This is a genomic window from Streptomyces sp. H39-C1 (genome assembly GCF_027158125.1).
Classification (GTDB): Bacteria; Actinomycetota; Actinomycetes; order Streptomycetales; family Streptomycetaceae; genus Actinacidiphila; species Actinacidiphila fildesensis.
Genome location: NZ_JAPVLS010000002.1, coordinates 1 through 113,827, shown reverse-complemented (window position 1 = coordinate 113,827; position 113,827 = coordinate 1). Strand labels below are relative to the sequence as shown.

Below are 113,827 nucleotides of genomic sequence, written 5' to 3'. Positions count from 1 at the left end.
GGCGTCCCGGACCTGGCGCTGATCGCCGTCGCCGTACACGCCGCCGCCTCCTACTACCTGCGGTCCTACCGCAGCGGCCGGGAGCTGTACGCCATCGGCTCCAGCCCGGAGGCCGCCCGGCTCGCGGGCATCCCGATCCGCCGCCGGATCCTGGCCGCCTACGTCTTCTCCGGCGCGGTCGCGGGCTTCGCCGGCGCCCTGTGGCTGGCCCGCTTCGGCACCGTCGTCGCCGACAACGCCCACGGCTGGGAACTGACGGTGGTCAGTGCGGTGGTGGTCGGCGGCGTCGCCATCACCGGCGGCACCGGCAGCGTCTGGGGCGCGGCGCTCGGCGCGCTGCTCCTCACCACCGTCGGCAGCGTCCTGGTCGTCCTGAAGGTCGACTCCTTCTGGCAGAGCGCCATCACCGGAGCCCTGCTGCTCGCGGCCATCAGCGTCGACCGGATCGTGACCCTGCGCATGACCAGCGCCCTGAGGAAGAGGAACGCGCGCCATGTCCACCAAGTCTGACCTGAGCCGGTTCCTGCGCTGGGACGTCGCGGTCGGCATCCTGCTCGTGGCCGTCTTCGCCACCGGAGCCGGTACCACCGAGGGGTTCGCCACCACCGGCAACCTGTCCTTCGCCCTCAACGACATCGCCGAGGTCGCGATCATCGCGCTGCCGATGACGCTGCTGGTGGTGGCGGGCGAGATCGATCTGTCGGTCGCCTCCATGCTGGGGCTGGCCAGCGCGGTCAGCGGCAAACTGTGGGAATCGGGCTGGGCGTTCGAAACCATCGTTCCGGTGGTCCTGGCCATCGGCGTCCTCGGCGGTCTGCTCAACGGCTGGCTCGTCACCCGGGTCGGACTGCCGTCGCTGGCCGTCACCATCGGCACGCTGACGCTCTACCGGGGCCTGGCGTCGGTGGCGCTGGGCAGCAACGCGGTCACCGACTTCCCCGAGACGTACGCCCGGTGGACGTCGGACACCAACACCGTGCTCGGGATCCTGCCCTACCCCTTCGCCCTGTTCATCGTCCTGGCGGCCATCACCGGTGTGGTGCTGCACGCCACCGGGTTCGGCCGCTCCCTGTTCGCCACCGGCGCCCAGGAGGAGGCCGCCTACTTCTCCGGCATCCGGGTCAAGCGGATCAAGCTGCTGCTGTTCGTCCTCACCGGACTGCTGTCGGCCTTCGCGGGCATCGTCTTCACCCTGCGCTACGGCAGCGCCCGTGCCGACAACGGCCAGGGCTTCGAGATGCTCGTCATCGCCTCCGTGCTGCTGGGGGGCGTCGACTTCGACGGCGGCAAGGGCACACTCGGCGGCGCCATCGCCGGAGTGCTGCTGATCGGCCTGCTCAAGAACCTGCTCATCCTCAACGACGTGGCCAACGAGGTCCAGGTGATCGTCACCGGACTCCTGCTGGTGGCCTCGGTACTGACCCCGCGGGTGATCGCCGCGGCACTCGAACGGCGCCACCGGCGCGCAGCCGCAGCTGTCTGACGGCGCGCACCGCCCCCTCCGCACCACCGTCACCCGACGAACTCCCCGAGGAATTCCCCGAAGAAGGGCTTCGCCATGTCCCTCCCCACCACCGTCCCGGTGCGCGCGCTCACCGCGGTGACCGCCGTCTGCGCTCTCGCCCTCACCGCGACCGCCTGCGGTGGCACGACGAAGAAGTCCAGCTCCGACCAGGGCCCGGGCACGGCCGCGACGGCCTCCGCCGACCCCGCTGCCGCGCTCAAGAAGGGTCTGAAACTCGCCTTCCTGCCCAAGCAGATCAACAACCCCTACGAGACGATCGTCGACAACTCCGGTATCGCGACGGCGAAGGAGATCGGCAGCACCGCCAAGGAGGTCGGCCCCTCCGACGCCAGCGCGTCCTCGCAGGTCTCCTACATCAACACGCTCATCCAGCAGCAGCAGGACGCGATCCTGCTGGCGGCCAACGACCCCAACGCGGTCTGCGGTCCGCTCAAGCAGGCGATGACCAAGGGCATCAAGGTCGTGGCGTACGACTCCGACACCGCCAAGGACTGCCGGCAGCTGTTCATCAACCAGGCGAGCTCCGAGCAGATCGGCCGCAGCCTGGTGCAGAACCTCGGCAAGCAGCTCGGCTTCCAGGGGAAGATCGCGATCCTGTCCGCCACCCAGAACGCCACGAACCAGAACACCTGGATCGAGTTCATGAAGAAGGAGCTGGCGCTGCCGGCGTACAAGGGGATGGAGCTGGTGAAGGTCGCCTACGGGGACGACGACGACCAGAAGTCCTTCCAGCAGACCCAGGGACTGCTGCAGGCCTACCCGGATCTGAAGGGCATCATCGCGCCGACCACCGTCGGCATCGCGGCGTCCGCCCGCTACATCAGCTCCTCGTCCTACAAGGGCAAGGTCGTGGTGAACGGGCTGGGCACCCCCAACCAGATGCGCAAGTACGTCAAGGACGGCACCGTCGCGCAGTTCTCCCTGTGGGACCCCAAGAAGCTCGGCCGACTCGCCGCGTACGCCGCAGCCGCGCTGTGCTCCGGTCAGATCACCGGCGCGGAGGGGCAGACGTTCAAGGCCGGTGACCTGGGCAGCTTCACCGTCGGCAAGAACGGTGAGGTCATCCTCGGCAAGCCCACCGTCTTCGACACGTCCAACATCGACGGCTTCGACTTCTGAGCGTGACCCGCATCCCGGCCCGCCGCCCGCCGGCGGCGCGGCCGGCCGTCGACGGCGAAAGGCCCGGGAACATGCGGCGTGTCTGCTTCCTGCTTCAGGTCCGCCAGGACCGGATCGACGCATACCGCCGCCGGCACGAAGCCGTGTGGCCGGAGATGACCGCCGCGCTGTCCGCCACCGGCTGGCACAACTACTCCCTCTTCCTCCGCGAGGACGGGCTGCTGGTGGGCTATCTGGAGACCGAGGACTTCGCCGCGGCGCAGAGCGCGATGGCCGCCACCGAGGTCAACACCCGCTGGCAGACGGAGATGGCCGAGTTCTTCGAAGCCCCCGACGACGACCGGCCCGACCGGGCCATACGCCCCCTCACCGAGATATTCCACCTCATGTGACGGCCGGCGACCCGGCCGGCCCGCTCCCCGGCCGACCCCACGAACGGAGACATCCGCCATGACCCGCACCCCCGCCACCGCGCGCAGGCCGAAGATCGGTCTCGTGGCGGGGGGACTGGGCGCCTACTGGCCCCAGTTCCCCGACCTGCTCCCCCAGTTGCGCCGCTCCGCCGCACGCGTCACCGAACGCATGAAGGACTTCGACGCCGATGTCGTCGACGTCGGGTTCATCTCGGACGCACAGGAGGGCGCGGTGGCCGCGGAGAAGCTGCGTGCCGCCGGATGCGACCTGATCGTCGGATTCCTCACCACGTACATGACCGCCACGATGCTGGCGCCGGTGGCCCAGCGCTCGGGCGCTCCGGTCCTGCTGATCAATCTGCAGCCGACCGAGGCGATGGACCACGCCACGTTCGACACCGGTCAGTGGCTGGCGTACTGCGGCGCCTGCCCGCTGCCCGAGATGGCCAACTCCTTCGAGCGGGCCGGCGTCCCGTTCCGCTCCGTCTCCGGCTATCTGGAGGACGACCGGGCCTGGGCCCGGATCGGCCGGTGGATCCGGGCGGCCGGGGTGCGATCGGTGCTGCGCAACGGCCGGCACGGCCTGATGGGCCACCTGTACCCGGGCATGTACGACGTCTCGACCGACCTGGCCATGGTCTCGGGCAACCTCGGCGGCCATGTGGAGGTGCTGGAGTTCGACGATCTGCGGGTGCGGGTGGACGACGTCACCGACGCGGAGGTCGCCGACAAGCTCGCCAAGGCCAGGGAGACCTTCGCGTTCGACGATTCCGTCGTCGCGGACGATGTGGAGTGGGCGGCCCGGGTGTCGGTCGGACTCGACCGGCTGGTGACCGACTTCGACCTCGACAGCCTCGCGTACTACCACCGGGGTCTGGCCGGGGAGATCCACGAGCGGCTGGGCGCCGGCATGATCCTCGGCGCGTCGCTGCTCACCGCGCGTGGTGTGCCGGCGGCGGGCGAGTACGAGTTGCGTACGTCGCTGGCGATGCTGATCGCCGACCGGCTCGGCGCGGGCGGATCCTTCACCGAGCTGCAGGCGCTCAACTTCCGGGACGGCGTGGTGGAGATGGGCCACGACGGGCCCGCGCACCTCGGCATCAGCCAGCACCGGCCGCTCCTGCGCGGCCTGGGTGTCTTCCACGGCAAGCGCGGCTGGGGCGTGTCCGTCGAGTTCGACGTTCGGCACGGCCCGGTCACCCTGGTCGGTCTCGGCCAGACCCGCGACGGCCGCTACAAGCTGGTCACCTCGCAGGGCGAGGTGGTCGGCGGCCCGCTGCTGAAGATCGGCAACACCACGTCCCGGGTGGACTTCGGCACCGATCCCGGCGAGTGGACCGACGCCTGGAGCGCCACGGGCGTCGCCCATCACTGGGCACTGGCCACCGGTCACATCGTGCCCGAACTGCGCGCGGTGGCCGACCTCACGGGCCTGGAACTGGTCGAGGTCTCTTGACCGGGGAACGTTCGCTCTCCCGCCGCGCGGACGGCGCCGGCGGACCCGGCCGGCTTCCCGGCCGCGCGCCGGGCAGCCGGGTGAAGCGCAGCGCGATCGGCATCAAGGACGTCGCCGAGCAGTCGGGGGTCTCGCTCGGCACGGTCTCGAACGTCCTCAACCGGCCGGACACAGTGTCGGAACCCACCCGGCGGCGGGTGCTCGCGGTGATCGAGCGGCTCGGGTACGTCCGCAGTGAGACGGCCCGCCAGTTGCGGGCCGGTCGCAGCAGAATGCTCGCCCTCCTGGTGCTGGACCTGGCCAATCCGTTCTTCGTCGAGCTGGCCCGTGGCGCCCAGCAGGCCGCCCGCGAGGCGGGACTCGCCGTCATGGTGTGCACCAGTGCGGGCGATCCGGCGCAGGAGGCCGAGTACCTGGGCATGTTCGCCGAACAGCGGGTGCGCGGTGTGCTGGTCACTCCCACCGACGGCACCGGCCAGGATCTGCGGGCGCTGCGGAGCCGCGGCATATCCTCCGTCGTCGCCGACCGGGAATGGGCCGGTGACGAGGCGTGCTCGGTGTCGGTCGACGACGTGGCAGGCGGCCGGCTCGCCGTACGGCATCTGCTCGCGTCGGGCCACCGCCGGATCGTCTACGTCAGCGGTTCTCCGCGCCTGGCCCAGTCCCGGGACCGGCATCAGGGCGCACTGTCCGCCCTCGACGAGGCGCGGGTCGCGCGGGAGACGCTGACGGTGGTCGAGGCGGAGCGGTTCGACGTCGCCTCCGGCCGGGCGGCGGGCGCCCGGCTGCTGGCCGCCGCGGACCGCCCGTCCGCCGTGTTCTGCGCGAACGACCTGCTGGCTCTGGGCGTGCTGCAGACCCTGTTCGCGGCCGGGATCCGGGTGCCGGACGACATGGCGCTCGTCGGCTACGACGACATCGAGTTCGCCGCGGGCGCCGCCGTCCCGCTCAGCTCCGTGCGCCAGCCCTCGTTCCGCATCGGCCGCACCGCCGCGGAACTGCTGATCGAGGAGACGGACGGGCGCCCCGACGCACACGAGCATCAGAAGATCGTCTTCCAGCCGGAGCTGGTCGTCAGGGCATCGTCGCTCGGTGTCCGCGGCGGAGGCTGATCACACAAGATGTGCGTAGCATGAGACCGCGGCCGCGGAGAGCCGCGGGAGACGGTGGTTCGGAGCTCGTGGCGCGCATGATGGGCATCAAGGACGTGGCACGGCAGGCCGGGGTCTCCGTCGGCACCGTGTCGAACGTGATCAACCGCCCGGACATGGTCTCCGAGCAGACCCGCACCCGGGTGCTCGAGGTGATAGACCAACTCGGCTATGTGCGCAGCGAGTCGGCCCGCCAGCTGCGCGCCGGCCACAGCCGCATCATCGCCCTGCTGGTCCTGGACATGGCCAATCCCTTCTTCGTCGACGTCGCGTCGGGCGCCGAGCGGGCCGCCCGCGAGGCCGGACTCGGCGTCATGCTCTGCAACAGCGCCGGCAGCGCGACCGAGGAAGCGGAGTACCTGAGCCTGTTCGCCGAGCACCGCGTACGCGGAGTGCTGGTCACCCCCGCCGACGCCACGGGGCGCAACCTCGACGCGTTCCGGCGCCATGACATCCCCTTCGTCTTCGTCGACCGCGTCGTGCCCAGCGCGTCGGCGTGCTCGGTGTCGGTCGACGACATCGCCGGCGGGCGGCTGGCCGCCGGCCATCTGCTGGACCAGGGCCACCGGCGGCTCGTCTACGTCAGCGGACCCATGCATCTGACCCAGTGCCGTGACCGGCGGACCGGGGCCCTCGACGCGCTGGCCGCGGCGGGACTCCCCCCGGAGGCGCTGTCCCACATCGAGACGGACCGGCTGGACGTCGCCGCGGGGCGGGACGCGGGCGCGCGGCTGCTGGGCATGGCCGGCCGCCCCACCGCGGTGTTCTGCGCGAACGACCTGCTCGCCCTGGGCGTGCTGCAGGCGCTGTACGCGGCGGGGGTCGCCGTGCCGCAGGAGCTCGCGCTCGTCGGCTACGACGACATCGAGTTCGCGGCGGCGGCCGCGGTCCCGCTGACCTCGGTGCGCCAGCCCGCCCACCGCATGGGCCGGACCGCCGCCGAGCTGCTCATCGCGGAGACCGGCGACCACGCCGGCGAGCACCGGCACCATCAGATCGTGCTGCAGCCGGAGCTGGTGGTCCGGGGTTCGACACTGGGCAAGCAGCGCTGAAGGCGTAGGAACCTCCCTGCCGGGCCGGCCTCACCCGCGCCGCTCCCGCCTCCCGCCTAGGTCGTACCGGGTGGGTCTGACAGACCTACCCTGGGCCCCGGAAAGCGCTCCGGGCGCGGCAATACTTGAGTCATGGGTCTGGACCACAATGTCGAACTGGGTGAGTTCCTCCGTTCCCGCAGGGCCCGGCTGGGCCCTGGGGACGCGGGGGTCGCCGTCAATGGATCCGCCCGCCGGGTGCCCGGGCTGCGCCGGGAGGAGCTGGCCCGGCTGGCCGGGGTCAGCACCGACTACTACGCGCGGCTGGAGCAGGGGCGGCACCGCAACGTCTCCGCGAGCGTCCTGGACTCCGTCTCCCGCGCGCTGCGGCTCAACGAGGTGGAGCACATCTACCTCATACAGCTCGCCCGTCCGCAGCCACGCGCCGCACGGCGTCCGACGGCCCGCCCCCAGCGGGTCCGGCCGGGGCTGCACCGGATGCTGGAGACGCTGGACGGACTGACGCCGGCCTTCATCGTCGGCCGCGGGATGCAGGTGCTGGCCAGCAACCGGCTGGCCCGCTCGCTGATCTCCGATTTCGAGGCGCTGCCGCACCGGGAGCGGAATCTGGCCCGGTTCATCTTCCTCGACGAGTCCGCCCGGCAGCTGTACCCGGACTGGGAGCAGATCGCCGCGGAGACCGCCGCGGTGCTGCGTCTCGACGCGGGGCGCAACTGCGAGGACCGGGCCTTCTGCGAGCTGATCGGCGAGCTCGCGGTCAAGAGCGAGGAGTTCCGTACGGCGTGGGCGGCACACGACGTGAGCCGCCGCTCGCACGGAACCAAGCGCTACCGGCACCCCCAGGTCGGGGAGATCACCGTCGCGTACGAGGCCCTCAGCCCGCCGGGCGACACGGACCAGACCCTCTTCGTCTACACCACCGAGTCAGGTTCGCCCTCCGAGACCGCGCTGCAGTTGCTGGCCAACCTCACCGCGTCCCTGACCTCACCGAGTCCGGCCGCGCCACGGCCCGTGCTCACCGATCCCGACGATTTCCTGGAGATCCACGCACGATGACGACCACCGTCCCCGCTTACGCCGCTCCCGCTGCCGACGCACCGCTGGAGCGCACCACGATTCCCCGACGCGCCGTGCGTGAGCACGACGTGCTGATCGACATCAAGTTCGCCGGCATCTGCCACTCCGACATCCACCAGGCCCGGGACGAGTGGGGTGGCGCGAAGTTCCCCATGGTGCCGGGCCACGAGATCGCCGGCATCGTCACCGAGGTCGGCCCGGGCGTCACCAAGTACGCCGTGGGTGACCGGGTCGGCGTGGGCTGCTTCGTCGACTCCTGCCGGGAGTGCGAGAACTGCCTGGCCGGTGACGAGCAGTACTGCCTGAACGGCGGCACCGGCACCTACAACGCCACCGGCCGGGACGGCGAGCCCACCTACGGCGGCTACAGCACCCACATCGTCGTGGACGAGCACTTCGTCCTGCGCATCCCGGAGGGCGTCGAGCTCGATGTCGCCGCTCCGCTGCTGTGCGCCGGGATCACCCTCTACTCACCGCTGAAGCACTGGAACGCCGGCCCCGGCAAGAAGGTCGCCATCGTCGGCATGGGCGGCCTCGGTCACATGGGCGTGAAGATCGCCGCCGCTCTGGGCGCCGAGGTCACCGTTCTGAGCCAGGGCCTGCGCAAGCAGGACGACGCGAAGAGGTTCGGCGCCGAGCACTACTACGCCACCAGCGACGAGTCGACGTTCGAGCAGCTCGCCGGGACGTTCGACCTGATCGTGAACACCGTCTCGGCCAATCTCGACCTGGACGCCTACCTCGGGCTGCTGCGGGTGGACGGCACCCTGGTCAATGTGGGCGCGCCCGAGCACCCGGTCTCGCTGAACGTGTTCTCGCTGATCGGGGGCCGGCGCAGCCTGGCCGGCTCGATGATCGGCGGCATCCGGCAGACCCAGGAGATGCTGGACTTCTGCGCCGAGCACGGCCTGGGCGCCGAGATCGAGGTGATCTCCGCCGACCGGATCAACGAGGCGTACGAACGCGTCGTCGCCAGCGACGTCCGGTACCGCTTCGTCATCGACACGGCCACCATCTGACGGCAGCCCCGGGCTGCCGAAAGGCCCTGCCCTCCCGCGGAAGCGGGGTGGCAGGGCCTTCGGCGTCGACGCCCGGACATCAGTCCGGGTGTCGTGCCCGGTCAGCGCTTCGCGTACTCCGCCTCCCGGACGGCGGCCTTGCGCAGCTCGGGGACGCTGCCGGTCACCACGCCGGACTCCGTGGTCACCGGTCCCCGACGCGGTATCGCCAGTCCCAGCAGCGCGAGCGCCCCGAGGGCCATCACGGCGATCCCGTACTCCCGGGTCGTCGGCAGCAGTCCCCCACCGTGCACGACCAGGAAGCCGCCGATGACCGCGGGCAGTCCCATGGCCAGGTACGACAGCACGTAGATGGTGGAGAGCAGCCCGGACCGCTCGTGCGGCGCGGCCAGCGGGACGATGGTGCGGATCGCGCCCTGGAAGCCGCCGCCGAAGCCGACGCCCGCGATGACCGTTCCGATGAAGAAGCCGGTAGCGGAGTTGTGGTCGATCGCGAGCAGGGTGAGGCCGACGCCCACGATGAGGGCCACGGTGCCGAGCAGCATGACCCGGCCCGGGGCGGCGTTGCGGAGCAGCAGCACCGACACCGCGCCGCTGCCGGCCAGGGCGAACAGCGCCAGGCCGCCGAGCAGCAGGGAGTCGGAACCGACCACGCTGCGGATGACCGCCGGGATGACGGAGCCGTAGAGCCCGGCCAGTGCCCAGACCGCGACCAGGACCGGGGCGGCCACCAGCAGCGGTCCGCGTGCCGCCTTCGGGACACCGAAGCGGGGCCGCAGCGAGGCGAGCGCGCCCGGCTTGGGCTCGGAGGTCTCGCGCATGAGGGCGACACCGATTCCCTGCAGGACGAACACGGCGAGGAGGGTCAGGTAGACGAGGTGGGTGGGCTCGGGCAGGAACTGGACCAGCAGCCCGGAGGCGAGCGCCCCGGTGGCGGTGCCGGTCATGGGGGCGATCGCGTTGGCGATGGTGCCCTTGACCTTGTCGAGGTCGAGCATCCCCGCGCCGACCGCGCCGACGGCCGCGCCGGTCGACAGGCCCTGGACGACCCGGGCGATCATCAGCTCGGGCACCCCGCCCGCCGTGGTGAGCACGACCATCGCCACGACCTGCAGCACGATCGCCGCGCGCAGCACCGGACGGCGTCCGATGTGGTCCGACAGCGACCCGACGGTGAGCAGTGCGGCGAGCACGGCGAGGGCGTAGATACCGAAGACCATGGTCGTGGTGATCGGCGAGAAGCCCCATTCGCCCTGGTAGACGGCGTAGAGGGGGGTGGGAGCGCTGGAGGCGGCGAGGAAGGCCACCACGATCGACGCCTGGAGGTAGAAGGCGGCACCCGAGCCGAGCCGCCGGCTTCTGCGGACGAAGGGGTCGGTCATGGGGAACGTCGGCGGCAAGGACATCGGCTGGCTTCTTTCGCCTAGCGGGAGCCGGTCCGATCAGACCGGTCTGTCTAGTGGCCCTTACGGTAGACAGACCGGTCTGGTACTGTCAAGTCATGGCTACGAAAGCGATCGCAGACCGGCCCGCCGCCCCGGGGCGCCCCACCGCACGTGAGCGTCTGCTGGCCGCCGCCAACGAGCTCTTCTACGAGGAGGGCATCCATGTCGTCGGCATCGACCGGGTGATCGAACGCGCCGGCGTCGCCAAAGCGACCCTCTACAGCGCGTACGGGAACAAGGACGGGCTCATCAGCGCCTATCTGGCCGGCCGGCACGAGATCCGCCGCCGCCGGGTGACCGCTGCCGTCGACCGCCACGAAGCGCCGCGGGAGAAGCTGCTCGCCGTCTTCGACGCACTCGGCGAGGCGTTCGCCGAGCCGAACTACCGCGGCTGCGCCTTCCTCAACGCCAGCGCGGAGGTCGGCCCCGACAGCCCGGTCATGCAGGCCACCGACACGTACCGCGGCTGGGTCCGCTCACTGTTCACCGACCTCTCCCGGGCCGCCGGCGCGCCCGATCCGGAGCAGCTGGCGAGCCGGCTGGTGCTGCTCTACGACGGCGCGGGCGTCGCCGCCAGGATGGACCGCAACCCCGGTGCCGCCGACATGGCGAAGACGGTCGCCGCCACACTCATCGACGCGGCGACCGCGCAGCACTAAGGCCTCGCGTTCCGGGGCAGGTCAAGCCGTCACACACCAGCGACCGCGCAGCGAAGAGGGGCGGGCCTCCTGGGAGGTCCGCCCCTCGGTCACACACTGACGGGTGTCAGCCGATCTGCGCGCCGTACTCGGTGAGTGCGGCCGTCACCGGCTGGAAGAACGTCTCCCCGCCGTTGGTGCAGTCACCGCTGCCGCCGGAGGTGAGGCCGACCGCGGTGTCGCCGGAGAAGAGCGCGCCGCCGCTGTCGCCGGGCTCGGCGCAGACGTTGGTCTGGATCAGTCCGGTGACCGACCCTTCCTGGTAGTTGACGGTGGCGTCGAGTCCGGTGACCGTGCCGTCGTGCACCTGGGTGGTGCTGCCGCTGCGCTGCACCGTCTGGCCGACCGTCGGATCGCCGGCCTTGGTGATCGCCTGCGTGCTGCCGTTGTACAGGTCCACCGAGCTCGGGTGGGCCACGCTCGTGTCGGTGTACTTGACCAGCGCGAAGTCATGGCCGGGGAAGGTGGCGGCCTCGACGTTGCCGATCTCCTGGCCGCCGGACGAGCCGGACCAGCTCTTGAACGCCACACCGCAGTGACCCGCGGTCAGGAAGTACGGCTGCCCGTCCTTCACCACGTTGAAGCCGAGGGAGCAGCGCGCACCATCGGCGAAGATCGCGTCCCCGCCGGCGACGAACGGCTTGAAGCGGCCCGCCGAGCGGTGCAGTTGCGCGGTGCCGCCGAGCGCCTTGACGCTCTTGGTGAGGCTGTCGAGCTGCGCACCCTTCACGGTGCTGTCGGCGGTCACCACCACCTGGTTGGTGCGGGGGTCGATGGACCATGCGGTGCCCGGGATACGCGGCTGCGCCCGCAGGGTCTCTGCCGAGCGGTGCAGTTCGGCCATGGTGTGCTGGACGGTCCGGGCAACTGCTCCCGCGTCCTTCACCTTCTGGTCCGCGGTGGCGTCAAGAACGTTGACGACGAGCTGCTTGGTCTTCGCGTCGTAGTACGAACCCGCGGTGCGGTCACCCAGACGGGAGGTGAGGTCGCCCGCGAGCTGAGCCGCGGCGGCGGGGGCAAATGCCTGGGGGGACGGTGCGGTCGGCTGGGCGGCGTTGGCGTGGGGAAGGAGAACGCCCGCTGCGACGACGGCGGCGGCGCTCGCCCCGGCGATCGCGATACGACGCCTGGTTATCCGACGGTGCTTCAACTCAGTGCCTCCTGTGGGGGGTGGGCCCGCCGGGTCAACGGTGGGCCCGCAGGATGTGCGGTCACGAACGGGCGGAACAGCAAGGTCTGCCCGTCCGTGCCAGTTGGTGCGGCTGAGTATCCCGATACCGGCCAGTACCCTGCAAGGTCATGATCAAGCCCCGCCTGCACATCTGTGAACAGGGCGGAGATACCTCGCAACCCTCGCCATTGACGGCCCCGATCGGGGTTTCCGGACCACGGTGCGACGACCTGTGCGCCCGGGGTGAGGACTACACCTGTCCGAGAACCGACGCTCGAATTCCGTTTGTGGAGCCCGATTTCTCCCGGTACGTACAGGCGCGGAACGCGCCGTTCACGCCGCCCGTGCGCAGTCAGCCCCCTGGTCTTTGTTCTTCCTCATGGATCAGTTCAACGAGTTGTCCCGTAGAGGTTTTGTCAAAGCCGGAGTGGGCGGACTGGGGGTCGCCGCCCTGTCGCTCCCCGCGGGGAACGCCCTCGCTTCCCCGCTGCTGACTCCCACCACCGGGCCGTCCGCGGACGCCGCCGGGATCCGGACCCTCCGTTTCACGGCCGGCACCAACACCTCGGTGACCGCCTCCCCCGCCGGCGACCGGCTGATCGTCGAGGTCCAGGGGGGCGGTCGCGGCCGGACGCACGGCCGGGCCCCGGCTGTTCACGACCGGTGAACTGCTCGACGGCAGCAGGGTCGCGTACAGCATGAGCCGGGCGCACCGCACCGAGGCCGGGGTGAAGCGCTTCCCTGCTGCTCGGAGCACGCGTTCCATCTGTAGCGGGCCGGCGGTCACCAGTGGTTCATGCCGCTGGTGACCGCCCGCCGCTGCCCGCGTCCGTGCGGCTTGGACGCGGGCCGTGGCTTCGAGGGCAGGGCTCCGTTCAGAAGGCTTTGTTCAGTTCAGCAGGCGCCGAGGTCCTGCCAGACGCCCCACTGGCCGGTGGTGCCGGGCTCCTCTCCGGTGGTCCACCACTTGGCCCGCCAGTTGTGGCTCTTCCAGCTGACCTGGTTGCCGCCGACGTAGATGGCGTTCGGGTCCCAGGTCGTACCGGTGCAGCCGCCGCCCCCGCCGGTGACCGTCAGCGAGTAGGTGGTGCTGTGGGTGGCGGTGCCCGTGCCGGTGACGGTCACGGTGTAGGTGCCAGCGGTCACCGACGCTCCGACGGCCACGGTCATGGTCGCGGAGGAACCGGACTGCACGGAGGCCGGGGCGAACGAGACGTTCACACCGGTCGGAGCGCCGGACGCCGTCAGGTTGACGGTCTGGGCGCTGCCGCTGGTGGTGGCGGTGGAGACCGTCGCGGCGGTGGTGCCGCCCGGCTGGACGCTGCCGGAGACGGGGTTCACCGCGACCGAGAAGTCGTTGGCCGGGGTCGTGGTGCCGACCGCGGTCTTCCACAGCGTGTAGGCGACTCCGTCGGCACTGCGGTCGAGTGCCGTCGCGTTGATGTTGGCGGTGGTGTCACAGGACTGGTGGTAGCAGGAGTCGTACGACCGGTTGGCCGTGCCGCCCCACTTGGTGGCCTGGGCCGCGGTCTTGATGGCGTCGGCGCCCGTGGCGTAGGCCGAGGTGGGAATGCCCGCCTGCTGGAAGGAGTAGTCGTCGGAGCGTCCCTGGCCCTCGATGTTCTCCTCCGGACGGAGGTTCAGCGAGTCCCAGTACTCCTTCATCGGGGCCGCCGCGGACGAGGTGATGTTGTTGATGAAGTAGCCGGCGTTGGTGGAGCCGACCATGTCGAGGTTGTAGTACGCCTTGATGGCGCCGCGCTGGGCGGAGCCGAGCTGACTCACATAGAACTGCGAGCCCTGCATGCCCTGTTCCTCGCCGTTCCACCAGGCGAAGCGGGCGTGCTTGGCCATCGTCGGGTTCTGCTGGGCCAGGACGAGGGCGTTCTCCAGCAGGGAGGACGAGCCGGAGCCGTTGTCGTTGATGCCGGGACCGGCCGACACGCTGTCCAGGTGCGCGCCGAACATGATGACCTGGTCGGTGGGCCCGCCCGGCCAGTCCGCGATCAGGTTGTTCCCGCGGTTGGTGCAGCCGGTGCAGGACTGCTCGGTGACGCTGTACCCGGCCGCCTGCAGCTTGCCCTTGACGTAGGCCAGCGACGCCGTGTAGCCGCCGGTGCCGGCCTGCCGGGTGCCGCCGTTCTGCTGGGCGATCGTGTACAGCTGCGCCAGATGTGCCTGGACGTTCGCCACGCTGATGTCCGGCGCTGTGCCGCCGGGATCGGTCCCGCCAGGAGTGACGGTGAGGGTGTACTGAGCGGTGTGGCTCTGGGTTCCGCTGCCGGTCACGGTGATGACGTACGAGCCCACCGCGACCGCCGACCCGACGGTGACCTTCATCGTCGAGGAGGCGCCGGACTGCACCGAGGCCGGGGTGAACCCGACCGTCACACCGGTCGGGGCGCCGGCCGCCGTCAGGTTCACGGTCTGCGCGCTGCCCGAGGTGATGGTGGTGTTGACCGTGACGTTGGCCGAAGCACCCTGCTGCACCGACCCGGCGGTCGGGCTCAGCGACATCGAGTAGTCACTGTTGCCGCTGGGAGTACAGGTGGGTTCGCCGCTCTGCGCGGGGATGGTGATGGCGTCCCAGGCGGCCTTGGTCCTGGTGTACAGCACACAGCTGGGGTCGAGGTTCTTGGCCGCGGTCAGGGTCGTGGTGCGGTACCGCTTGTAGGTCATACCGCTGGTCTTGAGCAGCATCCCGCCGTAGAAGACCTTGCCGGCCTGCTGGATGCCGACGCCGGTGACGGTGGAGTTGTTGCAGGTCGGGCTGGTCGGCTTGCCGCCGCCGGGGTTCGAGCCCTCGGCCAGCAGATAGAACCAGTGGTTCAGCGGGCCGGCCGCCGCGTGCTCCTCGGTGCTGGGTATCGAGGAGCTGTAACAGTTCGGGTCGCCGAGCTGGGAGGGGTTGTACATGATGCGGATCGGACCGCTGCCGGTGAGGTTGATCTTCTCGCCGACGGTGTAGTCGGGGTTGTCGTACGGTGCCGGCTCATTGGTGTACGCCTCGGTGAGGGCGCCCATGATGTCGCCGGTCGCCTCGCCGAGACCCGACTCGTTGTTGGCTCCGCCGGGGGTGTACTGGTCGATGCCGTGGCCGAACTCATGGCCCACGACGTCGATCGCGCCGATCCACTGGTTGGCCGTGTTGTGGCCGATGGAGACGGACGAGCCGTCCCAGTAGGCGTTGACGTCGTTGAGGCCGACCTTCACCGGCCAGCTACCGCCGTTGCCGTTGTGACCGTTGCGGCCGAGCCAGTCCCGCAGCATGTCCCACTCGTGCTGCGCCGCCCACATGACGTCGACGCAGCCGGTCTCCTTCGAGGTGGCGCTGCCGGTGCCCCAGGAGTCGGTGGACTTGGTGAAGACGCCGCCGGTGGTGTAGTCGGCGCAGGTCAGGCCGGGGCGTCCCGGGTCGCGCAGTGAGTAACTGCCGCCCGAGTTGGTGGTCGCGATGGTCAGCGGGTTCGGGCCGTTCCACTGGCTGTTGCCGGTGCCGGCCTTGACATCGTCGTAGCTGTCGAGCACCGCTCCGGTCGTCGCGTTCACGTAGACGTGCAGATGACTGGGGGCCTTCGCGGTGCGGCCGGTGAGCACCGTCTCCCAGGCCAGCTGGTCGCTGCCGTCCTTGACGCGCACCACGAGGCGGTGCGAGTCGACCTTGTCCACCGTGGCCAGCGCGCGGCGTGCGGTGGTCTCGGCGGTGGTGGCCGGGACCGTCGGTGTGGTCGGGACGTTGATCCGTGTCGAGTCGGCGGACCGGGTGGCCTGCACCCGGCCCTGGCCGTCGGCCAGGACCACCGCGTCCCCGCCGACCACCGGCAGGCCACGGTAAGTGCGCTCGTAGGCGACCGAGTAGAGGCCGTTGACCCAGGGCGTCACCTGACGCCGTTCGTAGCTCTCGCCCGGCCCGTTCACCAGCGTGTCGAAGCCGCTGGCGGCGGCCCGGTCGGCCGCCGACACCGCCAGCGCCAGCGGCCCTGGGGAGACGGTCGGGGCGGGGGCCGCGGCGGCCGGCGGGCCGCTGATGGCGACCATCATCCCGGCGAGGACGGCCAGGGTTGTCCCGGCCGTCACTGCTCTGTGTTTCATCGGAGGCTCCTTGACTAGGGGCATGCCTCGACCACGAAGTCGCCACTCAGCGGCAGGACGATCGGCCCGGACCGGTGAGCGAGGGGCGAGACTTTCGCGTTTCGAGTGAGCGAGCGAAACGTTCACATCGCGCCATGACCCCGTCAATGGACTAGTCCAACTCCGGCAACATCCGGCAACTTCTGGCAACCCGCGAGCTCGATCGCACCGCTCATCGGACACCGAACGGATGACGGAAGAGGGGTCGCCGAAGGCAGACGCCCCCGTCAACACTCAGACGCGGTAGGGCAGTTGCTCCAGCAGACTCCGTGCCTCCCGGGCGCCGGGGTATCGCGTCGTCAGCCTCGTCCGCAGTCCGTCGAGCTCGCGGTTCACACTCGTCCGGTCCGCGGCGACCGCCTCCGGGAGCACCGACGCGGCGGCTGCCACGGCGGCGTCCAGCTGTCCGGAGCACACGAACGCGTCGGCCAGTCGCAGCGTGAGCAGCAGAACGGTCGGCCGGTGCGTGGCGGGCAGACAGCTGAGCGACGCCTCGGTGGCCTTGACGGCCTGCCGGGCGACCCACAGATCCCCGGTGATCGCGGCGGCATCGCGCAGCGTCCCGCCGATCGACGCCTCCACCTGTAAGCGGCCCGTGGCGCCGGCGAGCCAGGGCGCCTCGAGGAAGTCCCGCCCGTCGAGGCGGTCCAGCGCCCGGCGGGAGAGCACGACGCGCTTGCGGCACTCCGCGAGGTCGCCGCCCAGCGCCCGCGCCCGCGCCTGGTGCAGATGCGACATGGCCACCATCCAGACCCGGCGCGGGTCCACCGCCTCCAACTCCTGTGCGTAGGCCAGCGCGGACGCGCCGTCCCCGTCGAGCCGGACCAGGGTGCAGACGTCGCACAGCAAGGTAGCCCGGGCCACCACGTCATCGGCGACGTCCGCCCAGGTCAGGCCGCGCGCGAACCAAGCCATCCCGAGGATGCGCTGCCCTCGCTCCACCCGGAGCCAGCCCGCGATCTGCGCGCATTCGGCGGCGAGCCGCAACTGCGGCACCGGCAGCGTCCCGTGCCGGTTCAGCGTCTCGGCCCACCGCACCACGACGCGCAGCACCCGCTCGACCGAGCCGACGGTTTCGGTGGAGACGCTCTCCAGGCCGTCCTGGGTGTACCCGACGATCAGGGCGGTCAGAGCGTGCATGGCGTCGGCGTCCGTGCCGGGCCACATCGCCGTCCGGCCGTGGTCGCCGTCGGCGGCGGTCAGGAGCGTGAGCGCGTCGGCGAGCGGTGGCACCTCGCAGTCGCCACCACCGTGCAGCGGGCAGGACACCAGCCGGGTGGGCCAGTGGTGGACGGGCTGCGGCGGGGCCGGGTCGGCGGCTCCTTGGGGCGTGGTCGAGAACAGTGTCGCGGGCAGCATCGGCACGGCGTGGTGGACGTCCGGCCGGCCGGCGAGGATCGCGAGGAGTTCGCCCCGGCTTCCCAGTAACGAGTCGAGCCGCAGCGGCAACCCGGCGGGCGGCTCCCGCACGCCGCCCTCCAACTTGCTGATCAGCGTGTGGTGATACCCGACCCGCAGCGCCAGTTGACGCTGGGTCAGCCCGGCCGACCTGCGCAGCGTGCGCAGCCGTCGCCCGAACTCCGCCCACGACTGCCGCGCTGCGACCGTGTCGGCGCTCATGGACCCTCCCGGCCGGAAGTCGTCGTACCGCCACTGCCGTCCCCGACACCGGCGTACACCGATCGGCGCTGGATCCTACTAGAAGATTGCGTTCGTCGACGTCGCGAATTCCGGCCGCGGGCGGTCATGACGGGGGTCAGGAGAGGCCGGCGATGAGTTCCTCGCGGCCGGCGACGCCGGTCTTGCGGTAGATGGCCTTCATATGGTCGTTGACCGTGTGGTGGGACAGCTCCGGACGGCGGGCGATGTGCTTGACCGGCAGGCCTTCCAGCACCTGCTCGACCACCGCCTGTTCCCGGGAGGTGACCCCGTACCAGGCGGAGACCGCCGGGAGCAGCGGGGCGGCCAAGGCGGACCGGATCGTGACCGCCACGTCCCGGGCTGCCGATCCTGATGCTCGCGATCATCTTCGGGCTCTCCAGCGACTACGAAGTGTTCGTCGTGCCCCGTATCGCCTCGACATCGAGGGCGACCGTCTCCAGCACCAGCACCAGCACGGGCCGAGCGGCCCCGCCAGGACCCCTGACGAGCAGCCTGTCCGAGGCCGGGCGGTGCCGGGGTTCCGGGCCCGATCGGCCATGGTCGATGATGTCGGCCATGACCAGCCCACGAAGAAGAGCAGAGATGTTCATCGGCCCCGAGCACGACCTCCGGTTCCGCGCTCCCGCCACCGGTGACGAGCGACGCATGCTCGTCGATTTCCTCACGTCGCAGCGCACGACGCTGGAGCTGAAGTGCGCGGGCCTGGACGCCGAGTTGTCCCGTCGTTCCGTGGAACCGTCCACGCTCTCGCTGCTCGGCCTCGTCCGCCATCTCGCAGATGTGGAACGCCGTTGGTTCCGGGTGGTCCTGGCCGGGCAGGACGTGCCGCTCCGCTTCTCGTCGCAGGACAACCCCGACCAGGACTTCGACGGCGCGGTGCCGGATCCCGCGGTCGCCGCCGCGGCCTGGGAGGCCTGGCGCGCCGAGGTGACGTTCGCCGACGCCTTCGTCGCCGATGCGCCCGACCTCGACATCGAGGGCGACGACGCGTGGCGCGGGACGGTGTCCCTGCGCTGGGTCCTCGTCCACATGGTCGAGGAGTACGCCCGGCACAACGGCCACGCCGACCTGCTCCGTGAGCGGATCGACGGAGCGCGGGGGATCTGAAGGCGAGCCGCTCCGGCTCCCGTCCGCCCGCCCCCGGAGCCGGCGGGAGCCATGGTGGCGCGATACGGGGGCTTGTCAGTTCCCGTCGGGTGCGGCGGTCACCGCGGCGGTGGCCAGCGGGATGGGTTCCTCGGAGACCCAGGGCATGACCCAGGCGGCGTCCTCGTTGGTGATCCCGGTGTCACAGACGTCGCAGTAGCTTCCGTCGGCGGTGGGCAGGCCGCACGGCAGGTGCACGATCCGCACGGCGATCGTGGGCTCCGCGGGATTCGCGTAGGTGTGGCCCCAGGCGGCGAGTGCTTCCAGGACGGGGCGCAGGGCGACCCCCGCCTGTGTGATCCGGTAGTGCGAGCGGATCCGGTTGCCGTCCTCGTAGGGCTCCTTGGTGAGAACCCCGGCATCGACCAGCTTGCCCAGCCGGTTGGACAGGATGTTGTCCGCGATTCCCAGGCCGGTACGGAACTGCTCGAAGCGCGTCGCGCCGAGCGTGGCGTTCCGCATGATCAGCAGCGTCCAGCGGTCACCGAAGATGCCGGCGGCGCGTCCCAGCGGGCAGGGCCCGGAGGCGAGATCTGCGCTGTTCATGTCGGGTTCCCTCTTCACTTGCTCTACGACTTGCAGCTTGCAAGCCACAAGCCCCCATGTTAGCTTCCTTTATGCAAGCTTGCAATTTGCAAGCTTGGTCCGAGGCTCCATGAGAAGAGTTCCGTCATGAACATCTCCGAACAGACTGCCCTGGTCACCGGCGCCAATCGCGGCCTCGGCCGGCTTCTGGCCACCGAGCTCGTGGCCCGCGGCGCCACCGTCTACGCCGGAGCGCGCAACCCCGACACCATCGACGTGCCCGGCGTGATTCCGATCAGCCTCGACGTCACCGACCCCGAGTCCGTCGCGGCAGCCGCCAAGACGGCCGGCGCGGTGACCCTGCTCATCAACAACGCGGGGTCCTCCACCGGGGCCGACCTGCTCACCGGCGACCTCGGTGACCTGCAGCTGGAAATCGATACGCACTATTTCGGTTCCCTGTCGATGATCCGCGCCTTCGCACCGGGGATCACGGCCAACGGCGGCGGGACGATCCTGAACATCCTGTCCGTCCTGTCGTGGATCTCCCTGCCCACCGTCGGCGGGTACTCGGCCGCGAAGTCGGCCGCCTGGTCGATGACCAACACCCTCCGGGTCCAGCTCGCCGAGCAGAACATCCGGGTCGCCGGACTCCACGTCGGATTCATGGACACCGACATGGCCGCGCAGGTCACCGCTCCGAAGATGGACCCCGCCGCTGTCGCCGCCCTCGCGATCGACGGCATCGAAGCCGACGCGTACGAGATCCTCGCCGACGACCTCAGCCGACAGGTGCAAGCGGGCTTCGCCGGGGGTGTGGGCGCCCTCTACCCGGCCCTGACCTGATCCACCCGGCCCGCGACACGAAGCGCGAACGGACGGCAAGCGGGTGCCCCCGCCCGGCGCGCACGATGCCCGGGCGCGCGAACAACGCCGGACTCACGTACCTGCTGGGCGGGGGCGGTTCGGGTCGTCCCGCGGCATTCCGTCCCCGGGCAGGGAGTGCGGGCAACCCCTGAGCAGCTGGCGAGGCGTCAGCCCGCTGCCCGGAAGTTCTGGTTCACGCGATCAGTTGTGCATCGCGGAGAAGCGCCAGGCCTGACCGTTGAATCCACCGCAGGTGGACTGGTCGAGAGGCTGACCGCTGTTGGTCATACCCCAGGCCGCCGTCAGGCACAGGCCGCTGGAGCGGTTCCTGAGCCGGTAGCTGTCGTTGCCGAGCGACTCGGCCACCCACACCTGCGCGTCGTTGTTGGAACAGTACGACTGGACGACCAGGGCATGGTTGGCCGGGCCCTGCGGGGTGACGCACTGACCGGTCGAACGGACCCGGAGGAAGTAGGCGCTGGTGCCCGCCCAGCCCGACGAGAACTGCTTGTTGTACTTGTTGTCGCACGGAAACTGGATCAGGCCGGCGCCGGGCTGCGTGGAGTTGTTGCCCACCGCGGCGCACATGCCGGAGTTCAGATTGGTCAGCTTGTTGAAGAAGCCGTTGTCGGGGCTGTCCGCCTGGGCGGAGTTGGCAGCGCCGAGCGACAGGAGCGCCGCGGAGGAGAGTGCGGCTAAGACCTTGGTCACGTGTCTCACGAAAGACCCCAGTTCCTGATACCGGATGGATGACAGGGCATGCCCGTGCACCGGTGAGCGAACACCCGGCGCCGAATATGCGATCACCCACGGTGCCCGACCGTGCGCCGTCCGTCCAGGGGCGATTCGGCCCACTCAAGCGCCGTTCCACGACGGCGTTCCGGCGCGCGGTTCCGCCCGCGCCGCGAGCGGGCCGCTACTCCGGCCCCATCACCGGGTGCGGACTGTAGTCCGCCTCCAGACGCGCCATGTGCGTCGGTGAAAGGGTGACGTCCAGTGCCGCAACGGCGTCCTGGAGGTGGGCGAGCTTGGTCGCACCGACGATCGGGGCGCTCACACCCTCCTTGTTCAGCAGCCAGGCGAGGGCAACCCGGGCCGGTGGCACACCGAGCTCGGAGGCGACGGCACGGAGCGTGTCGACGACGTCGAAGTCGGCTTCCGTGTAGAGCTGGTCGGCGAGCGGATCGGCGCCGCCGCGGGTGGTGGTGCGCTCGCCGCCGCGCCCCCGGCCACCCGCGAGGAGTCCGCGCGCGAGCGGGCTGTACGGCAGGACGCCGACGCCCTGGTCGAGGCAGAGCGGGATCATCTCCCGTTCCTCCTCGCGGTAGACGAGGTTGTAGTGGTTCTGCATGGACACGAAGCGCGTGCCGCCCGCGAGCACGGCGGTGTGCTGCGCCTTGACGAACTGCCATGCGTACATGCTCGATGCGCCGATGTAGCGGACCTTCCCGGCCCGTACGACGGTGTCGAGCGCGTCCATCGTCTCCTCGATGGTCGTCTCCTGGTCCCAGCGATGGATCTGGTAGAGGTCGATGTGGTCGGTGCCGAGACGGCGCAGGGAGCCGTCCACCGAGGCGAGGATGTGTTTGCGCGACAGACCCCGGTCGCCCGGTTTCTCGCTCATCGGGTAGTACACCTTGGTGGCGAGGACGTAGTCGTCGCGGTCGTCGAAGAGCCGCGCGAGCAGCCGTCCGGTGACCTCTTCACTGGCGCCCCGGTCGTACATGTCGGCGGTGTCGAACAACGTCACGCCCTGCTCCACCGCATGCCGCACGATCGGCTCCGCCTCCTCCTCGGAGAGGTGCCAGGCGCGCCGGCTGGTGTCGCCGTAACTCATCATGCCGAGACCCAGCCGGGACACGACGAGTCCTGAAGCACCCAGGCGGGTGTATTGCATCGCATTTCTCCTTCAGAACCGCTGGGATAACGCACCGGTTCGGATCGGCTCGGGTTCCCGGACCGATTCAACGCCGAACGGGCCCGGATTCCCATCCGAATAAACGGTTCCGCCGGTCCGCCCCATCAGGCACCATCAACCGATGGGCATGTCGGACACACTCCCCGACCGGGATCGGAAGCCAGGACGGTGAATCCCACGATCAGAACCGCGGCCATCGGCACGGAGCGTCTGGAACTGCTGCCCCTCCTCGTGGATCACGCCGGGGAGATGGCCGCCACGCTGGCCGACCCGGCCCTGCACACTTTCATCGGTGGCGCCCCGGACACTCCGCAGGACCTGCGGGCCCGCTACGAACGCATGGTCGCCGGCGCACCCGACCCTGCGGTCTCGTGGTGCAACTGGGTGATCCGGCTGCGCGAGGAGACCTCCCTGGCGGGCACGGTCCAGGCGACGATCGGCCCTTCCGGAGACGGCCTGACCGCCGAGATCGCCTGGGTCGTCGGCACCCCGTGGCAAGGGCGCGGCATCGCCACGGAGGCGGCGCTGGGCCTGGTCGGCTGGCTGGAGCGCCAACCCGTGGACACCCTCGTCGCCCATGTCCATCCGGACCACCGGGCGTCGGCCGCCGTCGCCGCCGCCTGCGGACTGGCGCCCACCGGCCAATGGCACGACGGCGAGATCAGGTGGCAGCGAAACCTGCGGTGAGGCCTTCGGGCCACGGCTGTGCCGGCCTCACGCAGCAGTGTTGGCACCCCTTCGACTGCGCCCCGCATCGCGGGCGTCCGCCCGCTGTGCTCCGTGCGTGCTTCTGTCCATCGGTCCGCCGAGCGGTGATGCGGACCGGAGGTGGGCAGGTCTAGATGCTTCCGGGCCTTCGCACGGCATCAGCGAGTGCCGTGCGCGGTCCGAACCGTCGAACCGTCGAAGGACGCCGCCATGACTCGCGCCATACTCACCTGCCGCACGACGCCGCACACCCACCCCGCAGACGCCTGGGCGGTGCGGCGATGAGGAGGTGGTTACGACGGCCACGACCCGTCGAGAGGGTCGTGTCCGACAGCGAACAGCTGCTGTTCGGCGGGGCACTGCACTACGACTACGGATGGGCCCGGCACGATTTCACGATGCTGGAGCAGTCGGCGCTGTCCATGGCCCGCTCGGCACCGCGGCTGGTGGGCAGCACCGTCCGGCTGGCCTGGCGGGCCGACCGGACCGCCATGCTGACGATGGTCCTCGCCGAGATCTACCAGGGTGCGGCTCATGCCGTCGGTCTGCTCGTCACCAACGAGGTGCTGCAGTCGCTGTTCGGGAGCGGGGACACGGTCGCGCGGGTGCGCGCGGCGGTGCCGGCGCTGATCGTGGGCATGGTCATCGCCGTGACCAGCGCGGTGGCGGCGTCGCTGTCGACGGCCGGCACCGGCCGGCTGGAGCCGAAGGTCGAGCGGCTGGCCACCCAGGAGTATCTGCGGCACGCCGAGCGGGTGGAACTGGAAGCCGTCGAGGACGGGGCGTTCCGCAAGCTGCTGGACTCCGCGCAGTTCGGCGCCCAGTCCTCCCGCCAGATGATCAGCGCCATGGTGGCGACGCTGAACGGCACGTTCTCCCTGGTCGCCGCGGCCGGGGTGCTCACCGTGCTGCACCCGGTGCTCCTGTTCCTGCTGATGCTGATCGCGGCGCCGCGCGGGTGGGGCGCGCTGCATGTGGCCCAGCGCCGCTACGCCTCCACCATGGCCTGGATCGAGCACGAGCGTGCCGCCCGGGTCATCGGAGAGTCGATCACCGGCCGCAGCGCCGCCCAGGAGACCCGCGTGCACGGCGTCGGGAGCTTCCTGCTGCGGCACTTCGGCCAGATGGCCAGAACCGCGGAGGCGGAGCAGACGCGGCTGGCCAAGGAGAAGGCCGCCACCGAGCTCCTGGCCGCCTCCCTGTCGGGCGCCGCGTCGTTGCTGGCGTACGTCACGCTGGCGTGGCTGCTGCTGTCGGGCCGGATGAGCATGGCGGTCGCCGGTACCGCGGTCATGGCGGTACGGACCGGATCGGCCAATCTCGGTCAACCGGCTCCATGAGGAGTCCCTGTACGCCGGTGACCTGGAGCGGTACATCGTGGAGGCGACCGCCCGCGCCATTCCCGTCGGCGGCGTTCCGGTACCCGGGCACCCGGCCGAGATCCGCTTCGAGCACGTCACCTACCACTATCCGGATCGTGAGCGGCCCGCCCTGGACGACATCTCGCTCACCCTTTCCGCCGGCACCGTGGTGGCGCTGGTGGGAACGAACGGATCCGGCAAGAGCACGCTGGTGAAGCTGCTCGCCGGCCTCCACAAGGCCCAGGCCGGCCGGATCCTGTGGGACAAGGTCGATCTGGCGGAGGCCGACCGGGACCAGGTCTTCTCGCACATCGCGCTGCTCGACCAGTCCTTCGCGAGGTGGCCCTTCACCGCGGAGACCAATCTGGCGATCGGCAAGCCCGCTCGGGTCCCTGAGCCTGAGCAGCTGGCCGCGGCGGCCGCGTTCTCCGGCGCGGACGCGGTCATCAACGCCCTCCCCCACGGCATGAAGACCCTCCTGGCCCTGCAGTTCCGCGGCGGATCGGAACTGTCCGGCGGCCAGTGGCAGACCATCGGGCTCAGCCGTACCCGGTATCGCGACGCGTCTCTGATCATCGTCGACGAGCCGACCTCGGCGCTGGATCCTGAGGCGGAGATCGCCTGCTTCGAGAAGATCCGCCGGCTCCGCTCGCCGACCACCACGGTCGTCCTGGTGACGCACCGCATGGCAGCCGTCCAGCACGCCGACCTGATCTACGTCCTCCACGAGGGCCTCCTGGTGGAACAGGGCACCCACCAGGAACTCCTGGCCGACAAGGCCGGTCGTTACCACCGCATGTTCCAGTCCCAGGCGGACCAGTACATCTCCGGCACCGACGGAACCGTCCCCGGCCAGCAGAACCACCCGGCCACGGCCGACCAGCAGGGCCCGGTCGATCGCTGAGTCGGGTGCCGTGGACCGATGGCCTGGAGGGGCGTGGCGGATCGCCGTGGGAAGATCCAGGTAGGTCGGCAGTGAGCCGGTCCAGTGAAGGGGCGCCCTCGCATGGCAGCAGGATTTTCGGACTGGAAAGTCAAGAAGCAGTATTCGGCGAATGACCGGGTGTCGTATTTGGGAAAGGAATACCGCTGCCTGGCCACACACACCTCGAATTCGGCGTGGAATCCCAAAGCGGCCGTCACGAAATGGCAGGAATACAAGCCGTAGCCTCCGCATTGCCGTCCCCGACGGGGAGCAGCGACGGGCTGCGGTCGCGTGCCGCCTGCGGCGGTCGTAGCGTCGAAGTATCGCTCACCGTTGGGAGTACGCCATGTCCGAGCGCGCGGGCTTCGAGCTCACCTTCACCAACCCTCTTCCGGTGGACGGCGCACCCGCCCAGCAGGTCGTCGAGGTCTTCGCGACGACCGCGATCGGGTCGGGCGGATATCCGATCTATGTCGACGCAAGCAAGATCATCCGCGCCGAGATCAGCGATGCGGGCCAGGTCCGCATGATCGCGAGCGGTGGCGGACAGCGCCCGCAGTCCCCCTCCGCGGTCCATCGTCTGCCGCCGGCCGACGACCGATAAGGTCAGGCCGCCGGACGAGGCGACCTGGGCGATCCGGAACGCGGCGGCGGTCGCCGACCTGGTGACCGGCCGACAACGCTGTTCACCCTGCCGAGTCCCCATCTGCACCCGCGACCGCGTCCATGGCCTCGGACAGCCTTTCCAGGACGCGAAGCGTCGCCGCGAAATCCTCCGGGCCGAGTTCGTCGGCCAGTCGCGCGGCCACGTCCGCGTGAGCCGGGCCGATCCGCTGCACCGCGGCTCGTCCCTGCTCGGTCGGGCGCAGCAGTTTCGCCGTGCGGTGGGCCGGATTCGGCACGTACTCGGCGAGGCCCTTGCCGGCCAGCAGGTCGGCGATGCGCTGAACACCCTGCCGGGTCACGCCCATCGCCCTGGCGATACCGGAGACCGGCAGCGGCTCGCGCAGCACGGCGCCCAGCACCTGCCACCATGCCGCGGTCAGGCCCACCGGCCGGGCCATCCGTTCGGAGACCTCGAGGAACTGGCCGTTGAGCCGGAAGACGGCCAGCGCCGTCCCGGACAGCAGCTCGCCGTCCTTCACGATCCGGCCGCCATCAGCACGGGGAACGCGCTCGGGTCGGAGTGCGCGAACAGCCGGTACCAGGCGTCCAGGACGTGCGGCTCGTAGAGGTCGAGCCTGGCGAAGATCTCGCGGGCGAACGCGACCGGTTCGGTCGGCCCGGCCGTGATCAGGTCGCCGGTCGTCACCGCCGGCGCGTCCCGGTAGCGGTCGCCGCCCTTGTAGCCGGTCGCGGCGAGGTACTCGGCCGCGGCGCTGGTGTGTTCACGGTCGTCGAGCAGCCCTTCACGGGCCAGACCGGCGGTCGCACCGCAGATCGCGGCGACGGGGACACCGGCCGCGAGGAAATCACGCGCCGCGCGCCCGAAGGCGGCGAGATCGTCCGACAGGTCCCACAGGCCGGCGCCCGGCAGGATGAGCAGCGCGGCCTCCTGCGGCGAGATCCCGGCCAGCGCGACGTCGGGGACGATCCGCACACCTCCCGCTGTGGTCACCGGCTCCGTGCTCGTACCCACCGTCCGCACCTGGTACCGGCCGGGCCGGCGCTGCCACTGCGTGCTGTTGATGTGCGCGATCGCATGCCCGACCTCCCAGTCGGACCATGTGTCGTACACCGCCACGTACACCGTCTTCGTCTCGTGCTCTCTCGTCTCCATACGCAACATGTTGTCATATCGACAGCATGTTGTCGAGTGCTGGCCCCCGCTGGCCCCGCTGTCGTGTCCGCTGCCTGTCGTGACACGGCGCACCCCTGCCGCCCACTTCGGTCCACGTCAGAACGCGTGCGGTTCCCGGAGTGAACCGCCGTGGCCCGCCAGGGAGATGGCGCGGCCGTCGAGAAGCTGGAGCCCCAGCGGCGTCACCGAGTGCAGTTGGTGCTTTCCTTCGCGTCTGCTGACGATCAGCCCCGCGTCACGCAGCACGGCGAGTTGCTGGCTGGCGGTGGGCACCGACACCCTGATCGCCGCCGAGAGATGCGTGGTGGACCGGCAGTTGCCGACGGCGACCGATGCCAGGAGCGCGGCCCGGGTCCGTCCCAGCAGGCCCGCCAGGTTCTCCGCGGACACGTCCTGCGCCGGGCCGGCGGACCGGTCCACCGGATAGACGAGAGTCGGCGGCAACCCCGGGTCCGCCAGAGTGACGGGTTCGCGCCGGCAGAAGAAGGACGGCACGAGCCGCAGGCCACGGCCCTGCAGATGGAGGTCCTTGTCGACGGGGTAGCGGACCCGCAGGACCGGCGACTCCCATTGCGCCATCGGACGCAGACTGTCGAGCAGTCCTTCCGTACCGCCCGTCATCAACGCCCTGGCCCGCAGCGCGATGTCCGCGCTCACCGTCGAGGAGAGCCGCTCCCAGACGGGGGCGATGAGCGTCTTCTCATAGGTGACCAGAGCCCATTTCAGAGCGGCCAGCGCGCCGGCACCGGCATGCGCGAGATCCGCCAGGAAGGGAGATGTCGCCGGTGTGGCCGCACCGAGCATCTGCAGTTCCGCGGTGATGCGGCGTTGCGGTGTCGAGAGCACCCGGTCGACCGAGGTGGCCAGATCGGGCGACGAGATCGCGGGAGTCAGGAAGTCGGGGAAGTACGGGCCCAGCGGGACCAGCGTCCGCAGCATGGAGGCGGCCCGGTGCGCCGCCCCGTGCCGCTGCATCTCACCGGCCGACGAGCGGCGCCAGGCGCCGAACGTTCCGGCACCGCCGCGGTCCTGCAGGCGGCAGATACTGCAGACGATCTCCCAGAGCGGATCAGGATGCTGGACCAGCGTTATCCGCTGGAGGTCCTCCGTCGTGAAATGAATGCGCAGCATAGGGTCCCCCCGGAATCCCGTACGGGGCCGCCGCCCCAGGGGCGCAGCAAGCCCGTTGCCGACGTTGCTCACGGCCCCACCGGCGTCCGCTGTCAGCGCCCGCCTTGGCGCCCGCCGGACCCGCACTCGGACTGCGGCGACGCGGATCAGGCCGAGGTGAACAGTACGTCCCGCAGGGCCGCGTCAGGCCGCACAGGCGGCGAAACGGCTCAATCCTTCCCCTGGCCGGCATCGATCGGCGGCGATCCGGCCGGTCAGAGCAACCGCAGCACTTCGGGTGTCCTGCCACCCTCCGTCATGATGTCCACCAGCCAGTCGAAGACCGTCCTGCCCTGTTCCGCCTCGGCGCGCTCCAGGTCCCGTTGGACCAGCTCCCGGTTGGTGGGGTGGCAGCGCCCCAGCCGGATGCGGAGCTGCCGCACGGTCTCCGGGTAGCCGAGGGCCTGCCGGGAGAGCTGGTGGTCGCGCCACTCGATGACGAAGTCGTCGTCATCGGGTGTTCCGAACCCACCGCGCAGGCAGTCGTTGAACGCGTCGAGGTTGCGGCCGAAGTACCCGCCGGGGCCGTTCACCGCCTCGCCGATCAGCTGCCAGAAGCGCTCCAGGTCCGTGACCTCGCCGCCGTCGATCACATAGCTCACCGTCATGGGCCGAGCATACGAAACCTCTCGTGCGGCCGGCTCCCGCGGGGGAACTCCGGTCGGATAATCAGCCGCAATGCCGGCGGGATTTTTCGACACCGAATCCAAAACCTTTTCCAGAATTCCTTTCATGGGACCCGCGTGGAATACTCCACGCCAGCCGTGGATCACTGATGGGTCGTCACCCCGACCGGCCCCTGCCGAATTGCGGGCGCGAGCGCCGCCACTCCTGTGCGGCCCTGCGACGCCGCCGCTGCCATCGCCACCGTCGCGCTCCGAAAGGCCGATCGATGACTCCGCTCAGCCGCCGTACCTTCCTGTCGGCCACCGCCGCCGGCGCGGCCACCATGGTCGGTCTCGCCCAGGACGCGGCCGCGGCCCCCACCGGCACCGTGGCCGACGTGAAGCACGTGGTCATCCTGATGCAGGAGAACCGCTCCTTCGACCACTACTTCGGAACCCTGAACGGCGTCCGCGGCTTCGATGACAAGCAGGCCCTGCAGTTCCCCGGCGGCGGCGACGTCTTCCGCCAGCCCGACCCGGCCCGCACCGACGGCGGCGTCATGCTCCCGTACCGGATGGACACGTCGAAGTACAACGCGCAGAACGCCGCCGGCCTCCCGCACGACTTCTCCACCGGGCACCAGGCCGTCAACAACGGCGCGATGAACGCCTGGATCGCCGCCAAGGGCGAGCGCACCATGGGCTACTTCACCCGCGCGGACATCCCGTACCAGTACGCGCTGGCCGACGCGTTCACCCTCTGCGACGCGTACTTCTGTTCGCTGGCCGGCCCCACGATCCCGAACCGGCTCTATCTGTGGAGCGGCACCTCAGGACCGGGCCGGGACGGCACCACCGGTCCCTGGACCGACAACACGGCGAGCGCCGACAATCCCGTCACCGACTGGACGACCTATGCGGAACGGCTGGAGGCCGCCAAGGTCAGCTGGCGCGTCTACCACAATCCGACCGAGGACGATCTGACCGGGGACTACGGCGACAACGCCCTCGCGTACTTCAAGCAGTTCCACACCTACGCCAAGAACGATCCGCGGTACATCAACGCGATGACGAAGTTCGATCTCACCGTCTTCGACCAGCACTGCAAGGACGGCTCGCTGCCCACCGTCTCCTGGCTGGTCGCGCCGTACGTGTACTGCGAACACCCCACCGCGAGTCCGGACTACGGCGCCTGGTGGGTCAACTCCGCCCTGCAGTCGCTGATGTCGAATCCGCAGCTGTGGAAGGAGACCGTGTTCCTGGTGATGTACGACGAGAACGACGGCTACTTCGACCACATGATCCCGCCTACCCCCGAGCCCGGCACCCCTGAGGAGTTCGCCCAGGGCCGGCCGGTCGGGCTGGGCAGCCGGGTGCCGCTGTGGGTGGTCTCCCCCTGGTCGCGTGGCGGGTACGTCAATTCCCAGGTCTCCGACCACACCTCCGTACTGCGCTTCCTGGAGAAGGTGACGGGTGTCCAGGAGCCGAACATCAGCGCCTGGCGCCGGACCGTGTGCGGCGACCTCACCAGTTGCTTCGACTTCACCACACCGGACTACAGCATCCCCGAACTGCCCGACACCGTCGCGCTGATGGCCAAGGCCGACGCCGGAACGCAACTCCCCGCCGTCGCCCTGCCCGCCCCCGGCACCCAGTACGTACCCGCGCAGGAGACCGCGGCGCGGCCGCATCGCCGACTGCCCTACGCCCCGGGCGCCGAAGTCGCGGTCGACCGCGCGACCGGTGTACTGACCTGCACCATGACCAACGCCGGTGCGGCCGGCTTCCACTACACCGTCTACCCGAACATCACGTACACCTTCGCCGGCACCCCGTTCACGGTCGCCCCGGGCGCCTCGAAGACCTACACGTGGGTCACGTCGGAGGCCGACGCACGCTACGACTTCACCGTGCACGGCCCCGACGGCTTCGTCCGCCGCTTCGCCGGAACGGTCGTCCCCGCCGGCCGGAACGACGCCGCGGTGCCGTCGGTGACGGCGTCCCTCGGCACATCCCTCAGCCTGAACCTCGTCAACGACGGACTGACCGGAGTCTCCTTCGCCATCACCCCGAACGACTACGCCGGCACCGCGCAGACCGTTACGGTGGCCCCCAACTCCCGCACCACCCTCACCTGGCCGCTGGACGGCGGCCGCTACGACGTCACTGTCACGGCCGGCACCGGCACCGGGCTCGTCCAGCGGTACGCCGGAACCGTGCACTGACGCGACGCAGCCGCCGGACCCGCGGCTCCGGGCTGATCGGAAAGTCACCTGAGGGTGCCGGGGAATGCCTCCGTCACGGGCTTCGGCGGAGGCGTGGGCGACCGGGTGCGCGGGGTCGGGGGTGAGGGGCGCCAGGCCCCCGGCGCGGGCCCGCAGAGCATCCCCTGGCGCCTCCGCAAAACCCCATCTGACCTGGCCTTTCACCGTCTTCTGGCATAGGATTGCCCTTCGCGAAAGGGGGTCCGGATGGACCGGAACATACGCACGGTCGACGACGTTCTGCAGCTCCTGGACGGCCTGTTCGCGCCCGGGGCCGATCGCTGGACGGCCGGCGCGGCCGACTGGTGGGACGGCTTCTACGCGGACCGCTCCAGGCCGGTGCCGTTCTTCGTCGCGAGGCCGGACGAGAGCCTGGCCTCCTACCTCGACCGGGGCCTGATCGCTCCGGGCCGCGCCCTCGATCTGGGCTGCGGCCCTGGCCGTAACGCCCTCCACCTCGCCTCGCTGGGCTTCGAGGTGGACGCCGTCGACATCTCCCCCGCCGCCATCACGTGGGCCGAGGACCGCGCCCGCGAGGCAGGGGCCGACATCCGGTTCCACTGCGCCGACGCCTTCGCCCTCACGGATGCCGAACTGAACGGCCCGTACGACCTCATCCACGACTCGGGCTGTTTCCACCACCTGCCGCCCCACCGCCGCATCAGCTACCTCGCCCTCCTCGACCGTGCCCTCGCCCCCGGCGGACATCTCGCCCTGACGTGCTTCGCGGCCGGCGAGGCCGGCATGGGCTCCGAACTCCCCGACACGGACTTCTACCGCGAATCCGGCCTCCAGGGCGGACTCGCCTACACCCCGGAGTCCCTGCGCTGGATCTTCTCCGACCTGACGGAGATCGAACTGCGCCGCATGCACGACGAACCGCCGGAGTCCGCGTACTTCGGCGAGCCCTTCCTGTGGACGGCCCTGTTCCGCCGCGACACCGGGGCCCGGTAGTCCGGCCGGCAGCCCGGACCGGATTGCCCTGTCCGAACATCGCCCTCGGCCTGAGGGCGGGCGGGCCCTAGGCTCAGGCGCATGCCGATACCGAACTGCTACGCGTGCGCCAAGGAGTCCGGGTTCGACGACCTGCCGCCGCGCGAGCGCATCGTCGCCGACGAGCACTGGCGCGTGGTCCACGCACTCGACACCGCGCTGCCCGGCTGGCTGGTGCTCCTGCCCCGCCGCCACGTCACCGCGGTGCACGAGCTCACCGACGCGGAGGCCGCCGCCCTCGGAAGCTGGCAGGTCAGGCTCTCCCGGGCCCTGCACCGGGTGACGGGGTGCGCGAAGACCTACGTCGTACAGTTCGCCGAGGCCGAGGGCTTCGCGCACGTCCACTTCCACATCGTGCCGCGGATGCCGGACCTGCCCCGGGAACTGCGTGGCCCCCACGTGTTCGGCCTGCTCCAACGCCCTGAGCGGGAGTGTGTGCCGGCCGACCAGGCCGACGGGATCGCCCACGCCCTCCGTCGTGAACTCACCTCGTGACCAGCCATCATGACCAGCACCCCGGGTCACCCGTCAGCGGAGGAGACAACCCCATGCGCATACCGCGATTCCCTGAGGCCGCAGCGACCGGCACGGTGACCATCCGGGTGCCCCCGACCGAGGCGTACCGCATCATCAGCGATCCACCTGTCATGATCCGCTTCGCCGAGGAGGCGCACCGCGCCCGTTGGCTGAACGGCGCGGGGACCCCGGCCGTCGGCGCACGCTTCCAGGGCTACAACCGGAACGGTCTCCGGCGCTGGGCGACCACGTGCCGCATCACGGACGCCGACCCCGCACGGCGCTTCGCCTACGAGGTGACGGCGCCGCTCAGGATCCCCATCTCCCGCTGGCAGTACGACATCGAACCCAGCGCCGAGGGCTGTACCGTCACCGAGACCAACTGGCTGCGGGTCCCGCTGTGGTTCATCCCCTTCGCCATCGTGATCACCGGCGTGTTCGACCGTATCGGCGCCAACAACTCCAACATCACCACCACGCTGCAGCGCCTCAAGGCACACCTGGAGTCAGCCCCGGTCTCCTGAGGGATCCGGGCCTTCATCCGGGACGGTCGGCCTGGAGCGGTTCGCCGGGGTTCATGAGGTGGCGGTCGTCCGGAGCGTGGCCACCAGCCCCGGGCCGAACTCCGCGAGCAGCAGCCCGGACGCGGCCATCAGCAGGACGCCGGACCCGGCGAGTGTCCAGCGGAAGCCCCGCGTTCCGATCCGGTGCCGGGCGCGGGCGATGACGAGGGCCAGCGACGCCTTGCTACCCACCAGCAGGAGGTAGAACCCGAACAGGAACGACCCGGCCTCCAGGGACCCGTGCCGCCAGGCCGCGACGAGCAACGGCGCGCCCGTGGTGAGCCAGAACATCCACGGGTGCGGGCTGAGGAGGTTGGCCAGCGCCCCCTGCCACAGGGCCCGCTTCGCCTGGTCCCCGGCATCCGACCCGTCACGGCTGGGCAGTTGCGCGGTCCGGGCCTCGCGCAGCGTGGACAGCGCCAGGTACAGGAGGAAGAACCCTCCGACGACGCCGCCCATGGAGATCGCCGCGTCCGGCAACATGGCCAGTACCGTCACGGCCGACACGATCACCGGCAGGTCGGTGAGGAGCGGAACGGCGGCGACCCTCAACCCGATCCCCAGACCGCCCCGCAGCGTCCCGGTCAGCACCAGCACCAGCAGCGGTCCCGGGCTGATGCCGGCGCTGAAACCCAGAGCGATCCCCAAAGCGAGCTCTCGCACAGCGCTATGTCTCCTCGAGATCGTGCGGCGTCGTCGTGCGGCCGCCCCGTGCCCGGTCGCCCCCGTCGCCAAGGTAGCGGGTCGGCCGTGGCGCGCCGGACGGTCCCGCCGTCACTCCCACAGCCGGTCGGCGGCCGCGCGCACCGCTTCCCCCCTGAGCAGCGGCGCGAAGGCCAGCCAGACCAGCAGGCCGGTGCCGGCGCCGGCCAGCAGCCCCGCGACGGTGTCGCTGAGCCACTGCGCGTGCAGCCAGGTACGGCTCCACATCATCGCGGCGACATAGGAGCCGCCGATCAGCCACCACCAGCGCCGCGCGCGGGGCCGGAACGCTACCACCGCGACCGCGATCACCAGCGTCGTCGCGGTGAAGACCTCCCCGGAGGGGAACGAGCCGCTGTTCACCAGAACCCACGGCCGGGGCGGACGCGGCCGGTCGACCACCTGCTTCAGCGGCAGAATCACCAGGATGTTCGCGAGTACGGCGGATGTGAAGACGAAGATCGCGGACCTCCAACGCCCGTACACACACAGACAGCCGATCAGGCCGAGGGGGAAGACGAGGCCCAACGGCCCGCCCAGCCGGTCGAGATCGCGGGCCAGGTCGGAGGCCGTACCCGTACGCTCCCCGGTCATCCACACCAGCCAGCGGTCGTCGAGACCTTCGAAGAACGGGGGCCGGTCACCGCGGAGCATCAGTCCGATGCCCGCGGCCAGCGACAGCAGGGTGATGCCCGCAACCAGAGCGCCCCGGGGCGGGATGGCGGGGAGATGGTGCCGAAGCGGCGCCACCGGTGGTGGTGGCGGTGGATCGGACAGGTGAGTCGCGTTCTGCATGATCGGCCTTTCACGGTCGGCTCACCGGGCGGACGGGCCCGGGGCACGTGGCGAGGGGACGGACGGCTGTACGCAGTGCTGTGCTCAGGGGTCCGCGCAGGATGTGCGCAGGGGGTATCGCCGCCGCGCGGCCGGCTCGTGGCGGCCCCCGGTGCGGAGCGAAGGGATGCGGAGCGGGCGGGTTCGGGGCGGTGCGGGCCGAGGGTGTCCCCGCGCGTTCGCGTCTGGGGAGCACCCGGCTCCCGGGCGGTCTCGCGCCGCCGGTAGGCATTGCGCATTTTTGACCGTCGCAACGAAGACGATACACATCGAAGCGCTTCCCGCCGACCCCGAGGCGGTACGAGATCCGCCCCCATCCGACCGGGGAGCGTGGAATCCCAGGCCCGCCCGGGCCGAGAGTGCGGATTCTCGGGCCCACCCCAGCACAGCGGCTCACGTCTGCACAGTGCCGCGACCGGATTAGTTACACGTGAATATCTTCCGGCCCAACCGATCATCACGATCCGTATCGCGGTTCGGAAACAGATCTGGTGCGGGAAGCGGAAGGGTGCTACACAGTGCTTACCGCGTTGGATAACACGTGTAACCAATCATGGCGATGACGTGTCCGCACCGCCCGGGTCACCCCGCCACCACCGCTCGAACCCGGGCCCCTTTCCCTCCCCCGCTCCCGATCCACGCCACCGCTCCGTCCCTCAAGGAGTCGACATGTACGCCCTCAGCATCCGCCGCGCCCCGGCCGCGGCCCTCGGACTCCGGAGGACGCATTGACCGCGACCGAAGTGCTCCAGCCGCCCACCCGCCCGGCACCGGAGACGCCACGACACCGTGGACTCCTGACACTGCTGCTGGTGGCCAACGCATCCATGCTGGCTGTGTACATGGGTGTCGGCGCGGTTCTGCTGCCGACCCAGATCGAGTCGATCGATCCCGCCCACAAGGTCGCCATCCTGGGCGTGGTGGGCGGCATCAGCGCGGTCTTCGCCACCGCGTTCAACCCGATCGCCGGCGCGTTGTCGGACCGGACCGGCCGACGCAACCCCTGGATCCTGGGCGGCGCCTTCGCCTCGCTCGCGGGCCTCGCGTTCATCGGCAGTGTGCACACCGCGCTGCTGGTGGGCATCGGATGGTGCTTGGTGCAGGCGACGATGAACGTCTACCAGGCCGCGGTCACCGCCGTGGTGCCCGACCGCATTCCCGCCGCCCGCCGCGGAACGGCGTCCGCACTCGTCGGGCTGGCGCTGCCGATCGGCGGCACGGTCGGCGTGCTGATCGGCTCACAGACCGCACACCATCTGCGCACCGGCTACCTGGTGTTCGGGGTGCTCGTCGCCGGCGCCGCGGTCCTGCTGACGACGCTCTGCCGCGATGTGCCCCGGCGCGAGCCCGCACCGGCCGTACCGCGCCGCGAACAGCTGGCCGCGTTCCTGTCGGCGCTGTCCCATCACGACTTCCGCTGGGCCTTCATCGGCCGGGCCCTGATGGTGCTCGGATACTTCTCGGTCGCCGGATACCAGCTGTACATCCTGGACGATCACATCGCGCTGCCCGCCGGTCTGGAACCGGCCACGGCGATGGCGATCCTCACCCCGGTCTCGATGGTCGCGATGGCCGTCTCGACCGTGGTCGGCGGTCTGCTCTCCGACCGCTGGAACCGGCGCAAGGTGTTCGTCGCCGTCTCGGCCACCCTCGCGGGACTGGTCATGGCCGTCCCCGTGATCAGCCCCACCTGGACCGGGATGATCGTCTTCAGCGCGCTCAACGGTCTGGCCTTCGGCTGCTTCATGGCGGTGGACACCGCTCTCGTCACGCTCGTCCTGCCCAGGGCGGAGGACGCCGCCCGGGACATGGGCGTGCTCAACATCGCCAACGCCGGGCCGCAGATCATCGCCCCGTTCGTCGCGTCCGCGATCGTCACCACCCTCGGCGGCTATACCCCGCTGTTCCTGGTCGGCGGCGCCCTGTCGCTGCTGGGCGCGCTGGCGATCCTCCCGATCCGCAGCGTCCGCTGACCGGCTGACCCGGCTGCCACCGCTCACTCCGGCATCCACGGCATCACCCCTGTTCCCGGTATCCGCGTCGTCCGCCGGATCCGGAGACCTGATCCGACAAGAACTCCGGCGGGTCGCGGACCGTCCACCGGTCCGCCACCCGCCGGTCCCACCGCTGCCCCGACTCAAAGGAGCAACACCGTGAGACGTCAGCACGTGCTGTCCTCGGCCGCCCTGCTGTTGTGCTTGTCCGCCGCCTCTGTGACACTGCCCGCGGCCGCGGCCCAACCCGCCGCGCCCTCCGGCCCGCTGCGCATCCTGCTCACCAACGACGACGGCTACAACGCGCCCGGTATCCGGGCCGAGTACGACCGGCTGACCGCCGCCGGCCATCAGGTCACCATCGTCGCCCCGCTGCAGAACCAGAGCGGCGCCGGAACGAAGATGATGAGCGCGACCAGCGTCGTGGTGCAGCACCCCGAGGCCCAGGTGTGGGCCGTGGACGGCACCCCGGGCGACGCGGTGGCCTTCGGGCTCTCCCAGGTGTTCGCCGACCGGGCCCCCGACCTGGTGATCTCGGGCACCAACTTCGGGACCAACGTGGCGGGCTTCGCCACCCACTCCGGCACCGTCGGAGGCGCCATCGCCGCCCTGGAACGGGGCATCCCCGCCATCGCGGTGAGCACCGGCAGTTTCTCCGTGCCCGCCCCCGGGCCCACCCTCAACGCCATGCGCGTCACCGCCGACTTCACCGTCAAGCTCATCGACCGGCTCCAGGCCCGCGCGAAGTCCGGGCACCTGCTGCCCGACGGTGTCGGTCTGAACGTCAACCACCCCATCGTCGGCACGGACGGCACCGGCACCGCGCGCGGTGTCTCCCTCACCTTCCAGGACGCCCAGACGGTGCTCACCCCGCACTACGCCGACGCGGGCGACGGCACGTGGAAGGTCACGGTCTCCTTCGACCCGCTCACTCCCGCGAAGGGCTCCGACGTGGCGGCGGTCAACGCCGACAAGGTCTCCATCGCCCCCATGAACGCCGACTGGAACAGCGGCCCGGCCGACTTCGCGGCGGCCACCGCCCTGCTCGCCGGGCTGCGCCCGTGACCGACCACGCCGCAAGATCCGGGCCCCGCTCCCGACGGCCCCTCCGTCTCGTGGTTCTGTTCGCGCTGGCCGCCCTGTTCCTCCAAGCGCTGCCCGCCTCCGCCGCGCCGTCCGCCAAGGGGTCCGCGAGCCCGCCGGTGGTGGCGGTCTCCGACGGCATCCTGCGGGGGCAGGTCCATGACGGGGCGCAGGAGTTCCTCGGCATTCCCTATGCGGCGCCGCCCGTCGGCAACCTGCGGTTCCAGGCGCCGGAGCGGCCGGCCCGGTGGAACGGGGTACGGGACGCGACGACGCAGGCACCCGCGTGTCTGCAGTTCTCACCGTTCGGGCTGCGGGACCCGCAGGCCGTCAGCGAGAACTGCCTCTACCTCGACGTGTACCGCCCTCGGGACGCCCGTCCGGGAGCGAACCTGCCGGTGCTCTTCTGGATGCACGGGGGCGGCTACAGCCAGGGCACCGGGACCCAGTTCGGTGGCCGCACCATGGCCGACCTCACCCATACCGTGGTGGTCAGCATCAACTACCGGCTCGGCCAGCTCGGTTACCTGGCACTGCCGGAGCTCGCGCGGCAGAACGCGCTGCGCTCCGGGTCCTGGGGCCTCATGGACCAGCTCGCGGCCCTGCAGTGGACCAAGCAGAACATCGCGGCGTTCGGCGGTGCACCGGGCAACATCACGATCTCCGGGCAGTCCGCGGGCAGCGGTTCGGTCTGCTCGCTGCTCGCCGCACCGCGGGCGGCCGGGCTGTACTCCCGCGCCGTCCTGCAGAGCGGTCCGTGCACGCTGCTGGCCGCACCGGACCGTGCCCAGGCGGAGACCGCGGCCCGGACCTACGCCACCGCGGCCGGCTGCCCCGACCCGAAGGTGAGCGCCGGCTGTCTGCGGGCCGCCCCGGCGGACCGGCTGACGGCGGCCGCCGTCACGCTGCCGACGAGCGGGCCCGCGTTCGGTGATCTCCTGCTGCCCGCGCAGCCCTCCGAGGCGATCGCCGCCGGGGCCTGGAACAAGGTGCCGGTCCTGATCGGCAGCAACCGCTCCGAGAGCAGGCTCTTCGTCGCGCTGACCCAGCCGTATCTGACCGCGCAGCAGTACACGGACCAGATCACGGCGACGTACGGGCCGGCGGCGTCACAGGTGCTGGCACGCTATCCGCTGGCCGGATACGCCAGCCCGTACCTCGCGATGTCCGCGCTGCTCACCGACTCCACCTTCGCCTGCCACACCTACTGGACGGCCGACACCTTCGCCGGACAGGTGCCCACGTACGTCTACGAGTTCGACGACCCGGACTCACCGACGCTGTACGGGGCGCAGGTCCCGGGAGTCGACATGGCCAACGCGCACAGCGCGGAACTCGCCTACCTCTACGACTTCACCATGGGCGACCGCCCGCTGACCGGTGCCCAGGTCGGCCTCGCCGACCGCATGAAGCGCTACTGGGCCGCGTTCGCCCGCTCCGGCAACCCCGGCGTGGCCGGACAGACCCCGTGGCCGGCGGCCGGCCCCCGGCACACGGTCCTCACCCTCAACCCCGTGGCCGACCGTACGTCCACCGCTTTCGCGGCGGATCACCAGTGCGGGTTCTGGGCCGGGGCGACCGCGCAGGGCACGAGCCCGGCCCGGAGGTCGCTCCGCTGACCGGCTGAAGCGCCGACCGGACGCACCGCCGACCCGAACCCCGTGCGGGTCGGGTCGGCGGTGCGATGGTCGGCCACCCCGGCGGATCGCGTCAGGTGACGACGGCGACCACGCGTACCGGAAGGTCCGTGTCGTCCTGGATCGCACCCAGCAGGAAGACGCGCCGGCCGGCGCGCCACGCCCGGTGGGCGATGTAGTCCAGACCGCCGGTCGCGTCCTCGTCCGCGTCCCCGCTCTCGTCGACAGCGGTGAATCCGGTGGCGGCGAGCGGTGCCTCCGCCTCGTTCACCAGACCGGCCAGTGCCGCCTCGTACGCGGCGTCCAGATCGTCCGCGTCGGCGTCCGGGTCCCAGTCGTCGGCATCTCCGTCCTCGTCGCCGTCGACGTCCCGCAGCCACAGGCTGAACTCGACCCGTGCGTCAGGACCGTCCCCCTGGATCCCGGCCACCAACTCGCCGCGCTCCCAGTGCCGGGCGAAGGACTCCCCCGCGAACTGCCGATTCACGGCCCACCCGGCTGCCCCGAGCGCGTCGGCGGCGGTCTCGCCGGAGAGTTCGCCGGCGTCGCGAAGCCGGTCGAGGACTGCGAGAACCTCGTTCATCTGTTCATTCCCATCGCAGGAACATGGAAGATCTTCAGTCTCTGCCATCAGCGAAGTGCTCCGGGAACTTCCCGCTGAGAAGCTCCGGGAAGGGGGCGGCGCCCTGCGGGCTGGAGATGGCGTACCGCAGTCCGTTGCCGCCGAGCGCGTCGTTGAGGTCGAGCAGTTTCTCCGCCTGACTGGTGATCTTGCTCTCGTCGTCGTGCGTGTGCGCGGGGTTGTACTGCGAGGACGCCCACTGGTTCTCGTTGCCGGTCCACTTGCTCTCGACCATGAACCCGTTGGCGTCCGGTCCCCCGTCCACATGGATCTTGCGGTCGCCGAGCTTCCGGACCTGCTCGTAGTCGGTGTGCGTGACGAACCGCTGGTACTGGAACGACACCCGCTTGAGCATCTTGTCCCATGATGGCGCTCGATGGTCAGCGGAAGGAGCCCCGGCAGCCGGACATCGGTCGCGGACATCAGCATCTCGCCGGTCACGAGATCGATAGGGTCGCCGCCCTTGCACTTGCCGGCCATGGTTGGCCTTCTCCAGGGCGTTGTCGACGCTGCCGCGCAGGCCTTTGAGCCCGTCCAGCCCCCGTTCGCCCAGACCGCCCGCGCACCGAGCGCAGTGCCGAGGACACGTCGTCCGCGAAGTCACCGAGCTTGCGGGCCAGTTCCTTCACTTCGTACGGGTCCCCGGGCACCGGATCGCGGTCCAGGTCCAGCACATGCCAATCCGTCGGACGATTCGCCACCGTCCAACCCCCATTTGCGGACGGCTTCAGTCGGGCTGTTTCACCGTCGACCGAAAAGGGGGGTCGAACCGATTCGCCTTCCAGGGAGGGACGTTGGCAGCGGAGATCCGGGACCGGTCGAGCCGCCGGACGAGGGAGGGTCTAATCGGTTTGCCAGTGCCCCGGCGACCCACCATGATCGTGCACATGTACGACAGCAGGGACGACCTCATGAACGACCATCACCGGAAGGGCGGCCACCGCCCGTCCCGATGAGCGCCGCGGCACGGCCCCGTGAGGCGGCCGGCCCGCGCGCCCTGAGTCGTCACGCACCTTTTCCCGCCGTCAGGCAGCACCCCGGCGGGTCGAGGAAGCTCGCCGACCACTCAGGAGGAGAACGATGACCACCGAACTGGCCAAGGCCTGGGAGCTCTTCGACTCCGGCGACCCGCAGGGCGCGATGCGGACCCTCCGGTTCGCGGCGGACGCACTGCCGTCGGCCGAGATCGCACCACTCGTCGAGAAGCTGGCCCAGGGAGCCGGGTTCGCCGACCTCGCCGCGGCCTCGGCCGCTCTGACCGCCGACCCGGCCGGGGCCGGAGCGCTCTACGAGTTCGGCTATGCCTGCATCGGACGCGGTGTCTCCCACCTCGCCGTGCCGGCCCTCCGGGAGGCCCTGCGCCTCGCACTGGCTCCTCGCCGCGGCCTCCTCGGCCGGGCGCGCCGCACCCCCGCGCCACGGCAGGTCCTGCTGGAGCTGGCCGTCGCCCTGGAGGACGAGCAGCGGCACGCCGAGGCGGTCGGCCTCCTCCAGGAGCACGACGGGCTGACGGAGGACTGGCCGGACCGCTATCTGCTGGTGCACAACGCACTGATGGATGGTCAGGTCGACCTCGGCCGCCAGGTGTTCGGCGCGCTCGGGGACCCTGACGAGACCTGGCGGCCGGCCGCCGAACGTATCCGCCACCTCCTCGCCCGCGCCACCGTCGCCACCCCCGTCGACCGCCAGGACCTGCGCGGATGGCACTACACCCTCACCGGCGGCCTGCTCACCACCGTGTCGCCCGCCGGCTTCCACCAGGGGATGACCGGCCGCTGGGCCTATCTGCAGGACGACTTCGGAGCGTGCCGCCACGGGTTGGAGCGACTGCGCGCCGTGCTGGCGGCCATGGACCGGAAGCCCGCGTCCGTCGCACTGCTGCCGGACCGCGGCAGCCGTGCCCTCGGCCTGGCGGCGGCCCGGATCCTCGGCCTGCCCACCGCACCGTACCGGCCGGGTACCGCGGACACCCTGGTCGTGGCGTACGACCTGAACGAGTGCGACCAGGAGCTGGTCGCGCAGTTGCACGACCGCGCGCCGGGTGAGGTCCTGTACGAGCACGCGACCTGCTGGACGGATCCTCCCGCGGTCCCGGCCGATGTCTCCACCCTGCTGGTGCAGACCGTGATCGCCCCCTGGGCGTCCCGGATGCGGTTCACCGAGGACGGGGAGCGCGACGACATCCCGGCCGACGAGCGCTCGGCCGAGGAGCTGGCCGACGCGATCTGCGCCGCGGACCCGGAGCCCGACGCGGGCGACGACGATGCCCCGGCCGACCCCGACGAGCTGCTCGTGGCGTTCGCCGTACGGGTGAACGCCACCTGGCTCACGGGAGCCCGGGACCGTGTCCGCTCCTCCGGACCGGTTCCCAGCTCGCGTTTCGCCTGATCACGACCGGTCCTGGTGCCGGGGATCGGTCCCCGGATCCAGGACCGGTGGGTTGGTCCGGTCCGGGACCGGGTAGCTGAGTCGGGCGTCCGCTTCCCGGAGGGAGGAGGCCCACCGGCCCCGTACACCGGCCGCTCACCGCACCCAGCCGGCAAGGAGCCAGCGTGACCGCGAAGCCCCTCCTCCTCATCGATGTGGACGGCCCCCTCAACCCGTTCGCCGCGCGGCCCCACCAGCGACCGGACGGCTACACCACGCACCGGATGCGACCCGCCGGCTGGGACCTGCCCTGGCAGAAGCCGCTACGGGTGTGGCTCAATGCCGCCCACGGCCCGCTGCTGATGGCGCTGCCGTTCGACCTGGTGTGGGCGACGACGTGGGGCGCGCAGGCCAACCGCTGGATCGGTCCGCGCCTCGGCCTGCCGGAACTCCCCGCCATCGACTGGCCGGAGCTGCACGCCCGACGCGACGACGGCACCTACTTCAAGACCCACGACATCGTCAGGTACGCCGCCGGCCGGCCCTTCGCCTGGATCGACGACGAGATCCGGCCCCCGGACCGCGAGTACGTCACCGCCCACCACTCCGCGCCGTCCCTGCTCCTCCGCATCGAACCGAGCCTCGGACTGCTCGCGGCGGACTTCGACGCACTCGCCGACTGGGCGCGTGAACTATCCGGAGGAGCGCCGGGTAGCCCGGAGTGAACGTGCTGAACGCCCTCTGACCTCGACGTCGGAGGAACGGAGGATGACAGGACTGTCGCGGAATCTTGTCTTCACCATGAATATGTCGGCACCTGTCTCGGTCCGTGGATTGACGCGCCAGTGGTCTATACCTTTGCGGGTAGGGTGATCACTGGATCGTCCATCACGCGCCCGTGGGGGGACACTTGACCGTCGACCATCTGCCTCAACCACCGTCGGATCACGAGCTCTACTGGTACTTCGGACCACAGCGCCGGTGGGTACTGATCTGCACCTCACTCGCCTTCGTGTTCACTGCGGCGACCATGTTCACCTTCGCGCTGCGAACCCCGGCCCTGTGGGCCTTCCTTGCCGTGCTCGTGCTCAACCTGGTGGCGCTGGCGCTCTCGTCGGTCAACAGCCTGCGCCAGCGGCGGTTGACCAGGCACTCGCACGAAGTGCTGACCAAGGCCTGGCAGCCGGCCGAACTGCCGGACGTCGACCTCTATCTGCCGACCTGCGGTGAGCCGCTCGCCGTCCTGGAGAACGCCTACCAGGCTGTCGCGGCCGTCGACTGGGCCGGGGCGCTGACCGTCTGGGTGCTGGACGACGCGGACCGTTCCGAAGTGGCCGCTCTGGCGGCCGCACACGGCTACCGGTACGTCGTCCGGCCGGACCGGGGGCACCTCAAGAAGGCCGGCAACCTCAATCACGCGCTGACGGTGAGCACCGGGCAGTACATCGCCATCCTGGACGCGGACTTCGCTCCCAGGCCGGACTTCCTGCACCATCTGGTGCCGTACTTCGCCGACCCCGGCATCGGCATCGTCCAGAGCCCGCAGTGCTTCGACACCGACGAGTCGATGGACTGGATCCAGCGCGCCGCGGGCTCCGCCCAGGAGTGGTTCTTCCGGTGGATCCAGCCCTCGCGGGACGCCAGTGACGCGGCCATCTGCTGCGGCAGCAACGCCGTCTACCGGCGCACCGCGATCGACGCGGCCGGCGGCTTCGCCAAGCTCGACCACAGCGAGGACCTGTACACCGGACTCGCCCTCTACGAGCAGGGGTTCCGTACCCTCTACGTCCCGGTGCTGGTCGCCAAGGGCACCTCGCCGGACAACCTCTCGTCCTTCGTCAACCAGCAGTACCGCTGGGCGATGGGCAACCTGCACCTGATCAAGAACTCCGACCTCAAGCGCATGGGCGCGCCCTGGCGGATGCGTCTGTGCTTCTACGAGGGCATCGTCGGCTATCTGACCGCCGCGGTGAACACGTTCGCCGCGCCGCTGCCGCCGCTGGTGATGATGTTCTGGTACCCGGACCAGATCCGCCCCTGGCACGTCCTGCCGCTGCTCGCGCCGCTGTGGCTCTGGCATGTGCTGCTGCCCCGGATCAGCCACACCCGGTGGCGGGTCGAGGTCATCCGCGCCAACGTCCTGACGAGCGTCGCCGCCGCGGCCGCGTTCCTGCACACGCTGCGCGGCCACAGCGCCGCCTGGGTCCCGACCGGCGTCGGCCGGGTGAAGCCCAGCGGCATGGCCCGCAAAGTGGTGCTGGTCTCGCTCGCCTGGCTCTGCGGTTCCATCGGCGCGGCCGCGGCCGGACTCGCCCTGTCCGTCGCACGCAACGGCTGGTGGCCCAACTGGGGTCTCGGCCTGTACCTCCTGGTCCAGTGCCAGATCGGCCTCCCGCTGGTCCGTGATCTGATCGCCGAACTGCGGCCGGCGAAGACCGAATCCAAGGCCGTACGAGCCGCTCGGCCGGTCCGCCTCGGCATGCTGCCCCGGCGCTGGCCCGAAGCACTGGCCGCCACCTCACTTCTCCTGCTCACCGCGCTGCTCGCCTCCGGATGGGTCACTCCCATGCTTCCCTGGCTGAGCTGAAAGGCCATCACACCCATGCCTTCCACCACGCTTCCGGACCGACATCCGGAAACCGCCGACCGCGCCGGCCGTCCGACACCCGGGGCGGGCTCCGCTGGAAACCGATTCCGGAAAGCCGGAACGACCGGGTCCAGGCCACCCGCTCCCGGCTTCCGCCCCGACATCGAGGGCCTGCGCGCCGCGGCGGTCCTCGCGGTGCTCGCCTTCCACGCCGAACTGCCCGGGCTGACCGGCGGGTTCGTCGGTGTGGACATCTTCTTCGTCATCTCCGGCTATCTGATCACCGGGCTGCTGATCCGTGAGGCGGCCACGACCGGCCGCATCCGCCTCGGGGAGTTCTTCTCCCGCCGGGCCCGCAGACTGCTGCCCTCGGCGGCGGTGGTCCTCGGCGCGACCGCGCTGGCCGCCGCCTGGCTCACCGTCCCGCTGCGCCGTACCGACCTGGAGTACGACGTACTGGCCGCCGCACTGTCGACCGCCAACTGGCGCTTCGTCTCCCAGCAGACCGACTATCTGGCCGCGGGACGCGATCCGAGCCCGCTGCTCCACTTCTGGTCGCTCGCCGTGGAGGAGCAGTTCTATCTGTTCTGGGGTCCACTGCTCGCCCTGATCGTCTTCGCGGTGCTCAGGACGTCCCGCCGGGGTCGGGCCGTGCGGTCGGCCGTGTTCGCGGTCACCGCACTGCTGACGCTCGGCTCGTTCCTCCTGGCACTGCACTGGACGCACACCTCCGTCTCCCTGGCATACCTCGGAACGCCGTCCCGCGCTTGGCAGTTCGGGGTCGGGGCGCTGCTGGCACTGACCCCGTGGCACCGGTTGCGCGGACTGTCAGCGATACGTCCGGTGTGCGGGTGGGCCGGAGCCGCGGCCATCGTGTGGTGCGTGGTGCGCTACGACGGCGGGACGCCGTACCCCGGATACGCCGCGCTCGTGCCGACGCTCGCCACCGCCGCGGTCATCCTGGCGGGGACCGGCGACGCGGACGCGACGGACGGCGCGACCGCGTACGGCGTGGGCCGGATCCTGCGCGGCCGGATACCGCGGGCGATCGGCCGCCTCTCCTACACCCTCTACCTGTGGCACTGGCCGGTGCTCGTCCTCGCTGAGGCCCGGCTGGGAACGCTCGGCTGGCCCGCCAGGGCTGCGCTGACCATGGCGTCCGCACTGCCCGCCTTCGCGACCATGCGCTGGATCGAACAGCCGCTGCGCCGCAGCAGGACCGTCTCCGAATTCCCGCGGCGCGGACTCGCGCTGGGGGTCGCCGCGGTCGTCCTGCCGGTGGTCCTGGCGCTGGTGGTCGGAACCGGAACGCTGAATCTGCTCGCGTCGGCTCCGGAGTTCGACCTGAAGGGACTGCCGCCGGGCGCGGCCGACGGCAGGTCGCTGCTGCTGCGGACCGGTACCCCGCTCAAGGACGGCCCGCCGGTACCGGGCGCCGTCCAGGCCCGTAAGGACTTCCCGCCGGACGGCGGGTGCGAGGTGGCACCCACCGCGACCACCAGCCCGCCCTGCCTGTTCGGCGCGACCGCGAGCCCGGACCGGATCGTCCTGCTCGGCGACTCGCACGCCGGCCAGTGGTTCTCCCCGTTGCTGGGCATCGCGGCCCAACGCGGGTGGGTGTTGCAGGAACTGGTGAAGCAGGGCTGCCCGCTGCCACAACTGACGCTGAGGAACCCACAGTTGGGCCGGACGTACACCGAGTGCGACACCTGGCGCGCGGACAGCCTGTCCCGGCTGCGCCAGGGTCCGAAGCCCAGACTCGTCGTCGTCGCGTCCCTCAACCGCTACACCGACGACCAGCAGCTCCTCACGGCGGGCTGGGAGAAGACCCTGTCGCCGCTGCGCGCCCTCGGGGTGCCCATCGTCTACATCCAGGACACCCCGATCCCCGGGACGGACATCCCCGCCTGCGTCTCCGGACACACCAAGGACCCGGACGCCTGCGCATTCGACCGTGCCACCGCGCAGTGGCCCGATCCGCTCGCGGCATCGATCGCGGCCGGCCGGCTGCCGGGCGTGCGGGCCGTCGAGATGAACTCCGTGCTGTGCCCCGGAGCGGGTGCCAAATGCCCGGCGGTACTGGAACGGATCCTGCTGTACCGGGACGACGCGCATCTGACCAACGTCGCCGCGACCGTACTGGCGCCCCGGCTGGAGCGGCTGCTGACGGACGCGGGAGCCCTCCCCGACCGCGACGCGGTGCCGTCCGGCCGGTGGACCCAGCTCCTCAGGGACGACTTCGACGGACCGGCCGGCAGCCGCCCGTCGGCCGCGAAGTGGCAGTACGACCTCGGCACCTGCTATCCCGGCTGCCCGGCCGCGCAATGGGGAACCGGGGAGATCGAGACCATGACCGATTCGACGGACAACGTCCGGCTGGACGGGAAGGGCTCGCTGGAGATCGTGCCCCGGCTGCGGAACGGCCGCTGGTCCTCGGGCCGCATCGAGTCCAAGCGCTCCGACTACGCCCCACCGCCCGGCGGCGTCCTGCGGATCGAGGCATCGATCGCGCTGCCCGACGTCACCGGACCGGCAGCGGCCGGCTACTGGCCGGCGTTCTGGACCCTGGGCTCCGGACTGCGCAACGGCTACACCGGCTGGCCCGCGATCGGTGAGCTCGACGTCATGGAGAACGTCAACGGCCGTGACTCCGTCTTCGGGACGATGCACTGCGGCACGCTCGAAGGCGGCCCCTGCAAGGAGCCCCAGGGACTGGGATCGGGGGACCGGTCCTGCCCCGACTGCCGGACGGGATTCCACTCCTACGCGGTCGAGGTCGACCTCGCCGCCGGTGCGGAACAGGTGCGCTGGTACCTGGACGGACGCGAGTACCACAAGGTCACGGCCGCCCAGATGGATCCCAGGACCTGGGACGACGCCGTGCACCACGGGTTGTTCCTGATCCTGAACGTGGCCGTCGGCGGCAATCTCCCCGCCGCGTTGGGCGCCCCCGCAGGGCCCACCACCGAACCGGGCCATCCGATGCGCGTGCAGTACGTCGCCGTCTCGGCCCGGGGAGCCGCCCGCTCCTGACCGTTGTGTTGTCCGCCGGCCCGCACGGTCACCACCGTGCGGGCCGGCGGATTTCTCCTCAAGGACGCCTCCGGGGTGCAACTCGCCGAAGCCGTCCGCATCGTGTCCGCCGGGGAGGCCTTGCTTTCCCCCGGCATCACCATGCGCCTCATCGCCGAGTTCTCCCGCCAGGGCGGCACCTCGCGGCCGCCCGCGCAGGTGCGGATCGCCGAACTCACCGCGCGTGAGACCGAAGTGCTGGCGCTGGTGGCCCAGGGGCTGTCCAACGCGGAGGTGGCGGAGGCGCTGGTCCTCGCCGAGCAGACCATCAAGACCCATATGGGCCGCATCCTGCAGAAGCTGCGGCTCCGCGACCGCACGCAAGCGGCCGTCTTCGCCTACGAGACAGGTCTGGTGACCCCGGGCCGCACCCACCTCTGACCCCCGCCGTCGCGAACGGCGAAGGGTCAGCTGCGGGAGGTCCGTCGGAGGCCGTCGGAGCAGGTCAGCTGGGGAACATTCCGGCGGTGGCGTTGACCCAGGTGCCGGTGATGGAGATCCCGGCGTCGGAGGCGAGGAACGTCGCCAGCGCGGCGATGTCCGCGATCCGCGGCGAGCGCTTCGTCATCCGCATGCTGTCCAGATGTCCGACCAGCCCCTGCACGGCGGCCTCGTCCATACCGGTCGCGCCCGCTGCGGCGAGCTTCTCCGGCGTCAGGCTGTCAGCGACACCGGCGGTCCAGATCCCGCAGACACGGACTCCGGACGGACCGATCTCCTGGGCGAACTGGCGGATCAGCGCGTCCAGCGCGCCGTCGGCAGCGGCGGTGCCGCCCATCATCGGGCTGCCGTTGGCCGACCCGCTGTTCAGCGACAGGATCACGCCCGAGCCCTGCGGCACCATACGGCGGGCGGCCGCCCGCGCCGTGATGAACTGGCAGGCGATGCCCTGCACGACCGGCCGGGTGTAGTCCTCGAGCGTCATGTCCATGAGCGGCACGCCCTGGAAGTCTCCCCTGGGCACGAGGTTGACGGAGATGTCCAGCCGGCCGGCCCGCTCGACGACCGAGGCCGCGTGAGCCTCGACGGCCAGTTCGTCACGGGCGTCGAGCACGTCGTACTCGGCGCCGACCTCGGCGGCGGCCTTCTTCAGCGTCGCCTCGGTACGGCCGACGATGAACACCCGCGCGCCGGCCTCCGCGTATGCCTTGGCAACTCCCGAGCCCAGCGAGCCGGCTCCCCCGTAGACGACCGCGACCTTGTTCTTCAGCATGGTTCTCATTCCCTCGATCAGGGGCGCTCCGTGCGCCCGTCACCCCGTACGACGTACCCGACGCGGAAACTCATCGGTCGCTGCCTCATCGGTCGCCGTCTCATCCCCCGCCGTCTTGTCAGAGGGTCATCGGCAGCCCGAACGCGGTGAACAGGTGCGGCTCGAACGTGGTGATCTCGGCGATCCGCCCCTCCTCCACCCGCAGGACGTCGATCAGCTGGGCCCGGAAGACGCTGGTGCCGGGCCGCTGCAGATAGCCGGCGACCGCGAGCTGGCCGTTGGCGTGCACGGGCAGGTGCCTCCAGTACCCGGCGAACATCGGCGACGCCGGATCCAGGTTCGGCCGGACGAACGCGAAGAGCGCCTCGCGGGTGGTGAACCAGAAGGGGTTCGGGGGCATGGTGAGCACCGCGTCCGCGCGCACCAGCTCGGTCATCGCATCGATGTCGCAGCGGGCGGCGGCCTCCATGTAGCCCTGCAGCAGCGCCATGTCCTCGGCGCTCGGCTCCGCCGCCGTCCAGTCCTCGCGCCGCCCCGGCAGCGCCTCGCGCAGCGCGGACCTGCCCCGCTGGACGGCGCTGTTCGCCGAGGCCAGGCTGCCGCCCAGCAGGTCGGCGGTCTCCTGGGCGGACCAGCCGGCGATGTCACGCAGGATCACGGCCGCCCGCTGCCGTGGCGGAAGCTGCTGGATCGCGGTCAGGAAGACCAGCTCCAGGGTCTCGCTCGCCACCGCCTGCTCGTCCGGCTCGTGCTGGGGTGCGGGTGTCTCGGGCAACTGATCGTCGGGGAAGGGCTGGAGCCACGGCAGTCGCGGCGGCGGAGGCCCGTCACCGGAGTCCATGCCCGGCACGGGCTCGTACGTGGTCGGGCGCCGGTTGTGCTTGCGCAGGAAGTCCAGACAGGCGTTGGTGGCGATCCGGTAGAGCCAGGCCCGTGGATTGCCCACGTCGGCGAGCGTCTCGCGGGCCCGCCAGGCCCGCAGGAACGCCTCCTGGGTGAGGTCCTCCGCCTCGTCGTACGAACCGAGCAGGCGGTAGCAGTGCACCCGCAGCTCCCGCCGGTGCTCCTCGGTGAGCGCGGCGAAGCCCTCCTCGTCGAGAATCGTCACGCGGCCGGGTGTGACGTTTTCCGCGGCTGTGGCGGAAGTCGCCGGTGTTGTCGGTGCCGGTGTTGTCGGTGCCGGTGTTGCCGGTGCCGGTGTTGCCGGTGCCGGTGTCGAGAACTCCTCGCGCGCCTGGCGGGCCAGCCGCCGGAGCTGTGCGAAGCGGGCCGAGAGCGACTCGACGTCGGCGTGGAACGCGAGTGCGGGAGCCAGCCGCAGCCGCCGCACCCGGTCCCCGATATCCGTGACCAGCTCCCCGGCCGGGACCCCGGCCGGCTGCCGCCGCTCCCGGTAGGCGCGCTGCCGGCACGCCTGGGAGCAGTACACCGCGGCCCTTCCGGACCGCCTACCGGCCTCGATCGGCGCTCCGCAGATCTGACACTTCCCCGTCATGCCTCACACCCTAGAGGCCTACCCCCACACCCTCACCGGACTTCACCGCGCCCGATCGAAACCGCCCCGGGCGTCATCCGGGCGGGTGCGCCCTCTAGGGTGCTGGGATGATCTCGCAGGGATATCTCTCCGACCTCTTCTCGCTGGACGGCCGCGTCGCCGTGGTGACCGGCGGGAGTTCCGGCATCGGCCGGGCCGTCACCGGGGCACTGGCCCGCGCGGGGGCGAGCGTCGTGATCGTGTCGCGCCGGGAGAAGGAGCTGGCGGACACGGTCGGTGAGCTGGCTGCCGACGACTGCCGGGCGGCCTGGGTGAGCGCGGACCTGAGTACCGGCGACGGAGTCCGCACGGCGGCCGACGAGGCAGCCGCGGTCTTCGGGGAGCCCGACATTCTCGTCAACTGCGCCGGGATCAACCTGCGGCCGCCGATGAGCGAGCTGGACGACGCGGTGTGGGACACCACGATGGCGGTGAACCTCAAGGCTCCCTTCCTACTGGGACAGCGGTTCGGTCCCGGGATGGCCGAGCGGGGCTTCGGGCGGATCATCCACATCACCTCGCAGCAGGCCCACCGGGCGTTCGTCCAGAGCGGCGCCTACGGCGTCTCCAAGGGGGCGCTGGAGTCGCTGGCCCGGTCGCAGGCCGAGGCGTGGTCGCCGTTCGGCGTCACGTGCAACACGCTCGTGCCGGGGTTCGTGATGACGCCGCTCAACGAACGGCTGTCGTCGGACCCCGAGAAGGTCGCGGCGCTGGCTGCCCGCACGATGGTGGGGCGCAACGGCCTGGCCGAGGACTTCGCGGGCGCCGCGGTGTTCCTGGCGAGCCGCGCCTCCGCCTACGTCACCGGGCAGTCGATCTTCGTCGACGGCGGTCTCTCCGTGCACTGAGACCGGAGCCGGAACAGGAAACAGAAAGCGGCGCCGGAGCCGGGTCGGGACGCGGTGGTGAACGGGCCGGAACCGCTCCCCGACCCGTTCACCACCCGATCGACGGTCCCCGGTCGCGGTCAGATCCAGCCGTCGAGCGACGCCATGAAGCCGGCGAAGTCGTCACGGTGGATGCAGTGTCCGGCACCCTTGACCGTACGGATCTCGAACCCGTTGGCCAGCAGTTCCTCGGCGGTCTCCGGGCTGATGCACAAGCTGGGATCGGCCAGCTGCACCAGCGACGGCACGACGGCGCTCGCGGGCAGGTATCCGAGGGCGGTGCCCTTCTCGGTGAGCGCGAAGAAGTCACGGTCGAAGAGGGCGAAGCCCGCCAGCTCGGCCGCGACGTCGGCGTCCGACCAGCGCGGATTCATCGTGCGCACGCTGTCGCCGGTCGCGTTCGCGACCATGGCCAACATGAACGCCGACGCGTTCGGCGGCATGTTCTCCAGCCGGAAGCCCGGGTCCGAGTAGACCGCGCGGGCCGGCCGCAGCCGGTCGGCGGCGAGGGCGAGGGACAGACCGCCGAGCGAGTGGCCGATGGCGACGTCCGCGCCGGTCGGCAGGTTCTCCACCAGGTCGTCGGCCAGCAGCTCGGGCCGGTACTCGCCCCGCGGGCTGAGGCCGTGTCCGCGCAGGTCAGGAGCGATGACGCGGTAGCCGCGGGCGATCAGGTCGTCCTCCACGGCGTGCCAGGTGCGGTAGTCCGACATGCCGCCGTGGATCAGCAGCGCGACCTTGTCGCCGTCACCGCGTTCATGGACGTTGAGCTTCATGATTCTCCTGCCCCGGGCCGGCCCGCGACCCCCTGAGTTACACGTGTAAGCACACGCTACACCCGACCCCTCCTCCCGCATACGCCGCCCTCCGGCCCTTCGGACGATTTCCAGCAGATCCTGGGCCACCCGCAGATCAGTGGGTCCGGCCGCCCAGCAGCCCGGCCAGCACCTCGGCCTCGCTGATCTCCGGGCGCTTGGTCGCCGTGAGCAGCGTCAGCGGACGGCCCTCGGATTCGGGACAGGTACGCGTCTTCGGCCAGGACCCGCGCGACAACCCCTCGGTGCCGGCCGACATCGGCTTCGTCGCGCTGGCCGCCCTGCTGCTGTATCTCGCGGTCCGCCGCGTCAGCCGCGTCGCCTGATCAGGCGTCAGGATCGGACACCGCGAGCAGGGGCCGAGGGACCGCCGGATCGTACGGAGCGACCGGCGGTCCCTCCGCCCGGGCGCTCGGACAACGCGCCGCGTCAGGCCCGCTCGTAGCGCAGCAGGACGACTCCGTTACCGAAGGCCTGGGTCTCCACGAGCCGGAGACTCCGCATTGTGTCCGTGTCCCGGAACAGGGGGTTGCCCTTGCCGATGAGGACCGGATGGACGTAGATGCGGTACTCGTCGACCAGGTCCAGCTTCAGGAACGTCTCCGCGAGATCGGCCCCGCCCACAACCAGGTCTCCGCCGGGCTGCGCCTTGAGTGCCTGGATGTCGTCGGCGACGACCTCCCGCACGATCGTGGTGTTCCAGTCCGCCCGCTCCAGGGTCCGGGAGTACACGATCTTCGGCATGTCCCGCCAGATCCCGGCGAAGTCCACCATGGTCTCGCCGGCCGCGGGGTCCTGGTCCGCGGTCGGCCAGAACTCGGCCATCAGCTGATAGGTGACCCGGCCGCTCAGGAAGGCGCCCATCACCCTGAGCCGGTCGTTGAGGTCGCGGTGCAGCTCCTCGTCGACCTGATGCCAGTCGATCTCGCGGTTCGGCCCCTCGAAGTAGCCGTCGAGGGAGACCGACATCATCAGAACGACTTTTCTCATCGAGGTCCTCGCACCGGCGTCGTCAGGGCAGAAGCGTCCGCGGCACCGGATTCCGGCGAGCACGGCACCGCCGAGCCGACTGTACGCCGCGCCCTCTCAGACTTCGTTGTTCCACATGCGGACATGCTGCGTTTCCCGCGCTGGTCGAAGGTCACGGTCCAGAGGTTGGAGAAGGTGCCGAGTTCCGTCGATCATGCGGTTCCACTCGTCGACCTTCAGGGCGCCGAGGGTCGACAGCGGGATGACGCCCGCGTTGTTGACCAGCACGTCGACCCGACCGTGCTGCTCGTGCGCGGCCCGGACGAACGATCGCATGCTCTCCAGGCTGGTCACGTCCAGCTCATGATGGCCGGCGAACGCGCTGGCCGACGCTCTGCTCTCCCCGCTGACCGACCTCGTGACATGATCCGCTCGCTCTCCCACGATCCTGCCGCCCGCGAACTCTTCGCCGACTGGCAGACCGTCGCGAGGGACGCCGTCGATGCGCTGCGGCTTGCCGCGGGATACGACCGGAACGACCCCGCGATCGCCGCCGTCGTCGATGAGCTCCTCGCCGACAGCGAGGAGTTCGCCGCGCTGGGGCACCACCACAACGTCGGCGCCTGGGCAGCAAGAGCAAGGTCTTCAACCATCCGGACGTCGGCCGGATCGAGCTGACGTACCAGAGCTTCGACGTCCAGAGTGCGCCCGGACAGTATCTGCTGGTCGGCACCGCCGAGCCGGGCAGTGCGAACGCCGACTCCCTCGCCCTCCTCGGTTCGCTGCACGCCGTCGGCCGCACCGGCCCGCCGCGGCCGAACAGCGGCTGAGCCGACCCGGAACTCGATCACCCGTACGAGGGGCGTGCCGGTGCGTCATGCACACGGCGCGTCGTGCACTCGGTGGGGTGAAGGGCGGCCGAGGGGGATTGCCTGTCCGGTACGAGGTCGTTGGTCGGGGCGTGACAGCGATCCAGGAGGCCGGGGTTCCTACCGGCCGGCGGCGGAGGACAGGCGGCAGCACGGCCGAAGAATCGGTTCTTCGTGTGAACGGGCCTCCGATCTTTGCCGCGCTCGCCCTGCAGTGGCACCAGGCCGGGCGCATAGTGCCCGGCCAGCACGACCGCGAGTGGTCCGCACTGGTGGCCGCCGCACCGGGAGCTGGTGGTCACTGACCCGAGCGGGGTGCCGGACTTCCCCCCGGCATCCCGCAAACGGTCCGGGCCGGACCGGGCCCCCGACAGCCCCCGGATCTGCGGCTGCGCCCGGACACCGATAATGGCCCCATGCAAAGCCGCCTCGCCCCGCCCGCCTGGCTGGTCAGGACACTCACCCCGCAGACCGCACCCATCCCTTGGCCCGCCGTCTGCCGCGCCGGCATCGCCATGGCGGCGCCGCTCGCCGTGGGTCTGGCCGCCGGACAGCCGGCGTACGGGGCGCTGGTGTCGATGGGAGCCCTGTCCGGGGTCATCGGCGACACCGCCGACGCCTATCGCATGCGGGTCTTCAACATCGCCGTGCCACAACTCTTCGGCACCCTCGGCGTCATGCTCGGCACCATCGTCTTCGGTCACGGCTGGTTCGCGGTCGGCGCGCTCACACTGATCGCGCTCGTCTCCGGGATGATGTCGACCATCGGCGCGGTGGCCTCCGTCTCGGGGTTGCTGCTTCTGCTGAACTCGGTGATCGGGGCCGGGCTCCCGTTGCCGGGGCCGTGGTGGAAGGCCCCGCTGCTGCTCGCCTGCGGCGGCCTGTTCGTCCTGTTCCTCGCCCTGCTCGCCTGGCCGTTCCGCAGACAGGAACCCGAGCGAGCCGCCGTCGCCGCCGCCTACCGCGCGGTGGCCGATCTTCTCGAAGCGGCGGGCAAGGACACCTACGATGCCAAGCGGCAGGCGGTCACCCAGGCCCTCAACACGTCGTACGACCTGATCCTCGCCCGGCGCGCCCGCGCCCACGGTCGCAGCGGCCCGTTCGTACGGCTGCTGTCCGCGCTCAACGTGCTGATCCCGCTCGTCGAGGCGGCGCCCGCCGCCCATCTGCACGGCGCACCACTGCCCGCCGGAATCCCCGCTGCCGTACGGGACCTGGCCGACGCGGTCGAGACGGGCACCACGGGGAAGCCGGACCTCGGGGCACCCGAAGCGGACGGACCCGCCCGCCCGTCACCCGGCCACCGCCCATCGGCAGGTGCTGCGCAGGCGCCTTCCGAACTGGCCGTCGACGTCGCGCTCCGCCACGCGGCCACCGTCGTGTACGAGACGGGTCCCGACCCGTACAACGTCGACGACCGCCTCGGCCTCCCGGCCGCGCTGCGCATCAGGGCCCGCCGTGCGACGCGCAATGTGCTGCTCTCCGAGGGGTCCTGGCGGTACGGTCTGCGGCTCGCGCTCTGCATCGGCATCGCGCAGAGCCTGGTCTCACTGATCGCCGTGCCCCGCTCCTACTGGGTCGCGCTCACCGTCACCTTCGTCCTCAAGCCCGACTTCGGCTCGGTCTTCTCCCGCGCCGTGCTGCGCGCACTCGGTACGGCGGTGGGCCTGGTCACCGCGGCGGCCGTGCTGAGCCAGGTGCCGCGCGGCTGGTGGGACGTGCCGGTGGTCGTGCTGCTCGCGGCGCTGATCCCGGCCGCGTCGGCGAAGGGATACGCCTACCAGACGGCGGCCATCACCCCGGTGATCCTGCTGCTCTCCGACGTTCTCAACCACCAGGGATTCGCCCTGGTGGTCCCGCGCCTCGTCGACAGCCTCATCGGATGCGGCATCGCGCTGATCGCCGGCTATCTGCTGTGGCCCGAGAGCTGGCAGACCCGTATCGGGGACCGGCTCGCCAGTGCCGTCGACGACACCGCGCACTATGTCGAGACCGCCTTCGGACCGGCCACCGACCATGCCTCACGCACCCGGCAGCGCCGCCGCCTCTACCGTGATCTGTCCACCGTGCGCACGGAGTTCCAGCGCGCCCTGACCGAACCGCCGCCCACCGGCACCCGGGCCGCCGCCTGGTGGCCGCTGGTCGTCGCCGTCGAGCGGATCGTCGACGCGACGACCGCCGCCCGGGTCCGCGTCAACCACGGGGCACCGGACCCCGCGCCGGCCGAGGTCGAAGCCGTCGCGTTCCACCTGCGGGAGCTGGCGGTCGGCGTACGGAGCTCGGACCGGCTGGTCGAGGTCCGCGCCGACCTGGCGGGGGACGAGGAGGGGGTCCTCGCCCCGCTCCGCCAGGAGGTGAGCGCCGCGCGGGCGATCACCTCCCCCGACGCCTGACAGCGCGGTCACACGACTGCGCCGACAGGTGCCGGGGGGTGGCGACTGCCGGGATCAGGATGACTTGATCATGTCGGCGCACTTCTCGCCGATCATCATCGTCGTGATGCACGGGTTGACCGCCGGCAGGAAGGGCATCACCGAGGCGTCCGCCACCCGCAGCCCGGTGACACCCTTCACCCGCAGCTGCGGGTCGAGCGGCGACTCGGGGTCGTCGACCGCGCCCATCCGTACGGTGCCCGCCGGGTGGTAGACCGTGTTGTGGGTCTTGCGGATGTAGTCCAGCAGTTCCTCGTCGGACTTGGCCGCGGGACCGGGGGCCAGTTCCGCACCGGCCCAGTCGGCCATCGGGGACTGCGCGACGATCTCCCGCGCGAGACGCAGCCCGTGGGTCATCACCCGCACGTCGTGCTCGTCGGTGAAGTACCGCGGGTCGACCCGCGGCTTGTCCCGGAAATCGCGGGTCCGCAGCCGGACGGTGCCCATCGAGCGGGCCCGGGAGACGTTCGGGGTGAGACAGAAGGCGTTCTCGGAGGTCGGGTAACCGTAGCGGTAGGTGTTCAGGTCGAACGGCACCTGCCCGTAGTGGAACATCAGGTCCGGCCGGTCCAGGCCCTCCTGGGTGTCGGTGAAGATGCCGATCTCCCACCACTGGGTGGACGTGGCGACCATGGGCTGCTTCGCCTCCCACATGACCAGGCCCTCCGGGTGGTCCTGGAGGTGGGAGCCGACTCCCGGGGAATCGGCGAGGACGTCCACACCGGAGTCCTTGAGATGCCCGGCCGGACCGATGCCCGACAGCATCAGCAGCTTGGGCGAGTCGATGGCCCCACAGGCGACGATCACCTCGCGCCGCGCCCCGACCTCCAGCGAGTGGATGGTGTCGGGCGCCAGGTACTCCACCCCCGTGCAGCGCTTGTCGGCGTCGAACAGCAGCCGCTTGGCCTGCAGGCCGGTGCGCACCTCGAGGTTGGGCCGCTTGCCGAGGATCGGGTGCAGATAGGACACCGACGCGGAGGACCGGGTGCCGTCCTCACGGGCGTTGATCTGGAACCAGTGCGCACCGCGCACCACGGTAGTGCCGGTGTTGAACGGTGTGGTGGGGATACCGGCCGCCGCACAGGCCTCCAGCAGCGCCGTACCGCACGGGTCGTTCGGCGGGACGCTGCGGATGGTGACCGGGCCGGAGCGGCCGTGGTGGTCGCCGGGCGCGTCGTTGGTCTCCAGCCGCCGGTAGAGCGGGAAGCAGTCCGCGGCGCTCCAGCCGGTGCAGCCCAGCGCGCCCCATTCGTCGAGGTCCTCCGCCGGTGCCCAGAAGGCGATGCAGGAGTTGTGCGAGGAGCAGCCGCCCAGCACCTTCGCGCGGGCGTGGCGCATGAAGCTGTTGCCGTTCTCCTGCGGCTCCACCGGGTAGTCCCAGTCGTAGCCGGACTCCAGCAGCCCCATCCACTTGTCGAGTCGCAGGATGTTGTCGTCACCGACGTCGGAAGGTCCGGCCTCCAGGACGCAGACGCTGACGCTCGGGTCCTCGGTCAGCCGGGCTGCCACCACGGCGCCTGCCGTTCCGCCACCGACCACAACATAGTCGAACTCGTCCATGTCAGTTCTTCCTCGTTTCCCAGTGCGTGCTCACGGTGCGGTCCCACGGTCCGGTCGTGCGGCCCGTGTCAGGGCCCGCCGTGGACCGGTGCGGGCTCCGCGCCGAAGGCGTGTTCGGCGAGAACGCCGGTCTTCTTGCGCTGCACGAACCAGTAGTAGACGAAGCCGCCGAGGGCGACAGCTCCGACGAACAGGACACCGCCCCACCGCAGGTACCAGTGCTGGGGGCCGGTGGCGTTGTAGACCTCGGCGCGCGGCCACAGCAGGTTGACGGTCATCGCGGTGCCCCAGAGCACGGCCAGGATGTTGACCGGCAGGCCCCAGCGGCCGAGCGAGAAGTGGTCGGTCGACGGTGTCCACTTCCTGCGCAGCCGCTGCACCAGCATGGGCATGGTGACCAGCAGATACGCGACGTAGATCATGATGATGGCGATGCTGGTGACCACCGAGAAGATCTGCGGCTGGTTGATGTTGACGACCAGGATGGCGATCGCCAGGATCCCGATCACACAGGTGGCCAGCACCGGCGTCTGGAACCGGTGGTGGAGCTTGGCCAGCTTGTGGCCGGCCGGCAGGTTGTTGTCCCGGGCCATCGCGAAGGCCAGCCGCAGCCCCGCGGTCTGCACGGACAGCGCGCACACGGTGATGGCGATGACCACGCACCACAGCACGGCCTGGCCCATCGTTTCGCCGAGCACGGCCTTCACCACGTACTGGAGCCCGTCCACGGACAGCTCCTTCGCGTGCAGATCAGGGGTGGACAGCAGCGCGAAGAGCAGGATCAGCCCGCCGAGGATGAAGGAGGCGATGAGGGCTCGCAGGATGGCCCGCGGAGCGTTTCTGGCCGGGTCGATCGACTCCTCGCCGAGCGAGGAGGCGGTATCGAAGCCGTACATCACGTACGCCGAGGCGAGCGAGGCGGTCAGGAACGCGCCGAAGTAGCCGAGCGTCTGCCCCTGCCCGAGGCCTTCGGTCGTCATGATGGCGCTCGGGCCGCGGGTGATGTGTGCGGCGAGCAGGATCACCAGGACGACCGCGGCGATCAGCTCGATGAACACCCCGGTGGAGTTGATGGTGGCCATCAGCTTCACTCCGAAGGCGTTCACCACGGTGGTGAAGATGATCAGGATCGTGCCCAGCAGCACGGCGTTGGCAGCCGCGTCGTACTTTCCGGTGCCGTCGCCGATGATCTGGAACCAGCTGGAGATCTGCGGGAGCGTCAGCTGGTAGGCGAGGGCCACGGCGGCCAGCGACACCACGGTCGCGACCGTCATCATCCACCCCGCCAGCCAGCCGATGTGCGGGCCGCCGGTCTGCTTGGCCCAGTTGTAGACCGAGCCCGCGACGGGGAAGCGCGCGGCGAGTTCGCAGAAGCACAGCGCCACCATCAGCTGTCCGATGAAGACCATCGGCCAGGACCACCAGTAGGCAGGCCCGCCGAAGCTGACACCGAAGTAGAACAGCTGGAAGGTACCGGTCAGGATGGAGATGTAGCTGATGCCGGCGGCGAAGGTGTGGAAGTTGCCGAGCGTGCGCTTGAGTCCGGGCTTGTAGCCGAGCTCGGTGAGCGCCGCGTCGTTGTCGATCTCGCCCCTCACCGGCTCGGGGGCCGGGCCGGGGGCGCTCATTCGAACCACCGCTGCGGGCGCGCCGCGGTGTTGCGCCAGATGTGCTTGGCCTCCTGGTACTCGGCCAGTCCGGCCGGGCCCAGTTCACGGCCGACGCCGGACTGCTTCATACCGCCCCATTCGGCCTGTGGCACATAGGGATGGAAGTCGTTGATCCATACGGTTCCGACGCGCAGTCGGGCGGCCACCCGGTGCGCACGTTCGCCGTCCTGCGTCCAGACCGCTCCGGCCAGTCCGTAGACGGTGTCGTTGGCGAGCGCGACCGCCTCGGCCTCGTCGCGGAACCGCTCGACCGTCAGCACCGGGCCGAACGATTCGTCGCGGACCACGGACATGCCCGGGGTGCACTCGTCCAGCACGGTCGGCGGGTAGTAGTAGCCGTTGGCCAGCTCCGGGTCCTCGGGCCGCGCACCGCCGCAGCGGAGCACCGCCCCTTCCGCCAGGCCGGCCGCGACATACGCCTCCACCTTGTCGCGGTGCGCGGCGGAGATCAGCGGGCCGGTGCGGGCGTCCTTGTCGAAGGGGCCGCCGAGCCGGATCTCCTGGGCCCGTCGCACCAGCTCGTCCACGAATCTGTCGTGCAGCTCGTCCTGTACCAGCAGTCTGGCGCCGGCCGAGCAGACCTGCCCGGAGTGCAGGAACACCGCCATCAGGGCGAAGTCGACCGCGGTGTCGAACTCGGCGTCGGCGAAGACGATGTTGGGATTCTTGCCGCCCAGTTCCAGGGCGATCTTCTTCACGGTGGGCGCGGCGGCGGCCATGATGTGCCGCCCGGTGACCAGCCCGCCGGTGAAGGACACCAGGTCGACGCGCTCGTCCGTACTGAGCGGCGCTCCCGCGACGGCCCCGGCGCCGAGCACCAGGTTGGCGACGCCGTCGGGCAGCCCGGCCTCCTTGAGCAGCCCCATCAGGAGGATGGCGGTGTGCGGGGTCAGCTCGCTGGGCTTGAGCACGAAGGTGTTGCCGGCCGCGAGCGCGGGGGCCACCTTCCACGCGGTCTGCAGCAGCGGGTAGTTCCACGGGGTGATCAGGGAACAGACGCCGACCGGCTCGTGCACCACCCTGCTGTCCGTCTCCGGGTTACCGGTGTCGATGACCCGGTCGGTGCCGCCCGAGGCGGCCAGATTGCCGAAGTACCGGAAGCAGTTGGCGATGTCGTCCATGTCGTACTCGCTCTCGACCAGCCGTTTCCCGGTGTCCAGGGATTCAGCGCGGGCGAAGGCGGCCTTGTCGCGCTCGAGCAGGTCGGCGACGCGCAGCAGCAGCCGGCCGCGCTGGGCGGCCGGTGTACCGGGCCAGGGCCCGTTGTCGAACGCCTCGCGTGCGGCGCCCACCGCGGCGGCGGCGTCCTTGGGACCCGCCTCGTCGACGGTGGCGACCAGCTTGCCGTCCGCCGGACAACGGATCTCGCGCACCTGCCGGTCGGAGGCGGCGGTCCACTGGCCGCCGATGAACAGCTCCGGCATGAAGGCTCCTGCAGTTTGTGTTGGGCTGTGCGGTCTTGTGACGGTCTGTTATCCGACACTAAGGCGACCGTCCGGCGTCCGCAGCACACGAGCGGCCAACCGGACGGCATCCCTCCGCGCATCTGTCCGCAAATCCGGAAACCATGCGTAACCCGTGCGGCCTAATCCTCCGTCACCATGGGGCGGGCATACGGAGGCTCCGCCGCAGGTCAGTGCGGCGGAGTCCGGCATTGCTGGTGGTGCGGGACCTCGGCCCCGGTTTCGGACGGGGCCACGGCTTCGGGCGGGTCCACGCGTTCAAACGGGTCCGCGCGTTCAGACGTGTTGCGGGGCTTCGTCCTTCAGGCTTCCGCGGACCATCTCGCGCAGCTCCGGGGTGTCCGCGTGTCCGTGGACCGACGCGGCGTGCTCGGACGCCGCACGTACGACCTCTTCCTCCTCGCCGGCGATGGTCAGCGTGCAACCGGATTCGCTGGGCATGTCCCGGCAGTCGGCGACCTTACGCATGACAAACCTCCAGTCCGCCCGGGCCGCCGTACCGCCGGCCTGTGGGCACTGGAGCCGAAAGCCATGGGGGCAGGCGCTGGGCTTTATACACCAAATATAGGTATTCCTCACGAAGAACACCAGGTTGCGGACCGTCTCAGGAGTCGAGCCAGTGCCGCCGGCCGAGACTGATGACCCGCAGCTGGCGGCGTGCGGTGGAGGTGATGCGCTCCTCGTCCTCCGGCGTCGCCTCCAGGAACTGGGACGCGGTCGTCACCATGTGGTCCACATAGAGCTCCGCGAGCATCCGCACGTCATCGTCCGTCCAGCCGTCGGAGACGGGCTGAAGGGCGAGGCCGGCGGCCACCTCGTCGGCGAAGTGCGTCAGCTGGGTGGCGATCGCCTCGCGCACCGGACGGACGCCGCCGTGCCGCTCACGGGCGATGAAGCGGATGTGCGGCCGGTGGTCGAGGACATGGCCGGCGATGATCTCCACCGTGCGGTCGATCAGCCGGTCCGGATCCCGCTGCTCGGCCATCGCCGCCTGGATCGCCGAATGCAGGCTGCCGAGCGACTCCTCGACCAGGGCGACCCCGAGATCCGACAGGTCCTGGAAGTGCCGGTAGAACGCGGTGGGCGAGACGCCCACTGCCCGGGTGACCTCGCGCAGCCCGAGACTGCTCAGATTCTGGTGCTCCAGCAGGCCCAGCGCGGCATCGAGAAGGGCCTGCCGGGTCTGCTGCTTACGGGCCTGTCGGACGCCGAGGGTGTGACTCATGTCATTCAGTAAACATCTGTTCTCCGAAATTTGCCAGGGTAGACTCTCACTCAGTGAACAGTTGTTACCCGAATTTCCCAACTCCCCAAGGAGGGACCGCAGATGAGCCTCGTCGTACTCCTCATGGCCATGGGCATCCTGATGGGCGCCGCCGCCCACACCTCGCTCTCGGTCTTCACCATCGCGTCGGCCCTGATCGTCGCCTGGCTGCTGGCCTTCGGCGTCCGCGAGGGCATCGCCCGCGTCCGGAACCACCGCTGACCAGCAGAACCACCCGGTTCCACACCAACCAGCAAGGGGGAAACACCATGAACGCCATCAACACCCAGCTCGCCTCGCCCGCCACGCACTCGACCCGGGAGCGCAAGGACGCCGACGGCATGGCCGTCGCCTCGTTCCTGCTCGGCCTGCCCGGCCTGCTCGTCCTCAACCTCGTACTCGGCCCCTGCGCCATCGCGCTGGCCTGCACCGCACTCGCCAAGGGCACCCAGCGCCGCGGCCGCGCCCTGCTCGGCCTGGCCCTCGGCGTCGCCGACCTCGGCATCCTGCTGGTCATGACGATCGCCAACCACGGCGTGCTCTGGCAGTTCTGACAAACGACCCGGCTGCCGACGACCTGGCGGCCGACCCCCCGGCGGCCGATATACCGGCGGCCCATGACCAGCGACTCCAGGACTCCCTGGCCCCGTTCCTCAGGGGCCGGGTCGGCAGTCCGGAGAGCTGAACTCCGCACCGGCCGGACCCGGCGCTCGACGAGACCGTCGCGCCGTGTCGAACGGGTTCGAATCCTTCGTGCACACATCTAGGCCGTACCGACTGGTCGGTACTACCCTCTGGCCACGCCCTCCGAAGGCGCTCCGCTCGGCACATCCGTATCCAGGAGGAGCCGCATGGCCACGCCCCCGTCGTTGCACGACGACGCCAACGCCGTCCCCGAACCGTCCGCCAGACCCCGGCCCGGCCTCGCCGCCCGCCTGTGGCACCGCGACCTCGCGCACTATCCCGCCACCGGCCGCCGTATGGGGTACCTGGCGATCGTCGTCGTGACCACCGTCGTCCTGTACTACATGCTGTACATCCAGTACGCGGTCGCCACTTCGATCATCGCGCACTTCCACATGACCTACAGCTACTTCATCTGGGTCTCGGTCGTCGGCAACGCGGTGGGAGCCTTCGCATCACTGGCCGCCGGCCTCGCGGACCGCTGGGGGCGGGCCAACATGGTCGTCTACGGGCTGCTGATCGCCGCGCTGCTCGTCCTGTTCGGGCTGCCCAACGCCTCCTCCAAGGGCATGTACCTGGTGCTCTTCACCTGTGTGAGCTTCATCGAGGGTGTCGTCCTGGTCGCCACCCCCGCGCTCATCCGTGACTTCTCCCCGCAGCTCGGGCGGGCCACCGCCATGGGGTACTGGACGATGGGCCCGGTGATCGGCAGCCTCGTCGTCACCACGGTCACCAGTCACACCCTGGACACAGCCAGCTGGCAGGACGAACTGCGGTACTCCGGCGCCTCCGGACTCGTCGTCTTCGTCATCGCGCTGTTCGCACTGCGCGAGCTCTCGCCCGCGCTCCGCGACCAGATCATGGTCAGCCTGCGCGACCGCGCCCTGGTCGAGGCCCGCGCCAAGGGCATGGACCCGCAGGCCGTCCAGCAGGGGCACTGGCGCCAGATGCTCCGGCTGGACGTCGTCGGCTCGGCGTTCGCCATCAGCGTCTACCTGCTGCTGTACTTCGCCGCGGTCGGGAACTTCGTCGTCTTCTTCGCGACCGTCTTCGGCTACACCGAGCAGCGCGCCAACGCGGTGGCCAACTGGTACTGGGCCGCGAACGCCGTCGCCCTGGTGGTGGCCGGCCTGCTGTCGGACCGGCTCCGGGTCCGCAAGCCGTTCATGGTCGTCGGGGCGCTGGGCTCGATCATGGTCACCGCCGCGTTCGCGATGCGTGCCACGCATCCGGGCACCGACTACTACACGTTCGCCTGGCTGTTCATCGGCATCGGCGCCTTCGCCGGGTTCGCCTACGCACCGTGGATGGCGAGCTTCACCGAGACGGTGGAGAGGCACAACCCGGCCGCCACGGCCACCGGCCTGGCCATCTGGGGCTGGATCATCCGGGCCGTCGTCGCGGTCTCCGCCGCCTTCATCCCGGTCCTCGTCACGGCCGTCACCCCGCTGGTCGACCACGGTGCCGAAGTACAGGCGGCCCAGGTCCAGGCGGGCCCGGCCCTCGCCGTGGTCGGCGCGCACCAGGAGCTGTTCGCCGAACTCGGTAAGTTCCCGCCGACCGCCATCCCGCCGGACCTCACAGCACGCGCGGTGAAGGAGGTCGGACCCGCCGACCTCGCGGTGGTCCAGAAGGCGCAACCCCAGCTGCAGTTGCTGCAGGAGTACGGCCCCAAGGTCCAGAAGGCCGCCAAGGACGGCCCCGGCCAGTGGCGCACCTGGTGGTGGGTGTGCGTCGGCGGCCAGGTGCTCTTCCTTCCGTTCATCTTCGTGATGTCCGGACGATGGAGCCCCAAGAAGGCCAGGGAGGACGCCGAGGAGCACCAGCTCGCCGTCGACCGCGAAATGGAAGCCCTCACAGCAGAACGCGCCTGACAGCACCGGCTTCCGTCGGTCCTGAACTCAGTGGTCTCGCCCGCGTCACCGGGAATCCGGTGGCGCGGGCGTTCGCTGTCCCGGCCTCCAGCCAGTAGACGTCGAGCGACACAGCATCGCCGTACGCGTGCTCCAGCCGCACGCACTCGCGGCCAGGCGTGCACCGGCCCCGGTCAGTGGACCCGTCGGTAGCTCGCGCCGTCCCTGGTCCGGGCCAGCAGGCCGCCCTCCACCAGATAGCGCCGCAGCGCCGAGCTGTCTTCGTGCACCGTGTGCAGTGCCTCGTTGACCTCCCGCTCGGTGTACTCCCGGTCCCGCTCGAACAGGGTTTCCGTGAGGTGGACGAGCAGCTGCTCGCGGCGGGCGGTCTTGCGCGGGATCGCTACCAGTCTCCCGTGGGAGAACAGGTCGGCCACCCCTTGTGACGTGCTCGGATCGTTGTCGGACATGACCGGAAGCCTCCCCCACCCGCCGACCGCCCGGCAAAGTGTTTTCGGGGGCGGCGGGTGGAGGGCCGGATCAACCGGCGTCAGGCTGGTCCGGTCGCATCAGCATTCACCGCGCCATACGAGACTCGTGATGGTGACTCCCGGGGCGAATCCGCGGATCGCGTACTCACCGGGACCGGGGTTGTAGTGCAGGCAGCGGTCCCAGGTCTTGCCGTCGAAGGTCCAGGTGGCCTGAATACGGCCCGGGCAATCCTTTCCATCTCCGTCGAAATCCCCAGGTCGCTCAGGCGCGCGCGGACGTATGGACGCGGAGGTAGTCGACCTCGTAGGACATGGCCGTCACGTCCGCCTCCGGCGCCGGGTGGTAGCGGCCGCCGCAGACCGAGAGGTTCACGATCAGGTAGGCATGCCAGTTGCGGCCCACGCCCTTCCCGTCGGCGAAGACCCGCGTTCCGTTGACCCACCAGACGACGGATCTCGCACGGAACTCGACCTTCAGATCGACCCAGGCACCGGGATGGATCGACGCGTCGGTGTAGGAGCGGTGGGCGCCCCTGACATGGTTCGACAATTCCAGCAGATCCGGATTGTCGGGGTGGTATTCGAATACGTCGATCTCGTTTCCACCGTCCCGCCACGTCCAGATCGCCGGCCAGGCCCCGATCGCCTCGGGCAGCCTGACCCGGGTCTCCAGAATGTCGCCGGTACGGAGGGTGAATTCCTCCGCACTGCCTTCGGTGGTCAGCAGGCCCGTGTTCCAGTTGCCGTCGGGACGGCGGGTCGCCCGGAACGATCCGCTGCGGCAGTAGTCGGCATCGGGCACGAGGTGATCGAGCTTGTCGTCTCCCGGATTCACCGGCCCGCCGTCCGGATACGCCCACGAATGCCCGGCGACCCACTGCTCCTGCGAGGAGAAGTCGGCCGTGAACCGGAGGTTCCCCTCCGTGGAGCGGGTGTTCCCCTCCATCGGCGGCGGTCCGCCGGGAGCGGGAACGGAATGCTTGGGCCCGAGCTTGTTGGTGAGCCATTCCAGGAGCACCGATCCGCGCTGGTTCACGGTGTCCCTCCTATCGAAATCGAAACTCGAAACTCGAAAACGGAGGCCGTCGTCCGACCCCGGTTGATTCATACGGCGACGGAACAGGACGGAAGGGAAAGCGGGATCGGTCTTTCAACTGGTGTTCATGCTAGGGGAATCATTCCCCGACGCGCCCGGAACGACGCGCGGCACCACCCGTACGATACGACCCGCGTCGGCGGCGTCACGTCCTGCGAATCGGTGCTCGATCCGCCCCGGCGCCACGGTGTCGACATGCTGATCACCAGGACGGTCGTCGACACGCCATGTCTCTCTCCCCCATTCCCGGCACGGCGGGAGGGTGGCTCCTCCACATGTCCGGTGCGGCGCGGCGCTCCTACGGTTTGCGCAACCCATCACCTCTGCGGGAGCCGGTCACCATGCGTTTGCGTACATCGCGCACCACGAGCAGCAGATTCCTCCGGGGGCTGTCCCTGTTGGCCGTCGGCGCGGTGCTGGCCGGGTGCAGTGCCGCGGGAACGGCCGGCGGTCCGGCCGCGGACGGCGCGGATTCCGCCGCCGTCAAAGTGGGACTCGTCTACTCCCGCAGCGGGCCGCTCGCGGCCTACGGGAAGCAGTACCGGGAAGGCTTCACCGCGGGCCTCGCCTATGCCACGCACGGCACCGGCAAGGTCGGCGGCCACTCCGTCGAGGTCACCGAGCAGGACGACGCGGGCGATCCGGCCAAGGCCGTCGCCGAGGCCAAGAGCCTGCTCGGCAAGGGCGTCAGGATCCTGGCGGGGACGACGGACTCGGGAGTGGCCCTGCAGATGGCGCCGCTGGCGGCGCAGAACCACGTTCTGTTCATCAGCGGTCCCGCGGCCACCGACGCGGTGACCGGGATCAACAAGTACACCTTCCGCTCGGGGCGCCAGTCCTACCAGGACATCCTCACCGCCGGCTCGCTGCTCGGGGACTCCCGGGGCAAGAAGGTGACGGTGCTGGCGCAGAACTCCGCGTTCGGTCAGGCCAACGTGGCGGCCGTGAAAGCCGTGTTGGGTGCGGGCGGTGCCCGCGTCGGCTCCGTGCTCGCGCCGCCCGGCGCGGGTGACCTCACGCCGTTCGCCCAGCAGGTGAAGGCCGGCAAGCCGGATCTCGTCTTCGTGGCGTGGGCCGGCGCCTCCGCCCCGGCGCTGTGGACGGCGTTGAACCAGCAGGGAGTTCTGGACGCCGCGAAGGTGGTGACCGGGCTGGCCGGCACCGCCTCGTACCCGGTGTTCGGTCCCGCCGGTGGCAAAGTGTCGTTCCTGGCCCACTACTTCCCCGGCGCGGCCGCCAACCCGGTGGAGACCGCGATGCTCGACGGCATCACGAAGGCGGGCGGAACGCCCGACCTGTTCAGTCCCGACGGCTTCACGGCGGCCCAGATGATCGTGCACGCCATCGAGGCGGGCAGCGCCACCGACACCGCCGCGATGGCGAAGGCGCTGGAGGACTGGACGTTCAACGGGCCCAAGGGCAGCGAGCGGATCCGCGCCCAGGACCACGCGCTGCTGCAGCCGATGTTCACCGCGCAGCTGACGGGGCCGACCGCGGCCGCCAGGCCGCACCTGCTCACGACCCTGCCGATGGCGGCGGTCACGCCCCCGGCCAAGCCGATGGCGGGCTGATCCCAGTGCACTCCACGATCCCCGCACCACTGGGCGCCGACGCGGGGCACGGCACACTCCCCGCTCCGGTGCTCCGGCTCCAGGACGTCGGCTGGACCGTGGGCGGCGCCACCATCGTCCAGGACGTCTCCTTCGACGTGCGCGAGGGCGAGTTCCTCGCCTTCATAGGCCCCAACGGGGCCGGCAAAACCTCGCTGTTCAACCTCATCAGCGGTCTCGTCCCGGCCACCGAGGGCACCATCGAGCTCGACGGTGCCGACATCACCGCCGAGTCCGTGCCGGCGAGGGCCCGGCGCGGGCTCGGCCGTACCTTCCAGACCTCCAGCCTGTGGCCCGCGATGACGGTGGCCGACCACATACGGCTGGCGGCGCAGGCGGCCACCGGAGGCTCCTACCGGATCTGGCGGCGCGCGGCGCGCTACGGGCGGCAGGTCGACGCGGTGCTGGAGCGCACCGGTCTGGCGGAGCGCGCCGAGTCACCGGCGGCGAGCCTGTCGCACGGCGGGAAACGCCAACTCGAGCTGGCGGTGCTGCTGGTCGGGGAACCGCGGCTGATGCTCCTGGACGAGCCGATGGCCGGGGTCAGCGCCGAGGAGGTCCCGGCGCTGACCGACCTGATCCGTTCCCTGCACCGTGACGAGGGGCGCACCGTCCTCATGGTCGAACACCATATGGAGGTGCTGCTGGGCCTGGCCGACCGGCTCGCGGTGCTGCACCACGGCACCCTCCTGGCGCTGGACACCCCGCAAGCGGTGATGGCCGACGCCACCGTGCAGCAGGCCTACCTCGGGGAGGCGCTGTGAACGGATCCGAGACCCCTTTGCTGACGGTGCGTGAGCTGCGGGTCGTCATCGGCGGCAGGCACATCCTGCACGGCGTCGACCTCGATGTCGCCGCCGCCGGGGTGACCGCCCTGCTGGGCCGCAACGGCGCGGGCAAGACCACCACGGTGCGCGGCATCCTCGGACTCGTCCCGCGCACCGGCAGCGTCCTGCTCGACGGCGAGCAGACGATCCGGCTGGCCACCCACACGCTGGTCCGCCGCGGCATCGGCTACGCACCCGAGGACCGCGGGGTGTTCGCCGGTCTCACCGTCGCGGAGAACCTGCGGCTCGCCGAGCGGCGCGGCGCCGGCGAACCGGCCTACGGCCTGGTGCACGAGCTCTTCCCGGAACTGAGGCAGCGTGCCCGGCAGCCGGCCGGCACCCTCTCCGGCGGACAGCAGCAGATGGTCGCGATCGGACGCACCCTGCTCAACGGGAACCGGCTGATCATCGCCGACGAGCCGACCAAGGGCCTCGCGCCCAAGGTCGTCACCGAGGTGGCCCAGGTGCTGGAGCGCGCGGCGCAGGCCGTACCCGTCCTGCTCGTGGAGCAGAACCTCGCCATGGTGCGCCGGCTCGCCGAGCACTGCGTCGTACTGGCGGACGGCCGCACGTCGTACCGCGGCCCCGCCGCCCAACTGCTGGCCGACGCCGACGCCATGCGCCGTCTCCTGGGCGTCGGACGGCACGGCGCGGCACCGGCCGGGGCCGTGCGCACCGAGGAGGGCGGCGTCTGATGTCCACCGTCGTGCTGCTCGCACTCACCGGACTCGGGCTGGGGGCGCTGTACTTCCTCGTCGCGTCGGGGCTGTCCCTCATCTTCGGTCTGATGGACGTCCTGAACTTCGCCCACGGCGCGCTGCTGTCGATCGGCGCCTACGGCACCTGGTGGGCCGCGTCCGGTCATCTTCCGGCAGCCGGGTCCGGCGGATTCGGGTTCGTCCTGGCCGTCGCCTTCGGGACCGCCACGGGGGCCCTGGCAGCCGTGCTCCTCGAACTGGCCCTGATCCGGCCGCTGTACGCGCGTCCCCGTGAACAGGTCCTCGCGACCGTCGGCATCGGACTCGCGGTTCCGGCGCTGCTCTCGGCGATCTGGGGGGCCGACGCCCGCCCCTTCCCCGGACCGCGGGCGCTGTCGGGCACCTTCGGACTGCTGGGCGCCCAGATCCCCGTCAACCGCCTGGTCCTGACGGGCGCCGCCCTGGTCGTGCTCGCCGCCCTGAAACTCTTCCTCGGCGGCACCCGGCACGGTCTGGTCGTCCGCGCGGGAGTGGAGGACCGGGCCATGGTCACCGCACTGGGCATCGACGTCCGCAGAGCGTTCACGCTGGTCTTCGCCATCGGTGGAGCCGCGGCCGCGTTGGCGGGCGCCCTCGGCGGTCTGTACTTCGGTTCCGTCGACCCCGGCCAGGGCACCTCGCTGCTCATCTTCGCCTTCGTCGTGGTCGTGATGGGCGGCATGGGCTCGATCACCGGCGCCGCGCTGGCCTCGGTCGCCGTCGGCCTCGTCCAGCAGTTCGCCAACTACTACACCACCACGGGACTCGGCGACCTCGCCGTCGTCGTGCTGCTCGCCGCGCTGCTCCTCGCCCGGCCGCGCGGCCTCACCGGGAGACTCGCGTGACCACCACGACCCAGCCGAAGGACCCCGTTCGCGAGCACTGCGACACCGCTGCCGGCCATGGCCGACGCCGCCAGCACCTCATCCGCTGGTGGCCGGTCGGCCTGTTGCTCGCGCTGCTCGCCGCACCGTACAGCGCACTGCCCCTGCCGGGGTTGCTGGACGGTCCGATCGGCAGCCCCGGCAGTCTCCAACTGCTGGCCCTGTGCCTGGTCTTCGGGGGCCTGGCCACCGGATACGACCTGCTGCTGGGCCGTACGGGACTGCTCTCCTTCGGTCATGCCCTGTACTTCGCCGCAGGCGGTTACGCCACCAACACGATCATGCTGGAGGCCGGGCTGCCGTTCGTCACCTCGGCGCTCCTGGCGCTGCTCTTCGGCACGGCGCTGGCCGCGCTGCTGGGAGCGGTCGGGCTGCGGGTGAGCGGCATCGGCTTCTCCATGGTGACGCTGGCGTTCGCCCAGGCCGGGTCGATCCTCGTCGCACGCGACCCGGGCGGCCTGACCGGCGGGGAGGAGGGGCGGGCCGTCCCGGCGGACCGGCTGCCCGCCTCCCTGGTGGGCATCGAACACACCGTCAATCTGTACTGGATCGCCCTGGCCTACCTGGTCGTCACGCTCGCCGCCGTCCACTGCGCGGTGCGTTCGCCCACCGGCCGGGTCTGGGAGGGCATCAAGGAGAACGAGCGCCGGGTGGAGGTGCTCGGGCTGCGGCCCTACGGCTTCAAGCTCGTGGCGTTCACCCTGTCCGGCGCCCTGGCGGCGCTCGGCGGCATCGTCTATCTGCTGCTCACCGGCGGTGCCACCCCGCAGACCACCACGTCGAACTTCACGTTGTCGCTCCTGGTGATGGTGGTGCTGGGCGGCTCCGGATCGCGCTGGGGACCGCTCGTCGGCGGGGTCCTCTACACCTGGGCCGACCACCGCCTCGGCGACCTGGCCGGGTCCGGCGCGGTGGCCGGCCTCCCCGCGGTGCTGCGGGTCCCGCTCTCCCAGCCGCTGTTCCTGCTCGGCACCGTCTTCGTCGCGGTCGTGTACCTGCTGCCCGGCGGTGTGGTGCGGCTGCCGGAACGGGTCCGCGTCACCTGGTCCTCACGAGCCACCGGGCGCACCATGACAGAAGCCGAGCCCGCCGAACGGAAAGAGATCCCCGCGTCATGACGCAGAATCCCACCCCCGCCGTCGAGGCGGAAACGTTCGAGGAGTTCACCGTCGCCGTGGAAGGAGGGGAACTCGCCGTACTGCGCTGGCCGGCCGCCGTGCCCGACGCGCCGGTGGTGCTGGCGCTGCACGGGATCACCGGCAACGCCCTGTCCTGGGCGCGCGTCGCCCATCATCTGGCGGGCCGCGTCACCCTGCTCGCCCCCGATCTGCGCGGGCGGGCGGGCAGTGCCGCGCTGCCGGGACCGTACGGGATCGCCCGCCACGCCGATGACGCGGCAGCCCTGATGGCGGCGGTCGGTGCGCCCCGCGTGGTGCTGGCCGGACACTCCATGGGCGCCTTCGTCGCGGCCGTGGCCGCGGTACGCCACCCGGACCGGTTCCCCTCCCTGCTGCTGGTGGACGGCGCGGTGGGCTTTCCGGCACCGCTGGAACTGGCACCCGACGAGCTGATCACGGCGGTCATCGGACCGGCCATGAGCCGTCTGTCGATGACCTTCCCGGACCGCGACACCTACCGGTCGTTCTGGCAGGCGCATCCGGCGTTCGGCGCGTCCTGGGAGCCCTGGGTGGACGCCTACGTCCAGCGCGATCTGGTGGGGCAGGAGCCGGAACTGCGGTCCTCCTGCCGGATCGAGGCGGTCCGCACCGACGGTGTCGACCTGTTCTCCGAGGACGTCCTGGCCGCCGTTCACCAGCTGCCCGGCCAGGCCCGGCTGTTGTGGGCCGAGCGCGGTCTGATGGACGAGCCGCAGGGGCTGTACGACGAGGAGCGGCTGGCCGCGGCCGGCCTGGACCACCCGAACGTCACCCCGCTGAAGCTGGCGGGCACCAACCACTACACCATCCTCATCGGGGACGAAGGCGCCAGGACGGTGGCCCGACACCTCGTGGAACTGGCAGGTTCGTCATGACCGCACCCCGCCTGCGCGGCATCTTCCGACGCCTCACCCTGATCGTCGTTCTCGGGCTTCTCACCGCAGGACTGACGAGCGTGCCGGCTGCCGCGGCGGCCGGCACGTATCAGCAGGTCACCGGCTTCGGCTCCAATCCCGGCAATCTGACGATGTACCAGTACACGCCGGCGAACCTGCCCGCCGGCGCCCCGCTGGTCGTCGCCCTCCACGGCTGTACGCAGACCGCGAGCGACTACCACACGCACTCGGGCTGGCAGAAGTACGCCGACCTGTGGGGCTTCGCCGTGGTCTACCCGCAGACCGGCACGGCCAACAACGTCCTGTCGTGCTTCAGTTGGTTCGACGCGACGAAGGACACCCGCGGGCGCGGTGAGGCCGCCTCGGTGCTCCAGATGGTGAACCACGCCGCGGCGCAGCTCGGTTCCGACAGCCACCGGGTCTTCATCACCGGTCTGTCCGCGGGCGCCGGCATGGCGGCCGATCTGCTCGCCGACTACCCCGAGGTGTTCGCGGGCGGCTCCGTCGACTCCGGGCTGCCCGCCCAGTGCGCCACCACCCAGGCCGCGGCTTCCTCCTGCCAGAACGCCGCCCAGAACCTCACGCCCGCCCAGTGGGGCGACAAGGTCCGCGGCTCCTTCCCCGGGTACACCGGACCGTGGCCGCGCGTCGCGATCTGGCAGGGCACCTCCGACACCACCGTCCGACCGGTGAACGCCACCGAGCTGCGTGACCAGTGGACCGACGTCTGGAGCATCGGCCAGACCGCGTCCAGCACCCGGAACCTGCCCGGCGGCACCACGCTGAGCACCTACAACGACAGCGCGGGCAAAGCCGCCGTGGCGCTGTACTCGATCTCCGGCATGGGCCACGGTCTCGCCGTGCAACCGGGATCCGGCACCGATCAGTGCGGTACCGCCGGCGCCTACTTCCTCGACACCGTCTGCTCCAGCTACTACACGGCCACGTTCTGGGGCCTGGACAGCTCCCCCGGCGGTCCCGGCTCCCTGCCCGCTCCCACCGGTGTCCGGGTCACCGGGACCACCGGCACCTCCGCGTCACTGGCCTGGAACGCGGTCGACGGCGCGGCCTCGTACACCGTCCGGCGCAACGGCGCCGTCGTGGGATCCACCGCATCGGCGTCGTACACCGACACCGGGCTGTCCGCCGGCACCGCCTACGGCTACACGGTCACCGCGGTCGACTCCGCGGGCGCCGCCGGTGCCGCCTCGGCGACGGTCACAGCGACGACCACCGGGGCCGCGCCCCGGTGCTTCACCACCGACAACTACCACCAGGTCGCGGCCGGGCGCGCCCACCAGAGCGGTGGCTACGCCTATGCCAACGGCTCCGGCCAGAACATGGGCCTGGACAACGTCTTCACCACCCACACCCTCCAGGAGGCCCCGACCGGCTACTTCGTCATCGCCGACGCCGGCTGCCCCGCGTGAAGCCCCGGATCGGCCGCATCGGCCCGACCGCCCCGGCTCAGCCGGACGCTCGGGCGAGCAGGCCCGTGAGCAGCACCTCGAGCAGTTGGCGGAGGGTGTCGGTGAAGTCCAGCCGCATCGCCGCCGGCTCGGGATCGGTCTCGTAGACGGCGAGCATCGCGGCTGACGGCTGCGAGTGGGTCCACGTCGCGCCGGTCACCATGACGGTGGCACCGGCGAACCGTACGGCGTCGTGCTCTGCGAGCTCGGGCACCCGCTCCCGCACCATCCGGGCCAGCTCACCCACGTTGGTGATCGCGCTGCGCTTGTACTCCGCGGTGACCTTCGGAGAGACGTTGCGTTCGAGCACGCCGGCCTGCGCGCGCACCAACCTCCAGACGGCGGGCGCGACCCTGGGCCGCGACAAGCCGAAGCGCTCGCTGCTCAACAGCCTCGCCATCCTGCCGTCGCAGGGCGTCGAACAGGGCGCCGAGCCGCTGCTGTACGCCGCCACCAGCCCGGACGCCACTCCCGCCGCCTACTACGGACCGGGCGGACGATTCGGACTGGTCGGCCCCACCACCACCGCACGCACCACCCGCCGGGCCCTCGACACCACGGCCAACGCCCGGCTGTGGGCGGAAGCCGAACGCCTCACCGGCGTCACCCTGCCCGCCCTCGCCGCATGACGACCGCGACCCGGTGACTACCGTGCGGGCGGGCCGCGACCCGGCCGGTTCGTCACCGCGGCCCGGTCTGCGATCGCTGGGTCTCCTCCCCGGCCACGGCTCCACGATCACGCCCCCGCCGCCATTCGGCACCCGCACGCTCCGCGGCCGACGACGGGCGGACCGCGGGCACCGGTGGTATCCAGTCCACTGTGGATGAACAACGTGATGTGAACGGCCCGTCCCAGATGTCCCGGCAGCCGCGGCTGCTGTCGACCTCATGCGGCAACTGCTCGTGCTGCGGAGAGGGCGCCTGCGTCAGAGGCCCGGACAACGGCTGCCCGGTGAATCTGGAGAGTGTGACGTCCTGCCCCTGTCTGACGGAGTGACCCGTTCGGCCCAGCGGCCGGATCCCGGTCAGGATGGTCAGCCGCGCAGCGGGAACGTCTCCGCGTCGTGCCAGTGGGCGCCGTCCCAGACGACCAGCTGCACCGCGGTGACGCGGGTCGTGAAGGGAAGCCCGGCCGTCAGATCGGCCTCGATCGTGTCGAACACGCCCGGATCCGGACTGTAGGCGACGGTCAGATGCGGTGCCGCGTCGGCGTACCGGCCTCCGTACGGTTGCGCCTCCGGCCAGCGGTCGGCGACGCCACGGGTGAGCGCCCGGAGGGGGCCGTCCGGCTCGGGGACGAGATGGAGCATCGCAGGGAAGCGTCCGCAGCGACGGAAGGCCAACTCGAACGGGGCGTGAGCGCCCAGTGACTCCCCCAGGGCCTCGGCGACGGAACCATCGATCCGCGGGTGGTCCAGGAACGGGTAGAGCACCGACACGTGCGCCGGGACCCCGGTCCCCGCGGCGGGGTCGAACCGCCGCCGCCACTCCCCCACCAGAGGTTCCGCCTCCGGAACCTTGATGACCAACGCCGTACGGCCGGCCGGATGCCGCGCACTGCCTTCTGACGCCATTGCTCCGGTCACGGTCCCGTCGATCGTTCTGTGGTCACTGCCCAGGAGGCTATCGCAGCCGCCGCCAACCACTCCCCGGCAGCGGCTCGTTGGAGAACCGCTCCGACCTCGCGCACTATCGGTCCAGACCTTGACAGGTCCAGACCAATCGGGTTGAGTGCAGGGCTATCCCCACTCGATCCCCCACTAGGAGTGGCCCCGTGTCAAGAAAACGGATCATGGCGTTCCTCACCGCTCTGATCGTCGCGGTCGGACTGGCGGTCCTCGTACCGCTGGCGTCCACCGCTTCCGCCGCGCAGTGTACGACCGCGTGGAACTCCTCCACGGTGTACACCGGCGGACTGTCCGCGTCCTACAACGGTCACAACTGGTCCGCGAAGTGGTGGACCCAGAACGAGACACCCGGCAACGCGGCGGTCTGGGCCGACCAGGGAGCCTGCGGCAGTTCGGGTGGCTCCGGCGGCACCACCGGCGGCACCGGATCGTGCGACTACCCCGCGTGGGTCGCGGGCCGGGCCTACGTCACCGGTGACGTCGTCAAGTACACCGACGGCAACGCGTACCGCGCCGAGCACGACAATCCCGGCTACGACCCGGCCATCAGCACCTGGTACTGGGAGCCGTACACCTGCGGCGGATCGCCGACCACACCGCCCAGCCAGGGCGGCTTCCCGGTCAGCGAGTCCCAGTTCAACCAGATGTTCCCGAGCCGCAACTCGTTCTACTCCTACAGCGGCCTGACCGCGGCCCTCAGCGCCTACCCCGGCTTCGCCAACACCGGGAGCGACACCGTCAAGCGGCAGGAAGCCGCCGCGTTCCTGGCCAACGTCAACCACGAGACCGGCGGACTCGTCTACATCGTCGAGCAGAACACCGCCAACTACCCCCACTACTGCGACGCGAGCCAGTCCTACGGCTGCCCCGCCGGCCAGGCCGCGTACTACGGCCGCGGTCCGATCCAGCTGAGCTGGAACTTCAACTACAAGGCCGCGGGCGACGCACTCGGCATCGATCTGCTCCACAACCCCAACCTCGTCCAGAACGACTCGTCCGTCGCCTGGAAGACCGGCCTGTGGTACTGGAACACCCAGAGCGGCCCCGGCACCATGACCCCGCACAACGCCATGGTGAACGGCGCCGGCTTCGGCGAGACCATCCGTAGCATCAACGGAAGCATCGAATGCAACGGCGGCAACCCCGCCCAGGTGCAGAGCCGGATCGACGCCTACCAGCGCTTCGTCCAGATCCTCGGTGTCCCGGCAGGCAACAACCTGAGCTGCTGAGTCCCGTTCCTCCGGACGGAACGGCTCACGGACCCGGCAACCTGACTGCCGGGTCCGTGAGCCGTTCGTCCGTTGTGAGGTGTTCGGTCCTCCGTTGTCAGGTGTTCGGTCCTCCGTTGTCAGCAGGTGGGCAGGGAGTCGTCCCAGGCCGGTCCCTTGATGTAGATGTTGCTGATCCAGCCCTGCTGGTCCGCCAGCCGGCTCCAGCCGTCGTTGGTGTAGCCGTCGGCGGTGACGCTCTCGCTGTGCTTCTGGCACACCACGGTCACCTGGGTCGGCCCCGCCAGCGTGGCGACCACCCCGGACCCGGAGGCGGCGTCCTGGTGGACGCGCACATTGGCGCCCCAGGTCGTCCGGGTGTTTCCGTGGGTCTCGCCACCCGGACTGCCCGGATCACCGTCGCAGGCCGGTACGCCGTCGAGCCAGGCGGCACCCTTGACATAGATGTTGGAGATCCACGCCTGGCGGTCGGCGAGATGGCTCCAGCCGTCGTTGGTGATGCCCTCGGCCGTCACCGACTGGCCGTGCACCTGGCAGTCGATCGTCACCGCCGTCGGGCCGGGAAGCAGGTCCGCCCGCGCACTCGTGGCCGTCGGAGCGGTGTGCAGGTAGACATTGGTCCCCCACGTCATGTGATCACCGCCCACGGCCCCGCCGCTGCCGCCCCCGCAGGTGGGGACGTCGACCAGCCATGCGGCGCCCTTGACGAAGATGTTCGACACCCATCCGTTGTAGTTGGGCAGGAAGCTCCACGCGTCGTTGGTGATGCCCGACGCCGTCACCGACTCGGCGTGCTTCTGGCAGGAGATGCCGATGTCCGTCGGACCGGCCAGCGTGGTCACCAGCCGGCCGGAGGCCGACGGGATCGCCCGGATGTTGACATGGGTGCCCCAGGTGGAATGGGCACCGCCGCCCGGCGACGAACCGTCGCAGGCCGGGATGTTGGGGAGCCAGGCCGGTCCGCGGACATAGATGTTGGAGACCCAGCTGCCGCCGATGTCGGGCAGATGCGACCAGACGTCGTTGGTGTAACCCTCGGCCGTGACCGACTGGGCGTGCTTCTGGCAGTCGATACGGATCGCCGTCGGACCGCTGAGCGTGGTGTACACCGGGCCCGACGTCGACGGTGTGGTGTGCGTGCGGACGTCCGTGCCCCAGGTGGAGTTGGGACCGCCGACGCCTCCGCCGCCCCCGCTGCCGGAGCCCGACGGCCGGACCGCGCCCATGTAGTCGTGGTGGTTGGACATGGGTGACACCCGGATCTTCTCGTTGGACTGCGGGGCCTCGGCGATCAGCCCGGTGCCCAGATAGATCGCGGTGTGATGGATGTTCGCGGAGGTGCCGAAGTAGACGATGTCCCCGGCCCGCAACACACTCTCACCCATGGGAGGACCGAACCGCACCGACCACGGCGCACGGTACGCCGAGTCCGCCGTACGGTCACCGATGATGTCGTACCCGGCGGCCTTGTAGTAGGCGAAGCGGACGTATCCCGAGCAGTCGAAGCCCTTGCGGTACGGGTCGTTGGCACTGCGGACGGGGTCGGACTGGTCGACCGAGCCGAATGTCGCCTGCGGCGGAGAGACGCTGTGCCCGCCGCCCCAGGTGTACCAGGTGTCCTGCGCGATGACGGAGCAGGCGGCCGCGATGGCGGCGGCGCCCATCGGGTCGGTGTCGGTGTGCGGTGCGCACGGGGTGTTGGGGTTGGGGTCCGATCCGCCCGATGCGGCGAAGCTGACCGCGGTGGACACCGCCTTGGCCGCCATACGGTTCGCCGTCGCGCCGTGGTCTCCGGCGCCGTACTGGGTGTGCGCGGGAAGGCTGTACGCGAACTGCTGCGCCAGGTCGTCCGTGCTGGGCGGGCCCGGGCGGTTGCAGACGTGGTCGTCGGTGCGGCACACGTCGAAGTACCGGCCGTCGCCGATGAATCCGGCGAAGGCTCCCGGAACATTCAGCCGCCCCAGCAGCCCGCCGTCGGCGACGGCGGCCGTGCCGGTGCTGAAGTCAGGGTTGATGGTGAGCATCGCACCGGCCTGGGCCATGCCGATCTGGCCGTTGTTGCGGCTGGGGTCGGCGACCGTGAGCACGGCGCCTATGGTGTCCGCGTGGGACTGCACGACGGGCAGCTGCAGCGCCGACTTCACGACGTGCGCGCCCATCGAATAGCCCAGCAGGATCAGATGGGGATGGTTGGCGCACCCCGCGTAGAAGTTGACCTCGCTGGCCAGCCGGTCACGGCCGATGCCCAGCCCCGTCCAGTAGTCCGGCAGGCCGCCGGGCCACGGGCGGGAGATCAGTGACGCCGGGTACTTGAGGTTACGGACCTTGATCGCCTGGTCCTGGACGCCCTTGTCGTGCAGGGACTGGACGATCCCCGCGATGAACCAGCTGTTGACTCCGCTGGAACCCCACTCCATCCCCGCGCCCTGGTGCGTGGTGTCCTCCTCGGTGCCGTACGCCGAGATCACCACCCAACTGGGCCCGCAGACCGGGTCCCCCGGATCAGGATTCGGATAGTCGGCACGGGCGTCCGGGGCCGCGCCGAGCGTCGTGGTCGCCACCATCGCCAGCAGGACGGAGAGGAGCAGAAGCCACCGTGGCAGCCTCGGCCTGGTAGTCACATTCACTGTATGAGAGACCTTTCCTGCGCTGCCGTTTCTGCACTGCCGCGGCATCGGCCGAAGGGACGCGGGGAACATCACCGCGAAGACCGTTGCCGGTGCACCATCACCTTGCCGGTGCGGGGACAGCATGCGGCGGGGCGGGCGGACGGGCAATCATTTCGAGCACAGGCTAAACGGGCCCTGCGGGAGCGGACTGTCGACCAGGCCCGGCGTTCCCCCGCCCAACAGCCGGAGGCCCAGCGGGGTCGCCGTGTGCAGAACGTACTTGCCGTCACGGCGGCTGGCCACGAGCCCGCCGTCCCGCAGTACCCCGATCTGGTAGCTGACGCTGGGCAGGGTGACGCCGACGGCTTCGGCCACCTCGGAGGTGGTCCGGGCGTTCCGGTTGGCCACCTCGGCCAGTACCGCTGCCCGGGTCCTGCCCAGCAGGCGCACCAGTCCCTGTTCCGTCGCGCCCTCTCCGTCGAGCGGCACCTTCGCCACCGGATAGACGAGCACCGGCGTCAGGCCCGGGTCCGCGAGAGCCGTCGGCCGGCCCCAGCAGAAGTACGAGGGCACCAGCAGCAGCCCACGCCCCGCCAGGTGCAGGTCGCGGTCGACCGGGTAATCCACTTCCAGCGTCGGGGAGTTCCATCGCGCCAGCGGGCGCAGTCCTTCCAGCAGCGCCTGGGTGCCGCCTCCCAGCAGAGTGCTCGCCCGCCGGCCGATATCGTTGTCAACGGCGGTCCGGATACGCGGCCAGAAGGGCTGCAACAGCGCCCGGTGGTAGGTGGCGAGCGCTTTGGTGAGCGGGACGAGCCCGTCGGCTCCCGGCCGGCCCATCGTGGTGGCCCAGACCGGGACCGGACGGGACTCGGCAAGCCGCGTCAATTCGCGGTTCAGTTGTCCTCGGGGAGTGCCGCGCACCTGGTCCAGGCCGGCGAACAGTTCGCCGCCGGTATTGCTCGGTGTGAGAAAGTCCGGAATGTAGCCCGAAGCGGGGATCAATAACCGCAGCAGATGCAGCGCCCCCTTCACGACGGGATCTCTGCGCAGCCGTTCATATGCCGTGCCGCGCCAATGGCCGAAATCAAGCGGTCCCTGTCTGGTCTGCAGACGACAGATACTGCACACCAGTTCCCACAGCGGGTCGGGATGCTGGGCAATTCGAATGTTCTGCAGGTCGTGGGGGGTGAAGTGAACGCGGAGCATGCAGCCTCTTTCGCTCGCAGGCCCAATGCGGGTCGCGGCCGTACCGGTTCGGCGCGGCCATGGGTAAAGACCCGCACCGGCTCTCCAAGGTTGCCCCCTGCCCCGACTTCGCGCGGGGACAGGAGGCGGAACGCGGCAGACCTCGCCCGCAATTCCTCTTTATCGTTGCTCAAGGAGACCGTGTGAGGAGTCCGAGACCGGCGGCCACCGAACTCACCCGGGAGAACGTGGAGTAGGCGGTATCCGGGGTGCAGTATTTGTTGCCGCTGCTCACGATACCGATAACGCGGCCACCGGCGATCAGTGGTCCACCGGAGTCCCCGGCGCAGACGCTCTCCGGCACGGCACTTCGGGGAAGCCCGCAGATCTTCACGGCCGAGGTGGAGGACCACGGGCCGCAGTCACTCATCGGCGCCAGCTTGAGCGTCGCCTCCTTCAGCCGGCGACCCGCGGCGGCCGCATCGCTGTTCGCCACGGCGGTCTCCGTTCCTGTCCGCCCCCAGCCCAGGACCGTGGCCGGGCGCCCGTAGCCGTAAAGGGCGGAATCCGCGGGCCGGGCCACCGGAACGGTCCTGTACGGCAGCGCCCTGTCGAGCGTGACGACCGCGGCGTCGTAATCACCCGCGAAACCCTGGTAGTCCGGGTGGACCTTCACCTTCACCGCGTGCCGGACCTGCCCCTTCGTGGTGCCCAGGTCGGTACGCCCGCCGATGAAGCGCAGGCCGGTCACGTCCATGGCGTCGAAGCAGTGTGCCGCGCTGAGCACCTTGGCGGGAGCGATCAGTGCCCCGGTGCAGAGCTCCTGGTGGTCCGGAGTCTCGATCGCGATCAGATAGGGGTACGTGTCGGTCGTGGCGGGCTTGCCGCCGAGCACCGCCGAGGCCGAACCCGACAGGGTGACGACGAGTCCCGCCGCGGCCATGCCGGCCACCGCGAGACGCACTAAAGCCTTCATCGAATCTCCTGGAAGTGTCTCCGGCTACTGGATCACTGAGACGAGACCGCGAGACGCCTGGTTGCACCCCGGCCGGACAGCGGCGTCATCATGTCCGGATCCGGCTGGCCCGTGCCCCTTGCGGATGCGAGCCTGAGCAGGTGACTACGTATTCCGCTGTACGGACCACGGGGATCTACTGCCGGCCGGGTTGCGGGGCCAAGCCGCACGCCGAGAACGTCCGCACCTTCGAACTGGCGGGAGCCGCGGAGGCGGCCGGCTACCGGGCCTGTCTGCGCTGCCGCCCCTATCGTGTCGCCGGCACCGTCGCCGACGACACTCCCGAACTCGTCTGCCGGGCCGTCCAGCTCATCATCGGCGGCACGTTGGACGAGGCCAACGAGGCGGCGCTGGGCGCCCGGCTCGGCGTGTCCGCGCGCCATCTGCGGCGGATGTTCCACGACCACCTCGGGGTGACACCGGACCAGTTCGCCCGCTCACGGCGTGCGCACTTCGCCCGGCGGCTGCTCGACGACTCCGACCTGTCGATCGCCGAGGTCGCCTTCGCTTCGGGGTTCGGCAGCCTGCGCCAGTTCAACCGGGCGATCCGGGAGGTGTTCCGCTCCGCGCCGAGCGATCTGCGGGACCGGCGGCGGCGCGGAGACCGGCTCACCGCCGACGGCGGACTCGTCCTGCGCATGCCGTTCACCGCTCCTTACGACTGGGACGCCACCCTCGATTTCCTCGCCGAACGAGCGGTCCCCGGTGTCGAGTCGATCGAGTCGGGCCGGTACCGGCGGACCATCGCGCTCGACGGGGCGCCCGGGATGCTCGAGATCGGGCCAGGAGGCTCCGATCACCTCCGACTGCGAGCGCACCTGCCCTACTGGGAGGGCGTCATCCATGTCGTGGAACGGGCGGCCCGGCTCGTGGGTATCGACGCCGACCCGGTCCTCCCGTCGGCGCAGCTCATCGCCGACACCGCACTCGGTCCACTGATCACCTCCCGCCCGGGGGTACGTGTCCCGGGAGCGTGGGGACCGTTCGAGGTCGCCGTGCACGCGGTGCTCCGCCAGGAGTTGCCTGCGCAGCGGGCCCGCGCCGCGCTCGGCGCGCTGGCCCGCGCCTACGGGCCGCCCGTCGACGGACTCGGACACGGGCTCACCCACGCCTTCCCGTCGGCTGGGACCCTCGCGGACGTGCCCCCGGACGCGTACGGACTGCCGGACGGAGCCGGCGGGACCGTCAGTGCCCTGGCACGGGCGGTGGTCTCCGGGTCCGTCCACCTCGACGGCGGCGAACCACTGGCGGAACTCGTGGCATCGCTGGTCACGGTCCCGGGCCTCGGCGCCGCCGCCGCGCACCATGTCGCCCTGCGCCTCGGCGCACGCGACGCGTTCCCGGCGGGAGACCCGGACGTACGGCGAGCGGTGCAACAGCTCGCATCCTCACTCGAAGTATCCGATTCACCCGGCTCACCCGACTCGTCCGCTGATCTCGATGCCGTCTCCGCGCCCTGGCGTCCGTGGCGGGCGCTGGCGACGGTCCACCTTCTCGTCGGGGACCGCCACCAGGCACCACGCACCGCCCCGTCCGACAGCCGCTGAAGCGGACCGTCAGCGCAGCAGGTCGTTGAGCTCCCCGTAACCCATCGCCGCTTCGAGCGAGACGTAGGTGCCGGAACCGAGCAACTCCCTCGCCGCGTCCGCCGCCAGACCGTAGGCGGCCTGGGCGACGGCCGAACCCACACTGATGCGTGCGACACCGAGCGCCGCGAGTTCCGCGACGGTCGGCGCCCCCGGGTGCGCCATCACATTGATCGGCAGCGGCCCGTCGACGAGTGCGCGTATCGCCTCGGGATCGATGAGGCCGGGAACGAAGAGCAGGTCCGCTCCGGCCGCGGCGTACCGCTCGGCGCGGGCCAGGGTGGCTGCGAGCCGTTCGCTCGGCGCACCGACTCCGGCGAGGTAGGTGTCCGTCCGGGCGTTGATGCACAGATCGACGTCCGCGGCCCGCGCGCTGTCCCGGGCGGCGGCGAGCCGATCGGCCTGTGCGGCCGGGTCGAGGAGCGGCTCGCCCCGTACACCGGGGCTGTCCTCGATGTTGACGCCCACGGCACCCGTGGCGAGGACCGCGGTGATGGTCGACGCCACCTCCTGCGGGGTCGCGCCGTATCCCGCCTCGATGTCGGCGGTCACCGGAACGGAGACCGCGGCGACGATGCGCCGCAGGGCGTCGAGAGCGGCGGCGCGGCTCATGCCGCCCCCGTCCGGCACTCCCACCGCCCACGACACCCCCGCGCTCGTGGTGGCGATCGCGGTGGCACCGGCCGCCTCGATCGCCACCGCCGAGCCCGGGTCCCACGCGTTGGGCAACACCAGCGGGGGTTGAGCGTGCAGGGCGCGCAGGACACGCGCCTGTTCCTTCTGATCGAGCGCCTTCACGGGGCCCTCCTGGTTCCACGGGTTCGGGCGGGCCGAACGACCCTCCACCAGGTAAGACTCTCCCGGTCCGCCATCACCGGTCTGGCCATATCCGGTCACGCGCCCGCCGTGCTCAGGGGCGCGCCCGGCGCTACGGGTGGTACAGCGCGCGAGCCCGCCCGGCGTCGGCCGGACCGTCCTCAGGGATCCGCAGGAAGTACCGCAACTGCCAGGCCTGGCTAGCGCGGGCCTGGCGGTTGACCGCGGTGGCCCAGGGCGGGTAGACGCGGAAAGCCCGTTTCCCGCCCACGCCGTTCCTGGAGACGACGTCCCGTTCGCCGAGCACTTCCCTCGGAAACACGAACTGCCCGAAGTGCTGATCCTCGCGGGAACTGACCACGAGGAGGTCGGCCGCGTCCGTGGAGTCGAACGGCTGGATGGGCCCCTCCGGGGACCGCTTCCACACGGTGACGAACTGCCCGATCTTCGTCGGGGTTGTCCTGGCCACCCGGAACCGCACGGAGGCGCCGTCCAGCGTGAACTCGTGCGCACCGTAGTCGGCACTCTCCGGCTCGGGTACCGGCCGGGAGCAGACGAACCCGTTGACGTCGTACACCCATGTCTTCGCCGCGAGCAGATCGCTGTGGAGCGGCCCGGCGGACGAGGTCCACGGCTCGGGACCGGTGCTCGTCCCAGGGCCGGTGCTCATCCCTGATCTCCGGTTTCGGCGTCGCCGGCGGTGGGCCCGCCGGCCTGCGGTTCCAGGGTGCGCATGAACATCTCCATCGTGAGGTCGGGTGCGTCTCCGAACCTAGCCGAGGGCACTGTCAACGGGTCGGAGCGGCCGCCGGGGTCCCGGGGAAGCGGCCGGCGCACGACGGCTCGCCGCCCCCGTCGGCTGGCCACCGCCGCCTTCGCCCGTCACACCCGGTCGATCCGCCACCCGTCCCGCACCCTGGACCCGGCGGCCGACCCCTTCCCCCTGCGGCTGACCGACGACGTCCATCTGTGCGGGCACAGCTCCTCGCACACCGCGGGAGCCGACGCGTATCTCCTGCAACGCCCGTCCGGGCAACTGATGATGGTCGACACCCCGCGCTGGAACAGCGGGCCGGCCGCGCGGTACGAGGCGCGGGGCCCCGTCACCGATGTGCTGCTGACCCACCGCGACCACGCGGCACACGGCCGGCGGTACGCCGACCGGTTCGGCGGCCGGCTGTGGATCCATGAGGGCGACCTCGACGCCTCCCCGGACGCCGATCACGTCATCCGGGGCAGGGTCGGGGTGTCGGGGGTCACCGTCCGCGTATACCCAAAATTTAGCGACTTGTCAGTGCCGCCTGGCAGGATCAGTGTGCTCGGTCCACGAGCGCTACGGGGGATGTACGGGGGATGGGGACAGCATGACGGAATTCCTATGGCCACGGGGGGCGGACGCGGAGGACACCGCCGCGTTCGAGGCCTGGCTCGACGCGCGGGGTTGGGAGATCGACCCGACCATGTTCATGGCCGGAGTCGGCGGTCCTGCGGTCCAGGTGCGCCGGATCGGCGAGACGTGGCAGGACGGGGACGACGGGCTGCTGATCCTGCCGGGCGAGTCCGTGACGTTCGACGCCTGGCGGATGAGCGTCATACGGACGACCGGTATGGGCATGCTCTGCCGCAGCTCGTAGGCCGTGTCTTCAACGTCCCGGATCGCCCGGCCGTCGCGGGGGACGCGCGGCCGGGCGGATCCGGTGTGCCGGTGGGCGGTCGGGGATGTGCGGTCGGTGGCGGTCGGGTTGAGGGCTTGACCTCAAGCGCGCTCCAAGTGACAGGGTTCGCGACGTTCCCCCACTTCCTCGCACCCCTGCGGAGCACTCATGCGTTTTCGTACTCTGGGCCGCCGTCCCGACGCCACTCCCGGCCCCGGTGTCAGCACCCTGTGCCTGGGCGCCATGCCCTTCGGAACCCATGTCGACGAGGCCACGGCCTTCGCGATCCTGGACCGTTTCGTGGAGCGCGGCGGCACCTTCGTCGACACAGCCAACTGCTACTCGTTCTGGGAGGACGGCGGGCGCGGCGGTGAGAGCGAAGAGCTGGTCGGCCGGTGGATGACCGCGCGCGGCAACCGGGACCGGATCGTGCTCGCCACCAAGGTCGGCGCCCAACCGACAGGTCCCGGCGACTGGCCGGGCAACGCCGAGGGGCTCTCGGCGAAGGCCATCCGTGGTGGCGTCGAAGGCAGTCTGCGCCGACTGGGCACCGACCGCGTCGACGTGCTCTACGGCCACATCGAGGACCGCGCGACGCCACTGGCCGAGACCGTCGGAGCATTCGGTGAACTGGTCGCCGAGGGGACCGTCGGCATCCTGGGCGTCAGCAACCAGGTCACCTGGCGCATCGAACGCGCCCGGACCCTCGCACGCGAACACGGCCTGGCCGGATACTCCTGCATCCAGCAGCAGTACACCTATCTGCGCCCCAAGCCCGGCGCGGCCTTCGGAACGAAGGAGCACGTCACCCCCGAACTGCTCGACTACGTCCGCGCCGAACCCGACCTGACGCTCCTCGCGTACACCCCGCTGCTCTCCGGCGCCTACACCGACCCCGCCAAGTCCGTGCCCGAGCAGTTCGACCACCCCGGCGCCGCCGCCCAGCTCACCGCGGTGCGCGAGGTCGCCGCGGAAACCGGGGCCACGGCCGGGCAGGTCGTCCTCGCCTGGCTGCTCGGCGGCGAGCTGCCGATCATCCCCATCATCGGCGCCAGTTCCACCGCCCAGCTCGACGAATCCCTCGACGCACCGGACCTCGACCTCACCCCGTCCCAGCGCGACCGTCTCGACCAGGCCTGAGATCACGTCACACCATGGCACCACTGCGGCAGTTGGGGTTGCCGGGACCCTTGCACCGCTTTCCTCGTCGAGATTTTGCCGAATCCATACCGGGCGGCTTTTCCCGCGAGCGAGAGCCCGACCCGGGTGCGGCCCTGGTCGGTGCAGCGGTCGAATTTTTGCCGGGCCGCCGTCCGCGTCTCCCGCCGGTCTTCAATTCTCGCCGTACGACGGGCAGTTCCATGGCCCGCGGACGCGAACCCTCGTTCTCGGGGATCCCGCCACCAGAGCTCACCGGGTGACGAACCCACGCCCCCGGCGGCGGGTGACACCGCGCCCCCGGGCTTCGAATTGAGGGCGGACACGCCTTGACGATCCATGCGTCCCTGCATTTCGAATACCGGTCATTCATAAAGGGTTCGACACAGCCGGACGACGTCTCCCTCCAGGCTTCACATCAGGCCGTATAAACGCCTGTTGCCCCATCGCGTAACCCTGCCACAGACTGAAGGAGTCAACCGGAAGGCCTGAAACACCCCTGGGAGGAGGCAGTCCAATGGAGCTCAACATCCGAGTAATCGCCCAGTGCGTATCACCCGTGCGCTGGGTCCACGTCCGGGCGGCGATCACCATCATCGTGATCGTTGTCCTGGTTCTCTTCGGGCACGGCGAGACGTCGATGTTTGACGCCCTCGCTCGCCGTCCCTGAAGTATCCGCAGTACAGCAGCATCCGCAGTCCTTTGGAGGGGCTCGGTCGCCCACCGGCGGCCGGCCCTTTCGTCATGTCCTGGGCCCGCTCGGCCGGCTGTGCCCGCCGACCGCCCGGGCGACACCTTTTCCCGCCATTGCCATCCAGCTAAAGGACGGCAGGCACAAAGAAACGTTCGTGCCGGTCAAATGGAAAGGACGCGCCGGAAAAGAGCGCTCTCAGAATCGGAGGGGTGCGTGACGGGAAGTTCATCGACCTCGGCCCAGGCATGGAACCGATAGGGATCGTCGACCGTCCCGATACACCAATCGAGCCGCCGGCCCAGCAGCGCCATCGCCACGACGGCGCTCAGGGAGAGTTCGAGGCAGGCGGCCCGTCCGGGGAATCGGCGTGCCACGGCCTCGACCGCGATCACCGCCCACAGCGCCTGCTCCTCGGTGGCGGCCGCCCGGCACCATCGCTGCCGTGCCCCGACCAACGCGACGGTCAGCCGGAACGGGAGTCGTAGCAGCAGCAGCGCGATGGCGAACGCCAGTTGGGGAAGCCCCCGATGGGACGGTCGCCGCGGTGCGGTGCGTGCGACCGGGAACTTCTCGGCCCGCTCCCCCGGACCCGGCCACTCGCCCGGACCCGGTCGCTCGCCCGGCTCCCCGGACACCACCAGCCCACGCGCGGCCAGCCCGGCGGCCAGCTCCTCCGCGTCCGACCGGACCTGGGTGCGCCGCTCCCGTGGGTAGCGGTGTGCCATGGCGTCGACGGCGGAATCGAAGTCGCCGGTGCGCTGCCACTCCTGCCAGAGCGTGTGCGCGGTGGAGTTCAGCGCGTACCACTGCCCCGAGTGCGCGTTCAGCAGAACGCTGCCGCCGTGCGGGGAGACGCTGTCATGGATGTGCGCGGGAATGTACAGGTCCGGCATGGGTGCCATCTCCTCAGGAAGGTGGGTCGGTCCGCAGGGGGCGTCGGTCCAGACCCCGTAGCCACAGTTCGGCACTCAGCAGCCGGTTCAGCGCGGGCAGCGGCGCCCGGATCCCCATCAACACCCGGTCGAGCGAGCCGATCACGGCCCCCTGGTCGATGATCCCGAGGTCCGCCAGCCGCGAGCCGGTGAGCAGCGATCTGATCTCCTTCGCGTGCAGCCGCGCGCCCTGGTAGTCCTCGGCCGTGTAGTTCCCCTTGCCGCGCCTCGTCAGCACGGGCTCCGGCACCAGACCGGCCAGCGCGGCTCCGAGCAGTGGCTTGACAGCGCGGGGGTCGGCCCGGTGGTACGACGGCAGTCCCGTGCACGCCCTGACCACGTCGTTGTCGAGGAACGGGGCGTGCGGCCACACCTCGAACTCACGCGCCGTGTCCGACAGTTGCTGTTGGACGGTGGCCGCGATACGGAGTTCGGTGAGAGCCGTCCGGTCGCCCACTCCGACGCCCGGTGTCACCGTCTCGGTCCGTGCGCGGCTTCTGGCCAGCTCGGCCAGCTCGCCCCGCATGGCCCCGGTCAGCCAGCCGGCCTCGGATCCCGGGTCCGGCCACCAGGCGATGGTGTCCAGCCACTGCGGGATTCCCTCCGCCGGCCGTTCCAGTCGGTCGGCCAGCCGTTGCAGCGCTCCGGCCGGAGAGGTTCGTGACAGGCGCAGCGCGCGGGCGGCCACCGCCGTGGGCGCTTCGCGGCGGGCTTTCGCCACATCGCGGCAGTGCCGCCCGAAGGTGCGCGGTCCGCCCTGGCGTGCGAGGTCCGCCAGATAGCCGGCGGCCGGTACGAGGAGGGCGTCGCCGCCCTCGCCACCGAGGTGGATCGCGCTGCCTCCTGCGGCGATGCCCGCGAGCCGGACCCGGAGCCGGGCGCTGTTCACCGCGGCCGCCTCGGGCTGGCCGGCCGGGCGCACCTGATCCAGCCCGTGGTAGGTGAGGGTCTGCCGGGAGCCGGGAAGAACGGTCAGCTCCAGCCGCCCGTCGAGCCGGGCGAACCGCTCGGCATGCTCGAGATCGCCGGCGGGGGCGTCCGGGTGGTGATAGACGAAGACGGGGAGCGGAGTACGCGTCCGGTGTGCGGCGAGGAAGGCGAGGGAGGTGGAGTCCAGACCGCCGCTGAAATCCGCGGTCAGCCGCTCCCCCAGATCCACGCGTGCGCCGACCGCGGCCGTCAGTGCCGCCCTCAGCGCTTCGGCGCCGTCCGCGAGCGACACGTGGCGGTCAGGGATCAGCGGATCGTAGGTCCATGTCTCCGGATGACCCGCGGCGTCGATCCGCAGCGCCTGGCCGCCACCGAGCCGGTGTACACCGTCGAGGACGGAGCGCTCCCCGAACAGGGGGTCGGCGGTGGGGCACAGGATCTGGGCCGCCAGGGTGGCGCGGTCGGGCCGTGCGGGGATTCCCGCCGCCGCTGCCGCGATGGCGGGTCGGGAGCCGAAGGCCACCCGCCCGGGTACGGGGCAGTAGTACAGGGGGAATTGGCCGGCCAGATCGGTGAACGCGAGGAGTCCGTCGTCCCGCGCCATGATGACGAGGTAGCTGCCGGGCCACCGGATGAGGGCTTCCCACCGGTCGCTCTCCACCGCCTGGACGAGTCCCGCCGTGAGCTGTCGGTCGTCGGCGAAACACTGCCCCAACGTGACGAGGCCGGCCCCCTTGTAGGTCACCCCTCGTAACTCGCCCGATCGCCACCGGCCCCAGGACCACAGGGAGGACAGCCCCGGCCAGACCCTGCTCATCCCGTGCGCCGGGAAGTCCGCGTCCACGGATTGCGGGACGGCGGCGGGTACGGGAAATGTGCCGGCCACGTACGGCGCACACTGTGCGGGCAAACGGGTCAGCAGGGTCATCGCGCGTCCCGGGTCGGAATGTGCTGCGATTTCACCGGGCCCTACCAATAATACTGTGAGTTGGCGTCCGCATTGCCGCTGGAGGAACTCCCCAGGGTCAGTTCCCGTACATGGCCAAGATCGGCGAGGAGCGGGGCCTCGTAGACTGCGGGCCCGCTGTCCTCGGCTGACCTCGGAGAACCCGGTCCGCACTGGACACAGAGGTCATCGGAACACTCGTTCCGCGAAAGGAAAGACATCATGTCTCCACAATGGGTCGGCAGTCATCAGTTCGCCGCGTAGCCCCGGACCGTTGGACGTCGGGGAACACCGTACGGCAAGATGAAACTCTACCTGGACTGATGCATCATCAGTTGCCTGATTCCGCCAACGCTGCACGCGGCTTGTCGCACATCCAGTCGAGGAGTGCCACGTCAGGAACGGCACGGCCTTCGGTGCCGAATAGCGCGGGAAACGGTACGGATCGCGAGTCGATGACATGGGCTCAATTAATTGAACCGGCCGGCCGACGGATTTCCCGTTCCGACTTCAAATCGAACCCGCCTGTCAGCTCTTCTCGATCTCCTCGTCCGAGAGGATCGAGCTGAGCCCGAGGACCAGCGCGCCCAGCGCCTCGGCCCGCTGCTTCAGGTTGCTGAGCCGCAGCTCGAAGTCGGTCGACGGGTCCACGGCGCCCGACAGCGCGAACCGCTCCAGGGCCTCCCTGCAGGGCTTCAGGACCAGATCCTTGGCCGCGGCGAGCTGGCCGCCGAGCACGATGACGTCGGGGTTGAAGAGATTGCAGAGTTGCGCGAGCGCCCTGCCGAGCAGCCGCCCCGCGTCCTGCAGGGCACGCACGCACACGGCGTCGTTGGCATGTGCCTTGGCGATGAGCGCCGCGAGGGAGCCGGGCAGGTCCGCCGAGTTCCCCAACTGCGACTTCCTGACCTGGTCGATGAGGTACTCGGCGCCGATGATGGTCTCCAGGCAACCGCGGCCGCCGCACTGACAGATCACCCCGTGCGGATCCATGGTCAGATGGCCGAGCTCGCCGGCGATACCGCTGCGGCCCCGCAGCAGGTTGCCGCCGACGATGAGACCGGAGCCGATCCCGGTCGACGCCTTCACGTAGACGACGGTCTCCAGGTGGTCGCTCCCGCCGTAGGTCTGCTCCGCGAGAGCGCCGAGGTTGGCGTCGTTGTCCATCACCACACGGACCCCGAGCGCCCTGGCCAGCTCTATCGCCGGGTCGCCCCCCTCACCACTCCAGGGAGGCAGCACCGGGGCGGCGAACGTCCCGCTCCGGGGATCGATCATCCGGGGCACGGCGATGCCCACGGAGATGATGTCGTCCGACGTGCGGCCCGTCTCCGCCACCGCTTCCTCGATCATCCCCTTGACGAGCGGAATCACGTGCGCGAGGCCGCGGTTGGCCCCGTCGGTGCTCTGCTGCACCTTGACCCGGTCGTACTGCTCGTCGACCCGCCGGGCGATCACGGTGACGTGGTTGAAGCCCAGGTCGACCCCGACGGCGACATTGACCGCGCCCTGCAGGCAGACCCGGACTCCGCGGCCCCCCTTGCCCTGGGCGGCCGAGTTGCGCTCCATCCGGACGATGCCGTCCTTCTCCAGGTCGCGCACGGCGGTGGAGACCGTGGCCTGGGACAGGATCGTGCGACGCGCAATACCGGCCTGCGTATCCGGTTTGATCATGATGGCGAGGATGATCCGCTTGCGGTTGCTGTCGCGGTGACTCACGGCGGGACGGAGGTGCGCACGTAAGTCAAGCATGGAGTCCCCCGACGACCAGCAGTGATGATTACAACGAAGTTGAAGGCAATAATAATGTCAGGTGTATCTTCAATTCAATTGATTCACCACATCGAATCCAAGTGTTCCAAAATATCGAACATGTACACCCGGAAGTCGATCAGCCTCTTCCGATCTTGGCCGTAAACCGATCCCTCCGACGAGTGTTCCGGCGGTCCTCCAGCGGAACTTGAGGGGTGGCCCGGCGCCTCCCGAGACGGATTCCAGCACCGCGCGAGTCACCGGTGACAGACCTGGACGGCCCGCCTCGCGCGGTAATCCCGCGAGTCCCCCGGCCCCACACCCAACGATCTCCGTGCTCGACATGAATGCCCTTCAGCGGGGCGATGTACTGCTCCAGGCCGCCGTCGCCGAAGCCGCTCCCGGCGAGAGTGCCATGGCCCGCGGCAGGGTCGACCTGCTGCTCGAACTCGACGACGACACCCTGTTCACCCTGACCAAGGTCGCGGTGACCTTCCTCATGCGGATCCATCGGGCGGAGGGCCAGGAACGGACCGCGCTCCCGGACGACGGGACCGGCCCGAACGACTCCGCCCGGAGTTACACCATCGGGCTGCTCAACGCCTGGTCCGCCCGCGAGGGCAAGTCCGTCAAGTCGCTCTTCGCCACCGCGGCCGCGGATCCGCAACGCCGGGAGGAGATCCGCCGCGATCCGTTCGACTTCGCGATCGAGCGGGCACTGGAACTGGCCACCAAGCACGTCGGCCCGCACACGCTCGTACGGCAGTTGTGCAAGTCCATCGCGCGGGAAGACCGCTCGATGGCCCAGGACTGGCCCTGAGCCGACCGCGGGGCCGCGCACTACCACGGCCCCGCACCCACCTCCGGCTCCTCCTTGGCGCCGCCGGCGCCGTCACCGAGCGGCAGCCGCACCGTGAACTCGCTCCGGCCCGGCCGGCTGCGGGCGGTGACCGTGCCGTCGTGCGCCTCGACCACGGCGGCGACGATGGCCAGGCCCAGGCCCGCACCGCTGCCCGCGCCGGGGCGCCGCCGGTCGGCCCGCGCGAAACGTTCGAAGAGCGTCGCGCGCACCGCCTCCGGCACCCCCGGGCCGTTGTCCGCGACTCTCACCTCGACCGTCCCATCGCCTGACGGTACGGTCCGCAGCCGCACCGCGACCTCGGTCCCGTCCGGGGTGTGGATGCGGGCGTTGGCCAGCAGGTTCGCCACCACCTGCTGCAGCCGGTGGGCGTCGCCGGGGACGGTGACGGGCTCCTCCGGCAGATCGAGCACCCAGCGGTGACCGGGGCCGGCGGCCCGTGCGTCGTCCACCGCGTCCAGCACCAGCCGCGTCAGGTCCACCGGCCGGCGCTCCAGCGGCCGGCCGGCGTCCAGCCGGGCGAGCAGCAGCAGGTCGTCGACCATCACGCCCATCCGCGCGGACTCCGCGGCCACCCGCTCCAGCGACCGCCGTACCTCGGCCGGCACCGGGCCCGGGTGGCGCAGCGCCAGTTCCGCGTGGCCGCGCACCGACGCGACGGGGGTGCGCAGTTCATGGCTGGCGTCGGCCGCGAACCGGCGCAGCCGTTCCTCGCTCGTGTGCCGCTTGGACAGGGCGTCGCCGACATGGCCGAGCATGAGGTTGAAGGCGGTGGCCACCTGTCCCGCCTCGCTGCGCGGATCCGCGTCCGGGACCCGCAGCGGCAGGGCGACCTCGCCGCTGTCCAGCGGCAGCCGCGTCACGGCCGTGGCGGTCGCGGCGACCCTGCGCAACGGCCGCAGCGACCAGCGCACCCACAGCGCCCCGGCCACACCGGTCACCACCAGGGCGCCGCCGAAGACGGCCGCCTCGACCAGTTCGAGCCGGTGCACGGTCTCCTCGACGCCGTGCAGGGGCAGACCGGTGATGAGCACGTCCTGGTCGTCGCCGGCCAGGGCCCTGACCCGGTAGCGGTGCAGGGCCGACAGCCTGATGTCGTGGGCATGGCCGTCGACCGGAACGGCCGCCAGTTCCGCCTTGTCGGCCGCGTTGAGCTCCACCGTGGTGTCGGTGCCGGAGCGCACCACAGCGGCGTCGGTGACCACTCCCGCGAGCAGCCGGGCGCCGAAGGTGCCGGGCGACTGGCGGCGGGTGTCGGCGTGGTTGTCCGCGTCGGGTTCGCCGTGCTCCCCCGCGTGCTCCAGGCTCGCCGGGAACTGGCCGCCCGCGTCGCTGAGCTGCTGGTCGAGGCGCTCGGTGAGAAAGCCCCGCAGCGCGAGCACCGCCGCGACGCCGACGGCGGCGCAGCTGACCGCGAGCAGCACCACCAGCCCGCAGGTCAGCCGGGCGCGCAGCGAGTGCGGGCGGATCACGGGGTGCCCGGCTTGAGGACGTATCCGGCGCCCCGCACCGTGTGGATCATCGGAACGCGTCCGACGTCGATCTTCTTGCGCAGATAGCTGATGTAGAGCTCCACGATGTGGGCCTGGCCGCCGAAGTCGTACGACCAGACGTGGTCCAGGATCTGCGCCTTGCTCAGCACCCGGCGGGGGTTGCGCAGCAGATACCGCAGCAGCTCGAACTCGGTCGGCGACAGCTCGACGGTCTGCCCGTCCCGGGTCACCTCCCGCGCCTCCTCGTCCATGACCAGGTCGCCGACGCTCAGCAGCGCGCCCTCGGGCCGCCGCCGGGTCATGCCCGCGCGGCGCAGCAGCCCGCGCAGCCGGGCCAGTACCTCTTCGAGGCTGAACGGTTTGGTGACGTAGTCGTCGCCGCCCGCGGTGAGGCCGGCGATCCGGTCCTCGACGGCATCGCGCGCGGTCAGGAACAGCACACAGATCCCGGGCTGCCGGTCCCGCAGTCCGCGCAGCACGGACAGCCCGTCGAAGTCCGGCAGCATGATGTCGAGGACGACGGCGTCGGGCTGGAAGTCCCGGGCCGCGGTGAGCGCCGAGGCCCCGTCGGCGGCGGTCCGCACCTGCCAGCCCTCGTAGTGCAGGACCCCGGCGAGGACCTCGAGCAGGTCCGGCTCGTCGTCCACGACGAGGACCCGGACCGGGGTGCCGTCCGGGCGGGTCAGGGAGGGCAGCGGGGGTGCGGCGGGAGGGATGTCCATGGTCCGTCCAGCATGCCGCCCCAACCTCTGAGTTTCCCATGAGACCCGCCCCGGGCCTCCGGTTCAGAGCTGATTCAGAGGTTGCGGCGGCACAGTGGGCCGTCAGCCGACGAAAGGGGACATCGTGGCGACCACCTACGGCCACCGGGCGGCCCGGCGCCGGTCCGCGCCGCCCGGGCCACCCGCGCCGCGCGGCCGCCGCTCACCGGCCCGCTTCATCCTTTCCCTGGTCGGGGCGGGTGCGGTCACGGTGCTGGCGCTGTGGTGGCTGGACACCGCCTCGGTCGTCGGGCCGGCAGGCTGGCTGATCGGCGCGGGCCGGATCGCCGGCCTCCTCACCGGCTACGGCTGCGCCGTCCTGGTCGCCCTCATGGCCAGGGTGCCCGCCCTGGAACGCGGGGTGGGCAGCGACCGGGTGGCCCGCTGGCACGCGATGGCCGGCCGCTACACCGTCTGTCTGCTGCTGGCCCACATCGTCCTGATCATCTGGGGCTACGCGCTGCAGGCCCGCACGAGCGTGGTGCGGGAGACCACGACCGTGGTGCTGGACTATCCGGAGATGCTCAAGGGGACGGCGGGTGCGCTGATCCTCGTCGCCGTCGGCGTCTTCTCCGCGCGTGCCGTACGCCGCCGGGTCAGCTACGAGACCTGGTACTACCTGCACGTCATGACCTATCTCGCGCTCTTCCTCGCCTTCGGCCACCAACTCGCCCTCGGCGCCGATTTCGCCGGGAACGCGGCGGCCCGGAACGCCTGGTACGCGCTGTACCTCGGGGTCGCTGCGCTGGTGGTGTGGTTCCGCGTTCTCGTCCCCGTCCGGTTGAACGTGCGGCACCGGCTGCGGGTCGCGGCGGTCGTACGCGAGGCGCCCGGCGTCGTCTCCGTCCTGATCCAGGGGCGCCGGCTGGACGGACTGCGCGCCGAGCCGGGCCAGTTCCTGCGCTGGCGGTTCCTCACCGGCGGACTGTGGTGGACCTCCAGTCCGTACTCGCTGTCGGCCGCCCCCCGCCCGGACCAGCTGCGCATCACCGTCAAGGCCGCCGGTGCCCACAGCGCGGCGCTGGCCCTGCTCCGGCCCGGCACCCGGGTCTGGGCGGAGGGCCCGTACGGGGCGCTGACCTCCGCCCGCCGGACCCGTTCCAAGGTGCTGCTGCTCGCCGGCGGGGTGGGTGTCACCCCGCTGCGCGCGCTGTTCGAGACGCTCCCCGCCCGCCCCGGCGAGCTGACCCTGCTGTACCGGGCCCGCACACCAGGGGACCTGGCCCTGCGGTCGGAGCTGGAGTCGATAGCGCAGTCCCGCGGAGCCCGCCTGTACTACGCCGTCAACGCGGCCGACGGCACCCGCGCCGCGATCACCGTCACCGGCCTGCGGACGATACTGCCCGACATCGCACAGCACGACGTGTACCTGTGCGGGCCGGAAGGCATGGCGCAGGAGTCGTACGACGCACTGCGCGCGGCCGGTGTGCCCGCCGGCCGCATCCACCACGAATCCTTCGAGCTGTGAGCGCCATGCGAACCCATCCCCTGCGCCGCATCGTGCTGAGCGCGGCAGCCACCGTGACCGGCGTCGTCCTCCTGCTGTCGCTGAAACCGCACGCGCAACACCAGTCGGTGGCGCAACAGAACCCGAACCAGGGACCCTCCCCCACAGCGGCAGGGTCCGCCCCGTCGGCGTCGGCGGGTTCGACGTCCGGCGGGGTCCGGACCGTCGACGGGGACACCATCCAGACGCGGTTCGGGCCGGTACAGGTGCGGATCACCCTGACCGGGTCGAAGATCACCGCGGTCACCGTGCTCCAGGTACCCGACGAGAACGGCCGGGACCAGGAGGTCGCCGAGTTCTCCGTTCCGCAGCTCACCCAGGAGGCCCTCGACGCCCAGAGCGCGGGCATCGACACCGTCTCCGGCGCGACGTACACCAGCGAGGGGTACATCCGCTCCCTGCAGAGCGCGTTGGACAGATCCGGTGGCTGACACCCCGGATCGGCTGCGGCACGTGGAGCACGTGATGGGCACCGTGTTCTCGTTCGACGTCCGTGGTGACACGGGTCCGCGCACCCGTACCGCGCTGGCCGCCGCCACCGCCTGGCTGCACCACGTGGACGAGGAGTTCTCGCCCTACCGGACCGGCAGCCAGGTCAGCCGGCTGGCCCGCGGCGAGCTCACCCCCGACGAGTGCTCGGCGGAGGTACGGGAGGTGCTGCGGCTGTGTGCGGACGCAGAGTGGCTCAGCGGCGGCTGGTTCAGCGCCCGGTACGCGGGAGGGATCGATCCGACCGGTCTCGTCAAGGGGTGGGCCGTGGAGCGGGCGGCCGCGATGCTGCACTCCGCGGGTGCGCCCGCCGTCTGCGTCAACGGCGGCGGCGATGTGCAGCTGCACGGCGGACCCTGGCGGGTGGGGGTGGCGGACCCGCTGCGGCCCGGTGCCGTGGTGACCGTCGTCGAGGCCCGGCACACACTGGCCGTGGCCACCTCCGGCCCCGCCGAACGCGGCTGCCACATCCTCGACCCGCACACCGGCGCACCCCCGGCCGATGCCCTCGCCTCGGTCACGGTGGTCGCCCGCGGCCTGACCGACGCCGATGCCTGGGCCACCGCCGCCTGCGCAATGGGCGCGGACCGGGCCCGCGGGTGGCTGGAGGACCTGCCGGGAGCGGAGGCCTTCGCGGTCACGTCCGAGGGTGGTACGTGGCAGACCAGTGGCTTCGCGCGGACCCACTCCGGCGCGAACACGGCCCGGGAACGCTGAAGGGCCCGGCCGCTGGTCGCGGCCGGGCCCTTCCGTACCCCTTGTCAGCTGGTGTAGTAGCCGGTCAGGTCGGCCAGCAGGTGGACATTGCCCAGGAGGTTGTAAAAGTCGACCTTCCCGTTCACCACCGGAACCACGACCAGGTTCGGAATCGTCTGCTTCGCCACGAAGTTGAGATTCGAAACCCCCGGCCGCGGCTGCCCGTCCGGATAGACACTCACGAAGCCACCGGAGGTCGGCGCGACCGCCGTCACGTTCAGGACCACCGCCGTCACACCCGTGGCCGGCAGCCCCGCGCGTCCGGCGATCTGCAGGGTGATGGTGCCGCCGGGGCCGACGGGGGCGTGGATGCCTCCGGTGCCGGAGCGGGTGTCGAGCACGCGGGTGGGTCCCGCGGTGTTGAACACCGATCCTGTGGAGGTGTAGTAGCCGGTGAGGTCGGCCAGCAGGTCAACGGTGCCCAGGAGGTTGTAGAAGTCGACCTTCCCGTTCACCACCGGAACCACGACCAGGTTCGGAATCGTCTGCTTCGCCACGAAGTTGAGGTTCGAGACGCCCGGCCGGGGCTGCCCGTCCGGATAGACGCTCACGAAGCCACCGGAGGTCGGCGCGACCGCCGTCACGTTCAGGACGACCGCCGTGACTCCGGTGGCCGGCACGGCACCGACGCCCGCGACCTGCAGGGCGATGCTCGCCCCCGGACCCACCGGAGCCTTCGCCGCACCCAGCCCCGACCGCGTGTCGAGCACCCGCGTCGGACCGGTCGGCGTGTACGTGCCCGTCGGGGGCTTGGCCGCCTCGACGGTGGTGACATCACTCGCCTTCACGAAGGCGATGCGGTGGTTGTAGCGGATCGGGTAGTACGTCGTCGTGCCGACGACCAGGGTGTGGTCCCCGGGCGCGTCCATGTTGACGTTCTGCGCGTAGAAGAAGTCGCTCGCGATCGGCGCGTCGGCGACATAGGCCTGGCCGGCCGGCATGGTGTAGCTGGTCGCCACGACCTGCTGCTTGGGGTCCTTGCCGACGGCGGAGAGGACGGCCGGGTACGCGGACTCCTCCGGGTAGGAGCGGCCGTAGACCGGTACGGCGGCGCTGCCGGCGGGGGTGACGACCTTCTGCGCGGTGCGGCTGTTGGCGACGGCGTTCTGTCCGCCGGGGTTGAAGAACCACGCCTTCTGGCCCGCGTACCAGATCGCCGTCCAGTCGCCCTGGACATCGGCGACGATGAAGGTCTGGCCGGAGACCGCCTTGTCCGTCCAGTCGGCTCCCTGGATGGTCCCCGTGGCCCCCTTCTTGGCGACGAGAGCGTCCTTGATCAAGGCCGCGGAAGCGGACGGGGAGGTCCGCAGATAGACGAAGTTCGCCGGACGTGCCGGGCACGGGCTCGTGGACGTCTTGCCGTCGCAACCGGTCACCACGGGCTGGTTCGCCGTGGTGAAGGGCGGAGCGATGGTGATCTCCCCGCCGACGATCGGAGCGCCGTTGCCGCCGAGCGGGGCGCCGAGCAGATCCATGTAGTGCGACCAGTCCCAGTACGTACCGGGGTCGTAGTGCATGCCCGCCACGTAGTCGTCCGTCGGGCCGGTGACATCGTCGTGGCCGATGATGTGCTGCCGGTCGAGCGGGATGTTGAAGCGGGCCGCCAGGTAGCGCACGAGTGCCGCCGAGGACTCGTACTGCGCCTCGGTGTACCAGCTCGCGTTCGTGAGGGCGAAGCCCTCGTGCTCGACGCCGAGGCTGTGCATGTTCAGCACCTTGCTGCCGGCGTGCCACGCCTCGTCCTTGGTGGGCACCACCTGTGACACCAGGCCGTCCTTCGCGCGGACCAGGTAGTTCGCGCTGACGTAGGAGGTCGGGTTCTGGAAGATGTTGACGGCGGAGCTGTAGTCGCTCTCGGTGTCATGGATGACGATGTAGCGGATCGTCTGGCCGTCGGCCGGCCGGTTGGCCTTGTCGTAGTTGCCGTAGACGGCCGGGTCCGCGGCGTTCGTCCCCTGGTAGGCGGCCGGGACGACGTCGCACACCAGACCCGAGGGGCACTCCGCCGCGGCGGCGGCCTTCGCTCCCGCGGCTTTGGCCGTGCGGGTGGGCGCCGGGGCCGCCGGGACGACCGAGGGGGCGGCGGCCAGCGTGACCTGCTGGCCGTCCGCGTTGGTGCGGGTGGCGCCGGTGCGGATGGTCGCGAAGACCCGGTCGGCGAACTGGTTCGCGGCGGCGGTGTCCGGGGACTGGGTGTAGCGCGCGACGGCGTCGTACCACTGGCCCGGGTCGGCGGCGAGCTTCCCGTGCGCCTGCTTCTCGTAGGAGGCGAGCAGGGCCGCACCGCCGCGGACGCTCTCCCGCGGATCGGTGCGGAGCGCCTTGGCGGGCTCGTCGATCAGCGCGGCGGCGGCGTCCAGGGTGTGCAGCGCCGGATCCGACGTCCGGACGGAGCCGACGGCGGCGAGCGCCGCCTTGTCCGGACGGAACCGCTGTGCGGCGCTTGCGCCGCCTTCGCCCCGCTGGTTCAGATCCGCGCGGCGCTCGCTGTCGGTGCGGGCCGGTACGGCCGACGCGTCGACCTGCGTGAGGCCCATGACATTGAAGTTGCCCGTGGCGCTCGGTGCGCCCTGGTGCGATTCCCAGCGCGTCTGGTGGTACGACACGGCGAGCAGCACGCTCTCGGGTACCTGGAACTCCGCGGCGGCGGCGCTGAAGTCCGCCTGCAACGCACGCGACGCACCGGCGGGCGAGGCCGCCTGCCCGTGGCCTGCCGGGGATGCGGAGGCGTACGCTCCGACCGCCAGCGCCGAGACCGCGACCGCCGCGGTGATACCGGTGACTACCCGCGACCGTGACCGGCCGTGTCTTCCCCGCACTGGCATGCTCCCACTGTGTAAGTAACGTCCGGGCGATTCCGGGCCGGGCCGAGCGACAAGGTCTCAGGCCCGGGGACGACTCGCCTTCCGCGCCGACGCTAGCAGGCGGCCGGCAACGTGAGCGGCGGGCGTCGCCCCATGTCCGTTTTCGGGGTGGAGCGGCCGACCGGACTCCCGGAATCCGCCGGGTGGGGGCCGTGTCAGGTGCAGATGCATCTCACTCTGTGGCAGCGGGGACAGACGACACGTCTCCTGACGTCAACGGCCGGCTCCGGTTCCATAACGCGCTCCTGACTCTCCAGCACCGCCACGGCTGTGCCCGGCAGGCTCGTTGTGCTCACTCCTTTAGACGCTTGAGCAGCGGTCTGGGTTCGCCTTTGACGCAACTTCGTGACAGCGCTTGCTCGATGGGCCGCCGTACGCCCGCTCTTGGGAGCCCTCGTCCGAGTTGTACCCCCACTCAGGTTTCGCACAGTGAAGGCGCGGTGGCCGTCGGAATGCTCACGACGGCCACCGTCCGTGCCCGGAACCCTTCCTTCAGCGACTTGGTGACGCTGCGTCGACAATGAGTTCACGGGGTTGTCCGGTCCCGTCGGACGGGACGGCCCAGACGTCGGAGCCGCCCTTGCCCCGCGATCTGGCGTACATGACGGTGTGCTCGTCGAACCACGCGGCCTGGTCGTCGATGCTCGCCGTCTCGGCGAGCGGGGTCTCCAGCATCGTCGCCAGGTCGAGCACGTGGAGCCGCCAGGGCCGCGCCGCGTCGGAGTAGACCCGCTTCTTGAACACCACCCGGGTGCCGTCCGGCGACAGGGAAGGGCACTCGGCGTTCTCACGCAGCGTGTGCGCCTCCCACTTCCCGTAGTCGCCCTGGACGAGGTACGTCTTCCCCTTCGTCGTCACGGTCGCGTAGAAGCGGTTGTCGTCCGCCGCGAAGGTCACCCCCCAGAAGTTGACGTCGGACGCGCGGTAGCGGCGGCCGTCGATGAACAACGGGATGTCCTCGATGTTCAGCACCGCGTAGCCGGTACGGGTATCGAGGATTCCGGTCCAGGTGGAGAAGCCGCCCGTGTTGTAGGAGTCCCCCTGGACGAACACCGTCCAGGAGACCATGCGCCCGCTGGGCGAGACCCGGGCGCGGTTGGGGATGCCCGACAGCTTCACCCGGCGGACCTCGCGCAGTTGACGGTCGACGATCAGCGCGTACGTCCTGGGCACGGCGCCGGTGCTGGTGACGAGGCAGACGCCGGTGCCCGCCGCGCTGTAGAACCGCTCGCAGCCCAGCCCGCTGACCGTACGGGGAGCGCCGGCCGTGTCGGCCGGCACGGCCGCGATGTTGCCGTGGCCGGCCCCGGGAGCGGTGTTCCGGAACAGCAGTTGGCCGGGGCGGGCGGTGTCGATCGGCTCGCCGTGGACGGCGGGGACCGCCTCGCGCTTTGCCGCGTGGACGCTGTAGCCGACCCCGAGCCCGGCCAGCACCAGCAGGGCGACCACCGGTGCGAGCAGCCGGAAGCGGGCGTGCTGCCGGAATGCGGTCATGCGATCGTCTCCTCGTCGTACGCCCGGGCGTTGGGTGATGCGGTGCCAGGTGCACGGTCGTCGGGTGCTTCGGTGCCGCCGGAGGAGTCGGTGTCGTCGGTCCGGGCGTCGTCCGTCGGGAAGCCGAACCTGGCCACCAGGAGGCACACCGCCAGCCCGGTCGCCATCACCGCGAGCCCGGTGCGCGGACCCCATGCCGTCCAGGCAGCGCCGAGGATGATCGAGGACACCACCCGGGCACCCGCCTGACCGGTCTGCAGCAGTGCCATCCCGCTCGTCCGCAGCCCGGCGGGCAGCATCGGTCCTGCCGCGGCCATCAGCACGCCGTCGGTCGCGGCGTAGAACACCCCGTGCAGCAGGAGCGCCGGGATGAGGACGAAGAGTCCGCCGGCGGGTCCGAGCAGCATCGCGTACGCGCCGAGCAGCGCCACATGGCCGCCGAGGAACATCCGGAACCTGCCGGTACGGTCCGCCATCCGGCCGAGCGGCACGGCGAGCAGGAGGTAGGCGCCGGTGGTGCCGAGCGGCAGCAGCGGGAAGTACTCCGGGGCGATCCCCAACCGCCGTTGCAGCAGCAGGTAGATGAAGGAGTCGCTGACCGTGACGAGACCCAGGGCGGCGGTCAGGACGCAGGTGCGGCGGAACGCGGCCGCGCGCAGCAGTCCGAACGCGGCGCGCAGCGCGGGCTCCCGCCGGTCCGGGGGTGGATCCTGCCGGTCCCGGACGAGTGAGACGAGCAGCACCACACCGAGCGCGGCGACGCAGAAGCTGACGACGAACACCGCGTCGTAGGCGGTGCCGGTCGCGGCGAGGACCGCGAAGGCCGCGAGCGGGCCGATGAAGGCGCCGACGGTGTCCATCGCCCGGTGCACACCGAAGGCGAGTCCGAGGGCCTGCGGTGGCGTACTGAGGGAGATGAGCGCGTCCCGAGGGGCGGTGCGCAGGCCCTTGCCCGCCCGGTCGGCGGCCACCACCGCGCCGAGGGCGCCCACCGAGCTCCCCGCGGCCAGCAGGCCGAGTTTGCACACCGCCGACAGCCCGTAGCCGATCCCGGCGACCAGTTTGCGGCGCTGACGGCGGTCGGCGAGATGGCCGCCGACCAGCCGTACGAGGACGGTGGCGCCGGAGTACAGGCTGTCGAACATGCCGAACGCGAGCGGGCTCAGGCCCAGTTGGAGGACCAGGTAGAGCGGCAGTACCGCACTGACCATCTCCGAGGAGACATCGGTGACCATGCTGACGGCGCCGAGTGCGACCACGTTGGCGGGGACCGTACGCAGCAGCCCGGCCCGGCGCCCCGGGCGGAGGCCCGGGGCGCCGTCGGCGGCACTGGTGCTGCTGCTCGCCGAGATGTACATCGGCTACTTCCACCCGCTGATGTCGAGCAGTACGCCGTAGCCGGTGACGTTGTACTGGACGATCACGTACAGATGGCGCCCGGTCGCGTCGAAGACGCCACCGGTGAACGAGCCCATCGGATCGTTGACGGTCGCCACCCGGATACAGCCGTCGCTCTGCAGGTCGGGGTCGGACCCGTCCGGCAGACAACTCCACAGGTCGTTGCCGTGGAAGCCCTGCAGATCGCTCTCGGTGTCACCGTCCTCGTGCACGACCCAGGTGCCGCGGCCCGGCCGGAAGGCCAGGTTGTCGGGCATGTTGACCGCCGGACTGCCCGGGACGAACAACTGGATCTGCGGGATCGCCGCGTTGGTGGTGGCGGCGGCCACCGTCCCGTCGGTCAGGCACACCGACTCGCCCCAGTTCTGCGCCTCGTCCTCGTTTCCCGTCTCGTTGACGCAGGCGCGGACCTGCCCGGCGGCGAGCGCGGTCCCGTCCAGGTCCATGTCCTCCGGCCGGTACAGGCCGGTCAGATGGAGCGCGGCGGTGGCTCCGGTCAGGTCGGGGTCGGTGCGGTCGGGGACGGGGATCCAGGCGCCCTGGCCGGTCTGGGTGCCCTGCCCGTAGTCCCGGCCGCCTTCGTACCGGCCCAGTCGGAGCCCGTAGACCCGGCCGGACGCGAACGGCGACTCGCTCAGCCGGTGGATGGGGCCGACGCCCGCCGCCCGCGGCTTGTCCGGTACGAACTTGAACAGCGCGCCGCCGGGCGCGCCCTTGTCGGGACGGTTCTCGTCGGCGTAGTAGAGCAGGCCGTTGGGCAGCACCGAGATGCCCTCGTAGGACATCCGGCCGACGCCGGGCCGGACGGTGAGGTTCGCCGCCCCGGTGCCGCCGCTGAAGCGGCCGGTGGACCGGTCGAGCGTCACTCCGGTGGTGTGCAGCGGGTCGATCAGCTCGTAGAGCCGGCCGCCCTCGGGGCCGCCACCGGTCTCCTCCCCGATGACGATCGTTCCCCAGGCGGTGCGCCGCACGGGGTCGCAAGCCTCGGTGCCGGTCAGGATCGTCTGGGACCTGCCGGTCGCCAGCTCCGTGCGCAGCAGTCCCGGCTTGTCCGGGTCGCTCTCGTTGCAGCTGATGAGCCATCGCGGGTCGGAGTCGCTGGGCCACAGCGCGCCCTGATCGGTCGTCAGCGGCAGCCGGGCGTTGACCACTCGCGTGTGCAGGCTCTTGGCGAGGGTGACCAGTCGCTCCGGGTGGGCCAGCGCCTCCGCCTTGCTGATGGCCCGGTTCGACGAGTGCGCCAGGTCGCCGGTGACGCCGTGCGGATTGCCGCGGCCGGCGGCTTCGGCCCGGTCCGGCACGGAGCCGGCGAAGATCGCACCGGCTCCGGCCGTCAGGGCCACCATGGCGGCGGCGAGCGCCGTCAGGTGTCGTTTCACGAGTTGTCTCCTTGTTCCACGGCGTTCGCCGTGCGTTGAGCGCGAGCGTGGGTCGGTGGCGGGTGACGGGACCTGTCAGTGGCAGGTGACGGGACCGAAGGTGTCGAGCACCGAGCCGTTGTCGCGGATCAGCTGCCCGGTGTACGTGGTCGGAGTGAGGGTCAGCTTCAGGACGGCCTTGACGTCGGTGATCCGCTTCTGGCTGTTGGGCTGCGCGCTCTCGAAGCCGTAGCTGTCGGCGCCGCCGGTGCCCACGATCAGTTCCCGTACGCCCGCCGGGTCGGCGCCGCCCGTCGCGTTCTGCGGTGCGAAGCGCTCGTAGAGGTGGTCGTGGCCGTTCAGGATGAGGTCGGCGCCGTGGGCGCGCAGGATCTGCCAGACGGGCTTGCTGACCATGTCGGCCTGCGGCCCGGAGCTGTACAGCGGGCGGTGCCAGTACGCGGCGACGCAGCCGTTGGTGTTCTTGGTGAGGTCCGCCTCCAGCCACTTGCCCTGCGCGGAGGTGGCGGACATGGAGGTCTCGGTGTCGAGCGCCACGAAGTGCCAGCCGCCCCGGTCCCAGCTGTAGTAGGTCTTGCCGTCGGGGGTGGCGCGGCTGCCGAAGTACCCCTTGTAGCCGGCCGCCGGGGTGCTGTCGTCGTACTCGTGGTTGCCGGTCGACGGATGGGTCTTGTTGAGGAACCGGCCCCAGGTCGTCCCGTAGTACTTCTTGAAGTCGCTGAGGCTGCCGGTGTCGTACTGGTTGTCCCCGAGGGTGAGGACCTCGTCGGGATTGATGGCCTCGACGCGCTTGGCGGTGTTCTCCGCCCCGCAGTTGTTGCCCGCGGCGCAGCCGGGATCGGCGATGTCACCCGCGGCGACGACCGTGAACGAGGTCGAGCTCTGACCGGGTGTGCCGGTCACCGGTGCGCTCGCGGCGGAGACGTTGCCCGCCGCGTCCACGGCGTTGACGGTGTAGGTGTAGGCCGTCCCCTGGGTGCGGCCGGTATCGGTGTACGTGGTGCCGGTCGCGGTCGCGACGACCGCGCCGTCCCGTGTCACCTGGTAGCCGGTGACACCGACGTCGTCGGTGGACGCGTCCCAGGCGAGGGAGACGGACGTGGCGGTCGTGCCGGTGACGCGCGGGTTCCCGGGCGCGGTCGGCGCGGTGGTGTCCGGGCCGCCGGCCGGGCCGTACACCTCGAACTCCTTGAGGGAGTACCCGTATGCGGTGCCGCGGGCGGTGCCGTACACGCGGACGTAGCGGCCGGCGGTGGCGGCCGGCAGGGCCACCTCGTCGATGCCGCCGTCACCGGTGGTCGTCGAGTACGCCTTGGTCCAGGCGGAGCCGTCGGGCGAGACCTCGACGCGGTACGCCTTGCCGTAGGCGGCCTCCCAGTCGAGGTGTACGCGGGTGAGGGTGTGGGCGGCGCCGAGGTCGACGCGGATCCACTGCGGGTCGAGCCCCTCCTCGCTGGCCCAGCGGGTGGCGGTGTTGCCGTCCACCGCCTTGGCCGCGTTGAGGGACGAGCTCTCGTCGGACGACGAGAGGGCCGGCCTGCCGCGGGACAGCAGCACGTCGCCGGCCGCGAATCCGGACGACGAGGCCGACAGGGTGATGAGCAGGGCGAGAGCCGCCACCAGGCCGTACAGACGGCGATGGCGGGCGGGCAGGAGCAAGGACACGACTGCCTCCGGGCGTGGGAGATTGATCGCGGAGCCCGGCTGCACCGGGACATCGCGAGGCCCACGGCCGGGGCAGATCTCTCACTGAGCGCGTCACATCCGGGGATGCCGCGCCAAGCCGCGTGCAGCGAGAGTGGCAAAGGTCCCGGTGGCCGTCAATAGACGTTAGTAAAGTTTCCTAACTTGTAATTCCGAGCAACTCTCCGTTCACTCCCCTCACATCGCCTCCGCGGCCGGCTCGACCTTCACAAGCCCCGGTGCCGCCTGCGAAACTGGGCGCCGACACCTGAGGAGCGTCCGATCCATGCTGGAACTCGAACCGGAGCCGGGCGACTTCACCGCCTTCTGCCGCGAGATTCACGGGTACGAGCCCTTTCCCTGGCAGACGGCACTGGTGGACCGGGTGGTGAAGGACGGCTGGCCGCGCGCCGTCTCGGTGCCGACCGGACTCGGCAAGACCTGCGTCCTCGACCTCGCGGTGTTCACTGCGGCCTTGGAGCGCGGCCGGCCCGTCAACGGCGCGGGCCCTTCCCGGGCACCGCTGCGGATCTTCTACGTCGTGGACCGGCGGTTGGCCGCCGACGAGGTGTACGACCACGCGGCGCGGCTCGCCCGGGCGCTGCGGTCGGCGCTGTCGGATCCGTACGCCGACCGACCGGCAGCACCGACGGTTCCGGTGGTACCCACGGTCCCGGTGGGCACGGCCACCGGACGGGTCGCGCGGGCGCTGTGGCGCGAGGGCGACACCGATGTGCTGGAGGCGACCCGGATGCGGGGCGGGGTGACCTGGTCCGCGAACTGGGTGGAGCGCCCGGACCGGCTCGCCGTGGTGGTCGGCACGATCGACCAGGTGGGCAGCCGCCTGCTCTTCCGCGGCTCCGGCACCGGCACCCGGCGCCGGTCGATCGACGCCGCCCTGACCGGCACCGACTCACTGATCGTCCTCGACGAGGCGCACGGGTCCGAGGAGTTCGCGGCCGGAGTCCGCGCCGCCTTCGCGCTGGACGGGACGCCCGGGGAACTGCGCCCCGTCCTGGTGACCATGTCGGCGGTCGCCGGGCTTGGGAGCGCCGACGCGCACGGCATCACCGGTGACGACGAGCGTCATCCGGTGGCGGGTCCGCGGCTGCGGTCGGCCAAGCGGCTCCATCCCGTCGAGGTCGGCACGGACGCGGATAGCCGGGATCGGTCGATGGCCGCCTCCCTCGCCGCGTGGGCGCAGCGGCCGGCCGCCGACGGCCAGGTCGTCGGGGTCGTCTGCAACACGCTCGGTCGGGCCCGGGCCGTCCTGGAGCTGCTGCCCGGCGAGAAGGTGCTGCTGACGGGGCGGAGCCGCGCCCTGGACCGGGAGTATCTGCGGGGCCGGTGGCACGACCGGACGAAGGCCGGCCACGAGTCCCGCGACGGCGGCCCGTTCCATGTGGTGACCACCCAGACCGTCGAGGTCGGCACCGATCTCGACTTCGACGCGCTGGTCACCGAAGCGGCCCCGCTCCCGGCGCTGATCCAGCGGCTGGGCCGGCTCAACCGCGTCGGGCGGCGCACCGACGCCCGCGCCGTCGTGGTCCACGGCACAGCGGACGTGCCCGGGCCGCACAGGGACGCGAGCGACGCCACCTGGCGCCTGCTGACCGGGCTCTGCCCGCCGGTCGTCACCGGCCCCGGCGAGACCCCCGAGCTCACCGGCCCCGGGCCGGCCGTCTCCCCCGCCGCGCTGCGCCGGTTGACGGCCGGCCTCGATGCCACGGAGTGGCAGGCGATGCGCGGATCCCCGCCGGTCAGAACTCCCGTGCACGCGGCAGCGCTGGACGCCTGGGTGCGCACCGAACCGGCGCCGGACGCCGACGAGCCGGTCGCCCCGTATCTGCACGGCATCGGCGCGGACGCCCGCCCTGTCGTCAGCGTCGCGTGGCGGACCCGCGAGGCGGGCCTGACCGCCGAGGAATGGCGCAATACGGTGAACCTGTTCCCGCCGGCCGCCGAGGAGAGCATCGAACTGCCGCTGCACGCCGTACGGCGGTGGCTGACCGGCAGCCCGGACGCCGCCGCGATCTCCGACGACGACGCGTTTCCCGGGCCGGGCGAGGAGCCCTCGGACGGCCCGTCAGAGGGCGGGTCCGGTTTGGAGATCCTCCGGTACCGGTTCGACGCGGCAATCGCGATCGTCACGCCCGACGACATCGAGGCCGACGATCTCATCGTCCTGCCGACGGAATTCGGCGGGTGTGACGCGTACGGCTGGAACCCCGCCTCCACCGATCCGGTCGTTGACATCGCGGACCTGGTGGGCGGCGGGGACGGCCGGGCCGGCGTCCGGATCGGCCCGGACCTGGCCACCGCCGTGCGTGTCCACGACCCCCCGCTCGCCTCCCGGGTGGACCAGCTGGTCACGGACATCGCCGCCGACACCGCACCCTTCACCGCCGAACAGCAGGCCCGCTACCGCGGCCGGTTCGCCGAGCTCGCAGGCAGCGCGCCCGGCGACGTCCCGCACCTCAGGGTGTTCAGCGCCCTGGCCCGCGGAGGCCGCCTCCTCACCGTCAACGGCCTCCGGTTGTTCGTCGCCGGCCAGGCCCCCCTCAACGGACCCTCCACGGCCGGTCTGCCGCAGACCCTCGCCGAACACCAGGCCGAGGTGTCCGCGGCCGCCGGACTGTACGCCCGCAACCTTCACCTGGACGGCCGTACGGTCGCCGCCGTCGCCCTCGCGGCCGCCCTGCACGACGAGGGCAAACGGGATCCGCGCTTCCAGACGATGCTGCACGGCGGGGACGAGGACGCCGCCCTCGCCGCACCGGAGCCGCTCGCCAAGTCCGGTACGGACCCGGCCGACCGGGCCGGGTCCGGGACGGCCCGGCGGGCCTCCGGCTATCCGCAGGGGATGCGGCACGAAGCGCTCTCGGCCCGCATCGCCGCACTGCACGCGGCCGGCCGCGACGACATCGACACGGACCTGGTCATCCATCTGGTCGCGTCCCACCACGGGTTCGCCCGGCCGCTGCTCCCGCCGGTCGTCGACCCGGACCCCCGGCACCTCCGTCTGACCATCGCGGGCCAGGAGGTGGTCCTGGGCACCGCCGAGACCGTGGACCGGGCGGGGCCCGCCCGGTTCGAAGCCCTCAACCGCAGGTACGGGCGCTGGGGGCTGGCCCGCCTGGAGGCGCTGGTCCGGCTCGCCGACGTCTACTGCTCCATCCAGCGGGAGATCTGACGGAGCCTAGAACAGCTTCTGGCCGGTGGACCGCCACCGCTCTCCGAACGGCTCGGCCAGCCCGTCCTGGGCCAGCACCTTGAGGTGCTTGAGGATGGTGCGCGACTGGTAGCCGACGGCCGTGCACAGCTCCTCGACCGTGATCCCGCCGTCCCCGGCGGACTGCACCTCCTGCCAGGTACGCGCCGCATGATGACCGAGACCGCCGTCCGGCACCGGATCGGAGGCTCTGGGTACGTCCGGCTTCGCGGACTTCGCGGACTTCGCGGTCTGCGGGGCCTGGGCCACCGGGGAGGTCTCCGGGATGCGCGTGCCGCCCTGCTCCGCATCGGGAACCACCCGTCCGGCGGCCGGGGTCCGGGGCGCCGCCGGCGGCCGCGCGGGGCCGGCCGGACGGGGGTTGCGGTTGACCGTCCGGTGCCTACGGCCCTTTTGGTGCTTGCTCATCGTGTCGTCCTGTTCTGAGGGATACCACTGGCGTGGAAATGTGGTGTGGGCCTCTCACCTCAGGAAACGATCACAACGACAGCAGGTCACCCCCGGCCTTCGCCGCCCTGACGAGTCGTCCGCCGGCCGGCCGCGACCCGTGCCCGTGTCAGGCGGGGGCGTAGCCGCGGGTGGCGGCCCATTGGTGGGTGAGGTCGGCGAACGCGCGGGCGGCGGCGCTCTCGTAGGCGGTCTCGCGGCGCAGCAGGGTGACCGTTCGGGCGGGCAGCGGTGGAGCCAGGGCGACGGGGTGCAGATGGGGGTGGTCGCGGGTGATGGCGTCAGGCAGCACCGTGGCCAGTGGTGTGTGCCGGACGATCTCGGTGAGCGCGTTGACGGAGTCCGCCTCCATGGCGACGTGCGGCTGCACCTGGTGCGCGGCGAGATACGCGTCGATGTGGCCGCGGGTGACGAAGCCGCTGGTGAGCAGCGCCAGAGGGTGACCGTGAAGTTTCCCCACCGGCAACGGGCGCTTCCGGCCGGCGTAGGGATGGGCGGTGCCGACGACGAGGCTCAGGGTCTCGGTGAAGAGCGCGGTGGCCTCGATGCCCGGCAGGTGTTGGCCGCTGAAGCCGATGCCCAGGTCGAGCTCGTCGGCCAGCAGCCGGGCTTCGACACGGTCCTGGGCGTCCTCCTGGATGTCCAGGGTGATGCCGGGGTGGCGGGTGTAGAAGTCCCCGGTCAGCGGGCCGACGAGGTAGGCGGTGAAGGTCGGGGTCATGGCCAGCCGCAGGGTGCCGGACGAGAGGTCCTGGACGTCCAGAACTGCGCGTTCCGCGGCGGCCAGGTCGCGCAGGGCGCGGCGGGCGTAGTGGACGTAGGTCCGGCCGGCGTCGGTCAGCCGGACGGTGCGCCCGGTCCGGTCCAGCAGCTGCACCTTCAAGGAGCGTTCCAGCTGCTTGATCTGCTGGGAGAGCGTCGGCTGGGAGATGTGCAGGGCCTCGGCCGCGCGCGTGAAGTTGGCGTGTTCGGCGACGGCGAGCAGATAGCGCAGATGCCGTAGTTCCAAGGCCGCCTCCCGCTATAGATGACAGCAATCGCTGTCATGACTTCTCCGTCTTGGACACTATAGGCACTGGTCACGCAGGGTGGAGCACGTCGGCCTCCACCGACACCCTCACCGAAGAGAGTGACCATGCGCGATATCGCCGAGGGAGTCCAGCGCTTCCAGCGGGACGTCTTCCCCGCCCGGGCGGGGCTCTTCGAGCACCTCGCCGCCACCCATCGGCCGACCGCCCTGTTCATCGGCTGTTCCGACGCCAGGGTGGTCCCCGAGCTGATCACCCAGCGCGAGCCGGGTGAGCTGTTCGTCATCAGGACCGCCGGCAACCTCGTCCCCGCCCGCGGCGCCGGCGCGGACGGTGTGGCGGCCAGCATCGAGTACGCCATCGGTGTCCTGGGCGTCAGCGACATCATCGTCTGCGGCCATTCCGCCTGCGGTGCGATGACCGCGCTCGCCGAGGGCCGGGACCTGACCGCGCTGCCCGCCATCGCCGACTGGCTGCGGTACGCCGACGCCTCCCCGGCCCGCGCGGCCGCGGCGGACGGCGGGGACGCGGTCGCCGCCCTGATCCGCGACAACGTCCTCACGCAACTCGCGCATCTCGCCACTCATCCCAGCGTCGCCCGCGCACTGGACCGGCACACGGTCACCCTGCACGGCTGGGTCTACGACATCGGCACCGGTGCCGTCGAGGAACTCGACACCGCGAGCGGCCGCTTCACCGCACTCGCCGGCTGACGACCCCGTCGGCCGGCCATCACTCACACCGCACTCCGGAAGGAACTCCCATGATCCAGGCCCAGTTCGACCCGCAGGCCCGCGAGCAGCTCGCGATCCAGGTCGTCGACGCCAAGATGCGCAAGGACCTCAGCTGGCAGGAGCTGGCCGATGTCACCGGTCTGTCGGTGGCCTTCGTGACGGCCGCGCTGCTCGGCCAGCATCCGCTGCCGGCCGAAGCCGCCGACGCCGTCACCGGGCTCCTCGGCCTGGACGAGGACGCCTCCCTGCTGCTGCAGACGATCCCCTTGCGCGGCTCCGCCCCGGGCGGCGTCCCCACCGATCCGACGATCTACCGCTTCCATGAGATGCTCCAGGTCTACGGCACCACGCTCAAGGCGCTGATCCACGAGCAGTTCGGCGACGGCATCATCAGCGCGATCAACTTCCGGCTCGATGTGCGGAAGGTCGAGGACCCCGACGGCGGCTCCCGGGCCGTCATCACCCTCGACGGCAAGTACCTGCCGACGAAGCCGTTCTGATCCGGCCCCGGCCCGCCGGACCGGGGCGCCGCGCGGGACTCAGGCCGCGGCGGGGTACGGCCGGTCGCGCCGGGCGTCGTGCAGGACCGATCCCCACCACAACAGCTGGTCCAGCAGCACCTTCGCGGCGGCGTCGGGTCCCTCGGGCTCCAGCAGGGTGCCGTCCGGGCCGAAGAGCAGGTAGTAGCGGGGGAAGGAGACGTAGTCGCGGACCGTGTGAGCCTGCAGTTCGTTGAACACCTGCCGCAGCTGCTCGATGGCCAGCAGGCCGCCGCTCCCGCCGCTGTAGCCCACGAACCCGATCGGCTTGGCCTGCCACTGGGTGTAGTGCCAGTCGATCGCGGCCTTCAGCGAAGCCGGGAAACTGCGGTTGTAGTCGGGGGTCACCACGACGATCGCGTCGGCCTCCCCGAGCCGACGGGTGAGCTCCGCCATCTCGGCGGGCCGCGGGAGGGCCGGCTCCATCGCCGGTGGCACGGGCGGCAGTTCGAGCGGCAGCGGCGTATCGG

Annotated in this window: 104 protein-coding genes and 4 pseudogenes; 58 read left to right on the top strand and 50 right to left on the bottom strand. The window is 70.8% G+C overall.

Annotated elements, in window-relative coordinates:
* From O3W51_RS01935 to O3W51_RS01895, 9 genes are all read left to right on the top strand, one after another.
* Positions 1–510, top strand: a 510-nt coding sequence (locus O3W51_RS01935) for an ABC transporter permease (RefSeq protein ID WP_269283225.1), incomplete at its 5' end; no start/stop codon positions are given.
* The gene (locus tag O3W51_RS01930) at positions 494–1,483 is read left to right on the top strand and encodes an ABC transporter permease (protein ID WP_269283222.1); all 990 of its coding nucleotides are present in this window, start codon (positions 494–496) and stop codon (positions 1,481–1,483) included. The genes O3W51_RS01935 and O3W51_RS01930, both read left to right, overlap by 17 nt.
* A gap of 75 nt (positions 1,484–1,558) precedes the next feature.
* Positions 1,559–2,644, top strand: coding sequence for a rhamnose ABC transporter substrate-binding protein (gene rhaS / locus O3W51_RS01925; RefSeq protein ID WP_269283217.1), 1,086 nt, complete (start codon positions 1,559–1,561; stop codon positions 2,642–2,644).
* A 71-nt stretch (positions 2,645–2,715) separates the two neighbouring features.
* The gene (locus O3W51_RS01920) at positions 2,716–3,036 is read left to right on the top strand and encodes an L-rhamnose mutarotase (protein WP_138351611.1); all 321 of its coding nucleotides are present in this window, start codon (positions 2,716–2,718) and stop codon (positions 3,034–3,036) included.
* Between the two features lie 58 nt (positions 3,037–3,094).
* A complete protein-coding gene (locus O3W51_RS01915; RefSeq protein WP_198357886.1) occupies positions 3,095–4,513 on the top strand; it encodes an L-fucose/L-arabinose isomerase family protein in 1,419 nt (472 codons plus the stop codon).
* 80 nt (positions 4,514–4,593) lie between these two features.
* On the top strand, positions 4,594–5,625 hold the full coding sequence (locus O3W51_RS01910) for a LacI family DNA-binding transcriptional regulator (protein WP_269283461.1): 1,032 nt from the start codon (positions 4,594–4,596) through the stop codon (positions 5,623–5,625).
* Positions 5,626–5,702: 77 nt separating this feature from the next.
* Positions 5,703–6,716: a LacI family DNA-binding transcriptional regulator gene (locus tag O3W51_RS01905; protein ID WP_138351609.1), complete on the top strand. Its 1,014-nt coding sequence runs from the start codon at positions 5,703–5,705 to the stop codon at positions 6,714–6,716.
* 132 nt (positions 6,717–6,848) lie between these two features.
* Complete coding sequence (locus tag O3W51_RS01900; RefSeq protein WP_198357885.1) at positions 6,849–7,772, top strand: helix-turn-helix domain-containing protein; 924 nt, start codon at positions 6,849–6,851, stop codon at positions 7,770–7,772.
* On the top strand, positions 7,769–8,812 hold the full coding sequence (locus tag O3W51_RS01895) for an NAD(P)-dependent alcohol dehydrogenase (protein WP_269283211.1): 1,044 nt from the start codon (positions 7,769–7,771) through the stop codon (positions 8,810–8,812). The genes O3W51_RS01900 and O3W51_RS01895 overlap by 4 nt, the downstream gene beginning before the upstream one ends.
* A gap of 101 nt (positions 8,813–8,913) precedes the next feature.
* Here the strand turns inward: O3W51_RS01895 and O3W51_RS01890 are convergent, their stop codons facing one another.
* Positions 8,914–10,218, bottom strand: coding sequence for an MFS transporter (locus tag O3W51_RS01890; protein ID WP_269283209.1), 1,305 nt, complete (start codon positions 10,216–10,218; stop codon positions 8,914–8,916).
* Positions 10,219–10,313: 95 nt separating this feature from the next.
* On the opposite strand from O3W51_RS01890, the gene O3W51_RS01885 reads away from it, so the two are divergent.
* Positions 10,314–10,916: a TetR/AcrR family transcriptional regulator gene (locus tag O3W51_RS01885; RefSeq protein ID WP_138351442.1), complete on the top strand. Its 603-nt coding sequence runs from the start codon at positions 10,314–10,316 to the stop codon at positions 10,914–10,916.
* 106 nt (positions 10,917–11,022) lie between these two features.
* Here O3W51_RS01885 and O3W51_RS01880 read toward each other — a convergent pair whose 3' ends face one another.
* On the bottom strand, positions 11,023–12,105 hold the full coding sequence (locus O3W51_RS01880; protein WP_138351441.1) for a S1 family peptidase: 1,083 nt from the start codon (positions 12,103–12,105) through the stop codon (positions 11,023–11,025).
* 400 nt (positions 12,106–12,505) lie between these two features.
* Here O3W51_RS01880 and O3W51_RS01875 point away from each other — a divergent pair, with 400 nt between their 5' ends.
* Positions 12,506–12,793, top strand: coding sequence for a hypothetical protein (locus O3W51_RS01875; RefSeq protein WP_269283204.1), 288 nt, complete (start codon positions 12,506–12,508; stop codon positions 12,791–12,793).
* 227 nt (positions 12,794–13,020) lie between these two features.
* Here O3W51_RS01875 and O3W51_RS01870 read toward each other — a convergent pair whose 3' ends face one another.
* The 4 genes from O3W51_RS01870 to O3W51_RS01855 all read right to left on the bottom strand — a co-directional run bounded on the left by O3W51_RS01870 (position 13,021) and on the right by O3W51_RS01855 (position 18,476).
* Positions 13,021–16,218 carry a M28 family peptidase gene (locus O3W51_RS01870; RefSeq protein ID WP_269283201.1) on the bottom strand — a complete coding sequence of 1,066 codons (3,198 nt, stop codon included), beginning with the start codon at positions 16,216–16,218 and terminating at the stop codon, positions 13,021–13,023.
* Positions 16,219–16,491: 273 nt separating this feature from the next.
* On the bottom strand, positions 16,492–17,877 hold the full coding sequence (locus O3W51_RS01865; RefSeq protein ID WP_138351440.1) for a helix-turn-helix domain-containing protein: 1,386 nt from the start codon (positions 17,875–17,877) through the stop codon (positions 16,492–16,494).
* A 136-nt stretch (positions 17,878–18,013) separates the two neighbouring features.
* A complete protein-coding gene (locus tag O3W51_RS01860) occupies positions 18,014–18,250 on the bottom strand; it encodes a response regulator transcription factor (RefSeq protein ID WP_138351439.1) in 237 nt (78 codons plus the stop codon).
* Between the two features lie 52 nt (positions 18,251–18,302).
* A complete protein-coding gene (locus O3W51_RS01855; protein ID WP_164292081.1) occupies positions 18,303–18,476 on the bottom strand; it encodes a hypothetical protein in 174 nt (57 codons plus the stop codon).
* Between O3W51_RS01855 and O3W51_RS01850 the strand changes: the two genes are divergently transcribed.
* Positions 18,475–19,026 (top strand): DinB family protein, encoded by a 552-nt coding sequence (locus tag O3W51_RS01850; protein ID WP_381586734.1) that lies wholly within the window; start codon positions 18,475–18,477, stop codon positions 19,024–19,026. The genes O3W51_RS01855 and O3W51_RS01850 overlap by 2 nt on opposite strands.
* A 75-nt stretch (positions 19,027–19,101) precedes the next feature.
* Here the strand turns inward: O3W51_RS01850 and O3W51_RS01845 are convergent, their stop codons facing one another.
* Positions 19,102–19,611 carry a winged helix-turn-helix transcriptional regulator gene (locus O3W51_RS01845; RefSeq protein WP_198357884.1) on the bottom strand — a complete coding sequence of 170 codons (510 nt, stop codon included), beginning with the start codon at positions 19,609–19,611 and terminating at the stop codon, positions 19,102–19,104.
* Between the two features lie 126 nt (positions 19,612–19,737).
* Here O3W51_RS01845 and O3W51_RS01840 point away from each other — a divergent pair, with 126 nt between their 5' ends.
* Positions 19,738–20,436 carry an SDR family oxidoreductase gene (locus tag O3W51_RS01840; protein ID WP_138351437.1) on the top strand — a complete coding sequence of 233 codons (699 nt, stop codon included), beginning with the start codon at positions 19,738–19,740 and terminating at the stop codon, positions 20,434–20,436.
* Positions 20,437–20,658: 222 nt separating this feature from the next.
* On the opposite strand, the gene O3W51_RS01835 is transcribed toward O3W51_RS01840, so the two are convergent.
* On the bottom strand, positions 20,659–21,168 hold the full coding sequence (locus tag O3W51_RS01835; protein WP_198357883.1) for an RICIN domain-containing protein: 510 nt from the start codon (positions 21,166–21,168) through the stop codon (positions 20,659–20,661).
* A 205-nt stretch (positions 21,169–21,373) separates the two neighbouring features.
* Positions 21,374–22,354 (bottom strand): aldo/keto reductase, encoded by a 981-nt coding sequence (locus tag O3W51_RS01830; RefSeq protein ID WP_269283193.1) that lies wholly within the window; start codon positions 22,352–22,354, stop codon positions 21,374–21,376.
* Between the two features lie 189 nt (positions 22,355–22,543).
* Between O3W51_RS01830 and O3W51_RS01825 the strand changes: the two genes are divergently transcribed.
* The 5 genes from O3W51_RS01825 to O3W51_RS01810 all read left to right on the top strand — a co-directional run bounded on the left by O3W51_RS01825 (position 22,544) and on the right by O3W51_RS01810 (position 25,973).
* Positions 22,544–23,062, top strand: a complete 519-nt coding sequence (locus O3W51_RS01825; protein ID WP_244808970.1) for a GNAT family N-acetyltransferase — start codon at positions 22,544–22,546, stop codon at positions 23,060–23,062.
* A gap of 344 nt (positions 23,063–23,406) precedes the next feature.
* Positions 23,407–24,423, top strand: coding sequence for a hypothetical protein (locus O3W51_RS48375; RefSeq protein ID WP_306664990.1), 1,017 nt, complete (start codon positions 23,407–23,409; stop codon positions 24,421–24,423).
* Positions 24,424–24,460: 37 nt separating this feature from the next.
* Complete coding sequence (locus O3W51_RS48370) at positions 24,461–25,348, top strand: ATP-binding cassette domain-containing protein (protein ID WP_307811477.1); 888 nt, start codon at positions 24,461–24,463, stop codon at positions 25,346–25,348.
* Between the two features lie 102 nt (positions 25,349–25,450).
* Entirely contained in the window at positions 25,451–25,612 is a 162-nt protein-coding gene (locus O3W51_RS01815) for a carbohydrate-binding protein (RefSeq protein WP_138351434.1), read from the top strand.
* Between the two features lie 103 nt (positions 25,613–25,715).
* Positions 25,716–25,973, top strand: a complete 258-nt coding sequence (locus tag O3W51_RS01810; protein WP_138351433.1) for a DUF6296 family protein — start codon at positions 25,716–25,718, stop codon at positions 25,971–25,973.
* 82 nt (positions 25,974–26,055) lie between these two features.
* On the opposite strand, the gene O3W51_RS01805 is transcribed toward O3W51_RS01810, so the two are convergent.
* From O3W51_RS01805 to O3W51_RS01790, 4 genes are all read right to left on the bottom strand, one after another.
* Positions 26,056–26,514 (bottom strand): MarR family winged helix-turn-helix transcriptional regulator, encoded by a 459-nt coding sequence (locus O3W51_RS01805; protein WP_381586729.1) that lies wholly within the window; start codon positions 26,512–26,514, stop codon positions 26,056–26,058.
* Positions 26,511–27,149 carry a DJ-1/PfpI family protein gene (locus O3W51_RS01800; RefSeq protein ID WP_269283188.1) on the bottom strand — a complete coding sequence of 213 codons (639 nt, stop codon included), beginning with the start codon at positions 27,147–27,149 and terminating at the stop codon, positions 26,511–26,513. Before O3W51_RS01800 ends, O3W51_RS01805 begins: the two co-directional genes overlap by 4 nt.
* 117 nt (positions 27,150–27,266) lie before the next feature.
* Entirely contained in the window at positions 27,267–28,301 is a 1,035-nt protein-coding gene (locus tag O3W51_RS01795) for an ArsR/SmtB family transcription factor (protein WP_138351430.1), read from the bottom strand.
* Positions 28,302–28,555: 254 nt separating this feature from the next.
* Complete coding sequence (locus O3W51_RS01790; RefSeq protein WP_138351429.1) at positions 28,556–28,948, bottom strand: barstar family protein; 393 nt, start codon at positions 28,946–28,948, stop codon at positions 28,556–28,558.
* Positions 28,949–29,232: 284 nt separating this feature from the next.
* On the opposite strand from O3W51_RS01790, the gene O3W51_RS01785 reads away from it, so the two are divergent.
* From O3W51_RS01785 to O3W51_RS01770, 4 genes are all read left to right on the top strand, one after another.
* Positions 29,233–31,170, top strand: coding sequence for a phosphocholine-specific phospholipase C (locus tag O3W51_RS01785; RefSeq protein ID WP_138351428.1), 1,938 nt, complete (start codon positions 29,233–29,235; stop codon positions 31,168–31,170).
* 246 nt (positions 31,171–31,416) lie between these two features.
* Complete coding sequence (locus O3W51_RS01780; RefSeq protein WP_269283181.1) at positions 31,417–32,163, top strand: class I SAM-dependent methyltransferase; 747 nt, start codon at positions 31,417–31,419, stop codon at positions 32,161–32,163.
* An 81-nt stretch (positions 32,164–32,244) separates the two neighbouring features.
* Positions 32,245–32,697 carry an HIT family protein gene (locus tag O3W51_RS01775; protein WP_138351426.1) on the top strand — a complete coding sequence of 151 codons (453 nt, stop codon included), beginning with the start codon at positions 32,245–32,247 and terminating at the stop codon, positions 32,695–32,697.
* 53 nt (positions 32,698–32,750) lie between these two features.
* Complete coding sequence (locus O3W51_RS01770; protein ID WP_138351425.1) at positions 32,751–33,242, top strand: SRPBCC family protein; 492 nt, start codon at positions 32,751–32,753, stop codon at positions 33,240–33,242.
* A gap of 51 nt (positions 33,243–33,293) precedes the next feature.
* Here O3W51_RS01770 and O3W51_RS01765 read toward each other — a convergent pair whose 3' ends face one another.
* Together O3W51_RS01765 and O3W51_RS01760 are read right to left on the bottom strand one after the other, a co-directional pair.
* Positions 33,294–33,944 carry a LysE family translocator gene (locus O3W51_RS01765; protein ID WP_269283175.1) on the bottom strand — a complete coding sequence of 217 codons (651 nt, stop codon included), beginning with the start codon at positions 33,942–33,944 and terminating at the stop codon, positions 33,294–33,296.
* 111 nt (positions 33,945–34,055) lie between these two features.
* Complete coding sequence (locus tag O3W51_RS01760; RefSeq protein ID WP_138351423.1) at positions 34,056–34,778, bottom strand: phosphatase PAP2 family protein; 723 nt, start codon at positions 34,776–34,778, stop codon at positions 34,056–34,058.
* 767 nt (positions 34,779–35,545) lie between these two features.
* Here O3W51_RS01760 and O3W51_RS01755 point away from each other — a divergent pair.
* The 3 genes from O3W51_RS01755 (at position 35,546) to O3W51_RS01745 (ending at position 39,513) form a co-directional block, all read left to right on the top strand.
* The gene (locus O3W51_RS01755) at positions 35,546–36,790 is read left to right on the top strand and encodes an MFS transporter (RefSeq protein ID WP_269283171.1); all 1,245 of its coding nucleotides are present in this window, start codon (positions 35,546–35,548) and stop codon (positions 36,788–36,790) included.
* Positions 36,791–36,970: 180 nt separating this feature from the next.
* A complete protein-coding gene (gene surE / locus O3W51_RS01750) occupies positions 36,971–37,876 on the top strand; it encodes a 5'/3'-nucleotidase SurE (protein WP_187144728.1) in 906 nt (301 codons plus the stop codon).
* Between the two features lie 50 nt (positions 37,877–37,926).
* On the top strand, positions 37,927–39,513 hold the full coding sequence (locus O3W51_RS01745) for a carboxylesterase/lipase family protein (protein WP_187144729.1): 1,587 nt from the start codon (positions 37,927–37,929) through the stop codon (positions 39,511–39,513).
* A 91-nt stretch (positions 39,514–39,604) separates the two neighbouring features.
* On the opposite strand, the gene O3W51_RS01740 is transcribed toward O3W51_RS01745, so the two are convergent.
* Together O3W51_RS01740 and O3W51_RS01735 are read right to left on the bottom strand one after the other, a co-directional pair.
* A complete protein-coding gene (locus O3W51_RS01740; RefSeq protein ID WP_138351420.1) occupies positions 39,605–40,114 on the bottom strand; it encodes a hypothetical protein in 510 nt (169 codons plus the stop codon).
* A gap of 34 nt (positions 40,115–40,148) precedes the next feature.
* Entirely contained in the window at positions 40,149–40,508 is a 360-nt protein-coding gene (locus tag O3W51_RS01735; protein ID WP_138351419.1) for a hypothetical protein, read from the bottom strand.
* A gap of 725 nt (positions 40,509–41,233) precedes the next feature.
* Here O3W51_RS01735 and O3W51_RS01730 point away from each other — a divergent pair.
* The 5 genes and pseudogenes from O3W51_RS01730 to O3W51_RS01710 all read left to right on the top strand — a co-directional run.
* A complete protein-coding gene (locus O3W51_RS01730; protein WP_269283162.1) occupies positions 41,234–42,541 on the top strand; it encodes a hypothetical protein in 1,308 nt (435 codons plus the stop codon).
* Positions 42,542–42,705: 164 nt separating this feature from the next.
* Positions 42,706–43,245 carry a hypothetical protein gene (locus O3W51_RS01725; protein WP_138351416.1) on the top strand — a complete coding sequence of 180 codons (540 nt, stop codon included), beginning with the start codon at positions 42,706–42,708 and terminating at the stop codon, positions 43,243–43,245.
* 185 nt (positions 43,246–43,430) lie between these two features.
* Positions 43,431–45,107, top strand: a complete 1,677-nt coding sequence (locus tag O3W51_RS01720; protein ID WP_187145249.1) for a glycosyltransferase family 2 protein — start codon at positions 43,431–43,433, stop codon at positions 45,105–45,107.
* A gap of 15 nt (positions 45,108–45,122) precedes the next feature.
* Entirely contained in the window at positions 45,123–48,140 is a 3,018-nt protein-coding gene (locus tag O3W51_RS01715; protein WP_198357878.1) for an acyltransferase family protein, read from the top strand.
* A 42-nt stretch (positions 48,141–48,182) separates the two neighbouring features.
* Positions 48,183–48,560: pseudogene (locus O3W51_RS01710) on the top strand (response regulator transcription factor); the annotation flags it as partial.
* 64 nt (positions 48,561–48,624) lie between these two features.
* Here the strand turns inward: O3W51_RS01710 and O3W51_RS01705 are convergent.
* Positions 48,625–49,392, bottom strand: a complete 768-nt coding sequence (locus O3W51_RS01705; protein WP_198357877.1) for an SDR family NAD(P)-dependent oxidoreductase — start codon at positions 49,390–49,392, stop codon at positions 48,625–48,627.
* Between the two features lie 118 nt (positions 49,393–49,510).
* Positions 49,511–50,887, bottom strand: a complete 1,377-nt coding sequence (locus O3W51_RS01700; RefSeq protein WP_269283155.1) for an RNA polymerase subunit sigma-70 — start codon at positions 50,885–50,887, stop codon at positions 49,511–49,513.
* Between the two features lie 107 nt (positions 50,888–50,994).
* On the opposite strand from O3W51_RS01700, the gene O3W51_RS01695 reads away from it, so the two are divergent.
* Complete coding sequence (locus tag O3W51_RS01695) at positions 50,995–51,774, top strand: SDR family NAD(P)-dependent oxidoreductase (RefSeq protein WP_198357875.1); 780 nt, start codon at positions 50,995–50,997, stop codon at positions 51,772–51,774.
* A 119-nt stretch (positions 51,775–51,893) separates the two neighbouring features.
* On the opposite strand, the gene O3W51_RS01690 is transcribed toward O3W51_RS01695, so the two are convergent.
* A complete protein-coding gene (locus O3W51_RS01690) occupies positions 51,894–52,589 on the bottom strand; it encodes an alpha/beta fold hydrolase (protein WP_138351411.1) in 696 nt (231 codons plus the stop codon).
* A gap of 206 nt (positions 52,590–52,795) precedes the next feature.
* On the opposite strand from O3W51_RS01690, the gene O3W51_RS01685 reads away from it, so the two are divergent.
* Positions 52,796–52,954 carry a hypothetical protein gene (locus tag O3W51_RS01685; RefSeq protein ID WP_198357874.1) on the top strand — a complete coding sequence of 53 codons (159 nt, stop codon included), beginning with the start codon at positions 52,796–52,798 and terminating at the stop codon, positions 52,952–52,954.
* A 103-nt stretch (positions 52,955–53,057) separates the two neighbouring features.
* Here O3W51_RS01685 and O3W51_RS01680 read toward each other — a convergent pair whose 3' ends face one another.
* Entirely contained in the window at positions 53,058–53,618 is a 561-nt protein-coding gene (locus O3W51_RS01680; protein ID WP_198357873.1) for a dihydrofolate reductase family protein, read from the bottom strand.
* Between the two features lie 186 nt (positions 53,619–53,804).
* Positions 53,805–54,101: pseudogene (locus O3W51_RS01675) on the bottom strand (SDR family NAD(P)-dependent oxidoreductase); the annotation flags it as partial.
* Between O3W51_RS01675 and O3W51_RS48735 the strand changes: the two are divergent.
* Together O3W51_RS48735 and O3W51_RS01660 are read left to right on the top strand one after the other, a co-directional pair.
* Positions 54,021–54,427, top strand: a pseudogene (locus tag O3W51_RS48735) (MmyB family transcriptional regulator). The pseudogenes O3W51_RS01675 and O3W51_RS48735 overlap by 81 nt on opposite strands.
* A 455-nt stretch (positions 54,428–54,882) precedes the next feature.
* Positions 54,883–56,859, top strand: a complete 1,977-nt coding sequence (locus O3W51_RS01660; protein WP_138351409.1) for an FUSC family protein — start codon at positions 54,883–54,885, stop codon at positions 56,857–56,859.
* Between the two features lie 54 nt (positions 56,860–56,913).
* Here the strand turns inward: O3W51_RS01660 and O3W51_RS01655 are convergent, their stop codons facing one another.
* The 5 genes from O3W51_RS01655 to O3W51_RS01635 all read right to left on the bottom strand — a co-directional run bounded on the left by O3W51_RS01655 (position 56,914) and on the right by O3W51_RS01635 (position 62,816).
* Complete coding sequence (locus O3W51_RS01655; RefSeq protein ID WP_138351408.1) at positions 56,914–58,458, bottom strand: GMC family oxidoreductase; 1,545 nt, start codon at positions 58,456–58,458, stop codon at positions 56,914–56,916.
* Positions 58,459–58,526: 68 nt separating this feature from the next.
* Complete coding sequence (locus O3W51_RS01650) at positions 58,527–60,086, bottom strand: APC family permease (RefSeq protein WP_138351407.1); 1,560 nt, start codon at positions 60,084–60,086, stop codon at positions 58,527–58,529.
* Complete coding sequence (locus O3W51_RS01645; protein WP_138351406.1) at positions 60,083–61,552, bottom strand: aldehyde dehydrogenase family protein; 1,470 nt, start codon at positions 61,550–61,552, stop codon at positions 60,083–60,085. Before O3W51_RS01645 ends, O3W51_RS01650 begins: the two co-directional genes overlap by 4 nt.
* Positions 61,553–61,867: 315 nt before the next feature.
* Positions 61,868–62,059, bottom strand: a complete 192-nt coding sequence (locus O3W51_RS01640; protein WP_138351405.1) for a DUF1059 domain-containing protein — start codon at positions 62,057–62,059, stop codon at positions 61,868–61,870.
* Between the two features lie 136 nt (positions 62,060–62,195).
* Positions 62,196–62,816, bottom strand: a complete 621-nt coding sequence (locus O3W51_RS01635; RefSeq protein WP_138351404.1) for a TetR family transcriptional regulator — start codon at positions 62,814–62,816, stop codon at positions 62,196–62,198.
* A gap of 102 nt (positions 62,817–62,918) precedes the next feature.
* On the opposite strand from O3W51_RS01635, the gene O3W51_RS01630 reads away from it, so the two are divergent.
* The 3 genes from O3W51_RS01630 (at position 62,919) to O3W51_RS01620 (ending at position 65,413) form a co-directional block, all read left to right on the top strand.
* On the top strand, positions 62,919–63,077 hold the full coding sequence (locus O3W51_RS01630; protein ID WP_187144730.1) for a hypothetical protein: 159 nt from the start codon (positions 62,919–62,921) through the stop codon (positions 63,075–63,077).
* Positions 63,078–63,124: 47 nt separating this feature from the next.
* Positions 63,125–63,409 carry a DUF4190 domain-containing protein gene (locus O3W51_RS01625; protein ID WP_138351403.1) on the top strand — a complete coding sequence of 95 codons (285 nt, stop codon included), beginning with the start codon at positions 63,125–63,127 and terminating at the stop codon, positions 63,407–63,409.
* A 297-nt stretch (positions 63,410–63,706) separates the two neighbouring features.
* The gene (locus tag O3W51_RS01620) at positions 63,707–65,413 is read left to right on the top strand and encodes an MFS transporter (protein ID WP_138351402.1); all 1,707 of its coding nucleotides are present in this window, start codon (positions 63,707–63,709) and stop codon (positions 65,411–65,413) included.
* Positions 65,414–65,586: 173 nt separating this feature from the next.
* Here the strand turns inward: O3W51_RS01620 and O3W51_RS01615 are convergent, their stop codons facing one another.
* Both O3W51_RS01615 and O3W51_RS01610 read right to left on the bottom strand, forming a co-directional pair.
* Positions 65,587–65,862, bottom strand: coding sequence for a DUF2087 domain-containing protein (locus O3W51_RS01615; protein ID WP_198357872.1), 276 nt, complete (start codon positions 65,860–65,862; stop codon positions 65,587–65,589).
* A 283-nt stretch (positions 65,863–66,145) separates the two neighbouring features.
* Positions 66,146–66,829 carry a glycoside hydrolase family 16 protein gene (locus tag O3W51_RS01610; protein ID WP_138351601.1) on the bottom strand — a complete coding sequence of 228 codons (684 nt, stop codon included), beginning with the start codon at positions 66,827–66,829 and terminating at the stop codon, positions 66,146–66,148.
* A gap of 491 nt (positions 66,830–67,320) precedes the next feature.
* Here O3W51_RS01610 and O3W51_RS01605 point away from each other — a divergent pair, with 491 nt between their 5' ends.
* Genes O3W51_RS01605 through O3W51_RS01575 form a run of 7 tightly spaced genes read left to right on the top strand, consistent with a single transcriptional unit; the run spans position 67,321 to position 74,520 of the window.
* Entirely contained in the window at positions 67,321–68,550 is a 1,230-nt protein-coding gene (locus O3W51_RS01605; protein WP_138351400.1) for a substrate-binding domain-containing protein, read from the top strand.
* Between the two features lie 5 nt (positions 68,551–68,555).
* On the top strand, positions 68,556–69,353 hold the full coding sequence (locus tag O3W51_RS01600) for an ABC transporter ATP-binding protein (protein WP_244808973.1): 798 nt from the start codon (positions 68,556–68,558) through the stop codon (positions 69,351–69,353).
* Entirely contained in the window at positions 69,350–70,111 is a 762-nt protein-coding gene (locus O3W51_RS01595) for an ABC transporter ATP-binding protein (RefSeq protein WP_138351399.1), read from the top strand. Before O3W51_RS01600 ends, O3W51_RS01595 begins: the two co-directional genes overlap by 4 nt.
* Positions 70,111–70,998, top strand: coding sequence for a branched-chain amino acid ABC transporter permease (locus O3W51_RS01590; protein ID WP_269283132.1), 888 nt, complete (start codon positions 70,111–70,113; stop codon positions 70,996–70,998). The genes O3W51_RS01595 and O3W51_RS01590 overlap by 1 nt, the downstream gene beginning before the upstream one ends.
* The gene (locus O3W51_RS01585; RefSeq protein ID WP_269283129.1) at positions 70,995–72,155 is read left to right on the top strand and encodes a branched-chain amino acid ABC transporter permease; all 1,161 of its coding nucleotides are present in this window, start codon (positions 70,995–70,997) and stop codon (positions 72,153–72,155) included. Before O3W51_RS01590 ends, O3W51_RS01585 begins: the two co-directional genes overlap by 4 nt.
* Entirely contained in the window at positions 72,152–73,069 is a 918-nt protein-coding gene (locus O3W51_RS01580) for an alpha/beta fold hydrolase (protein ID WP_269283125.1), read from the top strand. The genes O3W51_RS01585 and O3W51_RS01580 overlap by 4 nt, the downstream gene beginning before the upstream one ends.
* Positions 73,066–74,520, top strand: coding sequence for an extracellular catalytic domain type 1 short-chain-length polyhydroxyalkanoate depolymerase (locus O3W51_RS01575; RefSeq protein WP_269283122.1), 1,455 nt, complete (start codon positions 73,066–73,068; stop codon positions 74,518–74,520). Before O3W51_RS01580 ends, O3W51_RS01575 begins: the two co-directional genes overlap by 4 nt.
* Before the next feature lie 37 nt (positions 74,521–74,557).
* Here the strand turns inward: O3W51_RS01575 and O3W51_RS01570 are convergent, their stop codons facing one another.
* A complete protein-coding gene (locus tag O3W51_RS01570; RefSeq protein WP_138351394.1) occupies positions 74,558–74,869 on the bottom strand; it encodes a hypothetical protein in 312 nt (103 codons plus the stop codon).
* On the opposite strand from O3W51_RS01570, the gene O3W51_RS01565 reads away from it, so the two are divergent.
* Positions 74,856–75,188 (top strand): hypothetical protein, encoded by a 333-nt coding sequence (locus O3W51_RS01565; RefSeq protein WP_232485407.1) that lies wholly within the window; start codon positions 74,856–74,858, stop codon positions 75,186–75,188. The genes O3W51_RS01570 and O3W51_RS01565 overlap by 14 nt on opposite strands.
* A 405-nt stretch (positions 75,189–75,593) precedes the next feature.
* Here O3W51_RS01565 and O3W51_RS01560 read toward each other — a convergent pair whose 3' ends face one another.
* Positions 75,594–76,145 carry a 2'-5' RNA ligase family protein gene (locus O3W51_RS01560; protein ID WP_331284032.1) on the bottom strand — a complete coding sequence of 184 codons (552 nt, stop codon included), beginning with the start codon at positions 76,143–76,145 and terminating at the stop codon, positions 75,594–75,596.
* Between the two features lie 206 nt (positions 76,146–76,351).
* On the opposite strand from O3W51_RS01560, the gene O3W51_RS01555 reads away from it, so the two are divergent.
* On the top strand, positions 76,352–77,416 hold the full coding sequence (locus tag O3W51_RS01555; RefSeq protein ID WP_232485387.1) for a glycoside hydrolase family 19 protein: 1,065 nt from the start codon (positions 76,352–76,354) through the stop codon (positions 77,414–77,416).
* 119 nt (positions 77,417–77,535) lie between these two features.
* On the opposite strand, the gene O3W51_RS01550 is transcribed toward O3W51_RS01555, so the two are convergent.
* The 3 genes from O3W51_RS01550 to O3W51_RS01540 all read right to left on the bottom strand — a co-directional run bounded on the left by O3W51_RS01550 (position 77,536) and on the right by O3W51_RS01540 (position 82,186).
* Positions 77,536–80,037, bottom strand: coding sequence for an NlpC/P60 family protein (locus O3W51_RS01550; protein ID WP_187144732.1), 2,502 nt, complete (start codon positions 80,035–80,037; stop codon positions 77,536–77,538).
* A 156-nt stretch (positions 80,038–80,193) separates the two neighbouring features.
* Positions 80,194–81,231, bottom strand: coding sequence for an ArsR/SmtB family transcription factor (locus O3W51_RS01545; RefSeq protein WP_138351390.1), 1,038 nt, complete (start codon positions 81,229–81,231; stop codon positions 80,194–80,196).
* A 169-nt stretch (positions 81,232–81,400) separates the two neighbouring features.
* Positions 81,401–82,186: a S1 family peptidase gene (locus O3W51_RS01540; RefSeq protein ID WP_138351389.1), complete on the bottom strand. Its 786-nt coding sequence runs from the start codon at positions 82,184–82,186 to the stop codon at positions 81,401–81,403.
* Positions 82,187–82,326: 140 nt separating this feature from the next.
* Between O3W51_RS01540 and O3W51_RS01535 the strand changes: the two genes are divergently transcribed.
* Positions 82,327–83,772: an AlkA N-terminal domain-containing protein gene (locus O3W51_RS01535; RefSeq protein ID WP_138351388.1), complete on the top strand. Its 1,446-nt coding sequence runs from the start codon at positions 82,327–82,329 to the stop codon at positions 83,770–83,772.
* A gap of 9 nt (positions 83,773–83,781) precedes the next feature.
* Here O3W51_RS01535 and O3W51_RS01530 read toward each other — a convergent pair whose 3' ends face one another.
* Together O3W51_RS01530 and O3W51_RS01525 are read right to left on the bottom strand one after the other, a co-directional pair.
* Entirely contained in the window at positions 83,782–84,609 is an 828-nt protein-coding gene (locus tag O3W51_RS01530; protein WP_138351387.1) for an isocitrate lyase/PEP mutase family protein, read from the bottom strand.
* Positions 84,610–84,739: 130 nt separating this feature from the next.
* Positions 84,740–85,297 (bottom strand): MepB family protein, encoded by a 558-nt coding sequence (locus tag O3W51_RS01525; protein WP_138351386.1) that lies wholly within the window; start codon positions 85,295–85,297, stop codon positions 84,740–84,742.
* A 63-nt stretch (positions 85,298–85,360) separates the two neighbouring features.
* On the opposite strand from O3W51_RS01525, the pseudogene O3W51_RS01520 reads away from it, so the two are divergent.
* The 4 genes and pseudogenes from O3W51_RS01520 to O3W51_RS01505 all read left to right on the top strand — a co-directional run.
* Positions 85,361–85,864 (top strand): annotated as a pseudogene (locus O3W51_RS01520) (MBL fold metallo-hydrolase); the annotation flags it as partial.
* Between the two features lie 127 nt (positions 85,865–85,991).
* Positions 85,992–86,261, top strand: a complete 270-nt coding sequence (locus tag O3W51_RS01515) for a hypothetical protein (protein ID WP_187144733.1) — start codon at positions 85,992–85,994, stop codon at positions 86,259–86,261.
* Positions 86,262–86,450: 189 nt separating this feature from the next.
* Positions 86,451–87,422 (top strand): aldo/keto reductase, encoded by a 972-nt coding sequence (locus tag O3W51_RS01510; RefSeq protein WP_138351385.1) that lies wholly within the window; start codon positions 86,451–86,453, stop codon positions 87,420–87,422.
* A 535-nt stretch (positions 87,423–87,957) separates the two neighbouring features.
* Complete coding sequence (locus O3W51_RS01505; RefSeq protein WP_164292695.1) at positions 87,958–88,110, top strand: hypothetical protein; 153 nt, start codon at positions 87,958–87,960, stop codon at positions 88,108–88,110.
* Positions 88,111–88,295: 185 nt separating this feature from the next.
* Here O3W51_RS01505 and O3W51_RS01500 read toward each other — a convergent pair whose 3' ends face one another.
* From O3W51_RS01500 to O3W51_RS01490, 4 genes are all read right to left on the bottom strand, one after another.
* Entirely contained in the window at positions 88,296–89,027 is a 732-nt protein-coding gene (locus tag O3W51_RS01500) for a lasso peptide biosynthesis B2 protein (protein WP_187144734.1), read from the bottom strand.
* A gap of 13 nt (positions 89,028–89,040) precedes the next feature.
* Positions 89,041–90,924 carry an albusnodin/ikarugamycin family macrolactam cyclase gene (locus tag O3W51_RS01495; RefSeq protein WP_138351383.1) on the bottom strand — a complete coding sequence of 628 codons (1,884 nt, stop codon included), beginning with the start codon at positions 90,922–90,924 and terminating at the stop codon, positions 89,041–89,043.
* A 41-nt stretch (positions 90,925–90,965) separates the two neighbouring features.
* Entirely contained in the window at positions 90,966–91,163 is a 198-nt protein-coding gene (locus O3W51_RS48730) for a lasso RiPP family leader peptide-containing protein (RefSeq protein WP_138351599.1), read from the bottom strand.
* Positions 91,164–91,470: 307 nt separating this feature from the next.
* Positions 91,471–92,661 carry an ROK family transcriptional regulator gene (locus O3W51_RS01490; RefSeq protein WP_198359529.1) on the bottom strand — a complete coding sequence of 397 codons (1,191 nt, stop codon included), beginning with the start codon at positions 92,659–92,661 and terminating at the stop codon, positions 91,471–91,473.
* 367 nt (positions 92,662–93,028) lie between these two features.
* Between O3W51_RS01490 and O3W51_RS01485 the strand changes: the two genes are divergently transcribed.
* On the top strand, positions 93,029–93,514 hold the full coding sequence (locus O3W51_RS01485; RefSeq protein WP_269283095.1) for a hypothetical protein: 486 nt from the start codon (positions 93,029–93,031) through the stop codon (positions 93,512–93,514).
* 20 nt (positions 93,515–93,534) lie between these two features.
* On the opposite strand, the gene O3W51_RS01480 is transcribed toward O3W51_RS01485, so the two are convergent.
* Both O3W51_RS01480 and O3W51_RS01475 read right to left on the bottom strand, forming a co-directional pair.
* The gene (locus O3W51_RS01480; protein WP_244808974.1) at positions 93,535–95,025 is read right to left on the bottom strand and encodes a sensor histidine kinase; all 1,491 of its coding nucleotides are present in this window, start codon (positions 95,023–95,025) and stop codon (positions 93,535–93,537) included.
* Positions 95,022–95,768 (bottom strand): response regulator transcription factor, encoded by a 747-nt coding sequence (locus O3W51_RS01475; protein ID WP_138351380.1) that lies wholly within the window; start codon positions 95,766–95,768, stop codon positions 95,022–95,024. The genes O3W51_RS01480 and O3W51_RS01475 overlap by 4 nt, the downstream gene beginning before the upstream one ends.
* Positions 95,769–95,892: 124 nt before the next feature.
* On the opposite strand from O3W51_RS01475, the gene O3W51_RS01470 reads away from it, so the two are divergent.
* The 3 genes from O3W51_RS01470 to O3W51_RS01460 are packed head-to-tail and all read left to right on the top strand — an operon-like array spanning position 95,893 to position 98,520.
* On the top strand, positions 95,893–97,275 hold the full coding sequence (locus O3W51_RS01470) for a ferredoxin reductase family protein (protein ID WP_138351379.1): 1,383 nt from the start codon (positions 95,893–95,895) through the stop codon (positions 97,273–97,275).
* A gap of 5 nt (positions 97,276–97,280) precedes the next feature.
* Entirely contained in the window at positions 97,281–97,745 is a 465-nt protein-coding gene (locus O3W51_RS01465; protein ID WP_138351597.1) for an FMN-binding protein, read from the top strand.
* A 34-nt stretch (positions 97,746–97,779) separates the two neighbouring features.
* A complete protein-coding gene (locus tag O3W51_RS01460; RefSeq protein WP_164292899.1) occupies positions 97,780–98,520 on the top strand; it encodes an FAD:protein FMN transferase in 741 nt (246 codons plus the stop codon).
* 44 nt (positions 98,521–98,564) lie between these two features.
* Here the strand turns inward: O3W51_RS01460 and O3W51_RS01455 are convergent, their stop codons facing one another.
* The 5 genes from O3W51_RS01455 to O3W51_RS01435 form a co-directional block, all read right to left on the bottom strand.
* On the bottom strand, positions 98,565–101,384 hold the full coding sequence (locus O3W51_RS01455; RefSeq protein WP_269283088.1) for an N-acetylmuramoyl-L-alanine amidase: 2,820 nt from the start codon (positions 101,382–101,384) through the stop codon (positions 98,565–98,567).
* A gap of 531 nt (positions 101,385–101,915) precedes the next feature.
* Entirely contained in the window at positions 101,916–102,917 is a 1,002-nt protein-coding gene (locus O3W51_RS01450) for a TolB family protein (RefSeq protein WP_138351375.1), read from the bottom strand.
* On the bottom strand, positions 102,914–104,275 hold the full coding sequence (locus O3W51_RS01445) for an MFS transporter (protein ID WP_138351374.1): 1,362 nt from the start codon (positions 104,273–104,275) through the stop codon (positions 102,914–102,916). Before O3W51_RS01445 ends, O3W51_RS01450 begins: the two co-directional genes overlap by 4 nt.
* Positions 104,276–104,278: 3 nt before the next feature.
* Positions 104,279–105,694, bottom strand: coding sequence for an alkaline phosphatase PhoX (locus O3W51_RS01440; protein ID WP_138351373.1), 1,416 nt, complete (start codon positions 105,692–105,694; stop codon positions 104,279–104,281).
* A 75-nt stretch (positions 105,695–105,769) separates the two neighbouring features.
* Entirely contained in the window at positions 105,770–107,359 is a 1,590-nt protein-coding gene (locus tag O3W51_RS01435; RefSeq protein WP_244808975.1) for a discoidin domain-containing protein, read from the bottom strand.
* A gap of 304 nt (positions 107,360–107,663) precedes the next feature.
* Here O3W51_RS01435 and cas3g point away from each other — a divergent pair, with 304 nt between their 5' ends.
* Entirely contained in the window at positions 107,664–110,570 is a 2,907-nt protein-coding gene (gene cas3g, locus O3W51_RS01430; RefSeq protein ID WP_269283080.1) for a type I-G CRISPR-associated helicase/endonuclease Cas3g, read from the top strand.
* Positions 110,571–110,576: 6 nt separating this feature from the next.
* Here cas3g and O3W51_RS01425 read toward each other — a convergent pair whose 3' ends face one another.
* Complete coding sequence (locus O3W51_RS01425; protein WP_138351371.1) at positions 110,577–111,017, bottom strand: hypothetical protein; 441 nt, start codon at positions 111,015–111,017, stop codon at positions 110,577–110,579.
* A gap of 148 nt (positions 111,018–111,165) precedes the next feature.
* Entirely contained in the window at positions 111,166–112,065 is a 900-nt protein-coding gene (gene cynR, locus O3W51_RS01420) for a transcriptional regulator CynR (protein ID WP_138351370.1), read from the bottom strand.
* A gap of 126 nt (positions 112,066–112,191) precedes the next feature.
* On the opposite strand from cynR, the gene O3W51_RS01415 reads away from it, so the two are divergent.
* The gene (locus O3W51_RS01415; protein WP_138351369.1) at positions 112,192–112,797 is read left to right on the top strand and encodes a carbonic anhydrase; all 606 of its coding nucleotides are present in this window, start codon (positions 112,192–112,194) and stop codon (positions 112,795–112,797) included.
* Between the two features lie 50 nt (positions 112,798–112,847).
* On the top strand, positions 112,848–113,318 hold the full coding sequence (gene cynS / locus O3W51_RS01410) for a cyanase (RefSeq protein WP_138351368.1): 471 nt from the start codon (positions 112,848–112,850) through the stop codon (positions 113,316–113,318).
* 39 nt (positions 113,319–113,357) lie between these two features.
* On the opposite strand, the gene O3W51_RS01405 is transcribed toward cynS, so the two are convergent.
* Positions 113,358–113,827, bottom strand: a 470-nt coding sequence (locus O3W51_RS01405; protein WP_269283076.1) for an NADPH-dependent FMN reductase, incomplete at its 5' end; no start/stop codon positions are given.

What these genes read in the sequence shown, in the direction of transcription:
- O3W51_RS01540 (WP_138351389.1), bottom strand. Translation starts at nt 82,186, where the DNA reads ATGAAGGCTTTAGTGCGTCTCGCGGTGGCCGGCATGGCCGCGGCGGGA.
- O3W51_RS01500 (WP_187144734.1), bottom strand. Translation starts at nt 89,027, where the DNA reads ATGCCGGACCTGTACATTCCCGCGCACATCCATGACAGCGTCTCCCCG.
- O3W51_RS01850 (WP_381586734.1), top strand. Translation starts at nt 18,475, where the DNA reads ATGACCAGCCCACGAAGAAGAGCAGAGATGTTCATCGGCCCCGAGCAC.
- O3W51_RS01650 (WP_138351407.1), bottom strand. Translation starts at nt 60,086, where the DNA reads ATGAGCGCCCCCGGCCCGGCCCCCGAGCCGGTGAGGGGCGAGATCGAC.
- O3W51_RS01785 (WP_138351428.1), top strand. Translation starts at nt 29,233, where the DNA reads ATGACTCCGCTCAGCCGCCGTACCTTCCTGTCGGCCACCGCCGCCGGC.
- O3W51_RS01795 (WP_138351430.1), bottom strand. Translation starts at nt 28,301, where the DNA reads ATGCTGCGCATTCATTTCACGACGGAGGACCTCCAGCGGATAACGCTG.
- O3W51_RS01515 (WP_187144733.1), top strand. Translation starts at nt 85,992, where the DNA reads ATGACGGAATTCCTATGGCCACGGGGGGCGGACGCGGAGGACACCGCC.
- O3W51_RS01475 (WP_138351380.1), bottom strand. Translation starts at nt 95,768, where the DNA reads ATGGACATCCCTCCCGCCGCACCCCCGCTGCCCTCCCTGACCCGCCCG.
- O3W51_RS01920 (WP_138351611.1), top strand. Translation starts at nt 2,716, where the DNA reads ATGCGGCGTGTCTGCTTCCTGCTTCAGGTCCGCCAGGACCGGATCGAC.
- O3W51_RS01865 (WP_138351440.1), bottom strand. Translation starts at nt 17,877, where the DNA reads ATGAGCGCCGACACGGTCGCAGCGCGGCAGTCGTGGGCGGAGTTCGGG.
- O3W51_RS48730 (WP_138351599.1), bottom strand. Translation starts at nt 91,163, where the DNA reads ATGTCTTTCCTTTCGCGGAACGAGTGTTCCGATGACCTCTGTGTCCAG.
- O3W51_RS01730 (WP_269283162.1), top strand. Translation starts at nt 41,234, where the DNA reads ATGACCACCGAACTGGCCAAGGCCTGGGAGCTCTTCGACTCCGGCGAC.
- O3W51_RS01450 (WP_138351375.1), bottom strand. Translation starts at nt 102,917, where the DNA reads ATGACCGCATTCCGGCAGCACGCCCGCTTCCGGCTGCTCGCACCGGTG.
- O3W51_RS01635 (WP_138351404.1), bottom strand. Translation starts at nt 62,816, where the DNA reads ATGAGTCACACCCTCGGCGTCCGACAGGCCCGTAAGCAGCAGACCCGG.
- O3W51_RS01610 (WP_138351601.1), bottom strand. Translation starts at nt 66,829, where the DNA reads ATGGAGGGGAACACCCGCTCCACGGAGGGGAACCTCCGGTTCACGGCC.
- O3W51_RS01415 (WP_138351369.1), top strand. Translation starts at nt 112,192, where the DNA reads ATGCGCGATATCGCCGAGGGAGTCCAGCGCTTCCAGCGGGACGTCTTC.
- O3W51_RS01760 (WP_138351423.1), bottom strand. Translation starts at nt 34,778, where the DNA reads ATGCAGAACGCGACTCACCTGTCCGATCCACCGCCACCACCACCGGTG.
- O3W51_RS01715 (WP_198357878.1), top strand. Translation starts at nt 45,123, where the DNA reads ATGCCTTCCACCACGCTTCCGGACCGACATCCGGAAACCGCCGACCGC.
- cynS (WP_138351368.1), top strand. Translation starts at nt 112,848, where the DNA reads ATGATCCAGGCCCAGTTCGACCCGCAGGCCCGCGAGCAGCTCGCGATC.
- O3W51_RS01740 (WP_138351420.1), bottom strand. Translation starts at nt 40,114, where the DNA reads ATGAACGAGGTTCTCGCAGTCCTCGACCGGCTTCGCGACGCCGGCGAA.
- O3W51_RS01495 (WP_138351383.1), bottom strand. Translation starts at nt 90,924, where the DNA reads ATGACCCTGCTGACCCGTTTGCCCGCACAGTGTGCGCCGTACGTGGCC.
- O3W51_RS01615 (WP_198357872.1), bottom strand. Translation starts at nt 65,862, where the DNA reads ATGTCCGACAACGATCCGAGCACGTCACAAGGGGTGGCCGACCTGTTC.
- O3W51_RS01870 (WP_269283201.1), bottom strand. Translation starts at nt 16,218, where the DNA reads ATGAAACACAGAGCAGTGACGGCCGGGACAACCCTGGCCGTCCTCGCC.
- O3W51_RS01885 (WP_138351442.1), top strand. Translation starts at nt 10,314, where the DNA reads ATGGCTACGAAAGCGATCGCAGACCGGCCCGCCGCCCCGGGGCGCCCC.
- O3W51_RS01770 (WP_138351425.1), top strand. Translation starts at nt 32,751, where the DNA reads ATGCGCATACCGCGATTCCCTGAGGCCGCAGCGACCGGCACGGTGACC.
- O3W51_RS01510 (WP_138351385.1), top strand. Translation starts at nt 86,451, where the DNA reads ATGCGTTTTCGTACTCTGGGCCGCCGTCCCGACGCCACTCCCGGCCCC.
- O3W51_RS01445 (WP_138351374.1), bottom strand. Translation starts at nt 104,275, where the DNA reads ATGTACATCTCGGCGAGCAGCAGCACCAGTGCCGCCGACGGCGCCCCG.
- O3W51_RS01505 (WP_164292695.1), top strand. Translation starts at nt 87,958, where the DNA reads ATGGAGCTCAACATCCGAGTAATCGCCCAGTGCGTATCACCCGTGCGC.
- O3W51_RS01875 (WP_269283204.1), top strand. Translation starts at nt 12,506, where the DNA reads ATGGATCAGTTCAACGAGTTGTCCCGTAGAGGTTTTGTCAAAGCCGGA.
- O3W51_RS01895 (WP_269283211.1), top strand. Translation starts at nt 7,769, where the DNA reads ATGACGACCACCGTCCCCGCTTACGCCGCTCCCGCTGCCGACGCACCG.
- O3W51_RS01655 (WP_138351408.1), bottom strand. Translation starts at nt 58,458, where the DNA reads ATGGACGAGTTCGACTATGTTGTGGTCGGTGGCGGAACGGCAGGCGCC.
- O3W51_RS01810 (WP_138351433.1), top strand. Translation starts at nt 25,716, where the DNA reads ATGTCCGAGCGCGCGGGCTTCGAGCTCACCTTCACCAACCCTCTTCCG.
- O3W51_RS01790 (WP_138351429.1), bottom strand. Translation starts at nt 28,948, where the DNA reads ATGACGGTGAGCTATGTGATCGACGGCGGCGAGGTCACGGACCTGGAG.
- O3W51_RS01900 (WP_198357885.1), top strand. Translation starts at nt 6,849, where the DNA reads ATGGGTCTGGACCACAATGTCGAACTGGGTGAGTTCCTCCGTTCCCGC.
- O3W51_RS01625 (WP_138351403.1), top strand. Translation starts at nt 63,125, where the DNA reads ATGAACGCCATCAACACCCAGCTCGCCTCGCCCGCCACGCACTCGACC.
- O3W51_RS01525 (WP_138351386.1), bottom strand. Translation starts at nt 85,297, where the DNA reads ATGAGCACCGGCCCTGGGACGAGCACCGGTCCCGAGCCGTGGACCTCG.
- cas3g (WP_269283080.1), top strand. Translation starts at nt 107,664, where the DNA reads ATGCTGGAACTCGAACCGGAGCCGGGCGACTTCACCGCCTTCTGCCGC.
- O3W51_RS01890 (WP_269283209.1), bottom strand. Translation starts at nt 10,218, where the DNA reads ATGTCCTTGCCGCCGACGTTCCCCATGACCGACCCCTTCGTCCGCAGA.
- rhaS (WP_269283217.1), top strand. Translation starts at nt 1,559, where the DNA reads ATGTCCCTCCCCACCACCGTCCCGGTGCGCGCGCTCACCGCGGTGACC.
- O3W51_RS01915 (WP_198357886.1), top strand. Translation starts at nt 3,095, where the DNA reads ATGACCCGCACCCCCGCCACCGCGCGCAGGCCGAAGATCGGTCTCGTG.
- O3W51_RS01460 (WP_164292899.1), top strand. Translation starts at nt 97,780, where the DNA reads ATGGGCACCGTGTTCTCGTTCGACGTCCGTGGTGACACGGGTCCGCGC.
- O3W51_RS01930 (WP_269283222.1), top strand. Translation starts at nt 494, where the DNA reads ATGTCCACCAAGTCTGACCTGAGCCGGTTCCTGCGCTGGGACGTCGCG.
- O3W51_RS01800 (WP_269283188.1), bottom strand. Translation starts at nt 27,149, where the DNA reads ATGGAGACGAGAGAGCACGAGACGAAGACGGTGTACGTGGCGGTGTAC.
- O3W51_RS01630 (WP_187144730.1), top strand. Translation starts at nt 62,919, where the DNA reads ATGAGCCTCGTCGTACTCCTCATGGCCATGGGCATCCTGATGGGCGCC.
- O3W51_RS01840 (WP_138351437.1), top strand. Translation starts at nt 19,738, where the DNA reads ATGAACATCTCCGAACAGACTGCCCTGGTCACCGGCGCCAATCGCGGC.
- O3W51_RS01575 (WP_269283122.1), top strand. Translation starts at nt 73,066, where the DNA reads ATGACCGCACCCCGCCTGCGCGGCATCTTCCGACGCCTCACCCTGATC.
- O3W51_RS01735 (WP_138351419.1), bottom strand. Translation starts at nt 40,508, where the DNA reads ATGCTCAAGCGGGTGTCGTTCCAGTACCAGCGGTTCGTCACGCACACC.
- O3W51_RS01660 (WP_138351409.1), top strand. Translation starts at nt 54,883, where the DNA reads ATGCAAAGCCGCCTCGCCCCGCCCGCCTGGCTGGTCAGGACACTCACC.
- O3W51_RS01645 (WP_138351406.1), bottom strand. Translation starts at nt 61,552, where the DNA reads ATGCCGGAGCTGTTCATCGGCGGCCAGTGGACCGCCGCCTCCGACCGG.
- O3W51_RS01690 (WP_138351411.1), bottom strand. Translation starts at nt 52,589, where the DNA reads ATGAAGCTCAACGTCCATGAACGCGGTGACGGCGACAAGGTCGCGCTG.
- O3W51_RS01855 (WP_164292081.1), bottom strand. Translation starts at nt 18,476, where the DNA reads ATGGCCGACATCATCGACCATGGCCGATCGGGCCCGGAACCCCGGCAC.
- O3W51_RS01455 (WP_269283088.1), bottom strand. Translation starts at nt 101,384, where the DNA reads ATGCCAGTGCGGGGAAGACACGGCCGGTCACGGTCGCGGGTAGTCACC.
- O3W51_RS01830 (WP_269283193.1), bottom strand. Translation starts at nt 22,354, where the DNA reads ATGCAATACACCCGCCTGGGTGCTTCAGGACTCGTCGTGTCCCGGCTG.
- O3W51_RS01545 (WP_138351390.1), bottom strand. Translation starts at nt 81,231, where the DNA reads ATGCTCCGCGTTCACTTCACCCCCCACGACCTGCAGAACATTCGAATT.
- O3W51_RS01620 (WP_138351402.1), top strand. Translation starts at nt 63,707, where the DNA reads ATGGCCACGCCCCCGTCGTTGCACGACGACGCCAACGCCGTCCCCGAA.
- O3W51_RS01555 (WP_232485387.1), top strand. Translation starts at nt 76,352, where the DNA reads ATGGCGTTCCTCACCGCTCTGATCGTCGCGGTCGGACTGGCGGTCCTC.
- O3W51_RS01590 (WP_269283132.1), top strand. Translation starts at nt 70,111, where the DNA reads ATGTCCACCGTCGTGCTGCTCGCACTCACCGGACTCGGGCTGGGGGCG.
- O3W51_RS01695 (WP_198357875.1), top strand. Translation starts at nt 50,995, where the DNA reads ATGATCTCGCAGGGATATCTCTCCGACCTCTTCTCGCTGGACGGCCGC.
- O3W51_RS01705 (WP_198357877.1), bottom strand. Translation starts at nt 49,392, where the DNA reads ATGCTGAAGAACAAGGTCGCGGTCGTCTACGGGGGAGCCGGCTCGCTG.
- O3W51_RS01700 (WP_269283155.1), bottom strand. Translation starts at nt 50,887, where the DNA reads ATGACGGGGAAGTGTCAGATCTGCGGAGCGCCGATCGAGGCCGGTAGG.
- O3W51_RS01905 (WP_138351609.1), top strand. Translation starts at nt 5,703, where the DNA reads ATGATGGGCATCAAGGACGTGGCACGGCAGGCCGGGGTCTCCGTCGGC.
- O3W51_RS01775 (WP_138351426.1), top strand. Translation starts at nt 32,245, where the DNA reads ATGCCGATACCGAACTGCTACGCGTGCGCCAAGGAGTCCGGGTTCGAC.
- O3W51_RS01605 (WP_138351400.1), top strand. Translation starts at nt 67,321, where the DNA reads ATGCGTTTGCGTACATCGCGCACCACGAGCAGCAGATTCCTCCGGGGG.
- O3W51_RS01465 (WP_138351597.1), top strand. Translation starts at nt 97,281, where the DNA reads ATGCGAACCCATCCCCTGCGCCGCATCGTGCTGAGCGCGGCAGCCACC.
- O3W51_RS01580 (WP_269283125.1), top strand. Translation starts at nt 72,152, where the DNA reads ATGACGCAGAATCCCACCCCCGCCGTCGAGGCGGAAACGTTCGAGGAG.
- O3W51_RS01425 (WP_138351371.1), bottom strand. Translation starts at nt 111,017, where the DNA reads ATGAGCAAGCACCAAAAGGGCCGTAGGCACCGGACGGTCAACCGCAAC.
- O3W51_RS01640 (WP_138351405.1), bottom strand. Translation starts at nt 62,059, where the DNA reads ATGCGTAAGGTCGCCGACTGCCGGGACATGCCCAGCGAATCCGGTTGC.
- O3W51_RS01845 (WP_198357884.1), bottom strand. Translation starts at nt 19,611, where the DNA reads ATGAACAGCGCAGATCTCGCCTCCGGGCCCTGCCCGCTGGGACGCGCC.
- O3W51_RS01680 (WP_198357873.1), bottom strand. Translation starts at nt 53,618, where the DNA reads ATGAGAAAAGTCGTTCTGATGATGTCGGTCTCCCTCGACGGCTACTTC.
- O3W51_RS01780 (WP_269283181.1), top strand. Translation starts at nt 31,417, where the DNA reads ATGGACCGGAACATACGCACGGTCGACGACGTTCTGCAGCTCCTGGAC.
- O3W51_RS01815 (WP_138351434.1), top strand. Translation starts at nt 25,451, where the DNA reads ATGGCAGCAGGATTTTCGGACTGGAAAGTCAAGAAGCAGTATTCGGCG.